104 protein-coding genes and 2 tRNA genes (1 of these 106 running past the window's edge) are annotated in these 112,295 nt (G+C 65.1%); 59 read left to right on the top strand and 47 right to left on the bottom strand.

Going from position 1 to position 112,295, the window contains the following annotated elements; translation table 11 throughout:
- On the bottom strand, positions 1-426 hold the 5' portion of the coding sequence (locus ABZ720_RS13800) for a 2-hydroxychromene-2-carboxylate isomerase (protein WP_366556109.1). It extends 171 nt beyond the left edge of the window; the window shows 426 of its 597 coding nt (coding positions 1-426); the start codon lies at positions 424-426; its stop codon lies off the left edge, out of view.
- Between the two features lie 32 nt (positions 427-458).
- Positions 459-1,415 (bottom strand): aminotransferase class IV, encoded by a 957-nt coding sequence (locus tag ABZ720_RS13795; RefSeq protein WP_366556108.1) that lies wholly within the window; start codon positions 1,413-1,415, stop codon positions 459-461.
- A 340-nt stretch (positions 1,416-1,755) separates the two neighbouring features.
- On the opposite strand from ABZ720_RS13795, the gene ABZ720_RS13790 reads away from it, so the two are divergent.
- From ABZ720_RS13790 to ABZ720_RS13780, 3 genes are all read left to right on the top strand, one after another.
- Positions 1,756-1,977: a YMGG-like glycine zipper-containing protein gene (locus ABZ720_RS13790; protein ID WP_275819721.1), complete on the top strand. Its 222-nt coding sequence runs from the start codon at positions 1,756-1,758 to the stop codon at positions 1,975-1,977.
- A 389-nt stretch (positions 1,978-2,366) separates the two neighbouring features.
- Entirely contained in the window at positions 2,367-2,591 is a 225-nt protein-coding gene (locus ABZ720_RS13785) for a YMGG-like glycine zipper-containing protein (RefSeq protein WP_366556107.1), read from the top strand.
- A 223-nt stretch (positions 2,592-2,814) separates the two neighbouring features.
- The gene (locus ABZ720_RS13780) at positions 2,815-3,741 is read left to right on the top strand and encodes a TauD/TfdA dioxygenase family protein (protein WP_366556106.1); all 927 of its coding nucleotides are present in this window, start codon (positions 2,815-2,817) and stop codon (positions 3,739-3,741) included.
- Between the two features lie 182 nt (positions 3,742-3,923).
- Here ABZ720_RS13780 and ABZ720_RS13775 read toward each other — a convergent pair whose 3' ends face one another.
- From ABZ720_RS13775 to ABZ720_RS13755, 5 genes are all read right to left on the bottom strand, one after another.
- Positions 3,924-5,363, bottom strand: a complete 1,440-nt coding sequence (locus ABZ720_RS13775; protein ID WP_366556105.1) for a TrkH family potassium uptake protein — start codon at positions 5,361-5,363, stop codon at positions 3,924-3,926.
- Between the two features lie 244 nt (positions 5,364-5,607).
- Positions 5,608-5,694: transfer RNA gene (locus ABZ720_RS13770), tRNA-Leu, on the bottom strand.
- 56 nt (positions 5,695-5,750) lie between these two features.
- On the bottom strand, positions 5,751-6,857 hold the full coding sequence (locus ABZ720_RS13765) for an AbrB family transcriptional regulator (RefSeq protein ID WP_366556104.1): 1,107 nt from the start codon (positions 6,855-6,857) through the stop codon (positions 5,751-5,753).
- 12 nt (positions 6,858-6,869) lie between these two features.
- A complete protein-coding gene (gene argE, locus ABZ720_RS13760) occupies positions 6,870-8,036 on the bottom strand; it encodes an acetylornithine deacetylase (RefSeq protein ID WP_366556103.1) in 1,167 nt (388 codons plus the stop codon).
- 103 nt (positions 8,037-8,139) lie between these two features.
- Positions 8,140-9,096, bottom strand: a complete 957-nt coding sequence (locus tag ABZ720_RS13755; protein ID WP_366556102.1) for a transcriptional regulator GcvA — start codon at positions 9,094-9,096, stop codon at positions 8,140-8,142.
- Positions 9,097-9,245: 149 nt separating this feature from the next.
- On the opposite strand from ABZ720_RS13755, the gene ABZ720_RS13750 reads away from it, so the two are divergent.
- Both ABZ720_RS13750 and ABZ720_RS13745 read left to right on the top strand, forming a co-directional pair.
- Entirely contained in the window at positions 9,246-9,485 is a 240-nt protein-coding gene (locus tag ABZ720_RS13750; RefSeq protein ID WP_366556101.1) for a DUF1127 domain-containing protein, read from the top strand.
- A gap of 177 nt (positions 9,486-9,662) precedes the next feature.
- A complete protein-coding gene (locus tag ABZ720_RS13745) occupies positions 9,663-10,421 on the top strand; it encodes a M48 family metallopeptidase (protein ID WP_366556100.1) in 759 nt (252 codons plus the stop codon).
- A 27-nt stretch (positions 10,422-10,448) separates the two neighbouring features.
- Here ABZ720_RS13745 and ABZ720_RS13740 read toward each other — a convergent pair whose 3' ends face one another.
- The 5 genes from ABZ720_RS13740 to ABZ720_RS13720 form a co-directional block, all read right to left on the bottom strand.
- Positions 10,449-11,249: an NAD kinase gene (locus tag ABZ720_RS13740; RefSeq protein WP_366556099.1), complete on the bottom strand. Its 801-nt coding sequence runs from the start codon at positions 11,247-11,249 to the stop codon at positions 10,449-10,451.
- A gap of 33 nt (positions 11,250-11,282) precedes the next feature.
- On the bottom strand, positions 11,283-11,897 hold the full coding sequence (locus ABZ720_RS13735; protein ID WP_366556098.1) for an MlaC/ttg2D family ABC transporter substrate-binding protein: 615 nt from the start codon (positions 11,895-11,897) through the stop codon (positions 11,283-11,285).
- A gap of 37 nt (positions 11,898-11,934) precedes the next feature.
- Positions 11,935-12,912, bottom strand: coding sequence for an MlaA family lipoprotein (locus ABZ720_RS13730; protein WP_366556097.1), 978 nt, complete (start codon positions 12,910-12,912; stop codon positions 11,935-11,937).
- 148 nt (positions 12,913-13,060) lie between these two features.
- Positions 13,061-14,797 (bottom strand): IlvD/Edd family dehydratase, encoded by a 1,737-nt coding sequence (locus ABZ720_RS13725; RefSeq protein ID WP_366556096.1) that lies wholly within the window; start codon positions 14,795-14,797, stop codon positions 13,061-13,063.
- A 51-nt stretch (positions 14,798-14,848) separates the two neighbouring features.
- A complete protein-coding gene (locus tag ABZ720_RS13720) occupies positions 14,849-15,790 on the bottom strand; it encodes a hypothetical protein (RefSeq protein WP_366556095.1) in 942 nt (313 codons plus the stop codon).
- Between the two features lie 254 nt (positions 15,791-16,044).
- On the opposite strand from ABZ720_RS13720, the gene ABZ720_RS13715 reads away from it, so the two are divergent.
- Entirely contained in the window at positions 16,045-16,533 is a 489-nt protein-coding gene (locus tag ABZ720_RS13715) for a thioesterase family protein (RefSeq protein ID WP_366556094.1), read from the top strand.
- A gap of 56 nt (positions 16,534-16,589) precedes the next feature.
- Entirely contained in the window at positions 16,590-17,093 is a 504-nt protein-coding gene (locus tag ABZ720_RS13710; protein WP_366556093.1) for a pentapeptide repeat-containing protein, read from the top strand.
- Positions 17,094-17,110: 17 nt separating this feature from the next.
- Here the strand turns inward: ABZ720_RS13710 and ABZ720_RS13705 are convergent, their stop codons facing one another.
- The 8 genes from ABZ720_RS13705 to ABZ720_RS13670 all read right to left on the bottom strand — a co-directional run bounded on the left by ABZ720_RS13705 (position 17,111) and on the right by ABZ720_RS13670 (position 26,391).
- Complete coding sequence (locus ABZ720_RS13705; protein WP_366556092.1) at positions 17,111-18,034, bottom strand: NAD(P)H-dependent flavin oxidoreductase; 924 nt, start codon at positions 18,032-18,034, stop codon at positions 17,111-17,113.
- Between the two features lie 66 nt (positions 18,035-18,100).
- Positions 18,101-19,717 (bottom strand): acyl-CoA synthetase, encoded by a 1,617-nt coding sequence (locus tag ABZ720_RS13700; RefSeq protein WP_366556091.1) that lies wholly within the window; start codon positions 19,715-19,717, stop codon positions 18,101-18,103.
- Between the two features lie 82 nt (positions 19,718-19,799).
- A complete protein-coding gene (locus ABZ720_RS13695; protein ID WP_366556191.1) occupies positions 19,800-20,249 on the bottom strand; it encodes a TAXI family TRAP transporter solute-binding subunit in 450 nt (149 codons plus the stop codon).
- 295 nt (positions 20,250-20,544) lie between these two features.
- The gene (locus ABZ720_RS13690) at positions 20,545-21,327 is read right to left on the bottom strand and encodes an ADP-ribosylglycohydrolase family protein (protein WP_366556090.1); all 783 of its coding nucleotides are present in this window, start codon (positions 21,325-21,327) and stop codon (positions 20,545-20,547) included.
- A 67-nt stretch (positions 21,328-21,394) separates the two neighbouring features.
- Positions 21,395-22,033: a methyltransferase domain-containing protein gene (locus tag ABZ720_RS13685; protein WP_366556089.1), complete on the bottom strand. Its 639-nt coding sequence runs from the start codon at positions 22,031-22,033 to the stop codon at positions 21,395-21,397.
- 105 nt (positions 22,034-22,138) lie between these two features.
- Positions 22,139-22,936, bottom strand: a complete 798-nt coding sequence (locus ABZ720_RS13680; RefSeq protein WP_366556088.1) for a ferritin-like domain-containing protein — start codon at positions 22,934-22,936, stop codon at positions 22,139-22,141.
- Positions 22,936-23,400: a thioredoxin-dependent thiol peroxidase gene (gene bcp / locus ABZ720_RS13675; RefSeq protein WP_366556190.1), complete on the bottom strand. Its 465-nt coding sequence runs from the start codon at positions 23,398-23,400 to the stop codon at positions 22,936-22,938. Before bcp ends, ABZ720_RS13680 begins: the two co-directional genes overlap by 1 nt.
- A 15-nt stretch (positions 23,401-23,415) precedes the next feature.
- Complete coding sequence (locus ABZ720_RS13670; RefSeq protein WP_366556087.1) at positions 23,416-26,391, bottom strand: bifunctional [glutamine synthetase] adenylyltransferase/[glutamine synthetase]-adenylyl-L-tyrosine phosphorylase; 2,976 nt, start codon at positions 26,389-26,391, stop codon at positions 23,416-23,418.
- 108 nt (positions 26,392-26,499) lie between these two features.
- Between ABZ720_RS13670 and ABZ720_RS13665 the strand changes: the two genes are divergently transcribed.
- Positions 26,500-29,745 carry a YhdP family protein gene (locus ABZ720_RS13665; RefSeq protein ID WP_366556086.1) on the top strand — a complete coding sequence of 1,082 codons (3,246 nt, stop codon included), beginning with the start codon at positions 26,500-26,502 and terminating at the stop codon, positions 29,743-29,745.
- A gap of 44 nt (positions 29,746-29,789) precedes the next feature.
- Here the strand turns inward: ABZ720_RS13665 and ABZ720_RS13660 are convergent, their stop codons facing one another.
- Positions 29,790-30,998, bottom strand: coding sequence for a penicillin-binding protein activator (locus ABZ720_RS13660; RefSeq protein WP_366556085.1), 1,209 nt, complete (start codon positions 30,996-30,998; stop codon positions 29,790-29,792).
- A 53-nt stretch (positions 30,999-31,051) separates the two neighbouring features.
- On the opposite strand from ABZ720_RS13660, the gene rsmI reads away from it, so the two are divergent.
- The 6 genes from rsmI to meaB all read left to right on the top strand — a co-directional run bounded on the left by rsmI (position 31,052) and on the right by meaB (position 37,000).
- On the top strand, positions 31,052-31,927 hold the full coding sequence (gene rsmI / locus ABZ720_RS13655) for a 16S rRNA (cytidine(1402)-2'-O)-methyltransferase (protein WP_366556189.1): 876 nt from the start codon (positions 31,052-31,054) through the stop codon (positions 31,925-31,927).
- Positions 31,917-32,291 carry a YraN family protein gene (locus ABZ720_RS13650; RefSeq protein ID WP_366556084.1) on the top strand — a complete coding sequence of 125 codons (375 nt, stop codon included), beginning with the start codon at positions 31,917-31,919 and terminating at the stop codon, positions 32,289-32,291. Before rsmI ends, ABZ720_RS13650 begins: the two co-directional genes overlap by 11 nt.
- A 100-nt stretch (positions 32,292-32,391) precedes the next feature.
- Complete coding sequence (locus tag ABZ720_RS13645; protein WP_366556083.1) at positions 32,392-33,249, top strand: SirB1 family protein; 858 nt, start codon at positions 32,392-32,394, stop codon at positions 33,247-33,249.
- Between the two features lie 94 nt (positions 33,250-33,343).
- A complete protein-coding gene (gshB, locus tag ABZ720_RS13640; protein ID WP_366556082.1) occupies positions 33,344-34,312 on the top strand; it encodes a glutathione synthase in 969 nt (322 codons plus the stop codon).
- Between the two features lie 103 nt (positions 34,313-34,415).
- Entirely contained in the window at positions 34,416-35,939 is a 1,524-nt protein-coding gene (locus ABZ720_RS13635; RefSeq protein WP_366556081.1) for a YifB family Mg chelatase-like AAA ATPase, read from the top strand.
- A gap of 56 nt (positions 35,940-35,995) precedes the next feature.
- Positions 35,996-37,000: a methylmalonyl Co-A mutase-associated GTPase MeaB gene (gene meaB / locus ABZ720_RS13630; RefSeq protein WP_366556080.1), complete on the top strand. Its 1,005-nt coding sequence runs from the start codon at positions 35,996-35,998 to the stop codon at positions 36,998-37,000.
- A gap of 9 nt (positions 37,001-37,009) precedes the next feature.
- Here the strand turns inward: meaB and ABZ720_RS13625 are convergent, their stop codons facing one another.
- The gene (locus ABZ720_RS13625; protein ID WP_366556079.1) at positions 37,010-37,630 is read right to left on the bottom strand and encodes a gamma-glutamylcyclotransferase; all 621 of its coding nucleotides are present in this window, start codon (positions 37,628-37,630) and stop codon (positions 37,010-37,012) included.
- A 137-nt stretch (positions 37,631-37,767) separates the two neighbouring features.
- On the opposite strand from ABZ720_RS13625, the gene ABZ720_RS13620 reads away from it, so the two are divergent.
- The gene (locus tag ABZ720_RS13620; protein ID WP_366556078.1) at positions 37,768-38,787 is read left to right on the top strand and encodes a DUF2125 domain-containing protein; all 1,020 of its coding nucleotides are present in this window, start codon (positions 37,768-37,770) and stop codon (positions 38,785-38,787) included.
- Between the two features lie 76 nt (positions 38,788-38,863).
- Here ABZ720_RS13620 and ABZ720_RS13615 read toward each other — a convergent pair whose 3' ends face one another.
- The 6 genes from ABZ720_RS13615 to pdxH form a co-directional block, all read right to left on the bottom strand.
- A complete protein-coding gene (locus ABZ720_RS13615) occupies positions 38,864-39,826 on the bottom strand; it encodes a 2-hydroxyacid dehydrogenase (RefSeq protein WP_366556077.1) in 963 nt (320 codons plus the stop codon).
- 255 nt (positions 39,827-40,081) lie between these two features.
- A complete protein-coding gene (locus ABZ720_RS13610) occupies positions 40,082-40,513 on the bottom strand; it encodes a hypothetical protein (protein WP_366556076.1) in 432 nt (143 codons plus the stop codon).
- A 10-nt stretch (positions 40,514-40,523) separates the two neighbouring features.
- Positions 40,524-40,778: a type II toxin-antitoxin system prevent-host-death family antitoxin gene (locus ABZ720_RS13605; protein ID WP_366556075.1), complete on the bottom strand. Its 255-nt coding sequence runs from the start codon at positions 40,776-40,778 to the stop codon at positions 40,524-40,526.
- Positions 40,779-40,874: 96 nt separating this feature from the next.
- Positions 40,875-42,041: an acyl-CoA dehydrogenase family protein gene (locus tag ABZ720_RS13600; protein WP_366556074.1), complete on the bottom strand. Its 1,167-nt coding sequence runs from the start codon at positions 42,039-42,041 to the stop codon at positions 40,875-40,877.
- A gap of 85 nt (positions 42,042-42,126) precedes the next feature.
- A complete protein-coding gene (locus ABZ720_RS13595; RefSeq protein ID WP_366556073.1) occupies positions 42,127-43,044 on the bottom strand; it encodes a cation diffusion facilitator family transporter in 918 nt (305 codons plus the stop codon).
- 25 nt (positions 43,045-43,069) lie between these two features.
- Complete coding sequence (gene pdxH, locus ABZ720_RS13590) at positions 43,070-43,681, bottom strand: pyridoxamine 5'-phosphate oxidase (RefSeq protein WP_366556072.1); 612 nt, start codon at positions 43,679-43,681, stop codon at positions 43,070-43,072.
- A gap of 180 nt (positions 43,682-43,861) precedes the next feature.
- On the opposite strand from pdxH, the gene ABZ720_RS13585 reads away from it, so the two are divergent.
- The 4 genes from ABZ720_RS13585 to ABZ720_RS13570 all read left to right on the top strand — a co-directional run bounded on the left by ABZ720_RS13585 (position 43,862) and on the right by ABZ720_RS13570 (position 46,299).
- On the top strand, positions 43,862-44,350 hold the full coding sequence (locus ABZ720_RS13585; protein WP_366556071.1) for an RT0821/Lpp0805 family surface protein: 489 nt from the start codon (positions 43,862-43,864) through the stop codon (positions 44,348-44,350).
- A gap of 148 nt (positions 44,351-44,498) precedes the next feature.
- On the top strand, positions 44,499-45,413 hold the full coding sequence (locus tag ABZ720_RS13580; RefSeq protein WP_366556070.1) for a DnaJ C-terminal domain-containing protein: 915 nt from the start codon (positions 44,499-44,501) through the stop codon (positions 45,411-45,413).
- A 26-nt stretch (positions 45,414-45,439) separates the two neighbouring features.
- Positions 45,440-45,784: a chaperone modulator CbpM gene (locus ABZ720_RS13575; RefSeq protein WP_366556069.1), complete on the top strand. Its 345-nt coding sequence runs from the start codon at positions 45,440-45,442 to the stop codon at positions 45,782-45,784.
- Positions 45,785-45,807: 23 nt separating this feature from the next.
- Positions 45,808-46,299: a PaaI family thioesterase gene (locus ABZ720_RS13570; protein ID WP_366556068.1), complete on the top strand. Its 492-nt coding sequence runs from the start codon at positions 45,808-45,810 to the stop codon at positions 46,297-46,299.
- Here the strand turns inward: ABZ720_RS13570 and ABZ720_RS13565 are convergent.
- The 3 genes from ABZ720_RS13565 to ABZ720_RS13555 all read right to left on the bottom strand — a co-directional run bounded on the left by ABZ720_RS13565 (position 46,280) and on the right by ABZ720_RS13555 (position 48,681).
- Positions 46,280-46,885, bottom strand: a complete 606-nt coding sequence (locus ABZ720_RS13565) for a 2-hydroxychromene-2-carboxylate isomerase (RefSeq protein WP_366556067.1) — start codon at positions 46,883-46,885, stop codon at positions 46,280-46,282. The genes ABZ720_RS13570 and ABZ720_RS13565 overlap by 20 nt on opposite strands.
- Positions 46,886-46,906: 21 nt before the next feature.
- The gene (locus ABZ720_RS13560) at positions 46,907-48,091 is read right to left on the bottom strand and encodes a fumarylacetoacetate hydrolase family protein (RefSeq protein ID WP_366556066.1); all 1,185 of its coding nucleotides are present in this window, start codon (positions 48,089-48,091) and stop codon (positions 46,907-46,909) included.
- 95 nt (positions 48,092-48,186) lie between these two features.
- The gene (locus ABZ720_RS13555) at positions 48,187-48,681 is read right to left on the bottom strand and encodes a hypothetical protein (protein WP_366556065.1); all 495 of its coding nucleotides are present in this window, start codon (positions 48,679-48,681) and stop codon (positions 48,187-48,189) included.
- Between the two features lie 107 nt (positions 48,682-48,788).
- On the opposite strand from ABZ720_RS13555, the gene mutS reads away from it, so the two are divergent.
- The 6 genes from mutS (at position 48,789) to ABZ720_RS13525 (ending at position 61,281) form a co-directional block, all read left to right on the top strand.
- Positions 48,789-51,485: a DNA mismatch repair protein MutS gene (gene mutS, locus ABZ720_RS13550; protein WP_438264104.1), complete on the top strand. Its 2,697-nt coding sequence runs from the start codon at positions 48,789-48,791 to the stop codon at positions 51,483-51,485.
- Between the two features lie 105 nt (positions 51,486-51,590).
- Entirely contained in the window at positions 51,591-54,503 is a 2,913-nt protein-coding gene (locus tag ABZ720_RS13545) for a S8 family serine peptidase (protein ID WP_366556064.1), read from the top strand.
- A gap of 9 nt (positions 54,504-54,512) precedes the next feature.
- Positions 54,513-57,419, top strand: a complete 2,907-nt coding sequence (locus ABZ720_RS13540) for a S8 family serine peptidase (protein WP_366556063.1) — start codon at positions 54,513-54,515, stop codon at positions 57,417-57,419.
- A gap of 9 nt (positions 57,420-57,428) precedes the next feature.
- Positions 57,429-57,839 (top strand): YbaY family lipoprotein, encoded by a 411-nt coding sequence (locus tag ABZ720_RS13535; protein WP_366556062.1) that lies wholly within the window; start codon positions 57,429-57,431, stop codon positions 57,837-57,839.
- Positions 57,840-57,897: 58 nt separating this feature from the next.
- A complete protein-coding gene (locus ABZ720_RS13530; RefSeq protein WP_366556061.1) occupies positions 57,898-60,762 on the top strand; it encodes a [protein-PII] uridylyltransferase in 2,865 nt (954 codons plus the stop codon).
- Between the two features lie 75 nt (positions 60,763-60,837).
- Positions 60,838-61,281 (top strand): VOC family protein, encoded by a 444-nt coding sequence (locus tag ABZ720_RS13525; protein WP_366556060.1) that lies wholly within the window; start codon positions 60,838-60,840, stop codon positions 61,279-61,281.
- Between the two features lie 37 nt (positions 61,282-61,318).
- On the opposite strand, the gene ABZ720_RS13520 is transcribed toward ABZ720_RS13525, so the two are convergent.
- On the bottom strand, positions 61,319-61,945 hold the full coding sequence (locus ABZ720_RS13520; protein ID WP_366556059.1) for an SCO family protein: 627 nt from the start codon (positions 61,943-61,945) through the stop codon (positions 61,319-61,321).
- A 132-nt stretch (positions 61,946-62,077) separates the two neighbouring features.
- Between ABZ720_RS13520 and ABZ720_RS13515 the strand changes: the two genes are divergently transcribed.
- The gene (locus ABZ720_RS13515) at positions 62,078-63,016 is read left to right on the top strand and encodes a cobalamin biosynthesis protein (protein WP_366556058.1); all 939 of its coding nucleotides are present in this window, start codon (positions 62,078-62,080) and stop codon (positions 63,014-63,016) included.
- A 142-nt stretch (positions 63,017-63,158) separates the two neighbouring features.
- On the opposite strand, the gene ABZ720_RS13510 is transcribed toward ABZ720_RS13515, so the two are convergent.
- Complete coding sequence (locus tag ABZ720_RS13510; RefSeq protein ID WP_366556057.1) at positions 63,159-63,860, bottom strand: lipid-binding SYLF domain-containing protein; 702 nt, start codon at positions 63,858-63,860, stop codon at positions 63,159-63,161.
- Positions 63,861-64,133: 273 nt separating this feature from the next.
- On the opposite strand from ABZ720_RS13510, the gene ABZ720_RS13505 reads away from it, so the two are divergent.
- From ABZ720_RS13505 to ABZ720_RS13495, 3 genes are all read left to right on the top strand, one after another.
- Positions 64,134-65,105: a nicotinate-nucleotide--dimethylbenzimidazole phosphoribosyltransferase gene (locus tag ABZ720_RS13505; RefSeq protein WP_366556056.1), complete on the top strand. Its 972-nt coding sequence runs from the start codon at positions 64,134-64,136 to the stop codon at positions 65,103-65,105.
- 199 nt (positions 65,106-65,304) lie between these two features.
- On the top strand, positions 65,305-65,511 hold the full coding sequence (locus tag ABZ720_RS13500; RefSeq protein WP_366556055.1) for a hypothetical protein: 207 nt from the start codon (positions 65,305-65,307) through the stop codon (positions 65,509-65,511).
- A 188-nt stretch (positions 65,512-65,699) separates the two neighbouring features.
- Positions 65,700-66,914 carry a porin gene (locus ABZ720_RS13495; RefSeq protein WP_366556054.1) on the top strand — a complete coding sequence of 405 codons (1,215 nt, stop codon included), beginning with the start codon at positions 65,700-65,702 and terminating at the stop codon, positions 66,912-66,914.
- A 426-nt stretch (positions 66,915-67,340) separates the two neighbouring features.
- On the opposite strand, the gene ABZ720_RS13490 is transcribed toward ABZ720_RS13495, so the two are convergent.
- Positions 67,341-67,416: transfer RNA gene (locus tag ABZ720_RS13490), tRNA-Thr, on the bottom strand.
- Between the two features lie 217 nt (positions 67,417-67,633).
- Here ABZ720_RS13490 and ABZ720_RS13485 point away from each other — a divergent pair.
- Positions 67,634-68,533 carry a TauD/TfdA dioxygenase family protein gene (locus tag ABZ720_RS13485; protein ID WP_366556053.1) on the top strand — a complete coding sequence of 300 codons (900 nt, stop codon included), beginning with the start codon at positions 67,634-67,636 and terminating at the stop codon, positions 68,531-68,533.
- Positions 68,534-68,548: 15 nt separating this feature from the next.
- Here ABZ720_RS13485 and ABZ720_RS13480 read toward each other — a convergent pair whose 3' ends face one another.
- Positions 68,549-69,202, bottom strand: a complete 654-nt coding sequence (locus ABZ720_RS13480; protein WP_366556052.1) for a glutathione S-transferase N-terminal domain-containing protein — start codon at positions 69,200-69,202, stop codon at positions 68,549-68,551.
- 95 nt (positions 69,203-69,297) lie between these two features.
- Between ABZ720_RS13480 and ABZ720_RS13475 the strand changes: the two genes are divergently transcribed.
- Entirely contained in the window at positions 69,298-70,710 is a 1,413-nt protein-coding gene (locus ABZ720_RS13475; protein ID WP_366556051.1) for a leucyl aminopeptidase family protein, read from the top strand.
- Positions 70,711-70,712: 2 nt separating this feature from the next.
- Here the strand turns inward: ABZ720_RS13475 and ABZ720_RS13470 are convergent, their stop codons facing one another.
- Together ABZ720_RS13470 and ABZ720_RS13465 are read right to left on the bottom strand one after the other, a co-directional pair.
- A complete protein-coding gene (locus tag ABZ720_RS13470) occupies positions 70,713-72,761 on the bottom strand; it encodes an ASKHA domain-containing protein (RefSeq protein ID WP_366556050.1) in 2,049 nt (682 codons plus the stop codon).
- A gap of 19 nt (positions 72,762-72,780) precedes the next feature.
- Positions 72,781-73,695: a dihydropteroate synthase gene (locus ABZ720_RS13465; protein ID WP_366556049.1), complete on the bottom strand. Its 915-nt coding sequence runs from the start codon at positions 73,693-73,695 to the stop codon at positions 72,781-72,783.
- Positions 73,696-73,920: 225 nt separating this feature from the next.
- Here ABZ720_RS13465 and ABZ720_RS13460 point away from each other — a divergent pair, with 225 nt between their 5' ends.
- From ABZ720_RS13460 to ABZ720_RS13435, 6 genes are all read left to right on the top strand, one after another.
- Positions 73,921-75,834, top strand: coding sequence for an ATP-binding protein (locus tag ABZ720_RS13460; protein WP_366556048.1), 1,914 nt, complete (start codon positions 73,921-73,923; stop codon positions 75,832-75,834).
- A gap of 110 nt (positions 75,835-75,944) precedes the next feature.
- Positions 75,945-77,009, top strand: coding sequence for a recombinase RecA (gene recA / locus ABZ720_RS13455; RefSeq protein ID WP_366556047.1), 1,065 nt, complete (start codon positions 75,945-75,947; stop codon positions 77,007-77,009).
- A gap of 204 nt (positions 77,010-77,213) precedes the next feature.
- A complete protein-coding gene (alaS, locus tag ABZ720_RS13450) occupies positions 77,214-79,883 on the top strand; it encodes an alanine--tRNA ligase (protein ID WP_366556046.1) in 2,670 nt (889 codons plus the stop codon).
- Between the two features lie 156 nt (positions 79,884-80,039).
- Positions 80,040-81,155 (top strand): acetoin utilization protein AcuC, encoded by a 1,116-nt coding sequence (locus tag ABZ720_RS13445; RefSeq protein WP_366556045.1) that lies wholly within the window; start codon positions 80,040-80,042, stop codon positions 81,153-81,155.
- A 67-nt stretch (positions 81,156-81,222) separates the two neighbouring features.
- A complete protein-coding gene (locus ABZ720_RS13440) occupies positions 81,223-81,453 on the top strand; it encodes a hypothetical protein (RefSeq protein ID WP_366556044.1) in 231 nt (76 codons plus the stop codon).
- Between the two features lie 46 nt (positions 81,454-81,499).
- Complete coding sequence (locus ABZ720_RS13435) at positions 81,500-82,240, top strand: carbonic anhydrase (protein ID WP_366556043.1); 741 nt, start codon at positions 81,500-81,502, stop codon at positions 82,238-82,240.
- Positions 82,241-82,311: 71 nt separating this feature from the next.
- Here the strand turns inward: ABZ720_RS13435 and serS are convergent, their stop codons facing one another.
- Both serS and ABZ720_RS13425 read right to left on the bottom strand, forming a co-directional pair.
- A complete protein-coding gene (serS, locus tag ABZ720_RS13430; RefSeq protein WP_366556042.1) occupies positions 82,312-83,592 on the bottom strand; it encodes a serine--tRNA ligase in 1,281 nt (426 codons plus the stop codon).
- 325 nt (positions 83,593-83,917) lie between these two features.
- Positions 83,918-84,169, bottom strand: coding sequence for a hypothetical protein (locus ABZ720_RS13425; protein WP_366556041.1), 252 nt, complete (start codon positions 84,167-84,169; stop codon positions 83,918-83,920).
- 241 nt (positions 84,170-84,410) lie between these two features.
- Here ABZ720_RS13425 and ABZ720_RS13420 point away from each other — a divergent pair, with 241 nt between their 5' ends.
- Positions 84,411-85,715, top strand: a complete 1,305-nt coding sequence (locus ABZ720_RS13420) for an O-acetylhomoserine aminocarboxypropyltransferase (protein WP_366556040.1) — start codon at positions 84,411-84,413, stop codon at positions 85,713-85,715.
- A complete protein-coding gene (locus ABZ720_RS13415) occupies positions 85,712-86,518 on the top strand; it encodes an alpha/beta fold hydrolase (protein ID WP_366556039.1) in 807 nt (268 codons plus the stop codon). Before ABZ720_RS13420 ends, ABZ720_RS13415 begins: the two co-directional genes overlap by 4 nt.
- Positions 86,519-86,535: 17 nt before the next feature.
- Here ABZ720_RS13415 and ABZ720_RS13410 read toward each other — a convergent pair whose 3' ends face one another.
- From ABZ720_RS13410 to ABZ720_RS13400, 3 genes are all read right to left on the bottom strand, one after another.
- The gene (locus ABZ720_RS13410; protein ID WP_366556038.1) at positions 86,536-87,003 is read right to left on the bottom strand and encodes a GFA family protein; all 468 of its coding nucleotides are present in this window, start codon (positions 87,001-87,003) and stop codon (positions 86,536-86,538) included.
- Positions 87,004-87,125: 122 nt separating this feature from the next.
- Positions 87,126-87,755 (bottom strand): DUF1013 domain-containing protein, encoded by a 630-nt coding sequence (locus tag ABZ720_RS13405; RefSeq protein WP_366556037.1) that lies wholly within the window; start codon positions 87,753-87,755, stop codon positions 87,126-87,128.
- Between the two features lie 172 nt (positions 87,756-87,927).
- Positions 87,928-88,938: an NAD(P)H-quinone oxidoreductase gene (locus tag ABZ720_RS13400; protein WP_366556036.1), complete on the bottom strand. Its 1,011-nt coding sequence runs from the start codon at positions 88,936-88,938 to the stop codon at positions 87,928-87,930.
- A 227-nt stretch (positions 88,939-89,165) separates the two neighbouring features.
- On the opposite strand from ABZ720_RS13400, the gene ABZ720_RS13395 reads away from it, so the two are divergent.
- A complete protein-coding gene (locus tag ABZ720_RS13395; protein ID WP_366556035.1) occupies positions 89,166-89,348 on the top strand; it encodes a DUF1192 domain-containing protein in 183 nt (60 codons plus the stop codon).
- On the opposite strand, the gene ABZ720_RS13390 is transcribed toward ABZ720_RS13395, so the two are convergent.
- Positions 89,338-89,583 carry a hypothetical protein gene (locus ABZ720_RS13390; protein ID WP_366556034.1) on the bottom strand — a complete coding sequence of 82 codons (246 nt, stop codon included), beginning with the start codon at positions 89,581-89,583 and terminating at the stop codon, positions 89,338-89,340. The two genes, ABZ720_RS13395 and ABZ720_RS13390, sit on opposite strands and share 11 nt — an antisense overlap.
- A 109-nt stretch (positions 89,584-89,692) precedes the next feature.
- On the opposite strand from ABZ720_RS13390, the gene guaA reads away from it, so the two are divergent.
- Both guaA and dsr1 read left to right on the top strand, forming a co-directional pair.
- The gene (gene guaA / locus ABZ720_RS13385) at positions 89,693-91,243 is read left to right on the top strand and encodes a glutamine-hydrolyzing GMP synthase (RefSeq protein WP_366556033.1); all 1,551 of its coding nucleotides are present in this window, start codon (positions 89,693-89,695) and stop codon (positions 91,241-91,243) included.
- Between the two features lie 532 nt (positions 91,244-91,775).
- Positions 91,776-95,597, top strand: a complete 3,822-nt coding sequence (gene dsr1 / locus ABZ720_RS13380; protein WP_366556032.1) for an anti-phage defense-associated sirtuin Dsr1 — start codon at positions 91,776-91,778, stop codon at positions 95,595-95,597.
- Between the two features lie 279 nt (positions 95,598-95,876).
- Here dsr1 and yczE read toward each other — a convergent pair whose 3' ends face one another.
- Entirely contained in the window at positions 95,877-96,494 is a 618-nt protein-coding gene (gene yczE, locus ABZ720_RS13375) for a membrane protein YczE (RefSeq protein ID WP_366556031.1), read from the bottom strand.
- Positions 96,495-96,640: 146 nt separating this feature from the next.
- On the opposite strand from yczE, the gene ABZ720_RS13370 reads away from it, so the two are divergent.
- Both ABZ720_RS13370 and ABZ720_RS13365 read left to right on the top strand, forming a co-directional pair.
- Positions 96,641-96,898, top strand: a complete 258-nt coding sequence (locus ABZ720_RS13370; RefSeq protein ID WP_366556030.1) for a type II toxin-antitoxin system Phd/YefM family antitoxin — start codon at positions 96,641-96,643, stop codon at positions 96,896-96,898.
- 2 nt (positions 96,899-96,900) lie between these two features.
- Positions 96,901-97,305 carry a type II toxin-antitoxin system VapC family toxin gene (locus ABZ720_RS13365; RefSeq protein WP_366556029.1) on the top strand — a complete coding sequence of 135 codons (405 nt, stop codon included), beginning with the start codon at positions 96,901-96,903 and terminating at the stop codon, positions 97,303-97,305.
- Between the two features lie 48 nt (positions 97,306-97,353).
- On the opposite strand, the gene ABZ720_RS13360 is transcribed toward ABZ720_RS13365, so the two are convergent.
- Positions 97,354-97,506, bottom strand: a complete 153-nt coding sequence (locus ABZ720_RS13360) for a hypothetical protein (RefSeq protein ID WP_366556028.1) — start codon at positions 97,504-97,506, stop codon at positions 97,354-97,356.
- Between the two features lie 206 nt (positions 97,507-97,712).
- Here ABZ720_RS13360 and ABZ720_RS13355 point away from each other — a divergent pair, with 206 nt between their 5' ends.
- Both ABZ720_RS13355 and ABZ720_RS13350 read left to right on the top strand, forming a co-directional pair.
- Positions 97,713-98,186, top strand: coding sequence for a VOC family protein (locus ABZ720_RS13355; RefSeq protein ID WP_366556027.1), 474 nt, complete (start codon positions 97,713-97,715; stop codon positions 98,184-98,186).
- Positions 98,187-98,233: 47 nt separating this feature from the next.
- Positions 98,234-98,620, top strand: coding sequence for a VOC family protein (locus tag ABZ720_RS13350; protein WP_366556026.1), 387 nt, complete (start codon positions 98,234-98,236; stop codon positions 98,618-98,620).
- A 31-nt stretch (positions 98,621-98,651) separates the two neighbouring features.
- Here ABZ720_RS13350 and ABZ720_RS13345 read toward each other — a convergent pair whose 3' ends face one another.
- Complete coding sequence (locus ABZ720_RS13345) at positions 98,652-99,116, bottom strand: TspO/MBR family protein (protein WP_366556025.1); 465 nt, start codon at positions 99,114-99,116, stop codon at positions 98,652-98,654.
- An 81-nt stretch (positions 99,117-99,197) separates the two neighbouring features.
- Here ABZ720_RS13345 and ABZ720_RS13340 point away from each other — a divergent pair, with 81 nt between their 5' ends.
- The 7 genes from ABZ720_RS13340 to ABZ720_RS13310 all read left to right on the top strand — a co-directional run bounded on the left by ABZ720_RS13340 (position 99,198) and on the right by ABZ720_RS13310 (position 104,885).
- On the top strand, positions 99,198-99,590 hold the full coding sequence (locus ABZ720_RS13340; protein WP_366556024.1) for a GFA family protein: 393 nt from the start codon (positions 99,198-99,200) through the stop codon (positions 99,588-99,590).
- An 82-nt stretch (positions 99,591-99,672) separates the two neighbouring features.
- Positions 99,673-100,521: a 4,5-DOPA-extradiol-dioxygenase gene (ygiD, locus tag ABZ720_RS13335; RefSeq protein ID WP_366556023.1), complete on the top strand. Its 849-nt coding sequence runs from the start codon at positions 99,673-99,675 to the stop codon at positions 100,519-100,521.
- Between the two features lie 235 nt (positions 100,522-100,756).
- Positions 100,757-100,903 (top strand): hypothetical protein, encoded by a 147-nt coding sequence (locus ABZ720_RS13330; RefSeq protein ID WP_366556022.1) that lies wholly within the window; start codon positions 100,757-100,759, stop codon positions 100,901-100,903.
- 142 nt (positions 100,904-101,045) lie between these two features.
- Positions 101,046-102,179: an aminomethyl transferase family protein gene (locus ABZ720_RS13325; RefSeq protein ID WP_366556021.1), complete on the top strand. Its 1,134-nt coding sequence runs from the start codon at positions 101,046-101,048 to the stop codon at positions 102,177-102,179.
- Positions 102,180-102,262: 83 nt separating this feature from the next.
- On the top strand, positions 102,263-102,874 hold the full coding sequence (locus tag ABZ720_RS13320) for a dimethylamine monooxygenase subunit DmmA family protein (protein WP_366556020.1): 612 nt from the start codon (positions 102,263-102,265) through the stop codon (positions 102,872-102,874).
- Positions 102,871-103,833, top strand: coding sequence for a PDR/VanB family oxidoreductase (locus ABZ720_RS13315; RefSeq protein WP_366556019.1), 963 nt, complete (start codon positions 102,871-102,873; stop codon positions 103,831-103,833). The genes ABZ720_RS13320 and ABZ720_RS13315 overlap by 4 nt, the downstream gene beginning before the upstream one ends.
- Before the next feature lie 11 nt (positions 103,834-103,844).
- Entirely contained in the window at positions 103,845-104,885 is a 1,041-nt protein-coding gene (locus tag ABZ720_RS13310; protein WP_366556018.1) for a heme-dependent oxidative N-demethylase family protein, read from the top strand.
- A gap of 184 nt (positions 104,886-105,069) precedes the next feature.
- Here ABZ720_RS13310 and ABZ720_RS13305 read toward each other — a convergent pair whose 3' ends face one another.
- Entirely contained in the window at positions 105,070-105,237 is a 168-nt protein-coding gene (locus ABZ720_RS13305; RefSeq protein WP_366556017.1) for a hypothetical protein, read from the bottom strand.
- Positions 105,238-105,645: 408 nt separating this feature from the next.
- Between ABZ720_RS13305 and ABZ720_RS13300 the strand changes: the two genes are divergently transcribed.
- The 6 genes from ABZ720_RS13300 (at position 105,646) to ABZ720_RS13275 (ending at position 112,183) form a co-directional block, all read left to right on the top strand.
- Positions 105,646-106,443, top strand: coding sequence for a MurR/RpiR family transcriptional regulator (locus tag ABZ720_RS13300; protein ID WP_366556016.1), 798 nt, complete (start codon positions 105,646-105,648; stop codon positions 106,441-106,443).
- A 259-nt stretch (positions 106,444-106,702) separates the two neighbouring features.
- Positions 106,703-107,752 (top strand): ABC transporter substrate-binding protein, encoded by a 1,050-nt coding sequence (locus ABZ720_RS13295; RefSeq protein ID WP_366556015.1) that lies wholly within the window; start codon positions 106,703-106,705, stop codon positions 107,750-107,752.
- Between the two features lie 140 nt (positions 107,753-107,892).
- Positions 107,893-108,996: an ABC transporter ATP-binding protein gene (locus ABZ720_RS13290; protein WP_366556014.1), complete on the top strand. Its 1,104-nt coding sequence runs from the start codon at positions 107,893-107,895 to the stop codon at positions 108,994-108,996.
- A 14-nt stretch (positions 108,997-109,010) separates the two neighbouring features.
- Entirely contained in the window at positions 109,011-109,895 is an 885-nt protein-coding gene (locus ABZ720_RS13285; RefSeq protein WP_366556013.1) for an ABC transporter permease, read from the top strand.
- A gap of 5 nt (positions 109,896-109,900) precedes the next feature.
- Positions 109,901-110,716, top strand: coding sequence for an ABC transporter permease (locus ABZ720_RS13280; protein ID WP_366556012.1), 816 nt, complete (start codon positions 109,901-109,903; stop codon positions 110,714-110,716).
- A gap of 129 nt (positions 110,717-110,845) precedes the next feature.
- Complete coding sequence (locus ABZ720_RS13275) at positions 110,846-112,183, top strand: NAD(P)/FAD-dependent oxidoreductase (protein WP_366556011.1); 1,338 nt, start codon at positions 110,846-110,848, stop codon at positions 112,181-112,183.
- The last annotated feature ends 112 nt before the right edge of the window (positions 112,184-112,295 follow it).

Raw genomic sequence — 112,295 nt, 5'->3', positions numbered from 1 at the left:
GCCGTCCAAGCCCTGCTCATCGGCGACGGCCCGCAAGGTCTCCTCGTCGTCGATGTTGCGTTCCTCGGCCCAGACGGCGCGCAGCATGGCATGGGCCAGGGCCAGGGCGTTGGCTCCGGCCAGGTCAGCGGCAATCACCATGTGTGCCGCCGTCTGCTCCGGCGAGGGGAAGTGGCGTGGGTGCAGGGTGAGCGGCAGGCCGCGCTCCTCCCGCCAGCGCTCAAGTTCCTGCAGCCGATAGGCCTGACGCGCCGGCGCCCGTTTGGCCAGAGGGAGTCCGCCAGTCTTCGGGAAGACCTCGCTCAGGTCGATGGGGCGGATCTGGACCTGGGCGTCATAGCGTGTCACCAGATCGGTGAAACGCTGCGAACCGAGGTATGCCCAGGGCGAGACCAGGGCGAGATAGTAGGTAACCGTCTTGCGCATTGCGCTTCACTTTCCGCTGTTGGCTGACGCCGTCATAGATCACCGTCATAGTTCACCGGCGTGGTCCAGGCCGGATCCTGGTGCTTGGCCCAATAGAGCTCGCTCAGCGCGCTGGTTACAGCGCCGGGGCAGGGCTGCGGATAGGCTTTGCCGTCCAGTTGGCCCACCGGCATGATCCCGCCGGCGGTGGAGGTGATGAAGGCCTCATCGGCGCCGCGCAGCGTCTCCAGCGGCAGCGGTGCCACCTCTGTCTCCAGGCCCAACTCTGCACAGAGTTCCAGAGCGGTGCGCCGGGTGATGCCTTCCAGCACGCCTCGGTCCGTGGTGTAGACCCGGCCATCCTTCACCGCGAAGAGGTTGAACCCCGGTCCTTCCGTGATGTGGCCGGCGCCGTCGCTGAGTACGACGCTTTCGGCATTGTTGTCGTAGGCCTCGAACATGCCCTGCACCAGGTCGAGCCAGTGATAGTTCTTCACCGTCGGATCCACCGAGGCCGGCGGGATGCGCGGGATAGACGCCACCCACAGTGAGAGGCCACGCCGACGCTGCTCCTCGGTGGCGATCCAGCCGAAGGGGATGGCGAAGGCGATGAAGCGATTGATGGCCTTGCGCGGATCGCGACTGAAGTCCGGGGAGTGCCCGCGGGTGCAGATCATCTCCACATAGGCGTCGCGCAAGCCGGCGCGCCGGACGCAGGCGTGCAGGATCGCTTCCAGTTCCGCACGCTCGAACGGAAGCTGCATGCGCAGCTTCTCCACCGAGCGCTGGAAGCGCTCGACGTGGGCGTCCAGGCGGAAGAATTTGCCCTGCCAGACATGCACCACGTCGTAGGTGGCATCCGAGCGCAGGAAGCCCCAGTCCAGGACCGGGATTCGCGCCTCCTCCATCGAAACGAAACGCCCGTCGATCCAGGCGACGCCCGGCGGGAAGGCGGAAGCGCGGGCCTGCCCTGCGGCAGAAGCGGAAGTATCGGCGATCTGATCGAGCACGTTGGTCTCCTGGCTGCGGGGTCCTCCAGACTCGGACCGACGCAGTCTATCGCCACCCCGCTGGGGCCGAAAGACCGCTGTTGGGAGCGTATCGGGGTCATGCCAGCAGTGACATTTGCGGGGCAGGCATGAGGCAGGGAGACGCTAACTGCCTCGAACTGCAGAAATTCTTCGCGAGGTCTGTGCAAGACCTGCGGGTTCTCGCGGCGGTCTTGTCTTGCTTTCGCCTCAATCGGGAACAACCTGGGAAGCGTTACACCGCTGCAGCCAAGGTCAAAGCCCTGCCGGGCGCCTTGGATGACTTGCGAAAATGATACCATAACTGGAGGAGCAGAGCACAATGAAGCGCATTGCCTTGGTCGTCGTCGCCGTTGCAGGCCTGGGTCTGGCCGGATGCAGCAATATGAACAGGACCGAGCAGAGCATGCTGAGCGGTGGTGCCATGGGTGCGGCCGGCGGCGCCGCAATTGGTGCCCTGACCGGCGGCAGCACTGTCGCGGGTGCCCTGATCGGCGGTGCCGCTGGCACGGCCGGCGGCTATGTCTTTGACCGCTCGCGGTGATGCCGATGGAGCCTGGCGGGGTGGCGTGGCAACCCTTTCAGGTCTCCACCTCCGCCTGGCCGCCCCAGTAGCTGTTGAATCGGATCTTTATTTACAAATAGTCTCTTCATAATTCCCTCCACTTCTGTCCCTTGCCCACTTTGGCCGGCGCCGACTTATCGGGCCGGCCAATTTTTCTCAACAGGCTTGTGGCATCGCTGTGACAGTGCTTCGGAAGAGTGGTGGTTAACGCCCTGTAATAAATCGCAAAAAGGGAATGTCACAGTCCGGTTTCCCGGGAACGGGGTTGTACCGCGCGAAGGAATGCCAAGATGTGTGGGGAACGCGGCGCAGCTAAACGCAATAAAGCTTCGCCACAAGATAAGTAGGAGATGAAAGGAAGGCTCGCTATGAATAAGACCGCTTTCGCCCTTGTCGCCGTTGCCGGTTTGACCCTTGGTGCCTGCTCGGGCATGAGCAACACCGAGCAGCGCATGATGAGCGGTGGTGCCGGCGGCGCTGCAGCCGGTGCCGGCGTCGGAGCCGTCACGGGTGGCGACCCGGTCACCGGTGCCATCATCGGTGGCGCGGCTGGTACGGCCGGCGGCTACCTTTGGGATCAACACAAGCGCTGACGCGTCGCAGAACAATCCAACAAAGTCGGCAAAGGCCGTCTCGCTCCGGTGAGGCGGCCTTTTGCTGTGCGCCAAAAGCAACAGGCCTGCGCTTTGAAGTGCAGAAAGCCGGTCCGATGCAGGTTCTGGGCTGTCTTTCGCGGCTGTGCAGAGCGGTCTATCATGGGCACCAGCCGCCGCGGGCGCGTCCCGCGTCAATGAAAACAGGCACCGGAGGAACCCCATGGCCGCTCGCTACACTCTCAAGCCCCTGGACGATGCGCTGGGCGCCGAGATCACCGACCTCGATCTCCGCCAACCCCTGGACAACGCGCTGGTTGCCGAACTGCGCGATGCCTTGCAGCAGCATCACGTGCTCTGCTTCCGTCGCCAGGAGCTGACGGAGGAGCAGCAGGTCGAGATGTCGACGCGCTTCGGTCCGCTGGAGGCCTTTCCCGAGGCCGACAAGACCAAGAAGGCGCCGACCATCTACAACGTGGCCAATGTGACGGCCACGGGCGAGAGCCTGCCGGAGACCGACCACCGGGTGGTGTTCCAGAAGGTCAATGCCCGCTGGCACACCGACAGCTCCTATCGCTACATCCCCTCCTATGCCTCGCTGCTCTACGGCATCGAGGTCCTGCCTGATGAGGCCGAAGGCGGGCGCACCGGCTTTGCCAACATGCTGGCGGCCTACGATGCGCTGCCGGAGGAGACCAAGGAGCTCATCGAGCCGCTGCACATGGTGCACTACTACGAGTTTGGCCGCCGGCTCTTCCCCTCGTTGCCGCCGATCACCCAGCACGAGAAGGAGCAGATTCCGCCGGTCAGCCATCCGCTGGTGCGCGTCCATCCTGACCGCGGCAATCGCCGCTCGCTTTTCATGACGGCCAACTCCGGCAACGAGATCAGCGGCATGACCCTGGAAGAGGGCCAGGCGCTGCACCGCCAGCTCGTGGAGCATCTCTCACAGCCGCAGTTCTGCTATTTCCACAAGTGGCAGCAGGGCGACCTCGTGATGTGGGACAACCGCGTCACCTTGCACCGCGCCGAGGCCTATGACATGGGCCGCTACCGCCGCGTCTTCCGCCGCACCACCCTGGCCGGCGACGGCCCGATCCTGGGCCCCTTCTCCAACGCCGTGCGAAAGAAGCTGCGCAGCGCGGCGTAAGGGGAACGAACGGCCCCTCATGCGCGCGACCAAGAGAGATCATTGCGCGCCGTGGCCGGGGCCTTCGCCCATGGTCCGTTCGCGTCTTGGAGCAAAGACAACTGGCCCGACCTCATGTGCGCGGGGATAAGGGGCGTTCGTTGAGTCTCGTTCCGTAGAAAGCTGGGTGAAAGGGCAAGAGCTCAGCCCCGCCAGAAGCGGGGCATGAAGAGCACCAGTATGGTGAAAAGCTCGAGGCGCCCAAGCAGCATCGCAGCCGAGAGCAGCCATTTTGCCGGCTCGGGCAGTGCGCGGAAGGTGCTTGCCGGCCCCACCACATCGCCCAGGCCTGGTCCGACGTTGGTGAGGGCGGTGGTTGCGGCGCTGATGGCAGTTAGGAAATCCAGCCGCATGGCCGTCAGCGAAAGTGTCACCACTGCCACCGTCACAAAGAAGAGCAGCACGAAGCCGGCGACCGATGCACGTACCGACTCGTCGATCTGCCGATTCCGGTAAACGATCAGAAACACGCCGTGCGGATGGATCAGCCGTTTGAGCTGGGCCAGAGCCGACTGAGCCAGGACATAGAACCGATAGATCTTGATCGCGCCGGCGGTGGAGCCGGAGCAGCCGCCAAGGAACATAATGAAGAAGAAGAGCAGCACCGCCCAGTTGCCCCAAAGGGTGTAATCGGTCGAGGCATAGCCGGTGGTGGTGATGATCGACACTACGTTGAAGGCGGCCAAAGTGAGTGCCTGCAGCGGCGTTTCATCATGTTCCAGCCACAGGCGCGTGGCGGTGTAGAGAACGAAGGCGGTGACCAGCGTAAGGAACCAGCGCACCTGAGGGTCGCGCCAGAGTTCCAACGGCCGGCCGCGCAGCACCTGAATGTAGAGGAGAAAGGGCAGGGCACCGGCCAGCATGAAGGTGACTGCAGCCCATTGCACCATGGGCTGCGGCCATTTCCCCATCGACTGATCCGACGTGGAGTAACCGCCGGTGGCCAGTGTTGTCAGGGCATGGGCGAAAGCATCGAACAGCGTCATGCCGCCAACCCAGTAGGCGAACATGCACAGCAAGGTGAGTGTCAGATAGCATTCGATAATCAGCCGGCTGAAGTCCCGGATGCGCAGATTGAACTGATTGCGCTCGGAGGATTCGGCGCGAAAGAGCTGCATGCCGCCCACGCGGAGGAAGGGCAGGATCGCGATCGCCATCACGATGATGCCGATCCCGCCAAGCCATTGCAGCAGCGCGCGCCAGACCAGGATGCCGCGCGGCATTTCGTCGAGGCCCACGAGCACCGTGGACCCCGTGGTGGTCAACCCCGAGACTGCTTCGAAGAAGCCGTCGGCATAGGAAACGCCGTCCAGGTTGGCGAGCGCAAAGGGCAGCGCAGCGAAAGCGGAAATACCTGTCCAGGCAAAGCTGGTCAAAAGGAAGGCCTGGCGGATGTCGAGCTTTGTCGAGCCGCCGCGGCTGCTGAGGTACAGCGCGCCTGCGCAGGTGATGGTGACGGCCGAGGAGCCAACGAAGACCTGCCAGCCCGCCCTCAGGTCGAACAGCGCCGGCAGAAGCATTGCGGCGCCAAGGACGAGCAGAATCAGGCTCAACAAGTGCAGCACAGGGCGGAAGGACGGCATGAAGACCTGCCATAACGAAGCGGCGCAGCTTCTGCCGGATGCCCTGGATTGGCAAGGGAGGTCAGTGTGCCAGCCGTGGTGCACGTCCGGCGCGGGAAGGATCAATGGCTATGGATGGTTGCCGGCGCCGATGGGGTGCGGAGGACAGAGACGGAACGAAAGTGAGTCACTTTTTCTGGGGATTGGAGCCGGTGACTCAATTAGCCTCGAAAAATCGTTTATAATTAATGGCTTTCTCCGCTGCTGGTGGCCCCTCCCGGACTCGAACCGGGACGGCCTGTCGGCCTCAAGATTTTAAGTCTTGTGCGTCTACCTGTTCCGCCAAGGGGCCAGCGCGGGAGAGAGATAGCAGGCGCAGCCGTGGGCCGCCAAGCCTGCTTGTTGTGCCTAAATCTCCTCCTCGGCCTTCCGGCCGGTCAGCCACTGGAAGGCCGGGGTGGCCACGACCACGATGAGGATGATGCGCACGATGTGGTGGGTGGCGACCAGGGCGGCGTCGGAGCCCAGGGCAATGGCGATCAGGCTCATTTCGGCGAGCCCGCCCGGCGCGTAGGCCAGGACCAGGGGGCCGAAGCCGATGCCGAGCCAGGCCTCAAGGAGGGCGGCGAACACCAGGGTGATGACCACCAGGACGATGGTGACGCCCAGGGAATCGCGCAGTGCCCGCAGCACGAAGGCGAGGCTGGTGTTGGCGAAGCGTGCACCGATTGCCGCGCCCACGGCCACCTGGGCGGCGGCAACGATTTCGGCCGGCGGCGGCTCCGAGGTCCAGCCGGCCAGATGCACGCCGGCGCTGGCCAGCATGGGGCCGATGATGGAGGCAGCCGGGAGCTTCACCGCGCGGGCGGCGAGCCAGCCGACAAGGCCGGTCGCGGCCAGGATGGCGAGGTCGACGCTTGCCACTTCGAACAGGCTGGGCCCCGGCACGCCGAGTCCGCCCACCGGCGCCACGTCGAGAAGCCAGCGGAAACCGAAGGGAATGGTCAGCACCACCACGAGGATGCGCGCCGAGTGCACCAGGGAGATGCGCCGGCCGTCGCCGCCGTAGGCCGTGCCCATGATCACCATTTCGTTGAGCCCGCCCGGTGTGGCGGAAAAGTAGGCGGTCACGGGATCGTAGCCGCAGAGCCGGCGGAAGAAGACATAGCCAACCGCGGTGCTGACCACGATGTAGACCGCCATGGCGGCCAGGCTCAGGGTCCACTCCCCCAGCACCGCCATGATCTCAGGCGTGAAGCCGCTGCCCAGCATCACACCCAGGACGATGATCATCGCCGTGCGCAGCCCTGCTGCCATGGCGATGGGGGCCCCGGCCATGGAGGCCAGGGTGGTGACCACCATGGCGCCGATCATCCAGGGCAGCGGCAGGCCAACCGACGCCGCGGCCCAGCCCCCGGCGCTGCCGAGAGTGAGTGCCAGGCCGATAGCCGGCCAGCGCCGCAGCGGCGCCATTACACTGCGGCGGTCGCTGCGTTTGCTCTCCGCTTTAGCCACGCCGGCAGCCCGTCACTCCTTGGCGAGCCGTTCGCAGAGGCGGTCCATGAAGGCTTCGCAGAGCGCGACCTGGTCCAGCGCGATGAACTCGTCGGGCTTGTGCGCCTGGTCGATGCCGCCGGGGCCGCAGACCACGGCCGGGATGCCGGCATCGGAGATCAAGCCCGCTTCGGTGCCGAAGGCCACCTTGGTGGTGCTGTTGGCACCGGTCAGTGCCTTGGCCAGTTGCACCACCTCGTGGTCGTCGGGAATGTCGAGCCCGGAGAAGGAGGAAATCTCCTCGAAGTCGACAGCGGCCTGGGGGTAGACCGCCTGCATGGCGGGCAGCAGCTCCTTGCGGGCGTAGTCGACCACTTCCTGCAGCAGCACATGCGGGTCCTCGCTCGGCAGGTAGCGGAACTCGAACTCGAAGCTGCAGTCCTTCGGCACGATGTTAAGCGCGGTGCCGCCCTCGATGGTGCCGCTGTGCGCAGTGGTATAGGGCACGTCGTAGGCGTGGTCGTAGGGCCCTTCCGCGGCCTTGCGCCGGGCCATGTCGCTCAGCATGACGACGATGCGCGCGGCATACTCGATGGCGTTTACGCCATGGGGCGCCAGCGAGGAGTGGCATTCGAAGCCGTGGACGTGGCAGCGGTGGCTGAGCTTGCCTTTGTGGGCGTTGACCACGCGCATGCCGGTGGGCTCGCCGATGATGGCCATGCGCGGACGCACCGGCTTCTGGGCCAGATGCGCGAGCAGCGGCCGCACGCCCAGACACCCCACCTCCTCGTCGTAGGAGAAACAGAAATGCACCGGCGTTGCCTTGGCGCGCTCCAGGAAGCGCGGCGCGTAGGCCAGACAGACCGCAATGAAGGATTTCATGTCGCAGGTGCCGCGGCCGAAGAGCTTGCCGTCTTCCTCGGAAACCAGCCAGGGGTCGCGGGTCCAGGTCTGGCCGTCGATCGGCACCACGTCGGTGTGGCCCGAAAGCGCGATGCCGGGGCGGTCCGCCGGGCCCAGGGTTGCATAGAGGTTCGCCTTGGCGCCGCTGTCGTCATGGACCAACTCGGACTCGATGCCGAGCCCGGTCAGGTAGTCACGAATGAAGTGGATCAGATCGAGGTTGGAATTGCGGCTGGTGGTGTCGAAGGCAATGAGCCGTTCGATCATTTCCCGACTGGCGGCGGAAGGCTGTGCCATGGTGCTGTTGTTCCCCAGGTGACGACATGATGCCCCTTTCCTATAGCACCGCACCCACAAGGGGGCACGCCTGCAGTGGCGGGGCGGTGCTCTTGGCCGGGGATCAGTCGTCCACCTGCGCGTCGCCCTGCTCGGCGGCGAGCGCCTCGATCCGCGCCTCGGTGTCGGCAGCCTCTGCCATCATCCACGCGCGGAAGACCTTGACCTTCGCCTGGGCCGCCGCCCGTGGCGTGGTGACGAACCAGTAGTCATAGCGTGTACGAACCGAAGGACCGAAGGGCAGCGTCAGGAGCCCGGCTGCGAGGTCGTCCACCGCCAGACTGGCCCGGGCCAAAGCAACCCCCTGGCCGGCGATGGCGGCGGAGAGCACCATGGCCGAGTCGCTGAATCCGGGACCGCGTTGCGGGTCGATGCCCTTCAGTCCCACCAGCCGCACCCAGGTCTGCCAGTCGGCCTCGATCCCGCCGCCGAAAACCTCATCGTGCAGCAGGACGTGGTGGCGCAGGTCTTCGGGCTTTCCGAGTGGTTTCGGTCCCTGCAGCAGGGCGGGGCTGCAGACCGGCAGGCGCCGGTCGCCCATCAGCCGCTCGACCGTCAGCCCGGGATAGCGCCCGCTGCCGAAGCGCAGGCCGACATCGATGCCTTCCGCCTCCAGATCCGAGAGTTCCTGGTTGGCGGAGACCAGCACGTCGATATCCGGGTGCTGCTCGCGGAAGCGGGCGAGGCGGGGCAGCAGCCAGCGTGCGGCGAAGGAGGGCAGGGCGCTGACCTTCAAGGAGCCTTCCTCCTCGCGCAGGGACAGGCGGCGAGTGGCCTTGTCCATGAGGTCGAAGGCCTCGGTCAGGGCGGGGAGATAGCTGCGCCCGGCTTCCGTCAAGGTGAGCCCCCGGTTGCGCCGGTGGAACAGGCTCTGCCCCAGGCGCGCCTCAAGCCCGCGGATCTGATGACTGACCGCCGCCTGGGTCACGTTCAGCTCCCGGGCAGCCTCGGTGAAGGAGAGGTGGCGTGCGGCAGCCTCGAAGGCGCGCAGGGCGTTGAGGGGTGGCAGGCGGCGGCTCATGACTATTCATTAGAAAATCTCAGATCAATGATGAGTTTATCCCGTTTGTGCCGTGGCGCAAGATCGCGCATCTTCACCCCAGTAATGAACAAGGTGCGCAGAGTTTTCATCGGCGCACGCCAGTTCTCAGTCCATGAGGAGAATTCGTCATGTCGCGCCATACTTCGCGGCCGATGCCGACGCTCGCCCATAAGGCATCCGGCAACTCGCTTCACCTTCCCTCGCCGTTGGAAGCCCTGCTGCGCCTCTATCGCCTAACCGGCATCTGGACCCGGCGCTCGCAGGACCGCCTGCATCTCAAGGAGCTGGACGATCACCTGCTGCAGGATCTCGGGCTGAGCCGCGAACAGGTGGAGCGGGAAATTTCCAAACCTTTCTGGCGAGGGTGAGAGCTGCTTGACGCCGGCTGTGTCCGTGCCGATTGCGGGCCATCCAGCAGGAGTTGTTTGTACCCAATCTGTCACACGGCAGCGACCTTGCGCCCGCGCGAGGATGGCCCCATCTTGAGCGCCACACTCGGATCCAGGGCGGGAGAAACAGTCATGTGCGGCAATTCCGGAGGCCTCATGTCGCGGCGGGCCGTCTTGAGTGGGCTCGCGGCGGGAAGCCTCGTGGTGGTGACGGGCTGTGCGGACAACCCGCAACTGGGGCGCCAGCAGTTGATCCTGGTCGACGATGGCCAACTTTCGGAAATGGGGGTGGCGACCTGGCGCAGCATCCGTCAGCAGGAAAGGGTGTCGCGTGATGGCGGACTCAACCGGCGCATCGAAACGATCGGTTCGCGCATCGTCTCAGCCGCCGGACTGCAGGATGCCTACGACTGGGAATACGCGGTTTTCGAGAATGAGCAGGCCAATGCCTTCGCCCTGCCGGGTGGAAAGATCGGCATCAATACCGGTTTGATCGACATCGCGAGCAGCGACGACGAGATCGCCGCTGTGGTCGGTCACGAGGTGGCGCATGTCACCAGCCGCCATTCGGCCGAGCGCGTGAGCCAGTCGATGCTGTCCGAAATGGGCGTTTCCCTGGCCCAGATCGGCCTGGGCAGCGCCGGCGTGTCCCCCGACCTTGCCGGGGTTCTGGGTGCCGGCGTTCAGATGGGTGTGCTGCTGCCCTATTCGCGCCGTCACGAGTACGAAGCCGACCGCCTCGGCCTGCGCTATGCGGCACGGGCCGGTTATGATCCCCGCGCTGCGCTCAGCTTCTGGGAGGCCATGGCGCGGCAGAGCGAGGGCGGCAAACCGCCCGAATTCCTCTCGACCCACCCGGCGGACGCCAATCGCATCGCGGCTCTGCGCGAGGAACTGCAGGCTCTCGGTTACTGAAGCGGCTGAGACAGCAAACCCCATCCGTCATGGAATGAACTGCTCCTTGAGGATGCGTTCTTCGAGGTTGTGCTCTGGATCGAAGAGCAGGCGGAGGCTGGTTTCCCGATCCTCCCGGATCGTGACCTCGACCACGTCCCGCACCTCGGTGAAATCCGCCGTTGCGGACACCGGCCGCTTCAAGTGCTCCAGCACCTCGAAAGTCACCTTTGCGCCTCGCGGCAGCAGCGCGCCCCGCCAGCGCCGGGGGCGGAAGGCGCTGATTGGCGTGAGCGCCAGGAGCGGCGTGCCCAGGGGCAGGATCGGGCCGTGGGCTGAGAGATTGTAGGCCGTGCTGCCTGCCGGCGTTGCCACCAGCACGCCGTCGCAGACCAGTTCCTCCAGCCGGACCACGCTGTCGATACGGATGCGGATCTTCGCTGCCTGCCGGCTTTCCCGGAAAAGCGAGACCTCATTCAGTGCCAGCGCCTCGGAATGACCGCCCTCGCGCGTGCGCGCCACCATGCGCAGGGGATGCAGCCGCACCTCCTGGGCCTGCGCGAGCCGATCGATCAGCCCATCGCTTTCAAACTCGTTCATCAGGAAGCCGACGGTGCCGCAGTTCATGCCATAGATCGGCACAGAGCGCCCCACAGTTCGATGCAGGGTCTCCAGCATGAAGCCGTCACCGCCCAGCGCGACGATGACCTCCGCCTCGTCCACGTCGCAGGAGGCGTAGCGCGCGATCAGGTCATCGCGCGCCTGATTTGCCTCCGGGGTCGAGGCAGCAACGAAGGCGATTTTCGGGCGGGGGCCGTCGGGCCCGGCGGCGCCCGTTTCGTCGCTCAAGTGGAACGATTCCTTTATTGGTCAAACGCAGTGTCAGTCGGGACGGAAGGCGCCGCGGGCGACCTGCTCCTCGAGCCGCGTCACCAGGCCGGCCAATCCCCCTTCCTGACGCATGACCGACGCATACTCCTCGCGCAGCGTGAGCGCGAGGCTCGCGCCTTCGGCACGCACGTCGAGAATCTTGTAGCCGCCGTTGACCCGGCGCAGTCGCCAGTCGGTGTTCACCGGTTGCCCGTTCGGCGCCTGGAAGGAGATGCGAACCCAGGAAAGGTCCTCATTCTCGCTGTCCGGTCGCACGCCATTCGTGGCGAAGGACTCACCGCTGTACGCCTCGAACAGTGGGAGGAAGCGCTGCGAGAGGTAGTCCTTGAAGACCGAGATGAAAGCCTGCCGATCTTCCTCGGCTGCGCCCCGCCACTGCCGGGCGATGATGAAGCGGGAGATGGCTTCCAGATCGAAGCCTTCGTCCAGCATGGCCTTGAACTCGGCTTCACGCTCTTCGAACGGCACCGATTCGTCGGAGAGCTGCTCCACCGCCTGTTGACCGAAGTCGCGCAGGAAGGCATCCGGACTCTCGTTGGCATGGGCGGCAGGAGGCGCGGTCACAACGAGGAGCAGTGCGAGGGAAAGGAACAGGCGGCGGATCATGGGACCTCCTTGGAAACCTATGTGCCCATTCGACCTCTTATAGGTCGGGGAAGGGACTTGTTCCGAACTCGAGCTCCGCGTCACGCGGCGCCCGCTTCTGTATCTGGTCCTCACGGGCCTGCCGCCACAAGGACCTTATACGCGTATAGTCATCGAGCGAGTCGGCAAGTGCCTGGTCCAGCATGTCCAGGGACCGTGCGCGGGCGTCCACGCCACTGACGATGGAGCGCGGGAGGGTGAGGTTCTGCGCGTCATCGCCATGGGTGATGGAAAGGTAGGTCAGGGGGTCGAACGCACGATCAACAATGCGCCCGGTGGCGTCGCGCAGGCTGGAGGGGCCGAAGACCGGCAGCACAATATAGAAGCCTTCCCCAGCGCCGTAGGTCCCCAGAGTCTGCCCGAAATCTGCGTCCTGATAGGGCAGGCCGAGTTCACCGGCGTAATCGTAGAAGCCGAGTGAGAAAGCCGTGTTGACGAAGAAGCGCTTGCTGGTGTTGAGCGCCCGGTCTCCATCGCCCTGCAGCAGGTCGTTGGCCAGGATCACCGGCGTGGAGAGGTTGCGCAGGAAGTTACGCAGGGCATCGCGGATGCCCGAGGGCACCAGTTCACGATAGGTGAAGGCCACGGGACGTAGGAACAGCGTATCCAGCATGTCGTTGAAGGCGAAGGTGAAGCGATTGAGGGTCTCCAGTGGATCGCCGTCGCCCTCGTTTTCCGACCCGCTTACACCGAAAAGGGCGTCCTCATCGTAGTCACCCTCATCGTAGTCGTAGACATCGTCGAGCTCTTCGTCGGACAGATCGGCTTGCGCCAGGGCCGCGCGCTGCAACAGGGGAGACTGCAGGGCGCTCTCGCCTCGTGCGATGCCGGCTCGCGATGCGCTGTCGGACCCGCCGGAGTCCGGAGGCGTGGCGCAGGCGCTGACGAGCAGACAGGCGCCGATACCCAGTGCCCCCAGCATCCTGCGACCGGAAACCATGTTGGCCCCGCTGTATGAAGTGGTTTCCTGCGGCATGAACTACCCCTGAAGTCAAAATCCTGGAACTGCCCAAGTGTCCGCGGCGCTTTCCCCCGGCGGCCTTCTTGTACCTCCCATTCATGCGTTACCACAGGGTGGGAAGCCGCGCTAGCAAGCAACACGGCTCCAGAAGCAACTCGTCAGATCAGGGGACGGTGGGGCCCTGCTGCTGCGGCCGCAGAAAGGTGAAGTCGCAGCCCTCCGGGGCTTGTGTGACTTCCTTCAAATAGAGGTACTTGAAGCCGCGTTCTGAACCGGCATGGGATATGCCGGCCTGCAAGGCACCACGGCGGGCGACGAGTTCTTTTTCCTCGACCACAAGCTCAAGGCGACCGGCCGCAGCGTCGAGACGAATCCGGTCGCCATCCTGCACCAAGGCAAGCGGACCGCCCTCGGCGGCCTCCGGCGCGATGTGCAACACGATGGTGCCGAAGGCCGTCCCGCTCATCCGCGCGTCGGAAAGGCGCACCATATCCTTGACGCCCTGGCGGGCCAGCTTCCTCGGGATGGGCAGGTAGCCGGCCTCCGGCATGCCCGGCGCCCCCTTGGGTCCGGCGTTCTTCAGCACGAGGACACTGTCGGCCGTGACCTGCAGATCGGGATCGTCGATCCGCTCCGCCAGGTCCTGCAGGTTCTCGAAAACCACAGCCGGCCCCTCGTGCTGCAAGAGATCCGGGCTGGCCGCGGACTGTTTGATCACCGCACCGTCCGGCGCCAGGTTTCCCCGCAGCAGGCGCAGCGCGCCGCCGCTGTGGATCGGGGTGTCGAAGGGGCGGACCACCTCCTGCGGCCAGGCAGCAGGCGCGGCATCGAGGTCTTCGCCCAGGCTGCGCCCGCTGACGGTCAGGCAGTCGAGGTCGAGCTGGTGGCGCAGTTCGCGCAGGATGGGCGCCAGGCCGCCAGCCTTTTGCAGATCCTCCATGTAGTGCTGGCCGGAGGGCTTGAGGTCGACGAGGACCGGTGTTTCCTGACCCAGCGTGTCAAAGGCTTCCAGGTCCAGGGGATACCCCAGGCGCCCAGCGACCGCGGCCAGATGGACCAGGGCATTCGTCGACCCGCCCACGGCGTGAAGAATGCGGAAGGCATTGCGGAAGGCCGGCGGCGTCATGATGCGATCGGGCGTGAGGCCCTCGGCCGCCATGGCGACGGCGCGGGACCCGCTGGCTTCGCAGTGGCGCAGACGATCGGCATGGACGGCGGGGATGGCAGCTCCGCCGGGCAGCATCATGCCCAGCGCCTCGGCGGTCAGCGCCATGGTGCTCGCGGTGCCCATCACCATGCAGGTGCCGGCGGTGGGGGCCAGTTTGCCGGAGATCTCGTCGATTTCTGCCGCGTCGATCTCGCCGGCGCGAAAACGCGCCCAGAAGCGCCGGCAGTCGGTACAGGCGCCCAGGCGCTCTCCCCGATGGTCGCCGGTCATCATGGGACCGGTGACCGTGAGGATTGCCGGTACACCGGCGCTGGCCGCGCCCATGAGCAGGGCGGGCACGGTCTTGTCGCATCCACCGATCAGCACGACCGCGTCCATGGGCTGGGCGCGGATCATCTCCTCCGTGTCCATTGCCATGAGGTTGCGCAGGTACATGGAGGTGGGGTTGGAGAAGGATTCGTGCATCGATATCACCGGAAAGCGCACCGGCAGTCCTCCGGCGAGCAGAACCCCGCGCTCGATGGCGTCGATCATCTCCGGCACGGTGCGGTGACAGGCGTTGTAGCCGCTGAAGGTATCGGTGATGCCGATGATGGGCCGGGATAGAGCATCGTCGCTGTAGCCCATGGCCTTGATGAAGGCCCGGCGCAGGAAGAGCGAAAAGCCCGAATCGCCATAGTGGGTAAGGCCCGCGGCCATGCCGCGTGGGCTGTCGTCCTGATCTGCCGTCATGTGTCCTCCGCCAGCGGTGCTCTGTGAGCCTTGTGCGCGCGCGGCGCTGCGTCAAGTCGTCGCCTGTTGCGGGGCCAGCAGGCGACGATAGAGCGGCCGCATCATGGCCGGGAGCATGAACATTGGCAGCTGGGCTATGGCAAAGAAGAGCACCACGTCGAAGTTCTCGTCCGGTGACAGTGTCGCCAGGAGCAGGCCCATGTTGCAGTTGCCGGCCAGCAGTCCCGCACTCATGGCCAAACGCCGCCCGAAACCCCAGAAAGCCAGCATGGTGATGGCCTGCAACGCCGGATTGGCGAGAAAGGCGGCCAGGAGCCAGAGCAGGACCTGCCCCGGCTGGGCCAGCAAGGTTTCGGTCACGCCGTCCATGATGGCCACGGCAAACAGCAGCATGATGACCACGATCATGCCATCGAGCGCGACGCCATTGCGCCGCAGCCAGGCCGAGCCGAGCCACGCGCGGATTGCGAGCGCGCCCAGCAGCGCCAAAAGAACGACGCCGCCAAGCCGCAACATCAACTCCCCGGTTCCGATCGCAAGGTCGAGGCCCAGAAGCCAGAGGCTGAGCGGCGGAATGGTTACGGGTGCCAGCAGGGTGCTGATCAGACCCACCACCAACGTCAGCGCGCCGTCGAGGCCCAGCAGCAGCGCGATGGCCGTGGCTCCCAGAATCGGCGGGGCGGCCGCCATCAGGATGACGGCGGTCTCCAGACCCGAGGGCAGCGGAATGGCAGCCAGAGCGCCCCAGGTGAGCACGGGCGAGGCCAGCAGCATCCAGGCCACCAAACCGCCGGTCAGCAAGGGTCGCCGCAGGTAGGCGCCGACCTGCTGCCAATCGACGCGCAGGAGAGAAAAGAGGAGAAGCAACACCACGCTTGGCGCCAGCAGCGGCCGGAGCAGGTTCGCAAGTCCCGGCAGCAGCAGGCCGATGAACACACCCACGAACAGCAGAGGCACGCCCTTGCCGCCCAACAGGCTCAGCAGTCTCAACACAGTATCGGTCCCCCGAATGATCGCCCAGCTACGCTGGACCGGATCGCATTTAATCTGAACCACCCCGGGTTCGGATTAAATGCGTGAATCCGGTCTAAATTAAAGTGTTAGAGCCGATTCACGTCTCTGCTCGGATTCGCGGAGCGATCCGAGCAGAGACGACCGGCTCTAAACCCTTTCGCCGTTTCCGGCCAATCGACTAAGCTCCGGCCCGGCCCCGCGTCGGGGGGTTTGGATGAAAGGGCTGAAGCAGCATGAGCGGAGCGCCGCTGGAACTTTATCGCACCGAGGTTCCGCAGGAGTGGATCGATATCAACGGCCACATGAACGTGGCCTACTACCTCTACGCCTTTGACCGTGGAATGGACGGCCTCATGAAACGGGTCGGTCTGACCGCTGAGCATCGCGAGACGACAGGTGGCAGCATCTTTGCCGTCGAAGGGCATTTGACCTATCAGCGCGAACTCAAGCTGGGAGAACCCTTGGTGATCTCCCTGCAGTTGCTGGGTTGGGACAGGAAGAAGTTCCACACCTTCTGGCGCATGCATCACGCCGAGGCAGGCTTCCTGGCCGCGACCGGAGAATTCCTCAGCCTTTACGTCAATCTGGAGAGCCGACGCAGCACCGAGATGCCGGAGTCCATTCAGACCGCACTCGCTGAGATCGCCGAATCCCAGCATGGTCTGCCCTGGCCGGAAGAGGCGGGCAGGGCGGTGCAGCTGCGGAAATCTGCCGCGGCATGAGGTGGACAATCCCCCCGGCTATTGCCCTTCAGGGTCTCAGCCCCGATCTTGCTGGTATGCGCAAACCTTTACTCACTTCCCTGTTGTTGCTCGTCTTCCTGGTCGTCACATCCGGTCCGGCGGCCGCGGCCTGTACCGATCCGCCCGGTGCGGAGGCGGACTGGCAACGCTGCAACTTTGACGGTGTCGATTTGAACGGCGTGAACCTGGCGGGGGCTCGCTTGCGGGAAGCGAGTTTCCTGCGTGCCGATCTCTCCGGGGCCGACCTTTCGAGAATCGAGGGGCATCGTGCGAAGTTCATCAACACCAAGATGCATGGCGTGGACCTGAGCGAAGCCCAGCTCTTCCAGGCGGATATGACAAAGGCCGACCTGACCGACGCAAATCTGTCGAACGCCAACCTGCGCGATACCAGGCTGTTTCAGGCAAATCTGCGCGGGGCGGACCTGACCGGCGCGCAGATCAACAATGCCGATCTGACCTTTGCCGATCTGTCGGGGGCCACCTGGATCAATGGCGAACATGTCTGCCGGGAAGGCTCGCGCGGGCGCTGCAACTGACAGGGAACGCCCGGCGTTCAGGCGCAGAAACGCTGTATCGCGTCGGCATGTTCCTGTTTCAAACGCGCGCAGAGTGCGGCCACATCGGGAATGTCCTCGATTGTGGCGGCTCCCTGGCCGGCTGACCAGACATCGCGCCAGGCCTTGGAGTGATCGAGTGATAGCTTCTTGTCCGCCTTGAGGTCTCCCGGATCCAGTCCGGCCGACTCCAGCGAGGCGCGCAGAAAGTTGGCGGGGATGCCGCTGACCGCCGGGGTGTAGACGATGTCCTTGGTCCCGGCCTCGAGGATCATCCGCTTGTAGGCCTCGTCGGCGCGGCTTTCGCGGGTGGCGATGAAGCGGGTGCCGAGATAGGCCAGATCAGCCCCCAACATCCGGGCGGCCGCGATCTGGCTCCCATCGTTGATGGCCCCGGAGAGCACAATGGTCCCGCCAAAGAAGCGGCGGATTTCCGGCAGGAAGGCGAAGGGGCTCAAGGTTCCGGCGTGACCACCGGCGCCGGCGCAGACGGCGATCAGGCCGTCCACGCCCGCCTCGGCCGCCTTTTCCGCATGGCGGCGGCTGATGACGTCGTGGAACACCAGACCGCCGTAGCTCTGCACTGCCTCCACCACCTCCGGAACCGCGCCGAGCGAGGTGATCACCAGCGGCACCTTGCGTTCGACGGTGACCTTCAGGTCGGCGTCGAGGCGCTTGTTGCTGCGCTGGACGATGAGATTCACCCCATAGGGTGCTGCCTGCGGCGCCTCGGCCAGCCGCCCCTCGATTTCGTCCAGCCAGTCGATGTAGCCCTCGGTGCTGCGCTGATTGAGGCTGGGAAAGGTGCCGATCAGCCCGGCGCGGCAGGTCTCCACCACAAGGTCTGGACCGGAAACCAGGAACATCGGCGCGGCGATGGCGGGCAGGGCGAGGCGGCCGTCAAAAGCGGGGGGCAGAGGCACGGGGGACTCCGATTGGTGGAAGATGTGGCAAAGGGATAGCCCGCGCTCCCACGCGCGAGCAAGGCTTCACCCACGCCCCCGCAACTCCCGGCGCATGATTTTGCCGGTGGCGGTCATGGGCAGGCTGTCCACGAAGGCGACCTCGCGCGGATACTCATGGGCGGCCAGTCTTTGTTTGACGAAGTCCTGGATCTCCCGGGCCAGGGCAGCGTCCGCCTGATAGCCCGCAGCCGGTACGATGAAGGCCTTGACCCGCTCGGTACGCAGTGGGTCCGGCACGCCGACCACGGCGGCGAGTGACACCGCCGGGTGCTTGAGCAGGCAATCCTCCACCTCGCCCGGGCCAATGCGATAGCCGGCCGAGGTGATCACGTCATCATCGCGGCCGACGAAGTGGAAGTAGCCTTCTTCATCCGCATAGCCCTGGTCGCCGGTCAGCATCCAGTCGTCGATGAATTTCTCCGCCGTGGCTTGGGGCCTGTTCCAGTAGCCAAGAAACATCACCGGGTCGGGCCCGCGCACGGCGATGGTGCCGACTTCGCCAGCTGAGACCTCCTCTCCCTGTTCGTTCACCACGGCCACGCGATGACCGAAGACCGCTCGGCCCATGGAGCCGGGTTTCACGGGAAGGATGGAGGAGCAGTTGGAAACGATCAGGTTGCACTCGGTCTGGCCGTAGAACTCATTGGCGTTGATTCCGAAGGTCGCCTGGGTCCAGTCCAGCAGTTCCGTGCCCAGAGTTTCGCCGCCACTGCCCATGGAACGGAGCCGGTAATCCCAGCGTTCCCGCGGCCGGGAAACGCTGCGCATCATCTTGAGCGCCGTTGGCGGCATGAAGACGTTGCGGACCTCCTGCTCGGCCAGGAGCGCGAAGGCCTCCTCCGGGTCGAAACGGGTCATGCGATGGGCCAGCACCGGAACGCCGTGATGCAGGCTGGGCAACAGCACGTCGAAGAGCCCCCCGATCCAGGCCCAGTCGGCGGGTGTCCAGAAGCGGTCGCCGGCCTGTGGAAAGAGTTCCTGCGGCATCTCCACGCCCGGCAGATGACCGAGCAGGACACGATGGGCGTGCAGTGCCCCCTTGGGCGGGCCGGTTGTGCCGCTGGTGTAGATGATGATGGCGGGGTCGTCGGCCTCGGTCACAAGAGGCGTAAAGCTGTCGGAGGCCGAGGCCAGGGCGGTGTGCAGGTCGCGGGCACCGCCGGCGCCCGGGCCATCCGTGCAAAGTAGCAGCCGCAAGTCCGGCAGCTCCTCGCGCAGGGCGTCGACATTCTCCAGCCCCGTCGCGTTCGTCACCAGGACCCTGGCGCCGCTGTCGGCCAGGCGATAGCGCAGCGCCTCCTCCCCGAAGAGCGTGAAGAGCGGGACCGAGACGGCGCCCAGCTTGAAGGCGGCTATGTGGGCGATCGCGGTTTCCGGCGTCTGCGGGAGCAGAACCGCCACCCGGTCGCCGCGCGTCACCCCCTGCGTCTGCAGCAGGTTGGCCAGGCGGTTCGACAGGCGCTTGAACAGGTCGAAGCTGTAGCGGTCGGTCCTGCCGTCGGCGTGGCGGTGCAGCAACGCCAGGCGTCCGCTGCCGTCAGCCCAGCGATCGCAGACGTCGACACCGATGTTGAAGTGCCGCGGCACCTTCCAGGAGAAGCGGGCAGCGATCTCTGCGTAGCTATCGCCTTTGGGCAGCATAATGGTTCATTCCAACACAGCCGGTTTTGCAGCGCCGGCCAGAGTAGCGCTTATGCGCCTGTGTGGCAGCCGCCCCCCGGTTTCAGTCGCTGTACTCCTCGGGGATGCGCTCGGACGGCAGATCAATGCCCTGTTCCAGGAGGTGGCGCACCGCGCCGGCGTGGAAGGGCAGCACGCTGTTGCCGCTCCAGTTCTCGATGCGCGACTGCGCGGCCGAAGGATGAATGGCGCGCATGCGCGCGTTGTCTTCCAGGACCAGCCTGGTGATCTCGTAGGCCAGGCTGTCGGGCAGGTCCTTGTCGGCAACGACAAAGCTCCACATCGAGACCGTGGGCAGGTCCTGTTCGAGGCTCTGGTATGTGCCGGCGGCCAGGGTGTAGGGAGCGAGCGACGGGTTGTCGCGCAAAAGCTGCTCTCGCTGCTGCGCATCGAACGCGAAGAAAGTCACGGGCTGCTCGGCCTCGAGCTGCGCAAATGCCGCGATGGGCGCGCTGATGGCCAACGCAAAGGCATCGATGCTGCCGGCCTCCAGCTCCTGGGCCAGGCAAGAGCCACTGCGAAGGTTGCCATCCGTTGCTTGATCGCTTCAGCCTTCATGTGTTCCTCCCCTCCCGAGTGTTTATGGCAAGAATTACCATGATTCGCGTAAGCTATCACCTATACACGTTTCGCCTGTTGCTGGCATGAGGCTTGGCCGGAAAATGTAGCCCGTGATAAAGGCGATAGACCCCCCTCATGCGCTCGGTTAGGTGGGCCGGGAGAGCGTAGATGACGAGCATAGGCAGGATGGATTGTCCTGGGCTGTTGGGCCAGTTTCGGATGGAGCCTCAGCCGGACAATTGCTTGCGTGCGGCTTCACGGCGTTGATCGAAGCGGTTGAGTACCTCGAGAAGATCGGAGGTCAGGTGGGCGCGTGCGCTTTCGCTGATCGGACGCGGGACACCGTGGATGGCTTCGGCCACAGCGCCGGCGATGCAGGCCAGTGTGTCGGTATCGCCACCCAGGTACACGGCGTTGCGCACCGCGTCCTCCCAGTTGCGCGACTCGAAGGCCGTGACCAGGGCAGGCGGCACCGTGCCGGCAGCGCTGACATCGAAGCCGCCCTGCTTGAGGGCCGTTTCCTCTCGCAGGTCATAGCCGAAGTCCCGGGTGATCCCCGCCCTGACCTCGGTCGGGCCTATGCCTTGCCGCAGCGCAAGAATGCTGCGGGCAATGGCTTGGGCCGCCTTGATGGCGTCGGGATGATCGTGGCTTGCGACGGACTGGGCGGCCGCCCAGTCATCGGCTTCGGCCTCGCTCGCGGCGAGCCAGCCCGCGGCCGCGACCCGCATTGGCGCCCCATTGCCCCAACTGCCATAGGCTGGGGCGTCGTCCTTCATGGCCCAACGGATGAACATTCCGCCGTAGCCTGCGTCAGGGTGTCGGCGAACGAAGGCGCGCAGGGTGGGCGCAAATTCGCTCCCGGTCATGAGCGCTTCCGCCACGGCCAAGCTGCACACCGTGTCATCCGTGAAGCGGCAATGCCGATGAAACAGCTCGAAATCGCTGGGTGGCGCGGGATGGCCTTCGAAGCGGGAACCGATGATATCGCCGGCGATGGCACCAATCATGCTGCCTCCCCTCTGCTCTGCTCCTGCACCGATGGCCCCGTACTGGCGGGAGCGCATCGACGTCCGGCTATCGCGCGAAGACGGCCATCTGGGTCGAGGCACCCAGGCTCGGATGCTCCGCGCCGATGCCGCGAAAGCTGACGCGATAGCCATTGCGCTGGGCCATGCCGCCAGCCCATTCCTGAAACCTGTGTCGAGGCCACTCGAAGCGGTGGTCGGGGTCCCGGAAACGCCGCCGGCCCATGGGGTAGAGGCGATTGTACTCCTGGTTCGGCGTTGTGACGACCACCATGCCCGGGCGGAAGCAACGAAAAACGCTCCGCTCCACTGCCGGCAACTGTCCGGGGTCCAGGTGTTCGATGACCTCGACCAGGGCAGCGGCATCGAAACCGGCCAGTCGCTCGTCCGGTAACAGCAGGGAGGCCTCGTGCAGGCTGACCCCTTGCGTTTGCTGAACGGCCGAACGGACGTCCATTCCGATATTCAAGCGTGTTCGGGCGTGGGCCAGGGCCTCAACGCAGACCTCGAGCCCGACAAGGCGCTCGATCTGGGGTTCCTTGCGCAAGCGAGCCAGAAGCTTGCCCACGCCGCAGCCAAGATCGAGCACGCTGCGCGCGCCGCTGTTCACGATGGTGCTTGCGACAAGGGCCAGACGTTCCGCATCGAGATCACCCGGCCTGCGGTTGGCATCATGATGGGCTTTCATGGCCCGAGGTTACCAGATGGGACTCGGGCGTTCAGCACCGGCCGGAGACTTGCGAATAGCGGCTCCGCGAAGCCGGTCTTTGCGGCCATCGGCTCAATATTCCCCTCAGCCCACAAGGTCGCTGTAGTAGTCCGCAGTGAGGCCGGCCTTGCTGCGGCCGGGTTCGTTGAAGGGAGGCTTCAGCGGGCCGCGAAAGCGCTCCCGGACCAGTCGCTGCCAGGTGCTCACCGGCTCGAGCTGGCGCTTGGCGCACAGCCACTGGAACCAGCGCCGGCCGATGGCGACGTGGCCGATTTCCTCATCGTAGATGACCTGCAGCACGGCAGCGGATTCCTCGTCGCCCGCATCGTTCAGCTTGGTAATCATCGCCGGAGTGACATCGAGCCCCCGGGCCTCGAGGACCATCGGCACCACCGCCAGACGGGCCAGGAGGTCGTCCGCCGTCGCCTCGGCGGCCTGCCAGAGGCCGTCGTGGGCGGGCAGGTCACCGTAGCGGCCCCCCAGTGCTGCCAATCGATCCGACAGGAGGGAGAAGTGCTTGGCTTCCTCGTCCGCCACGCGCACCCAGTCATCGTAGAAGTCGCGCGGCAGCTCCTCGTGCGTGAAGCGCGCAATGATGTCCCAGGCGAGGTCGATGGCGTTGAGCTCGATGTGCGCCAGGGCGTGCAGGAGGGCGAATCGCCCGGCAGTGCCCGGCCCGATCTTGCGCTTCTTCACGCGGTTGGGCGGCAGAAGTTCCGGGTGTTCGGGACGTGCCGGTCGGTCGGGCGGCTGTCCCTCACCGATGGCGGTGATGCGCAATCCGCGCCAGTCGGAGGCTGCCGCCCGGCTGCGGCGGGCCTTGCGCTCGGGGTCCGGGACGTCCAGCACCGCCAGGGCTGCGCCGGCCAAGGAGAACTGCATCAGAGCTCCTGGACGGCCTTCAGCACGGCGTCAACATGCCCCGGCACCTTCACCTTGCGCCAGACCTGACGGACCACGCCCTCCTCATCGATCAGGAAGGTGGCGCGCTCAATGCCCATGTACTTGCGGCCATACATGGATTTCTCGACCCAGGTGTCATAGGCGGCACAGACCGTGCCTTCCTCGTCGGACAGCAGGGTGAAGGGCAGTTCGTGCTTGGCCTTGAACTTGTCGTGCTTCTTCACGCTGTCCTTGGAGAGACCGAGAATGACGGCATCGGCTTGGCTGAAATCGGGCAGTGCGTCGCGAAACCCGCAGGCCTCAGCGGTACAGCCGGATGTATCGTCCTTTGGATAAAAATAGAGGATGACCTTCTTCCCCCGCAGCTCGCTCAGCGACAGTGTCTTGCCGCCGTCGGTGGGAAGGGTGAAATCGGGAGCGGTTTGTCCGGGCTCGACCGTCATGGTGCGCATCTCTCCTCATTCATCTTGCTTGGCGGCCGCGCGCAAGGTGGCAGCCGGCTCGCCAATGAGCCTGTCGTAGGCATTCGCTACGGCTTCAGTCTGCGTCTGCAGAGTGCGTTCCAGGGTCTCGAAGTCAAGCACGCCCGCCGCCCGGGCCAGTGCCGCGCGCAGTCCCGTCGGTGTGCGCTCCGGCTCGAAAGTTTCGCCCACGGTCAGGCGCAGGTAGTTCTGCACCCGGCGCAGGAGGTTGATTGCCTGTTGCAACTGAGCAGACGTCTCCTGATCCAGAGCGCGGACGCGGGCCAAGGAATCGAAGGCGGCCTCGCTCGTTCCGCACAGCACTTCGGGGTGAGCGGCGGCATGGCGCAGTTGCAGGTACTGGGCAATGAAATCGAGATCGTAAAGGCCGCCCCGCATGTACTTGATGTCCCACGGCGAGCGGCCGGGATGCTGCTTGGCAATCCGCTGGCGCATGTTGTCCACGTCGAGCAGCAGTCGGTCGGGATCTCGCGTGCGGGTCAGGATGACCCCGAGGGTCTTACGAATGCGCTCGGCGAAGTCCGGCACGGCGGCTGCGACCCGAAAACGGGTCAGCGCCATCAGCTCCCAGGTCCAGGCATCCTGTTCCAGGTAGCGCTGGTAGCCCGGAAGGGAGAGCGCGATGGGACCTGATGCGCCCGAGGGCCGCAGGCGGGGATCGACCTCGTAGAGCAGTCCCTCTCCGGTCGGCGCCGAGAGCGCTGCGATCAGTCGCTGGGCAAGACGCCCATAATAGACGCTGGCGGACAGCGGTTTGCGTCCGTCGGATTCCTGGGCGGGATCGTCACAATCGTAGACGAAAACCAGGTCGAGGTCCGAGGAGAGGGTCATCTCCCGTGCACCCAGCCGTCCCAGAGCGATCACGGCCAGTCCCGCGCCTGGCACCTTGCCGTGGGAAGCTGCCATCTCTTCCTCGACCGCGGCCAGAAGGGCGGCGATGGCGACATCGGCCAGAGCGGAGAGCCCGCGCGCGGCAATGGCCGGATCGATCTTGCCCAGCAGAATCTGCACGCCGACCTGGAAGCGATGGTCGGTGGACCAGCGCCGCGCCTCGTCCAGCTGATCCTGGAAGTCGCGGCAATGGCGGAAGGCTTCGTCCAGTTCGGCCCGCAGCGTTTGGGCGTCCGGCAGCGGCGCGTAGAAGTCCGTGTCGATCACCGCTTCCAGCAGCGCCGGCCGGCGTCCGAGACGTTCGGCAAGCGCCGGGGCATGGCCGAGGATTTCCGCCAGGATCTCCAGCAACGGAGGGTTCTGGTACAGCAGCGAGAAGAGCTGCACACCGGCAGGCAGGCGCGAGAGGAAGGTGTCGAAGCGGACCAGGGCGGCATCCGGGTCGCTGCCCTGGCCGAGCGCCTGCAGCAGGGCGGGCATCAATTCCGTGAGGATCTGGCGCGCGCGCACCGAGCGGGTGGCGCGGTAGCGTCCGTGATGCCAGGCGCGCACGAGGTTGAACACGCGCTCGCCGTCCTTGAAGCCCATTTCCTGGAGGGTGGTCAGTGTCCCGGGTTCGGGCTCTCCACCGGTGAACACGAGATTCCCGGGGCCGGCCAGCGAGGGGGCTTCCTCGAAGAGTTCGGCGTAGTGCGCTTCCACAGCGCGCAGGTGGCGCAAAAGCACTTCCCGGAATGCCGCTTCATCGGGGCAACCCATGAAGGCCGCAATGCCTGCCACACCTTCTGCGGTGGCCGGCAGACTGTGGGTCTGCTTGTCGTCCACCATCTGGAGGCGATGCTCCAGGGTACGTAGGAACAGGTAAGCCGCGTGCATGTCGGCGGCTGCTTCCGGCGTCACCCGGCCGGCCTGGGTCAGGGCGTGCAGGGCGTCCAGCGTGCGCGGGGTACGAAGCTCCGGGTGGCGTCCGCCGTAGATGAGCTGTTGAGTCTGCACGAAGAACTCGATTTCGCGAATCCCCCCGCGGCCCAGCTTGATGTTATGACCCTCCACCGCAACATCGGCGCCGCCCTTGTGCGCGTGGATCTGGCGCTTAATGGAATGGATGTCCTGGATTGCCCAGAAATCGAGATGCTTGCGCCAGATGAAGGGGGTGAGTTCGCGCAGGAAGGACGTCCCCAGTTCCTGGTCGCCTGCAGCCGCACGGGCCTTGATCATGGCCGCCCGCTCCCAGTTCTGGCCCTGGGATTCGTAGTAGGTGAGGGCGCCGTTCACCGACAGGCATAGCGGTGTGGCACCGGGATCGGGTCGCAGGCGCAGGTCCGTGCGGAAGACATATCCGTCGGCCGTCAACTCGTCCATCAGGCGGGCCAGTTCCCGCGCCATTCGGACCATGCCTTCCTGCACGCCGCGCGCGCGGCGGTAGTCGATGCGGTCCGGATCGAACAGCAGGATCAGGTCGATGTCCGAGGAGTAGTTGAGTTCCCTGGCGCCGTGCTTCCCCATTGCCAGGACGCTGAAGCCACAGCGGTCCAATGGGCGTTCCGGGTCGGCAAGCACGAGCTCTTCGCGCTCGTGTGCGCTGAGCAGCAGATGGGCGAGCGCGGTATCCAATGCTGCATCCGCAAAGTCCGACAGGGCCTGGGTCACCTGCAGCAGTGGCCAGGCGTCGGTCATGTCGGCGATGGCCGTGACCAGGGCAACGCGGCGCTTGGCCCGCCTCAGGCCGGCCTCCACCTCGGCCCGGCTTTTCCGCGCCAGCTTCGGGTCGCGGCAGTCCGCCAGCGTCTGCTCCAGGCAAGCCTCTGGACCCAGCCGGCCCAGGTCGACAAGGAAAGCGGGATCAGACAAAAGACATTGGCCAAGGAAAGGCGAGTGACCGAAGATGCACCGCAACAGCGCCTTGCCGGCGTCGCTTTCGGCCAGCTCCGCCGGTGCGGCACGCACCGCAGGGTCGAGGCGTTCAAGCCTTTCATGCCAGTGTGTCAGGCCGATGTCCGCACGTTCGCTGTTCACCGGCAGGGGGAGCCTGTCGGGCGATGGCAGTTGGTCGGAATCCATAGGGCGGTGCCTGCACGTGAGAAAATCTAAGCCTGCGCGAGCCGGCCTTGAATGGTCAAGCCGGTGCAGAAGCTGTGCCTGGACAGCGATCCGGATTAGGATCGCCCCATGAAGGTCAATCGGTTCGGACGCGTGCTGTTGGAGGTCATGGGCGGAGCGGTCGCCCTACTGGTGGTCGTGCTGCTGATTGTCTTCTGGCGGTTGACCGCCGGCCCCGTGCCCATGGACTTCCTCACCCCGCGGATCGAACAGGCCTTCGCCGGGGAAGGGGTGGTGGCCGAGGTGGGCTCCAGCGCACTGATCTGGGACGGCAGCAGCCGGGAGATCCAGGTGGAGGCGCGCAACTGGCGTCTGCGCGACAGCGAGGGACGGCCGCTGGCGTACCTGCCGCGGGTGGAGCTGACCCTTAGTCTGGAAGCACTGCTGCACGGCACATTCGGCGCCACCCGCATCGAGCTGGATCGGGCCCGGCTGCGCGTGCTGCGCGACGAAGATGGCGCCTTTGCCTTCGGTGCGCCGCCGGCGGAGAGCGACGAGGTGCCCGATCTCTCCGGGGTGGCGGACGACGTTCTGGCCCAGCTCCTGGAGCCGCGCGATCCGGACAAGGCCATCACCTATCTGCAGCATATCGATATTCGCAACGCCCGGCTGCTGTTCGACGACCGTCGCGTCGGCCGACGGGTCGAGGTGCGTCAGGCTGGATTGCAGATTTGGCGCGAGGTGGGCGGCATTGGCGCCGAGCTCCACGGGGAAGCCGCCTTCGGCCAGGCGCGCGCTTCCTTGCGTTCCTCACTCTGGTTTCGCAGCGATCAGCAGGTGGTCGAAAGCCAGACCCAGTTTGAGGACCTGCGCGTCGACGAATTTGCCCCCTGGTCCGGCCTCGCGGAACTTGGCGGGATCGAGCTGGGTCTCAGCGGCCAGCTGCAGGCGAACGTACCGATCGATGGCCGCCTGCCGAGCGGCACCTTCGAGATCGCCAGCGACGGCGGCCGGATCGATCTGACGGAGGTTTTCGCGCGGCCCTTCGACCTTCTCTCGCTGACCGCCCGGGGGGCGTTCGACGGCCCCGAGGGCACCTTCGGCCTCGATCAACTCGATCTGCGTCTGGGCAACGAACTGGAGCCCGGCCCACGTCTCAGTGCCTCCGCGGATATGCGCGTATGGACGAATGGCCTTCGCGTGACCACCGAGGCCTCGGTCGAAGATGTGATGGTCCCGGACCTGCATCTCTACTGGCCCACGGTGCTGCGTGATGGCGGCCGCCCCTGGGTGGTGGAGAACATCCCGCTTGGCGAGGCGCCGGAGGGGCGGGTCATGGCCGATGTGACCATCCCCAAGGATCCGACGGCCGAGCCCCAGGTGCACCGGCTCGATGGGTCCTTCAGCTTTCGCGACCTCGAGGTTCACTATCTGCGGCCCCTGCCACCCGCCGTGGGCCTCCACGGCACGGCCACTTTCGATGCCGATTCCTTCAACTTCGTCGTCGAGAGCGGCGGCATGCAGGATCTGGCGGTTTCCGGCGGCGATGTGGTCATTTCCGGCCTGCAAGAGCCGGACCAGTGGCTGGACGTGAGTTTCGACGCCGTCGGCCCCTTGCGGGCGGTCCTGGAAACGCTGGAGCACCCGCGGCTCGACCTGCTTGCGGAACTGGGATTTACCTCCGAAGGCTCGGCCGGGCAGGCCGATGCGCGGCTTCGCTTCGTCCTGCCGCTCGAAGACGAGGTGACCTTTGATGACATAGACCTTGGGGTGGACGGGACCTTGAGTGAGATCCTGTTACGCCGAGCCGTGCTGGGGGAAGACCTCTCCGGCGGGCCGCTGTCCCTCTCACTGACTCAGCATGGCATGCAGGTCAGTGGCGATCTGGCCTTGGGCGATACGCAGGCCTATGGGGTGAACTGGTCCGAAGCATTCGAAGGCGGCGGGGAGCGCACGCAGGTCAACGCCTCAATTCCCCACCTCGGTCAGCCGGCGCGGGAGCGGCTGGGCGTGGATCTGGCACCCTATCTGACCGGCCCGGTGGCGGCGGAGATCGACCTTGGCATCCCGGTGCAGGGAGACAGCCGCTTGGACTTGAATGTCGACCTTGCCGAAGCCGCCGTTCAAATCGAGGAACTGGACTGGTCCAAACCCTCCGGAGTTCCGGGGAGCTTTGCGGGCCGGGTGCTTTTGCGGGAAGAGCAACCCACGGCGATCGAGGACATGAGCCTCGATGCCGAGGGTTTGACCATGAGCGCTGGCCTGATGACCTTTGATGAACAAGGAGAGCCCACCGCACTCAACCTGGGGAGCGCCAACTTCGGCAACAGCAGTCTGCAGGCCCTTACGCTGCGTTTCCTGCCGGACGGGGGCCTGGAGGCCGAGATCGGAGGCGGACAGCTTGATGTCGAGGACTTCCTGGGGGAGGAGGACGCCGAGGCACCAGGCGGGACGGACCCGCAGGAGCCGGAGTCTCCGGACTCGGCGCTGCGCATCGTCGCGCCAAACCTCTCACAGCTGCGCTTTGCAGAGAATCGCTTCCTGGAAGCTGCGGAACTGCGGCTGCATCGTGATGCGGCCGGTTGGCAGGAGGCCGTGCTGCGCGGCCGGATCCCGCGCCATCTCTGGCGCTATGGAGGCGCCGATGCCGAGGGCGACAGCGGCCCCAAAAGTGTCTCCCTGATTTACGGGGACTCGGCAGATCGAGCCGGCAAGGCCTTGCAGCTCGAAGCCGACGATTTCGGCGCGATGCTTCGGGCGCTCGATCTCTTCGACACCCTGGAAGGCGGCAGTCTGTCCGTGGTGGGGAGCGGGGAGGGCCCTCTGCCGGATCATCCCATGACCTTCGAACTCTGGGCCGACGACTACACGCTGGTGGAAGCGCCGGCCATGGCCCGCCTGCTGACCATCGCCTCCCTGACCGGCATCGGTGAACTGCTCGGCGGGCAGGGGATCACCTTCCAGCGCCTGACCGGAGACGTGGTTTTGGCCGATGGCCGCTTGAGCAGCGATCTGGTCCGGGCCTACGGACCGGCGCTCGGCATCACCGCGCGCGGGCATTTGGATCTGGAAGGGGCGAACTCCGACGTGCAAGGCACCCTGGTGCCGGCCTATTCGCTCAACCAGGTGCTGGGTGCCATTCCGCTCCTGGGGTTCCTGCTTACGGGTGGTGAGGGGGAAGGCATTCTCGGTGTGAACTATCGGCTCAGCGGATCGCTGGAGGATCCCCAGTTCTCGGTCAATCCGCTGTCTGCCCTGGCGCCCGGTTTCCTGCGCAATCTCTTCAATCTGCCAGCGGGCGACAGTGGCAGTGAGGAGGGGGAGCAGGACACGAACCTCGATCCCTTCCCACCGGAAAGCATGCGCGGCCCCTAGACCGGATCGCTCTGCTCTAATCGGGGCCGCGCCTTGCTGCGGGTTCAGTTAATCAGCGGCTCGAAGCTTCTCGGTGCTTCTTCCAACTCGTTGAAGGCGTCGCGCTGCAGTTCATAGACGGCGAGCCCGCGCTCCACGTGGCCATTCGATTGCAGGCGGAACAGCCCGTCCACACCGGCGAAACCGTTGGGATTCTCCAGTGAATTGCGGTCATAGGGCCGGTCGTTGCCGTTCTGTGCCGCGTCCTGGGCCAGTGCGGCGGCCATCGCCGTGGAATCGTAGGCTACGGAGGCGATGCGCGGCGGCCGTGCATCGTAGATCTCGCGGTAGCGTTCGGCAAAACGCTCCCAGGAGCTGCGCGCCGGTGAGGCGAACCAGCCGCCGGCCAGGGCCGGTTCGGCGCCCAGAGCACGATTCTCCCACAGACGGGTGCCGAGATACTGGATCTGGCTGGGGTCCACATTGTAGTTGGCAAGCTGCGCGGCAAGCGACAGAAGCTCCCGGCCGCCGGCCGGCACGAGAATGGCATCGTAGCGACTGGTGGCGCCCTGCGCGAACTGGCGAACCGGTTGCGAGAAGTCCGGCGAGCGTGGGTCGTAGGTCACCACCTCGACCAGTTCCCCTCCAAATCGCTGGGTGGCGTCCCGGAGCGCGGAGCGGATCGCATCGCCGAAGGCTGAATCGGGCATCAACAGCCCGACGCGCCGCAGGCCGTTGCGCTGTGCATAGTCGGCCACCCGTTCGACTTCGGACTGGGGCGTGAGTCCCATGACGTAGACGCCGTCCCCGGCAAGGGTGCGATCGTTGGAGAAGACCAGAAGCGGCAGGCCGGCGCCCATCGCGGGGCCCCGCACGGCCCGGACGTCGGAGGCGAAGAGCGGGCCGAGTACCAGTTGTGCGCCTTCCTCGATGGCTTCCTCCATCGCCAGGTCGAGGCCGCCACCGCCGGCAGCAGTGTCTTTCACAGACAGCGCGAAATCGTCTTCCCCGATGTCGAAGAGTGCCATTTGCGCGGCATTCACCAGGGCTTGGCCCACGGGTGCGTGCTCGCCGCTCAGCGGGGCCAGCAGCGCCACCCTGGTGCGGCCGTCGTCATAGAAGGGCCGGGCCATCTCATCTTCGGGCAACACCACCTGCTCGGGTGGTTGTTGCGGCTGTTCCGCCTGGCGCGTAGCCTGCGGGCTGGCGCAAGCGCCTACCAGCAAGAGGAAGATGGCGGCTGCAGCGCTTCCGGCAATCCGCGAGGCAGTCATCTGCGGCTCCTTGAACTGGGGACAGAAACACGGTTCGAAGTGGAGTAACGACTCTGACGATCAAGGCGCTTACGCAGCCTCTGGAGCCGGCGCTGTACCTGGTTGCCACTCCAATTGGCAATCTGGCTGACATCGGGCTGCGTGCGCTCGATGTCCTGCGCCGAGCCGACCTCGTAGCCTGCGAGGATACGCGGGTCACGAGTCGATTGTTGCACGCGCATGGTATCGAAAGATCCCTGCTTGCCTACCATGACCATAACGCCGAACGCGTCAGGCCGAGACTGATGGAAGCCCTGCGGGATGGCAAGACTGTGGCGCTGGTCAGCGATGCCGGCACACCGCTGGTTTCTGATCCCGGCTACAAACTCGTGCAGGCCCTGCTGGGCGAAGGCCTGGCCGTCACCGCTGTTCCCGGGGCTTCGGCGGTGCTGACGGCGCTCAGCCTGTCCGGCCTGCCCAGCGATCGTTTCTTCTTCGGCGGTTTCCTCCCGGCCAAGACTGCGGCGCGCCGCAAGGCACTGGGGGAAGTCAGCGCTGTACCGAGCACGTTGATCTTTTTCGAATCGCCGCGCCGCCTGGCCGAAGCTCTCGGCGATGCTGTAGCTGTTCTGGACGGTGCGCGTCCGGCCGCGGTTGCACGCGAACTGACCAAGCTGCACGAGGAGGTGCGGCGCGGCCCCCTGAGCGATCTTGTGGTCTATTACCGCGATGTGCCGCCGCCGCGGGGCGAAATAGTGCTGCTGATCGGTCCGCTGCCGGCGGATGTGCAGGAACAGAGCGCGGAAGAACAGCTCGACGGGCGCCTGATTGCCGCCCTGAAAGCAGAGACTCTGCGCGATGCCGTGGATCGCGTGGCAGCGGAAAGCGGCTTGCCGCGGCGCAGGGTCTATCGCCGCGCACTGGAGTTGGAGCGGGGCGATGAGCGATGACGCCCGACTGCGGCGCGAAGCCTACGGCCGGGGTCGCCGGGCCGAACGTCTCGCGGCCTGGTGGCTGCGGCTGAAGGGCTATCGCATCGTTGCCCGCGGCTGGCGCTCGCGCTTGGGCGAGATCGATCTGATCGCAAAGCGTGGGTCGGTGTTGGTTTTCGTCGAGGTGAAGCGGCGCAACGAGGAGGCGGCCGCTATGCGGGCCATCTCGCTGCGGCAGCGCCAGCGTATTGCCCGCGCCGCACGGCTCTTCTTGCAACAGAACCCGCAGTTTTCCCTTTGCGCCTGTCGCTTCGATGCGCTGCTGCTCTATCCTGGTCGCCTCCCGCTCCACTTGCCGGATGTCTGGCGAGAGGGGGGATAGGAATGCCGAGGTCGCTGCCTCGTGGCCGGAAGGACGTTGACCGCGGCGTATCCGCGCTTGAGGTTGGGCCGGACGCACCAGACAGGAGGATGAGGCAGCGGTGATAGGCCAGCAACCGACGGACCGGGGTCACATTGCCACGATACTGCGCGATCAGGCGAGCAAAGCGGATGCGCAGCTGGACCTCGCGCGGCTGGCCATCCTGCTTGCGGCTTTCGAGAGCCTGAGCGACGAGCCGCTCGACCGCTATTTTCATCACCTGACACTGCTGGAACGCGATGCGGCGGACCTGGCCCGGCGGTGCAGCAACCCGCCAAGGCTGGAGGAGCGGGTCGCGATCATCAACAGCCTGCTCTTCGAGCGCTACGGCTACGCCGGCGACGAGGAGACCTACGACGACCTGCAGAATGCCGACATGATGCGGGTGATCGACCGCCGACGGGGACTACCGGTGGCGCTTGGCATACTCTATCTGCGGATCGCTCAGAGCTGCGGCTGGTCCGCCGAGGGCTTGGCCTTTCCGGGGCACTTCCTCATCCGGATGGAGGCCGAAGGGCGCCGGGCGATCATCGATCCCTTCAATGCTGGAGCGGTGCGTACTGCGGATGAGCTGCGTGAGTTGCTCAAGGTTCTCTCCGGCGTTGATGCCGAGCTGCAGCCCGAGCATCATGCCGGGGTGAGTAATCGCGAGGTGCTGCTGCGCCTGCAGAACAATCGCAAGCTCCGGCTGCTGCGCGATCAAAAGCGGGTCGAGGCGCTGCGTGTGATCGAGGGCATGCTGCTGTTCGCACCGGCCACGCCGGCCCTGTGGCGGGAAGCGGGGCTGCTCTATATGCACGAGGAGAATCTCGGGGCAGCCATCCAGGCCTTGCAGCACTATCTTTCCCTTGAGGGAGATGACGGACATCGGGCCGAGGTGCGCGAGACCCTCGCGCGCCTTCGCACGCGGTTGAACTGAACTGGCTTAACTGAGCCGGCTTATCTGAGACTGTGGCTTTGCAGGTCCGGCGGGTGGTGCTAACCCTGCCACTTTCCGAATTAGGGGATTGTCCATGAGCCTCGCGGTTGCCATCCAGATGGACCCCATCGAGGGGGTCGACATCAACGCGGACAGCACCTTTGCTCTGGCGCTGGAAGCTCAGGCGCGTGGCCATGCGCTCTTCCACTATCAGCCACAGGACCTGGCATTTCGCGATGGCCGGCTCTTCGCCCGCGCCCGGCCGCTGCGCGTAGAGCGCAAGCTGGGAGAGCATGCGGAACTGGGGGCGCCGGAGTCGCTGGATCTCGGCGGTCTCGATGTGGTGCTGATGCGCCAGGACCCGCCCTTCGACATGGCCTACATCACCGCCACGCACCTGCTGGAGCACGTGCACCCCAGCACGCTGGTGGTCAACGACCCCATGCACGTGCGCAATGCCCCGGAAAAGCTTTTCGTCACGCAGTTTCCGGATCTGATGCCGCCCACGCTGATCACCAGCGATCACGGCGAGGTCGTCGACTTCCGCGTCCAGCACGAGGACATCATCGTCAAGCCGCTGTTCGGCAACGGCGGCGCCGGTGTGTTCCACATCGCGCCGGGTGACGAGAACCTCAATGCCCTGCTTGAACTCTTCACGCAGCTCTATCGCGAACCGATCATTGTCCAGAAGTACCTGCCGGAGGTGCGTCAGGGCGACAAGCGGATCATCCTGGTCGATGGCGAGGCTGTGGGCGCGATCAACCGCATCCCGGCCGAGGGCGAGGCGCGCTCCAACATGCATGTGGGCGGACGAGCCGTACCCTGCGAGCTGTCCGCGCGCGATCGTGAAATCTGCGAGGCGATCGGACCGGCATTGAAGGATCGGGGGCTGATCTTCGTCGGCATCGATGTGATCGGCCGCTATCTCACGGAGATCAACGTCACCTCGCCCACGGGGCTGCAGGAGATCGAGCGTTTCACCGGAAAGAATCTCTCGGGCATGATCTGGAATGCGATCGAGCTGCGCCTGGACGAGCGCCCCGACCGGCTCCTGCCCGAGTAGGGTGCTGAAAGAGCGCGATCCGGAAATAGTATAACGGAATATATTTCCATTTAATCGCGTTCCCTGCATAGTCGTGTTCGATTGAACAGAGCGGGGAACGGGGATGGTCGCGCGCGTTGCGACGGTCGCCTTTCAGGGGATCGAGGTCGTCGAAGTCGATGTCCAGGTCCGGCTCCATCCGGGACTGGCAAACTTCCTGATCGTCGGCTTGGCAGACAAGGCGGTGGGCGAGAGCCGCGAGCGCGTGAGCGGGGCATTGGCTTCGCTGGGCCTGTCGCTGCCGCAAAAGCGCATCGTCGTGAACCTTGCGCCCGCCGACCTCGCCAAGGAGGGCAGCCACTTCGATCTGCCGATCGCCGTGGGACTGCTCGCAGCCATGGGCGTGCTGCCACCCGATGAGATGGCGGGCTATCTGGCGCTGGGAGAGCTTTCCCTGGATGGACGGATAAATCCGGTTGCGGGAGTGCTTCCGGCTGCGCTGCACGCCTCGGCGCTGGGGCGTGGCCTGATCTGCCCTCAGGCGCAAGGGGGCGAGGCGGCCTGGGCCCAGGGCATCGAGATTCTGGCACCGAACGATCTGCTGGCGCTGGTGAACCACGTGAAGGGCAGCCAGGTGCTCAGCCCACCTGAGCCAGCCGTGGCCCCGCCCCGGGATGAGGGCGCCGACCTCGCCGACCTCAAGGGCCAGGAAAGTGCCAAGCGCGCCGCCGAGATCGCCGCTGCCGGCAGTCACAACCTGCTCATGACCGGCCCTCCCGGCAGTGGAAAGTCCATGTTGGCCGCACGCCTGCCGGGCCTCCTGCCGCCCCTGTCTCCGGCGGAAGCGCTGGAGGTGTCGATGATTCATTCGGTGGCCGGAACCCTTGAGGAAGGCAAGCTGCTGCGCCAGCGGCCCTTTCGCGACCCGCACCACTCGGCCTCGCTCCCGTCGCTGGTGGGTGGCGGCCATCGGGCCAAGCCGGGCGAGGTGTCCCTGGCCCACAATGGCGTGCTCTTTCTCGACGAGCTGCCGGAGTTTGCGCGCGCCACCCTGGAGGCCTTGCGTCAGCCACTGGAGACCGGGCGTGTCTCCATTGCCCGGGCCAACGCGCATGTGACCTATCCGGCGCGGGTTCAGCTGGTGGCCGCCATGAACCCCTGCCGCTGCGGCCATCTGGACGATCCCGCCCAGGCCTGTGCCCGCGCGCCACGCTGCGCTTTGGACTATCAGGCAAAGATCTCCGGCCCGCTGTTCGACCGCATTGATCTGCACGTGGATGTGCCGGCGGTCTCGCTCGCGGACTTGGCGCTTCCGGTGCCGGGCGAAGGCACGGCGCAGGTGGCGGAGCGCGTGGCCGGCGCGCGGGCCAGCCAGGCCCGGCGTTTTGCCTCGATTCCCGAAGACCGACGGCCGCGCAGCAATGCGGAGTTGGAGGGCAGGCTGTTGGAAGAGGCGGCCGAACTCGACGGCGACGCACGAGGTCTGCTCACCGGTGCTGCCGAGAAGCTGCGCCTGACCGCGCGCAGCTATCACCGCGTGCTCCGCGTTGCACGAACGCTGGCCGATCTGTCCGGTGAGGAGAGGGTGCGCCGCCCGCAACTTGCCGAAGCGCTCACCTATCGCCGCTTGGCGCCCAGCCGCAACTGAGGCAGGAAGCGCCGCGCGATTCCAAAAGTGGCGCATCTGCATTAGGTTCGCCTCCCATGAGGCAGACCCAATCATCGAACATCGAGCAACTGGCTGAGCAGGTGATGGCGGGCGATCGGCGGGCGCTTGCGCGCGCGATCACGCTGGTGGAGTCCACCCGGCCCGACCATCGCGCTTCGGCCGATGCCCTCCTGGCGCGGCTGCTGCCAGAAACCGGCAAGGCCGTGCGCCTGGGCATCTCCGGTGTGCCGGGCGTCGGCAAGTCCACCTTCATCGAGGCCTTCGGGCTCTACCTGATCGAGGAAGGCCGCCGGGTGGCGGTGCTCGCTGTGGACCCTTCCTCACGCCGCGCCGGAGGCTCGATCCTCGGCGATAAGACGCGCATGGAGCTGCTCTCGCGATCGCCGGATGCCTTCATCCGTCCTTCCCCGGCGGGACGCTCCCTGGGCGGCGTGGCCCGGCGGACCCGGGAGGTTCTGCTGCTCTGTGAAGCTGCCGGCTACGATGTTGGCATCGTGGAAACGGTGGGCGTCGGCCAGTCGGAAACAGCCGTGGCCGAGATGGTCGACCTCTTCGCGCTCTTGCTGCTGCCCGGTGGCGGCGATGAGCTACAAGGCATCAAGAAGGGCATTGTCGAGCTGGCGGAACTGGTGGTGGTCAACAAGGCCGACGGGGACATGCAGGCCGCCGCCCGCCGCGCCGCTGCGGAGTACCGCAGCGCGCTGCGTATGCTGCGCCCGCTTTCGGCGGACTGGCAGGTGCCGGTCCTGCAGGTCTCCTCCACCGAGTATCGCGGTTTTGCCGAAGTCTGGGCCGCGGTGCAGCGTCATCGCGACGTGCTGGGCGAGGCGGGGCTGGCTACCCGGCGCGCCGCACAGGCCAAGGCCTGGATGTGGTCGGAGATCGAGGAGGAACTGCGCAGCCGCTTTGCAGCGGCGCCCGCCGTGGCTTCACGCCTGGCCGAAGCGGAAGCGGCGGTTGCCGAGGGCCGCACCACGCCCGCGGCGGCCGCTCAGGAGCTGCTGGGCCGCTTTCTCGGCGAGGCGCCTTCGCGCGACTGAGCTGTGGCGCTACCCCTCGTCGGGGTTCGGCTCTTCCAGCAGGGCGATCAAGCGGGTCAGCATGCGATCGCGTATGCCCATCTCACGCAGGTGGCGTTCGGTGTTTATCAGGTAGTCGCGGCAGGGACCGCGCTGGCCCACACCTTGGCGGATGAGGGCAGCGGTGCTTTCCGCATTGAGGCGGCAGTACTGTCCGTGTCCGGGGTCGGCGACAAAGGAGAGGGCATGGGCCGGGCCTTGCGGCGTGTCGACGCGCAGCCAGCGCGGGCGATAGACCCCCGTCACCATTTCCCGTTCCCAGAGGTAATCGAGAACCTCCTCGCCGTCGGATGCCGGCACCCTAAAGGCCATGCCGCGACAGGCTCCGCCCGGCGCCAGTCCGAGCACCAGACCCGGGCGCTCCGGGGTGCCGCGATAGCGCAGGGAAAAGACGCAAAAGCGCCGGTGATAACCGCGCAGCAGGGCACTGCGGCCCTCGTGGTGGGGAAAGCCGGGGTTCCACATCAGTGAGCCGTAGCCGAACACCCACCAGTCACGGTCCTTGGGCGGCACAGGCCGTTCGCGCGCCACGGGTTCCTCAACGGCGCGCAGGAGCGTATCGGGATCGGGAAGGGCAAGGTCTGCTGTCATAACGGCCGATCACTCTAACGATTCTACCGCGTTGCGGCAAAGCTTCATCCTGGCTGATTGGACCAGGCCTGTTCCGAATCGGGCGCGATCGGAGTATGGGCGTGAACCCGACCCGTTCTGCTGTAGGATTCCGCATCATGCGTCGATTGATTGTCTCCCTGCTGTTCCTGCTCGTGCTGCTCGCCGTGGTGTGGAGCGCCTTTTGGTGGTGGTCTGCCGGGCAGTTGAAGCAGCAGGTCACCCGCTGGCAGACCGTGCAGCGCGAGCAGGGCCGCGACTTCCGTTTCAAATCCGCCACGGTTTCCGGCTACCCGACGCATTTGCGGCTGAGACTGGAAGAGCCACGCCTGACAGGGCGGGGCGGTTGGCAGTGGCAGGCGCCCGCTGTCAACGCCGAGGCCGCGTTCCTCGATCTCCGCAACATCACCGCGACGTTCAGCGGCACCCATGAACTGCATCCTCCGGAGACCAGCGGTGCGGCTGAGCTCCAGCTGGCCGTCGGCGCGGGAATGGGGCGCTTCCTGTTGGATGATCGGGGCGCCGTGGCGAGTGGGCGCCTGCAGCTCGAGCGGTTGGCATTGGCCGGACACGCCGACGGTCCCAGTTCGGTCCGAAGGCTGGACCTTGCCTGGGGACAGCTGGCGGGGGAGTCGGAGCCTCCGGCGCGGGACGCGCTGTTGCCTTTCTTTCTGGCGTTAGAGGACTGGGATCTGCCCGGCGCGCTGGCGCCGCCCTTGGGCCGGCGGATCGATCTGTTGGAAGCGCACGGCCGGGTTGAGGGGGGCGTCCCGCTGGCACCGCCGGAGGAGGCCCTGCCTGCCTGGGCGGCGGAGGGCGGAACGGCGGAGCTGGAGCACATGGCGCTGCAGTGGGGGCCGTTGTCCCTGGCGGGCGATGCCAGCGTCACGCTGGACGAGCGCAATCGTGCCTTGGGGGCCGGTACGGCACGCATTCGTGGCTTCGAACGCACACTTGATGCGCTTCACGACGGTGATGTTATTGCCGAGGACATTGCCCGACTCGGTGCCATGGGCCTGCGCGCGCTTTCGCAGGAAGATGCCGACGGGCGCCGCGTCATCGAGGTGCCGCTCTCGGCGCAGGACGGCCTGCTCTACGTGGGGCCGCTGCCACTCATGCCATTGGCGCCCCTGTTCTGAGACAGGGCCGAATATGACGGCCGGACAGCCCGCGAAGGGACTGTCCGGCCGGCGACTGTTTGAGCAGCCTGTTGGGTCAGGAAACCGGGGTTTCCGCCACCGGGGTCAGGGGCTTGCCCTTCTCGAAGAAGCTGGTGATGTTGTCGACCACCAGCTGACCCATGAGGTTGCGGGTGTGGATGGAGGCGGAGCCCACGTGGGGCAGCAGCACCACACGCTCCATGGCCATCAGTTCCGCGGGGACCTTGGGCTCGTGCTCGAAGACATCGAGGCCGGCGGAAAAGAGCCGCTCTTCCTTGAGGGCTGCGATCAGTGCCTGCTCGTCGACCACGGAGCCGCGCCCGACGTTGATCAGGATACCCTGGGGGCCGAGTGCGTTGAGCACTTCGGTGGAGATCAAGTGATGCGTCGAGGCGCCGCCGGGTGCCACGGAGATGAGGATGTCCACGTCGCCCGCCATCTCCACGAGATTGTCGTAGTAGCGATAAGGCACATCGGACTGCTTGTTGCGGCCGTGATAGGCGATGGGGTTACCAAAGGCTTCCAGGCGATGGGCGATCGCCTTGCCGATGCGGCCGAGACCCAGAATGCCGACCTTGCGTTCGCGCAGCGTGTTCTGCGTCAGCGGGAAGGCGCCTTCCTTCTCCCACCGGCCGGCGCGCAGGTAGCGTTCGGTTTCCGAAAGCTGGCGCACGGTCATCAGCAGCAGGCCGAGCGTGGTATCGGCCACCTCGTCGGTGAGGACGCCTGGCGTGTTGGTGACATAGATGCCGTGCTTGCCGGCCCAGGCCGCATCCACAGTGTCGTAGCCGACGCCGAAATTGGAGACGATCTTCAGATTGGGAAAGCGGCTCATGAAATCGCCGTCGACGCGGCGATGGCCGCCGGTGGCGATGCCTTCGATCTTGTCGGCGACGGCGGCGATGGCTGCGTCCTGGTCCTCGGCCTCCCACAGCTTGTGCAGGGTGAAGGCGACATCCAGTCGCTGCACGACCAGATCCATCATGCGCCCGGGCATCAGGATGTGGGGTTTGCTCATGCTCTCGTTCCTCTGTTCTTGCGATTTGAAGGGCGTTGCGGAGACCCGCGTCACTGACTGGCTAGCACAGATGCCCCAAGGAAGGCAGCCGCATCCCGCCATCGCAGATCGCATCTATCGGAACCATTCAGCGATCCGCATGAACGCAATGCGGCCCAGGGTCTCTTGAGGTTCATCTGGAGCTTATGACAGCGGTGGCGAGGTGAATAAAGGTAGCGAGGGCCGCGCGTCATGATCGGGGCTCCTTCGAGAACTCTAATCTTCACGGCGCACAGCGGCGCTCTTCTTCGCTCGGGCCAGTTCAAGGAAGCTGGCTTTAATCTTTGCAAACAACCCCGGCGGGACGAAACCGTAGCTGAACGTGTTGCGCTTGCCGGGCAGCGGTGACAGCCCACCATTGGGCCATTCGTCGATATTGTGCTCCGAGACGATCACCCAGCATGGCTCATCGTCGAGCCCGATCGCCTTCCTCACCTTTGCCGGAATTTCGATCCCGACGACATCCCCGGATGGCGGCCTGTGGGTGATCGGTAGCAGCACCACATGACGCGGCCGCACCAGGGCATCGGTTGCAGCGACAAGACAAGTCGGGCGGTCCTTGCCCTGATCCCGACCGGTGGCCGCCTCATGTGTCCAGAGGTAGTCGTAGTGGATGACGAGTCCGGGCTTGGGTTCCGGAAGCACCACGACGTCTACCTTACTTTAGCAGATCATCGAGATGGCTGTGTTCTGGATCCATCTCCGCGCGCTCCACCGCGTCGATGACCACATCAGCGGCGTCCGCCGTGCGGTGGCTTCGCTGCGCAGCGGCCCTGAGCCAGTCATAGTGGTCGGCCGACATCAGCACGAATTCACGCCGTCCGTGCCGAGTGATCTCGACCGGCTCGCGTTGCGCTTTGTGCTGGAACTCTCCGAACTTGCGCTGGAACTCGAGGGACCCGACGGTTGGCATGACAGGCATCCTTTCAAACCGAATACCTGAATTATACGTATAACTCGTCTTTGTGCAAAGGCCGCGGCCGTGACGTGAATAGGATACGATGACGAGCTAGTAGGACCGGGGCAGGCCGAGCACGTGCTCGGCCAGATAGGAGAGGATCAGGTTGGTGGAGATGGGGGCGACCTGGTAGAGCCGCGTTTCGCGGAACTTGCGCTCCACGTCGAATTCTTCCGCGAAACCAAAGCCACCGTGGGTCTGGATACAGACGTTCGCTGCCTCATTGGAGGCGTCGGCGGCCAGCATCTTGGCCATGTTGGCCTCGGCGCCGCAGTCCGCTCCGGCCTCGTAGAGCCGCAGGGCGTCGCGCACCATCAGGTCGGCCGCGCGCATATTGGCGTAGGCCTTGGCGATGGGGAACTGGATGCCCTGGTTCTGACCGATGGGCTTGCCAAAGACCTCTCGTTCCCGCGCGTAAGTGCTGGCCTTCTCGAGAAACCAGCGGGCATCGCCGATGCATTCGGCGGCGATGAGAATGCGTTCGGCATTCATGCCCGAAAGGATATAGCGGAAACCCTTGCCCTCCTCTCCGATGCGGTTCTCCGCGGAAATCTCCACGTTATCGAAAAAGACCTCCGTGGTTGCGTGGTTCATCATGGTGCGGATCGGGCGAATGGTCAGGCCGGCATTGCGCGCTTCGCGCATGTCGAGCAAAAAGACTGACAGGCCGTCGGTGCGCTTGGCGGTCTCCTCCTTCGGTGTCGTGCGGGCGAGCAGCAGCATGAGGTCGGAATGCTCGGCGCGCGAAGTCCAGATCTTCTGACCATTGACGATATAGCGCGCGCCGTCGCGCTTTGCTGTGGTGCGGATCGAAGTGGTGTCCGTGCCGCTGCCCGGCTCGGTGACGCCGAAAGCCTGGAGCCGCAAGCGGCCGCTGGCGATCTCCGGCAGCCAGCGCTGCTTCTGGGCTTCAGAGCCATGGCGCAGCAGGGTGCCCATGACGTACATCTGGGCGTGACAGGCCGAGCCGTTGCAGCCGGCGAACTGCACTTCTTCCAGGATGGCGGCGGCTGCCGAGAGCGGCAGACCGGAGCCGCCATACTCCTCGGGGATCAGCGCGGCCAGATATCCCGATTGGGTCAGTGCCTCGACAAAGGCCGTGGGGTAGGCGCGCTCCCGGTCGAGGGCCTGCCAGTAATCGCCCGGAAAGTCGGCACACAGCCGCCGCACCGCCTCGCGAATCTCCTGGTGGTCATCGTTCCAGGTGGTGCCGTTCATCGCGCGCATCCTTTGCCATTCCGCTCCCGGCGCTTGGTTAGCAAGCTGCGGCGGCCGAGGAAATGTCCCAAGCGCCGCGGCGCGCCTACTGATAGACCGGCGTGTCTTCCGAGAGGACGTGAGGGTCCTGGTGAATGATGACGTTGGCGCCTGGAAAGTGGGTCTGCAGATCGGCCTCGACAGTGTCAGCGATCACGTGGGCACGATAGAGGCTCATGCCGCCTTCCAGTTCCAGATGAAGCTGGATGAAGGTGACCTGCCCGGATTCCCGGGTTTTCAGATCATGCACGCCGAGCACATCCGGGTGCGCCCGCACCACCTCCAGAATGCGCTTTCTCTGGCTGTCCGGCAGCTCACGGTCCATCAGCATATCCAAAGCCTTGCGGCCGATCTGCAACGCACTCCAGAAGATATAGCCGGCAATAATCAACGCGATGATCGGATCGGCCAGGAGCAGGTTGAACTGCGTGGCCAGGATCAGCGCCACGATGACGCCGGCGTTGGTCAGAAGGTCGGCGAAGTAGTGCAGGGCGTCTGCGCTGATCGCCGTCGAGCCGGTGCGCCGCACCACATAGTACTGGAAGCGGGTGAGGGCGAAGGTGGCAAGGATCGAGAAGACCATGACAGCCAGGCCGACACCGCCGGATTCGATGGGTTGCGGGTTCAGCAGGCGCGGCAGGGCCTCGAACACCAGGAATAGCGCTGAGCCGGTGATCAACCCGGCCTGCACCAGCGCCGCGAGGGGCTCCGCCTTGCCATGGCCAAAGCGATGCTCGGCATCGGCCGGTGCCAGCGCATGGCTGACGGCGAAGAGGGTCACGAGCGAGGCGGCGGCATCGAGCAGCGAATCGATCAGGCTGGACAGCAGGGCGACCGACCCGGTCATCCACCAGGCGCCGACCTTGGCCGCGATCAGCACCAGGGCCGTGGTTACCGAGGCGTAGGTGGCCAATCGCATCAGGCGGCCATTCTGCTGCGCCCTGCTCAGCTGCGCCTTGCTCATGGGAGGGGTCTCGTGCTTCTGACGATCAAGGATAGAGTCGCTGCTTTTGCCAGGCTTGCCCCTCTTCTTCCCGGCTGTAGAGAGCGCGGTCGTGCAGCCGGAAGGCCCCGTCCTGCCAGAACTCGATCCGCAAGGGTGCCACCCGAAAACCGGTCCAGTAGGGCGGGCGTGGCACGGCACCGGTGGCATACTTGGCAGCAAAGCGCGCCACGCTCTTCTCCAAGGCAAAGCGGCTTTCCAGCGGGCGCGACTGCTGCGAGGCCCAGGCGCCGATGCGGCTTTGCCTGGGGCGGCTTTCAAAATAGGCGTCGGCCTGTTCCGGGGTCGCCACCGACACGGGACCTTCCACGCGAACCTGGCGGCGCAGGGACTTCCAGTGGAACAGCAGCGCTGCGTTTGGATTGGCCGTCAACTGCTCGCCTTTGCGGCTTTCCACGTTGGTGTAGAAGGTGAAGCCGCCATCGTCGGCACCCTTCAGCAGAACCATGCGCAGGGAGGGGCGACCCTGAGCATCGGCAGTGGCCAGGGCCATGCCGGTGGGGTCGTTGATCTCCTTCTCCTCGGCCTCGGCAAGCCAGTTGTGGAAGAGGCTGAGGGGATCGTCGCTAGGGCTGTCGGGATTGAAGATCGGGGGCATCGGCTGCATCATTCCGCTGTCGAGAGCAAACGGCCGCTGTTCGGGCTCGGGTTTCACCGGGCGGCGGCCATATGTCCGGCACAATGCCACGTTGATGCCAAAATGCCAGCGTTGCTATCAGCCGGGGCGCGCTTCAATCGGGAGAGCGCCAGGAGCGCCAAGAACAAGGGGCGAGTTACAATGACCAAGAAATTCCTTACGATCGCGGTTCTGGCCGGGGGGCTGGCATTGGCCGGCTGCGCAGAGCAGGGTGGTCCGGGCACGAAGCAGACCATTGGAGCCGGCACGGGCGCCGTGCTTGGCGGCCTGGCTGGCGCAGCCGTCGGCAAGAGCGGTTCCTCCGCGACTCGCGCCGCCGCCACCGGCATTGGCGCAGTCGCCGGCCTGTTGCTCGGCAGCGAGATCGGCAAGCACATGGATCAGGCCGACAAGGACCGCGCCAACCAGGCCGTGTCGCGGGCGCACAGCGCGCCGCTGGGTGAAGAGATCTCCTGGAACAATCCGGACAGCGGCAACTATGGCACCGTGGTGCCGACGCGCGATGGGACAAATCAGAGCGGTCAGTACTGCCGGGAGTATCGCACGACGGTGAATGTGGGCGGCGATGTCGAGGAGGCCTATGGCACTGCCTGTCAGCAGTCCGACGGCAGCTGGAAGATCGTCTCCTGATTTACGAGACAGTAGTGTAAAAAACACTGCGGGCAATCTGGTCATGGCGTCCTGCCGTGACCAGATTGTTCCGTGACACCGGCGCGATGCTGCGATGCTATGGCCGTAGTGGGCATCGGTGCTGTCTGCTTGATGGAGTCACGCCTGCATGAAGGATCTCTACAGCGTCCTGGGGGTCGCCAAGTCGGCGAAGGCCGATGAGATCAAGGCGGCCTACCGCCGCCTGGCCAAGAAGCTGCACCCCGACCTCAATCCGGGCGACACGAAGGTGGAGCAGCAGTTCAAGGACGTCAGCCACGCCTATGCCATACTGTCGGATCCCGAGAAGCGCCGGCGCTATGATGCCGGCGAGATCGACGCCAGTGGCCAGGAAACAGCCCGGGGCGGCTTTTACCGCAGTGCGCACGGCCGAGGCGGGGAGAAGTACGCTCACTACGAGACGGCGGGCGGAGGTTTCGAGGATATCTTCTCCGATCTGTTCGGCGGCGGTTTCGGGGCACGGGGCAGCGGCGGTCCCAAGCAGAAGGGGGCGGATGTCTCCTACAGCTTGAAAGTCAGCTTCACCGATGCGGCTTCAGGCGCGCGCAAGCGCGTGCAGATTGGCGATGGCCGAACCCTGGACCTGACCATTCCACCCGGCACTGAGGACGGACAGACGCTGCGGCTCAAAGGGCAGGGGCTGCCGGGCTTCGGCGGCGCGCCCGCGGGCGATGCCTACGTCGAGGTGAAGGTTGAGCCCCATGCATTCTTCGGCCGGGAAGGCAAAAACCTGCACCTGGAACTGCCCATCTCCCTGGCCGAGGCGGTGCTGGGCGGAACGGTCCAGGTCCCGACCCTGGCCGGTAAGGTGGCCATGAAAGTCCCGCCGGGCTCCAACAGCGGCAACACCCTGCGCTTGAAGGGCAAGGGCGTGCCGGACCGCCGCGGCGGAGAGCCGGGGGATCTCTATGTGACTCTGCGGGTGGTGCTGCCGGAGAAGCCGGATGCGGAGCTCCAGGCCTTCGCCAAGGACTGGGCCACTCGCCACAACTACAATCCTCGCGCGAAGGCGGGGATGGATTGATTGCCGTTGATGAAGGGGAGGTCAGGATGCCGTTCAGCCTCGCCGACGTGATCGACCGGACCCGGTCCGCAGGACTGGAGGTGGACGAGCAGGAGGTTGTCTCCTTCGTCCGCCAGTCCTGGGTTCTTGCGCGCCAGTCGGGTGAAGACTGGCACTTCGATGACGCCGATGCGGCGCGGGTCAAGCTGATCGTGGAACTGAAGCGCGATCTGGACGTCAACGACGAGGCCATTCCGCTCATCCTCAATCTGCTGGACCAACTCTACGGGGTGCGGCAGGTTTTGGAGGATGTTCGCGTCGCCGTCGACGCGCTGCCACCGTCGCTCCGCCGGGAACTGGAGCAGCATCTGGCACGCGTTCCCCGCCAGTAGTTTCACCGCCGCTTGGATTCTTCGTGACACATAAGACCGATGAAGGCCCGCGGGACCCGGATCAGGTTCCTGGGCGCTTTGGCGACATCGTGGGCTATCGCCTGCTGGAATGGCAGGAAGGCACGGCCCTGCTCGAACTCTGGCTGGACGAGCGGCATAGGAACCGCAGCGGTGTGATGCACGGCGGTGTGCTGGCGACGCTGATCGACGCGGCTTGCGGCTATGCCGGCACCTACTGCAGCGTTCCTGGCAATGTCCGCCGGGCCATGACCCTGCAACTCTCCTCCCAGTTCATCGCTGCCGGCCGCGCCGGGCAGCGCCTCTTGGCGCGCAGCCGCTGCACCGGCGGCGGCCGGTCGGTCTTTTTTGCGAGCGCGGAGGTGAGTGCCGATGCCGGCCCGGGGAGCGGGGCGAAGCTGATCGGCCGCGGGGAGGGCGTCTTCCGCTATCGCCGTGGCGCTCACGCCCTTGAAGGCGTGCCGGCGGAAACCTACGCTACCAGCCGCCGCGGCTGAGCCAGCGGTCCACCATCTCCAGGCGGTCGGAACCCCAGAAGGGCTCATCATCCACGAAAATGAAGGGTGAGCCAAAGACGCCGCGCTCGAGGGCGGCCTCGACCTCCTGTTTGAAGCGTTGCTTGATCGCCGGCTCCTGCAGAGCCTGGCTGAGGGCAGCGCGGTCAATGCCCTGGCCTTCGGCCACGGCCAGAACCCCCTCCGCCGAGCTGATGTCGCCACCTTCAGCGAAGGCCTTGCGATAGAGCGCGGTTACCAGATCGCCGGCTGCCGTCGGGTCATCGCCCTGCTGCCAGTAGACCGCGCGACAGGCCGCCACCGAGGCGAATGGGAAGGCCTGCGGGAAGGTCAGCGGCACGCCGATCTCGCGCGCGCAGCGCTCCATGTCGCGGCGCGAGTACTCGCCCTTCATCGGCACATTCACCAGCGGCTCACCGCCGATCTTCTGATAGACCGCGCCGAGGAGGAAGGGCTTCCAGGCCACCTTGCGGTCATGCTTTGCCGCCAGCTTCTCGATCTGCATGGCGGCGAGATAGCCGTAGGGGCTGGAGAAGTCGAAGTAGAAGTCGAGTGTTTCGGACGCCATGATCTCTCCTCTTGCCTTGGCTCAGGCTTGGCGCTTTTGCGCGCGGCTTTGCAGGCTGCGGAAAAGTGCGGTCATGCCGAAGGTCCAGGGCTCCGCCTCGTCGCAGGGCACCACCCGGTTCACCAGCCGCCCGAGTTCGGGGGCGCCGATGGTGACGATGTCGCCGCTCTTGTGGGTGAAGCCCTGGCCCGGGGCGTCACGATCCTCAACCGGCGCGAACATGGTGCCGAGGTAGAGCACGAAGCCGTCGGGGTACTGGTGATGCGGGCCGATGGTCTGGGCCACAATATCGGCCGGGTCGCGCGCGATCTTGCGCATCTCGCTCTCGCCCTCCAGGCGGAAGTCGTCCTCGCCCTCCACGGTGAGCGAGACCTTGGTGCTGCGCACGCTGTCGAGATCGAAACCGCCGTCGAAGAGCCGCAGGAAGGGGCCGAGCGAGGCACTGGCGTTGTTGTCTTTCGCCTTGCCCAGCAGCAGGGCCGAGCGGCCCTCCACGTCGCGCAGGTTGACGTCATTGCCCAGGGTCGCACCCACGATACGCCCGTCGGGCGCCACCGCCAGCACGACTTCCGGTTCGGGGTTGTTCCAGGCCGACCCGGGGTGCACGCCCACCTCGGCCAGATGCCCGACCGAGGAGAGCGGCTGTGCCTTGGTGAAGACCTCGACGTCGGGCCCAATGCCCACCTCCAGGTACTGCGACCAGACACCCTTCTGGATCAGCAGTTCCTTCAGCGCCATGGCCTCCTCGGAGCCGGGCTTCAAGCTGGCCAGGTCCTGGCCGATTGCCGCCTGGATCTCCTTGCGCGCCGTTTCGGCCTGCGCCGGATTGCCGCGAGCCTGTTCCTCGATCACCCGTTCCAGCAGGCTGATCACGAAGGTGACGCCCGAGGCCTTCACGGCCTGCAGGTCAATGGGGCTGAGCAGCCAGGGGCGGCTGCTGTCGCGGCCCTGTCGCGGCGTGTTCGCCAGAATGGCCTGAAGGTCCCCCAGCGATTCACCCGAGAGGTTCTTGGCGACGCTTGCGGGATCGGCTTCGGCGCAAAGCGCACTGACCGTGGCGATGCTGTCGGTCACATCCAGCAGTTCGTTCCCGCGCACCACCACTACAGCCGGACCTTGCACATCGGGGCGCCAGACGCGGCCCACCAGCACGGCGTCCGCGGCGTCGTCAGGCAGGCACCAGGCAGCTTCGCTTTTCAGTTCCATCAGCGTTCCTCCTTGTTCTTCGGGCGCGAACTTAGACCACCTGGGTCCAACACGAAATGCAATCGGGCATGGCGCGTCATGTCGCGTGCTGCGGGTTAGGCTTTGCGTTGGTGCAGGTGCACGTCACGCGCGCCGTGACGCAGCAGGATATCCCTGGCTCGCGCTTCGGCGGCAGCATCAGCGCAGGCGACCCAGAGCAGCACCGCACCTTGCTCCAGCGCGCGGGCGAAGGTTTCGCTGTGCGGGGTTGCTTCCACCTGGTCGAGGGCTTCGCGCAGCGCCATGGCCGCGACGCCGGCACCCACGGCCACAGAGATGGCCGCACCCACCGGGCCCGTCGCCACCGCAAGAAAGCCGGCGGTGGTGAGTGGGCCGATGTACTTCACTTCGCCCACCATTCCGGCCAGGCGTTCGTGCCAGGGCTCGTCTTGCGTCGCTCCCAGGGCTTCGTGGCTGTCCAGGACGGAGAGGTCGGCGTGCTCAAAGCCGTTGGCGAGCAGCGCCGCGATAGCGGCCTCGAACTCCTCGCGAGAGGCGAACTGGCCGACGATCTCCGGCAGCGGTGTGTAGGACGATTGGGTTTCTGTCACTCAGGCTTCTCCTTCGATGCCAGTACGCAGGCGCGGCGCTGCCAGGACCGGGTGCTTATGCTAGGGTCCCGCGCCTTCATTCACCAGAGCGAACGAGTCTCGAGTCCGTGCCCGACGCGCAGCCCAGCGAAAGCCCCGCCGGCAAGGCGGTGACCCCCATGATGGAGCAGTACTTGGCGATCAAGGAGGCGCACGCCGATTGCCTGCTGTTCTATCGCATGGGTGATTTCTATGAGCTCTTCTTCCAGGACGCGGTGGAGGCGGCGGCGGCGCTCGATATCACCCTGACGAAACGCGGCCAGCATGATGGGGAGGAGATTCCCATGTGCGGCGTGCCGGTGCACGCGCATGAGGCCTACCTCTCCCGCCTTATCCGCAAGGGCTTTCGCGTTGCCGTTTGCGAGCAGATGGAGGATCCCGCCGAGGCCAAGCGCCGCGGCTCCAAGTCGGTGGTCAAGCGCGAGGTCATCCGCATCGTCACGCCGGGAACCCTGACCGAGGACCAGCTGCTCGATTCGCGCACCAACAACTATCTGGCTGCCCTGGCCGATGCCGCCGGGGGCCTGGGACTGGCATGGCTGGATGTCTCGACCGGCGACTTCCAGGTGGAATCGCTGCAGGCGGATCGCCTGTCGGCGGCGCTCGGCCGGGTGGAGCCCAGTGAACTGCTCCTGCCCGATCGTCTGCTGGCGCGCCCTGAGATTGCTGAGGCGCTCACCGACTGGAAGGCGCGTCTGGCGCCCATGCCCGGCACCCGCTTTGACAGCGAGAACGCCCGCACCCGCCTGGAGGGGCTCTATGAGGTCGGCACGCTGTCAGGCTTCGGCGACTTCGACCGGGCCGAGCTGTCGGCGGCGGGCGCCTTGGTTGACTATCTTGAACTGACCCAGAAGGGACGCCTGCCGAGGCTCGCGCCGCCGCGGCACCCGGGGGAGGGTGGTCGCGCAGTGATGGAGATCGACGCGGCGACCCGGCGGAATCTCGAACTCACGCGCGCCATGGATGGCGGCCGGCGCGGCAGTCTGATCGCCACCATCGACCGGACGGTCACCGGCGCCGGCGCACGCCTGCTGGCGAGCCGGCTTTCGGCGCCCCTGACCGATCCTCTGGCGCTCAATGCGCGCTTGGATGCCGTGGCCTTCCTGCTGGCGGAGGAGGGATTGCGCCAGGACCTGCGTGCCACGCTGAAGGCCTGCCCGGACATGGAGCGCGCGCTTTCACGCCTTTCTCTGGGCCGCGGCAGCGCGCGCGACCTGGCTGCAGTTCGCGCCGGCTTGTCGGTGGCGGCAGAGCTGCAGCGCCTTCTCACCGATCCGGCCGTGCAGGCCTGCCCGCCTGAGCTGCGTGGCTGCGCCGAGCGCTTGGGGGGGCTGGAGTCCTTGCGCGGCGAATTGGAGAGAGCCTTGGTGGCCGATCCGCCGGCGCTGCTGCGCGATGGCGGCTTCGTCGCGGCCGGCTACTCCCCCGAGCTCGACGAATTGAAGGGACTGCGCGATGAAAGCCGCCGCCTCATAGCCGGCCTGCAGGCGAAGTACGTGGAGGCGACTGGCGTCGCCTCGCTCAAGGTGAAGCACAACAATGTGCTGGGTTATTTCATCGAGGTCTCGGCCAGCAACGCGGGCAAGGTGCCGACCGGGCCCGACTCGCTCTTCGTCCACCGCCAAACGCTGGCCAGCGCCGCGCGCTTCAGCACGGTGGAGCTGTCCGAGCTCGAACAGAAGATCCTCTCGGCCGCCGACAAGGCTTTGGCCCTGGAGATGGAGATCTTCGACGCGCTTTGCGCCCGGGTGCTGCAGGAGGGGGACCAGGTGGCGGGTGCGGCGCGGGCGCTGGCGGAGATCGATGTCACCGCCAGCCTTGCCACTCTTGCCCGGAGCGAGGACTGGTGCCGGCCGCAGGTGGAGGATTCCGACCGTTTCATGATCGAGGGCGGGCGGCACCCGGTGGTCGAAGCCGCGCTGCGCGCCGAGCAGAGTGGACCTTTCGTCGCCAACGACTGCGACCTCTCGGACGAACAGCGCCTCTGGCTGGTGACCGGCCCCAACATGGCGGGCAAGTCGACCTTTCTGCGGCAGAATGCCCTGATCGCGCTCTTGGCGCAGATCGGCTCCTTTGTCCCGGCGCGCCAGGCCGTCATCGGCACGGTGGACCGGCTGTTCAGCCGAGTGGGCGCGGCGGACGATCTGGCGCGCGGTCGCTCGACCTTCATGGTGGAGATGGTGGAAACTGCGGCGATCCTGAATCAGGCAGGGCCGCGTGCGCTGGTGATACTCGATGAGATCGGCCGGGGAACCGCCACCTTCGATGGCCTTTCGATTGCCTGGGCCTGCGTCGAGCATCTGCACGAGGTCAATCGCAGCCGTGCGCTTTTCGCCACGCACTACCACGAACTCACGCGCCTCTCGGCGACCCTGCCGGCTCTGACCTGCCACGCCATGCGCGTGAAGGAGTGGCAGGGTGAGGTGGTCTTTCTGCACGAAGTCGGCCCGGGTGCCGCCGATCGTTCCTACGGCATCCATGTGGCCAAGCTGGCCGGACTGCCCGCAGCCGCCGTGGCCCGTGCCGAGGCCGTGCTGGAGAAGCTGGAGCAGGGGGAGCAGGCCGGGGCCCTGTCACGCCTGGCCGATGACCTGCCGCTGTTCAGCGCCGCGGCACGCCACGTTGCCCAGACATCCAAAGAGACGGGACCGGGCCCTGTGGAAGAAGCCTTGGCAGCGGTCAATCCGGACGAGCTGAGTCCCAGGGAGGCGCTGGACCTGCTCTACCGCCTGCGCGCGCTCCTGGCGGAAGCATCCCGGAACTAACCAAGCAGATATCTCGGCGCCGCCGACTGCTGATTATTGATCTCCACTTTCCGGCAATCTCGACTAATCTGGTGACGCGAATCCATATTTTGGGGGAACGGGGCGGTGGAGAAGAAGGGGTGGACCGGCTTGCGGTCCGGTCTGGCGCGGAGCGTCTGCATTACCGGCGCGCTGACATTCGTCTGGCTGCAGGCGGCTGCGGCCTGGGCACAGGATGGCGCGGCGGAGCTGGAGCCGGAAAGCGAGACACCTGCAAGCGAGGCCTCGGCACCGGAAGAAGCCGGCGCCTTCAATGCCGAGGTGCTGGTGCCGGTCGGACTGGGTTTGGCCCTCGGCGGCTCGGCGGTGCTGCTCGCGACCGGCGGAGATGATGGCGGGGAGCGGGCACCGCGCTGGGCGCGCTCGGCCACGAGACTGCCCTATGACGCGGGCAAGACGGCAGAGTTCCGTCCCGGCGGTTTTTATCGCGATGAGATGATGGCACTGAGCGAGACGCGCAGAGACGATCTCGTCGGCTTCAACCCCTATGAACTGGTCAATGCACCGGAAGCCTACGGTTATGGCGCGACCGGCAAGGGCCAAACCATCGCCGTCCTCGACGACGGTTTCCAGCTCGACCATCCGGAAATCGCCTCGAAGATCGAGAGCGTCTACCAGCGTGATGCCCTGCCGGTGGAAGAGCATGGCACGCATGTTGCAGGTCTGGCCGCCGGCGCACGCAACGGCCGCGGCAGCTTCGGCATGGCCTTCGATGCCCGCCTTCATCTCGGCAGCAACGAGGACTTCGTCGGTGATCTGGGTTTCTCTCCGGCGCATTGGGCCAAGGCGACGGATGCGGCCCGACACGCGGGAGCGGCGGTGCAGAGCAACTCCTGGGGCTTCGAAGGCCAGGGTATGGAGCGCGTGCGCACCCAGGACGTCAATCGTGTGGTGGCGGACCCGGATGCAATCGACGAACTGGCGCCTGATGTTCGGCGGGATATCAATGCGTTCCTGAGGAATATTGAAGTCGATCGAGAGGAGTTGCGCGGCGATCCGGCCGCCGCCTTCACGGTTTTCGTGCAGTCGCTCGTTCTGGCCGATGATGCCGAAACCTTCGAAGGCGTTGCCGATTGGCTCCCGGAGGATTGGTCCGCCTATGTCTCGGCCCTGGATGCCTTCCAGAAGAAGGGAGTGGTGGTCTTCGCCCTTTCCAACAACGCCGCTCTTCCCTTTGCCGACTCCAGTGCAGCCTTGCCCGAGGTCTTTCCCGAGCTGAAGGAGGCCTGGATCACCGTCGCCAATGTGGATTTCACCTACGACGATCCGGACGACCGCAGCGGCAGCGCCCTGCGTGCCGCGCGCTGGTCGGCGCCTTGCGCTGAGACGGCTGCCTACTGCATTTCGCACGATGGCACGGAGGTCCTGAGCTCCGTTCCCGTGGATGACTACGCCTCCTTCACCGGCACCTCCATGGCAACGCCCCAGGTCTCCGGCGCCGTCGCCATTCTGGCCCAGGCCTTCCCGGACCATACACCGGCCCAACTGGCCGCACGGCTGTTTGCGTCGGCCGAGAACTTCGGCGACTGGGAAGAGCTGAAGCGACGTGGCGGCACGCTGGTGGGGCGCATCGGCGACAGGGAGATCATTCTGGCAGAAGGCCCCGGCGAGATCGGGGAGAGTGAGTTTGCCGAGGGCGTGACCCACGCCCACTCCAGCGTTTACGGCCATGGCTTCATGGACCTTGCGGCGGCCATGCAGCCGATCGGCGGCCCGCCCTTGGTCTATGTCGGCGGTGATCTGCAGACGGCGAAGCGCTTCGATATCGCGGCCAGCCGCGTGCGCCTGGGACCTGCCTTCGGTGACGGCCTGGCCCGTTCGCTGGCGAACCTCGACATCATGACCTTCGACCGGCTGGGCGGCGGCTTCAACCTGCCGGTCGAGTCCATGGTCCAGGTAAACACCCAGGTGACCGAGGCGCGCGATCTTCTGAGTGCCTTTGCGCGCAAGCCCGAGCGGCACTCTATCGCGCTTGGCGGTGGTGCCGCGCTCGAGGTTGCCTTCCGGCCCCAGCCCCAGGCGAGCCTCACCCCCATTTCACGTTCAGTGCCAGCCCTGGAGGCCGAGGCGCTGATCACCCTGCCGCTGAGCGAAAGTGTCAGCATTAGCGGCTGGAGCAATCGCAGTCCCATGCGCAGCTTCGGCCTGCAGGCGGAGGAGCGCGTACAGGAGGAGATGGTTTTGGGGCGCGAGGCCTTCACCAATCCCTTCCTCGGCTTCGTCAGCCGCGGGCACGGTGGCGCCGTCGAACTGGGTAGCGGAGACACCGGCGCCCTGCGCCTGGGCATCTTCGAGGGCTTGCACCGCGACACCTGGAACTGGCGCCAGGAAGACCGCAACGAGGATCGGGTCTGGGGTGCCGCCGCCGAGGTGAGCCTGCCCTTCGGCAAGGCCGGCGAGTTTGGCAGCCTTGCGCTGACCGGCGGGCTGCTCAACGAAAGCGGCACCATTCTGGGGGCCAAGACCAGCGGCGCGTTCGAAACCAAGGGTGACACGCCGACCTGGTTCACCGGCCTGTCCGGCTCGCTGGCGCTGGATCGCCTCGGCTTCAAGAACGTCAGCCTGGTGGGCAGCGCCTACTGGGGCTGGACCCAGGCCCGCACCTCCTCGACCTCACTGTTCGGCGATGTCTCCACCATCGCCAGCGAGTCCTACAGCATCGGCCTGCAGGGACAGGAGCTGTTCGACGCGCGCGATCGCTTTGCGCTCACCCTGAACCAGCCCTTGCGGGTGCGCAGCGGCTCGGCACGAATGGATCTGCCGGTGGGGCGCACCACCGACCTGCGCTTGCGCCATCGCAGCATGAACCTCAACCTCACGCCCAGTGGCCGCGAGGTCTCGCTGGAGGCCTCCTATGGTTTCGCGCTGAACGAGGCCATCGACCTGTCCGGTGCGGTGATGCTGCGCCGGCAACCGGGGCATCAGCGCGACGCCGGCCGCGAAGGCATCGGTCTTGCGAAGCTGCGGATCAATTTCTAGGAGGTAGCCATGGCATTCCGGGAGCGGCGCAAGGCATTGGCATTGCTGGCCGGCATGCCCATCCTGCTCGGCCTGGGAGGCGCGCCGGGAGCGGCAGGCCAGGAGCCGGCGCCAGAAGAGCCTGTCCTTGACCGGGAGCAGCTTGATTCCGAACTGCGGTCCGCATCGGCTGGTGCCCCACCGCTGCTCGAGGCGCTGCTGCCGTTTGGTGCGGTGCTGGGCGCGGGCGGGGCGGCGCTGGCGCTGACCCATGACGGAGGCGGGAGCTCAGGCGAGAGCTGGAACCGCGGCGCCACCCACCTCGCCTTCAACCGCAGCCAAATGTCGGCCTATCTTCCGGGCGGGTTGCACCATAGCGAGATGATGCGCCTGAGCGAGGAACGGGCGCATCTGTCCGACCAGGTCGGCTTCAATCCCTATCTCCTCGTGAACGCACCGGTCGCCTACGGATACGGTGCCACGGGCAAGGGCCAGACCATCGCGATCCTGGACGGCGGCTACCAGCTCGATCACCCCGAGATCGCGACGAAGATCGACGGCGTTTACCAGCGCGAGCGCATGCCATTCTGCAAGCCGGATGACGGCGACTGTGCGCATGGCACCCACGTCGCCAGCCTCGCTGCCGGTGCCCGTAATGGACAGGGCAGCTTCGGGCTCGCCTTCGATGCGCGTTTGCATCTGGCGTCATGGAGCACGGAGGAGGATCCGACCAACCTTCGCCATACCGTTCAAAGCGTCGATGACGCTCGACGCGCAGGGGCGATCGTCCAGAACAACTCGTGGGGTCTCGAGGGTGCCGGCCGGGAGCGTGTGCGCAGCGAAGACATCAACCGGGTTATCGCGAACCCCGATGCTATCGATGATCTGGCCCCGGACCTGCGCGCCGACCTCCAGGCCCGTCTCGACAAGCTGGGGATCGACCGGGAGGCCCTGCGCGGGGATCCCTACGAAACGACCAATGTCTTCTACGGCGCCCTGGCGGAAGTTGACGAAATGGGATCCGAGTGGACCGGCACCGCCCAGGAATGGAAAGACTATGTCCAGGCCCTGAGGGCTTTCCAGAAAACAGGCGTGGTGGTTTTCGCCAACTCGAACCATATTCCGCTGACCTTCGCCGGACTCCCCTCCGCCTTGCCGGACGTCTTTCCAGAGCTGCAAGGCGCGTGGATCTCCGTCACCAATGTCGACTTCACCTATGCCGATCCCGGTAACCGCCGGGGGAGTGCGCTGAACGCAAAGCGCGAGTCCGGGCCTTGTGCGCAAACTGCGGCCTACTGCATCTCGCACGATGGCACGGAGGTGCTGGGGGCGGTTCCGACCGATGACTACGAGCCCTATATCGGCACCTCGATGGCGGCGCCGCAGGTTTCGGGCGCGGTGGCGGTGCTGGCCCAGGCTTTTCCCGATCACACGCCCGAGCAACTGACGACGCGGCTTCTGGCGACGGCGGAGAACTTTGGGGATTGGGGGGACTTACGGCGGCGTGACGGCAAGCTGGTGGGCCGTCTCGGCGAGCGCGAGGTGATCCTGGACGAGGGACCCGGTGAGGTCGGAGAGTCGGACTTCGGCAATGGCGTGACCCACGCCCATTCCAGTATCTACGGCCATGGCTTCATGAACCTTGCCGCAGCCATGCAGCCGATCGGCGGCCCGCCCTTGGTCTATGTCGGCGGCGATTTGCAGACGGCGAAGCGCTTCGATATCGCGGCCAGCCGCGTGCGCCTGGGACCTGCCTTCGGTGACGGCCTAGCCCGTTCGCTGGCGAACCTCGACATCATGACCTTCGACCGGCTGGGTGGCGGCTTCAACCTGCCGGTCGAGTCCATGGTCCAGGTAAACACCCAGGTGACCGAGGCGCGCGATCTTCTGAGTGCCTTTGCGCGCAAGCCCGAGCGGCACTCTATCGCGCTCGGCGGTGGTGCCGCGCTCGAGGTTGCCTTCCGGCCCCAGCCCCAGGCGAGCCTCACGCCCATTTCACGTTCGGTGCCGGCCCTGGAGGCCGAGGCGCTGATCACCCTGCCATTGAGCGAAAGTGTCAGCATCAGTGGCTGGAGCAACCGCAGCCCCATGCGCAGCTTCGGCCTGCAGGCGGAGGAGCGCGTACAGGAGGAGATGGTGCTGGGGCGCGAGGCCTTCACCAATCCCTATCTCGGCTTTGTCAGCCGCGGGCACGGCGGCGCCATCGAACTGGGCAGCGGCAGCATGGGCGCCCTGCGTCTCGGCGTCTTCGAAGGCCTCCATCGCGACACCTGGAACTGGCGCCAGGAAGACCGCAACGAGGATCGGGTCTGGGGTGCCGCCGCCGAGGTGAGCCTGCCCTTCGGCAAGGCCGGCGAGTTTGGCAGCCTTGCGCTGACCGGCGGGCTGCTCAACGAAAGCGGCACCATCCTGGGGGCCAAGACCAGCGGCGCGTTCGAAACCAAGGGTGACACGCCGACCTGGTTCACCGGCCTGTCTGGCTCGCTGGCGCTGGATCGCCTCGGCTTCAAGAACGTCAGCCTGGTGGGCAGCGCCTACTGGGGCTGGACCCAGGCCCGCACCTCCTCGACCTCGCTGTTCAGCGATGTCTCCACCATCGCCAGCGAGTCCTACAGCATTGGCCTGCAGGGACAGGAGCTGTTCGACGCGCGTGATCGCTTTGCGCTCACCCTGAACCAGCCCTTGCGGGTGCGCAGCGGCTCGGCGCGCATGGACCTGCCGGTGGGGCGCACCACCGACCTGCGCTTGCGCCATCGCAGCATGAACCTCAACCTCACGCCCAGTGGCCGCGAGGTCTCGCTGGAGGCCTCCTATGGTTTCGCGCTGAACGAGGCCATCGACCTATCCGGTGCGGTGATGCTGCGGCGGCAACCGGGCCACCAACGCGACGCCGGCCGCGAAGGCATCGGTCTTGCGAAGCTGCGGATCAATTTCTAGGAGGTAGCCATGGCATTCCGGCAGCGGCGCAAGGCTCTGGCACTGCTCGCCGGTATGCCATTCCTGGTCGGCTGCGCGACCGCGCGCTCGGGTGCGGCCGGGAGGGAGGAAAGGGTGCAGCTTGAGGGCCTTGCCAGCTATCGCCAGCGCATGATGCTGCCGCGCGACGCCAGCTTCTCGGCTCGGCTTTTCGCGGCCGAGGGGGAACGACTGCTGGCCGAGACGCTCCTGCCGGAAGCGGGGCAGCCACCGATTGCCTTCGAGTTGAGCCTGCCGGCGGAGGAGGTGGGGCCGGCGCGCCTGAAACTTTCCATTACCCATCCTGCCGAGGCCGGGGAGCGGCGCCTGTTCCATCTTGACCGGGAGGTGGACTCGGCCGCTTGGGCGGAGCAGGGGCAGCGACGCTTCATCCTGCGTTGAAGCGGTCTGCGCGAACGCCGCCCTTGCGGCATCGACTGACAGCGCCGATCTTTCCCGCATGAGCAGTGTGCAGCAGGCAAAGCCGAAAGACGCCGTTCTCCGGCGAAGAGCGATCATTGACCGTGGCCAGGTGCAGGAGAAGCTTGCCCGCGCCTTCCTGCGCTCCTCGAGCCCGCAGCGGGCCCGCGCAGAGATTCTGGAAGTCCTGAAGGAAAGCCAGGCACAGGGCCGCGCCGAGATCCAGCGCCGCTTCGAAGGCGGGGCCAGCGGCCGGGCTACGGCGCAGTCGCTTTGTTTTCTTGCCGACCAGCTGCTGCGCCTGGTCTACGACCATGTGACCAAGGATCTCTTCCCCCTGCACAATCCTTCCATGGCCGAGCGACTGGCCCTGGTGGCGGTGGGGGGCTATGGCCGCGGTGAGCTGGCGCCCTATTCGGACATCGATATCCTCTTCCTGCACAGCTACAAGCCGGCGCCGCGCAGCGAGCAGGTGGTCGAGGCCACGCTCTATTTTCTCTGGGATCTGGGCTTCAAGGTCGGCCACGCCACGCGCTCGATCGACGAGTGCCTGCGCCAGGCCCGGGCCGACACCACCATCGCCACCAGCCTCCTGGAAAGCCGCTATCTCTGGGGTGAGCAGAAGCTCTTTCTCGAACTGCGCCAGCGTTATGGCAGCGAGGTGCGCGAGGGCCGCTCCGCCACCTTCATCGAGGACAAGCTGGCCGAGCGCGACCGGCGGCATCAGCGCCACGGCGAAGGCTCGCGCTACGTGCTGGAGCCCAACATCAAGGAGAGCAAGGGGGGCTTGCGCGACCTGCACACGCTCTTCTGGCTGGCGAAGTTCGTCTATGGCGTCGACGAAGTCTCTCGCCTGGTGGCCCTGGGCGTGTTCTCCAAGGCGGAGGTGCGGCGCTTCGCCAAGGCGCTCGACTTCTTCTGGACCCTGCGCTGTCAGCTGCACTACCTGACCGGGCGGGCGGAGGAGCGGCTGACCTTCGATCTGCAGCAGCAAATCGCCCCGCTCATGGGCTACACCGACCACGGCGGCGCCTCGGCGGTCGAGCGCTTCATGAAGCACTACTTCCTGATGGCCAAGGAGGTGGGCGCGCTCACCCGCATCTTCTGCGCCCAGCTCGAGGCCGAGCACGCGCGCCGCTCGCGTTTCCGGCTGTTTTCCGGCAACGGGTACCGACGACAGGTCTCAGGATTCCGTCTCGACGGCGATCGTCTCTCGGTCAAGGGGCCGGAGGCTTTTCAGGCCAAGCCGCTGGAACTGCTGCGCATCTTCCGCGTGGCGCAGCAGCGCGAGTTGGACATCCATCCCCAGACCCTGCGCTGGATCACGCGTTCACTGCGACTGGTGGACAAGGCGCTGCGCGCTGACCCCAAGGCCAACGCCGTCTTTCTCGACATCCTGGCCGGGCGCGACGATCCGGAGCCGGCCCTGCGGCGAATGAACGAGGCGGGCGTCTTTGGGCGCTTCGTGCCCGAGTTCGGACGCGTGGTCAGCCAGATGCAGTTCAACATGTACCACCATTACACGGTAGACGAGCATACGATCTTCGCGCTCGGCATCCTCTATGACATCGAGCAGGGTCGTCTGGCCGACGAGCTGCCCATCGCCTCCGAGGTGGTGGGCAAGGTGCTCTCGCGCCGGGTGCTCTACATGGCGGTGCTGCTGCACGACATCGCCAAGGGCCGGCGCGGCGACCACAGCGTCGAGGGGGCCAAGATCGCGCACAAGCTCTGCCCGCGCTTCGGCTTCAGCGAGGAGGAGACCGAGACGGTTGCCTGGCTGGTGCTGCAGCACCTGCGCATGAGCGACACTGCCTTCAAGCGTGACATCGAGGATCCGCAGACCATCCAGGACTTTGCCGAACTGGTGCAGTCTGTGGAGCGGCTGCGCCTGCTGCTGGTGTTGACCGTGGTCGATATCCGCGCCGTGGGTCCGCGCACCTGGTCGGCCTGGAAGGCGGCGTTGCTGCGCGAACTCTACTGGCGCACCGAGGAGGTGCTGACCGGCGGGCTGGTGACCGAGGGCCGCGACCGCCGGGTCGAACAGGCCAAGCAGGCGCTGACCGAGCGGCTGAGCCACTGGCCGGTCGAGGCGGTGACGCAGCATCTGGCCCGCGGCTATCCCAACTACTGGCTCTCGCTCGACCTGGAGACACACGTGCGCCATGCGGAGCTGGTGCGTGAGTCGGAAGCGGCCGGGCGCAGCCTGACCGTCGACACCCGTGTCGACAGCTACCGCGGCGTCACCGAGGTCACGATCTACACCCCGGACCATGCTGGCCTGTTCAGCCGCATGGCCGGCGCGCTGGCGGTGGCCGGCACCAGTGTCGAGGGCGCGCGCATCATCACCCTGTCCAACGGCATGGCGCTCGACATCTTCTATGTCCACGACGCTGCCGGCGGCCCCTTGCGCGACCCGCAGCGGCTCAAGCGCCTGCGCGAGACCGTGGCCCGCACCTTGACCGGCAGCCTCAAGCCGGCGCAGGAACTGCGCAAGATGGCCTCGCCCATCCCCTCGCGCCTGGATGTCTTCAAGGTCTCGCCGCGGGTCCTGATCGACAACAAGGCCAGCCGGCGCCACACCGTGGTGGAAGTCAACGGCCGGGACCGGCCGGGCCTGCTCTACAGCGTCACCCAGGTGCTCACGCGCCAGAACCTCATCATCGACAGCGCCAAGATCACCACCTTCGGCGAGCGGGCGGTGGACAGCTTCTATGTGCACGACGTGCTCGGTTCAAAGATCGAGGACGAAGCCAAGCTGAAGCGCCTGCGTCAGCGGCTGCTGGAGGCCCTGGAAACGCCGCCCGACGCTGCGGACGCGCTTGCGCGTCGGCGGATCACGCCGCGCGGGCGTGCGGTCCGCCGGGCCGAGTCGCGCCGGCGTGTGGCCGACGCCCGGCAGGCATGACCGGCGCGGACTTGACCCTTCGCCCCGGCCAACCGACTTTCAGCGGCATAACTTCTTCCGACGAGGACTTCTCCCATGTCTGACAGCACCGCATCCGCCACCACGATGCCTCCCTTCCACATGGCCTTCCCGGTCGCCGATCTCGAGGCGACCCGGCGTTTCTATCTCGATGTCCTGGGCTGCGGGCTGGGGCGCGAGGCGGAACGCTGGATCGACTTCGATTTCTTCGGTCACCAGATCTCGGCCCATCTGCGCCCCGACGAAGTGGCCCGCGCCCAGACCAACGAGGTCGACGGCGACCAGGTGCCGGTGCGCCACTTCGGTGCGATCCTGGAGTGGGACGCCTGGCACGCCCTGGCCGAGCGCCTGAAGGCGGCGGACACGGCCTTCATCATCGAGCCGCACGTCCGCTTCAAGGGCCAGGTGGGCGAACAGGCGACGATGTTCTTCACCGACCCCAGCGGCAACGCGCTCGAGTTCAAGGCCTTCAAGGACCCAGCGCGCGTCTTCGCCCGCTGATCCAGGCTTTCGGGCCAGTCTTTCGGGGGAGCCGAACCTATCCGGCGACCCGCTCGTCCAGTGCGGTGGCGATTTCTTCCGGGGCCGTGCCGTGGGTGTAGTGGGTGATGTACTTGCCGTCGGGGCCCATCAGGAACACGAAGGTCGAGTGGTCCATCAGGTAGTCGCTGTAGGACTCCTCCTCGACCTTCCGGTAGAAGACGCGATAGGCGCGCGCGGTTTCCGCGATCTGCTCTTCTGAGCCCGTGAGCGCGACCAGGCTTTCGTGGAAGTGCTGGGAATAGGCGTTCATGGCCTCCACCGTGTCGCGCTCCGGGTCCACGGTGATGAAGATCGGCACGACCGCATCGGCCTTTTCCGGTGCGTCTTCGGCCAGCTGGTCCAGCGCCTCGGTCACCGTCAGCAGCGTCTGCGGGCAGAAGTCGGGGCAGTAGGTGTAGCCGAAGAAGACCAGGGAATAGTGCCCTTCCAGGTCCTGCTCGGTGAAGGGCGCGCCGTTCTGATCCACCAGTTCGAAGGAGCCGCCGATGGCGGCCTCGCCCATCATGCCGTCGCGGTGTTCCGGGGACTGGCGCAACCAAAGTGCGCCCGCCAAGGCGGCGCCCAGCAGGACGAGCCCGGCCAGCAGGATGATGATCGCGCGTCGGAACAGGGGATTTTGCATCGATGATTCCTTCTCCTCGGGCTCTGATCTAACCCAAGCGGACCGTCAGTGCCACCGGGCGCGGCTGCGGCCTTGCGGCGCAGGGGGGCAGGTCGCCATTCTGTCGGCCCTTTTCCGCTTCGGGGGCCTCTCATGCCCGGCGCCTATGGCTACGCCGATCCGCTCTTTCTTCTGCTCGCCGCCCTGGCCCTGGAGGTGTACCTGGGGCGTCTCGGCTGGTTCGGCGGGCTGCTCTCGCGCCCGCGCGCTGCGGTCGTACGGCTGGCCCGCGCCCTGGAACGGCGGCTGAATCGGCCGGAGCGTTCGCTGGCCGCGCGTCGGCTGCGCGGCTGGCTCGTCACGATCTTTCTACTGGTAGCGGCCGGTACGGCCGGGTGGCTCCTGGCGCTGTTCACGCGCTTCTACCCCTTCGCCTGGTCCCTGGAACTGCTGCTTCTGATCCTGCTGCTGCGCCAGCGTCGCACCTGGCAGGAGGCGGCTGCGGTGACCGCGGCACTGGGGCGTGGCGATCTGCAGACGGCGCGTGCGTCGCTGCTGCGGCTTGCAGCCGGAGACATCACACCCCTGCAAGCCGAGCGTCTCGATGCGCCTGCCGTGCTGCCGGCTGCCCTGACGGCCCTGGGTCGGCGCCTGGCGGACAGCCTCATCTCTCCGGTCCTCTGGTACGTCCTGCTCGGCCCCGGCGGGCTGGCGGTGCAGCAGGTCAGCCTGCTGCTCGCCCGCCTCTATGGCGGTGTCGCGCTCTACGAGCCGGGGCGGGCGCCGGAGGCGGGCGCGTTCGGCGAAGCGGCGCTGCGCCTGGCGCGGGCGGTGGAATGGCTGCCGAGTCGGTTGGCGGGGCTGCTGCTGGCCCTGGCTCTGCGTCTCTTGCCGGCCTGGCGCAGTGGAGACGAGAGCGCGCTGCGCCGGCCCTGGGGCCGGCGGCCGGAGACCATCCTGGCCGCCCTGGCGCAGGCCCTGCCGGCGACCGCTGCCCTGCCGGCAGGCCTGTCGCTTTTCACCCAGGCCTGCCTGCTGCACGGCGGCGCGCTGCTTTGTCTGCTGCTCCTGCGCCTGTTGCTGGCCGGTTGAACTCGCTTAGTGCAGATCGCGTTTGATTGGGATCGCTTTGCGATCCAAGTTGAACGCGTGAATCTGCACTATCTCTTTGGCAATAGACCGGATTCACGCGTTCAATCTGAAACCTTGTGGTTCAGATTGAATGCGATCCGGTCTATGGCAGCACTTCGATCAGCGGTTCGGCCTGCGGGTTGCGATAACGCCGCTCCACCGTGATCTCGAAGGAGGTGGCGTCGGGCGCATCGTAGTAGGCGGCATTGAGCGCATTGCGCGGGGTCAGTGCCGCGCCTTCCAGCGAGCCGCCGCCGAAGAGCCCCTGGTTGCGGGAAAAGGCGACGATGTCACCGCCGAAATTGGCGGTCGAGCTGGCGCGCACGCCCTGGCCCACCGGGCCGACGGCGATGGAGAGGTCGCCGCCGAAACTGAATTTGCGCGCCAGCACGGCGTCCAGGGCCCCGTCATTCATGATCACCAGCACGGTCTCCGAGACCTGCCCGCCGATCTGCAGTCCGATGGAGCCGGCGGTCAGGCGTACGAAGGCGGGCGGGCCCCAGACATTGTCGGCGCCACGGGCCAGCAGCACGCCACTGCCCCCCTCGGCCCCGATGATGAAGCCGCCGCGCACGAGCTGCGGAAAGATGATGACGCCGCTGGCCGCTTCCAGATAGGGCTGGAGCTGCTCATACTGCGGGTCGCGCAGCAGGGAGGTCAGGGTCAGCCGCGAGCGCTCCACCAGGTCGGCGGCGTCGTCGCGGTCGTCGGCCGCGGCCGGTTGCTGCAGCCCCAGGAGCATCAACGCCGCTAGCAGCAGCATGAGCAGGCGGGGCAGGGCCGGGCGGAGGATGGAACTGTGCATGGCTGTTTCCTCGTTGCGAATCGATTCGCCGGGATGTGGCAGGGCATTCAAGCCGCGTTTCGTGGCGGAAAGGTGGCTGCGACACTATGCCAAGCGAAGATTTGCGCCGACGCTGCCTTCCTTTCCCACTCTGTTGTCCCTCATAGACAGGCAGCGCGCCTGCAGCAAGGCGCCCTGGAAATGGCGGCCGGTCTGTAGGAGCATCGGCGCCAGACCCCGCTAGAGCCTAACCCGCCAGACCCTTACTGATATGACGACGAGGAGCCGCCTTTCATGGCCCAGGACGAACCCCGCCTCGATGAGATTCGCGCGTTGCTGCGCGAGCTACCGGGTCCCGACGAGGCGGCCACGGCCGCAGCCCAGGCACGCCAGTCTGCGCTGGCTCTGCCGCCGGGCGGTCTCGGGCGCCTGGGCGAGCTCGCGCTCTGGCTTGCGGCCTGGCAGAACGCCGGCCCGCGCCTGGAGCGCCCGCGCGTTGCCCTCTTTGCGGCCAATCACGGCATCGCCGAACGCACGGGCGCCGATCTTGCCGAGACCGCCCGGCGGGTGCAGGCGACCGTCAGCGGCGGCGCGGCGATCAACCAGGTGGCCGCCACCTGGGACAGCGATCTGCGCGTCTATGAGATGGCCGTGGACCAGCCCAGCGCCGATTTCACCCGCGGTCCGGCGCTGAGCGAAGCCGACTGTGCGCGCGCGCTTTCCTACGGCATGATGGCGGTGGAGCAGGGCTTCGACGTCATGGGGCTGGGGGCGATCGCGCAGGGCAGCGACCTCTCGGCCGCGGCGCTCTGCCTCGCGTTGTTCGGCGGCGAGGCCGGCGATTGGCTGCCCGCAGGCGCGCCGGCAGAGGCCGGCGCCTGGCTTGCCGAAGGCCTGGCAGCCAACCGCGCGGCGCTGGACGATCCGCTGGAGGTGCTGCGCTGCTTCGGCGGGCTGGAGACCGCCGCCATCGTCGGCGCGATCCTGGCCTGCCGGCTGGCGCGCACCCCGGTACTCCTCGACGGCTTTCCTGCACTCGCCGCTGCGGCCGTGCTGCACGCCCGGGACCCGGCGTTGCTGGACCACTGCCACCTGGCCCAGCTTGCCAGTGACCCAGCGGCCGAACGCCTGGCCCGTAACCTCGATCGCCGCCCGCTGCTCGACCTCGATCTCGCCAGCGGCGATGGCCTCGGCGCCGCGCTGGCCGTTCCCCTCCTCCAGGCCGCCGTCGCCTGCCACACCGGCATGGCCACACGTGAGGAGTGAGGGGGGATGCACCACGCCCCACACCCGCATCATCGCGAGGAGCCCGACGGGCCGACGCAGCAATCCAGGGCGGCCGCTCCTGGCCCTGGATTGCCGCGCTCGCTTCGCTCGCTCGCAATGACGAGGGAAAGAGCGCCAGTGAGACCCGGGCAAACCACTTCGCCACACCATGAGTAGCTTCCTGCGCAGAGTGGCGCGTGTGCGACTCTTGCTGATGGTCGTGGCGGCGCTGCTGGTGCTGGGCCTCATTGCAGGGATGTCGCTCGGGGTGATCGACTGGTCCGAGGACCGGCGCTTCGCCCGTGGCATCGCACTCACACTGTTGGTTTTCATCCCAGCCATTGCCATGGCCCTGGGCCGGGCGAAGGCGCGCCGGAGTGGCGCCGGTCGCGGGCGCCGACGGTAGCCAAGGCTGCCCAAAAAGCCCCCTGTGGCCGGTTTCTGTGACTGGAATGCAACAGTCCGGCATTTTGGCAACGATCCGGGTCGTGATCCAATTGACCGCGGCTCCCGCGGAGGGGTAAGGGAACTCTCGACGGAGCGCAGGCCAGTTCGCGTCCGTTCTACAGAACTCTTTCAAGGGGACCACAAGACATGAAGAAGATGCTTCTCGCGGCAACCGCCGCGGCCGTGGTCGGGGGCGTTGCCGTCGCCGGCAGCCCGGTCCAGGCCCAGGAAGCCGAGGGCTTCCAGCTCCAGATCGGCGGCTTCTACAACGCGCTCGCCGTTGTTCGTGATAACGATGGGCCGCCGCGGCTCAATCCCGCTGGCCAGGTCAAGGAACAGCAGATCCGCGCATACGATTTCCAGCAGCGTGCTCGTTACACCATTCAGGGTTCCCAGACCCTGGATAACGGCATGACCATTGGTTTCCACACCCAGTACGAAGCGATGGGTGGCGGCACCGGCGGCATGTCCAACAACCGCGCCTATGTCTATGCTGACGGCGGTTTCGGTCGCGTGAACTTCGGCACCATGTACTCTGCGCCGTACCTGATGCATGTGTCTCCGCCGACTGCCGGCTGGGGCATTGATGATACCGGCCACTCCCAGGGTATGGCTGCGACCAACAATATGCGTGGGATCGCAACGCCGACCTACTACATCAACCGTTCCATGAACTTCACCTACATGTCGCCGCGGTTTGCAGGCTTCCAGGCCGGTTTCACCTTTGCGCCGGATCAGCGTAACCGTGAAAACATGAACAACCGCTTCATCGGTAATCTCTCTGCGCAGAATGCCACCGCCACGGCGAGCCTGGGCAGCGATCTGCAGAATCTCTTCGGTCTGAGTGCGAACTATCAGCAGAGCTTTGACCAGTTCAGCGTTGGTTTGTCTGCCGGTTTTGAGACTGGTACTTGGAATCAGGGTGCGAAGAACCTCATCCAGGGTGTCGGCCTGAATGACAAGCGGGCTTGGACCTATGGTCTTGGTGCTAACGTGGGCTTTGGTGGACTGGACGCCGGTGTTGCCTATAACTGGAACAACATGGGTATGTCCGGCATTAAGACCCACCAGGTTACTGCTGGTTTGACCTACACCGTTGACCGCTTCACCTTTGGTCCGTCGTTCGGTGCAGCGTGGATGAAGGGTTCTAATCAGAATAACCCTGTCCTTAATCCCGTCATCGGTGGCATTGGTCAGAACAACAACCCACGCACCTATGTTTACGACTTTGGGGCGCGGTATGCCTTTGCCCCGGGTGTGAACCTGGTCGGTTCTGTCCAGTATGGCGACTTCAAGAGCGGCAACAGCAACTATGACGGCAATGCCGTTGCTGGTCTCTTCGGTGTGCAGATGAACTTCTGATCGCATCGCCGATCGCACTGCTTCGGCAGCGCAAAAAAAAGGGGCGCCCTCGGGCGCCCCTTTCGCGTTGTGGGTTGGCAAAGACGTTCCTTGCGTCTTGGCTCAGTCCGTCCTTGCAAGGAGGCGAAGCCGGCACGCTCTCACTCCCGTCATTGCCAGGGGCGCGCAGCCGGCACGCTCTCACCGCCGCCATCACGAGGACGCGGAGCCGACACACTCCCAACCCCGTCATTGCGAGGAGGCCGTTAGGCCGACGCGGCAATCCAGGGCGGTTTGCCTGTGGCCCTGGATTGCCGCGCTCCCGCTGGTCGCTCGCAATGACGGTGGAGAAGAGGTCGTTCGCATCACGGGGGAGGAGGGGTCGCTCGCAATGACGGGGGAAAGAGGCGGTCACTTGCGAGGACGGGGGAATGAACATGGGAATGATGGTGCCGGCTGCAGGAGTCGAACCCGCGACCTACCGCTTACAAGGCGGTTGCTCTACCAGCTGAGCTAAGCCGGCGCCCCAGGACCGGATGGCATCAAATTCGATGCGTCAATCCGGTCTGGATCCAATGGTGTTGCGCAGCTATAGGCGATTTCGTTCGCTTTTGCCAGAGGCGGAACGCGCTTTGCTGTGAGTGCGGCGGGCCATCATGCCTTGACGCTATACTCGGTGGCACTCTAGCCTACTGATCGGTATTCCAGGCAAGACCAAACCACCAGGGAAGGGCGTCCACTTGAGCATCAGCATTTATCCTGTAACCCCCGATTTCGCTGCCGAGATTGGGGACGTGGATCTTTCGCAGCCATTGGCGCCGGAGGTGGTCGAGGAGATCAAGCAGGCCTTCTGGCAGTATGCGGTCCTGATATTCCCGGCCCAGGAATTGACTCACGAGCAGCACCTGGAGTTCGCGCGCCACATCGGCCCGCTCGAGACGGCGATTCCCGTCTACAGCAGCGAGAAGAAGCTGCGCCTGGGCATGGAGTTTTCCGACGTCTCCAATCTCAACGGAGAGGATGAAGTCTGGGACAAGAATAGCCGGATGCGCATGTTCCAGCTGGGAAATCGCCTTTGGCACACGGACAGCTCCTTTCGCCACCTTCCGGCGCGCGCGTCCCTGCTTTATGGGCGGGAGGTGGCGCCGATCGGTGGGCATACGCAGTTCGCCGATGAGCGCGCAGCCTATGACGCGCTTCCCGAGGCCACCAAACAGCGCATCGACGACCTAATCGCCGAACACTCCATCATGAACTCACGGGCGAAGCTGGGCTTCACCAACTTCTCCGAGGAGGAGAAGGCGGGCATGCCGACCGTCCATCAAGTCCTGGTGCGGACCATCCCGGAAAGCGGCCGCAGGTCACTCTATCTCGCGTCTCATATCGGGGGCATCGTCGGGCTGCCCGAGGCCGAGGGCAAAGCGCTGCTCGACGAGCTGATGGCGCACGCGACCCAGCGGCAGTTCGTCTACACCCATCGTTGGCGTCAGAACGATCTGGTAATGTGGGACAACCGCTGCACCATGCACCGGGGAACCGAGTTCGACGATCTGCGCTGGCGCCGCGACATGCAGCGTGCGACCGTCTCGGATATCGCCAATTCCTGCGAACTCAACAGTGCCCGGATGGCCGAGGCCTGAGCACCCCGTCTCACCTCAATGGTCGTCGCCGAGGTCCCAGGGCTCCTCGGCGGCGGCTTCGGCCCAGGCACGGTAGGGTGGCCAGTCCTGGATGCGGCGGACGTAGTCGGCCGCAGCGCTGCTGAGCGGCAGGTCGTAGGTGATAAAGCGGCTGACCACCGGGGCGTAGAAGCAGTCGGCGATGCCGGGCCGCCCGAAGAGGAAACCCTCACCGCCGCCGAAGCGCGCCAGGCAGTCTTCCCAGAGTGCGACGATGCGCTCCGCATCGGGGCGCCAGGCCGTGCCCCGCGGTGTGCGGCCGCGCCGGCGCAGGTCCATGGAGCATTCTGCGCGCAAGGCTTCGAAGCCGCTGTGCATCTCCGCGGACACGGCGCGGGCCGCCGCCCGGGCCTGGGCGTCTTCGGGCCAGAGGCCGGCTTCCGGAAAGCGCTCGGAGAGATACTCGCAGATCGCCAGGCTGTCCCAGACGGTCACGCTGCCGTCCACCAGGGCGGGCACCCGGCCACTCGGGGAGTAGGCCAGGATGGCGGCGCGGGTTTCCGGCTCGTCCAGCGGCACCACCACCTCGCGCACCTCCGCCGGCGTCAGCGCAACCGCCAGGCCCGCGCGCATGGACCAGGAGGAATAGTTCTTGTTGGCGATCACCAGTGTCATGCCGTTTGCGGTCATGTTCTTTCCCTTGTGCGAAGCCTTGTCGCTCGTATCGGAAGACTTCATACAGCAGGAGTTTCTATCAACGCCACAAGTCGCTTCGGAGAGAAACCATGACCGAGACCCGCGCGCTCACCGCGCTGCTTGATTCCGCACCCGGCGAGAGCCTTATCTTGCGTCGGCTGCAGATCGTCACGGCGGAGGGCCGGGAGCGCTTCCTGGAGGCCGGCACGCCGGCACAGCGGGCCTGGCTGGAGGCTTCGGGCTTCCAGGCGAAACGCGGCCGCTGGACGTTGCTGCCCGAAAATGACGGCACACCCGGCACCCTGCTTGCGGCGGTCGAGTCGCTGGAGGACCTGGACTCCTGGTCGGCGCTGGCGGCCAGCCTGCCGGCGGGGGACTACACACTGGCCGCGCCCCTGCCTGCTGCGACAGCCACCGGGGCCGCCCTGGGCTGGGCGCTGGGGGGCTATGCCTTCACCCGCTATCGCAGGGTCGACAACGAGCGGCCGCGCCTGCTCTGGCCGGAGGGCGCCGATCGGGAGGCAGTGGCGCGGGCGGCGGAAGCGACCTACCTGGTGCGCGACCTCATCAACACCCCGGCCGGGGACCTGGGCCCGGCGGAATTGGCCGAGGCGGCGCAGGGCTTGGCAAGGCGCTACGAGGCCACCTGCCGGGTCATCGTCGGCGATGCACTGCTGGAGGAGAACTGGCCGGCGGTGCATGCGGTGGGCCGTGCGGCGAGCGCGGCGCGTGCGCCGCGGCTCATCGACCTGCGCTGGGGCACCGAGGGACCGAAAGTCACCCTGGTGGGCAAGGGGGTCTGCTTCGACACCGGCGGCCTGGATCTCAAGCCCTCCAGCGGCATGCTGCTGATGAAGAAGGACATGGGCGGCGCGGCCCACGCCCTGGGGCTGGCGCAGATGATCATGGCGGCCGAGCTGCCCCTTCAGCTGCGCGTGCTGGTCCCGGCGGTGGAGAATGCCGTGTCGAGCGATTCCTTTCGGCCGATGGATGTGCTGGAGACCCGCAAGGGGCTGAGCGTCGAGGTGGGCAACACCGACGCCGAGGGCCGGCTCATTCTGTGCGACGCCCTGGCCGAGGCCAGCGAGGAGGCGCCTGATCTGCTGGTCGACATGGCGACGCTCACCGGTGCGGCGCGGGTGGCGCTTGGTCCCGACTTGCCCGCGCTCTTCTGCAACGATGAGGCCCTGTCCGCCGAACTGCTGCAGGCCGGCGAGGCGGAGGCCGATCCGCTATGGCGCCTGCCGCTCCACAAGCCCTATGCCGCCTGGCTGGACTCGAAGGTGGCCGATCTCAACAACGTCTCAAGCGGGCCCTTTGCCGGCGCCATTACGGCCGCGCTCTTCCTGGAGCGCTTCGTTTCGCCGGGCATCCCCTGGGTTCATCTGGACCTCTTCGGCTGGAACCCTAGTGACAAGCCAGGGAGGCCCAAGGGCGGCGCCGATTTCGCGCTCAGGGCGCTCTATCGCGTGATTGCCGCGCGTTGCGAGGCGCAAGGTTAGCGTCAGACGGCCACGCGCCGGCGCCGCCTGCGGCCCTCGCCTTCGCCGGCCGGCTCTGGATAGCGCGGGGCCGGCAGGGGCAGCACCTTGCCCAGTTCGGGGTAGGGCGCGTTGCGGTGGGGGATCGCCATGGCGGCTACGAAGTGCTCCTGGAAGCGGGGCTCCACCGCGGTTTCGACCTTCTCCACGCGCTTGACCACCTGCTCGATCTCGTCGCGAGCTCGCTGGTTCAGCAGTGCGATGCGCGCCCCGGTGCCGGCGGCGTTGCCGGCGGAACTCACCTGCTCCAGATTGCAGTCCGGCAGCATGCCCAGGGCCATGGCGTACTTCACGTCGATGTGGCTGCCGAAGGCGCCGGCGAGCTGAATGCGGTCCACTTTCTCTACGCCGAAGCGATCCATCAAGAGCTGGATGCCGGCATAGAGCGCGGCCTTGGCGAGCTGGATGGCGCGGACGTCGGTCTGGGTGATGACGATACGCGGCTCTTCCGGATGTCCGGGCTCATGCAGCAGGTAGGCATAGGTGCGCCCTTCGAGCTGGATCCGCGGGTTGCGCGCCGCGGCGGCGCCGTCGATCGTGCCGTCGGAGAGGATGACGCCGGCCAGGAAGAGCTCGGCCAGCACCTCGATGATGCCCGAACCGCAGATGCCGGTGATGCCGATGCGCTTGATCGACTTTGCGAAGCCCGCATCGTCCGACCAGAGATCGCTGCCGATCACCTTGAAGCGGGGCTCCAGGGTCACCGGATCGATGCGCACCCGCTCGATGGCGCCCGGCGCGGCGCGCTGTCCGCTGGAGATCTGCGCGCCCTCGAATGCCGGTCCGGTGGGCGAGGAGCAGGCCAGCAGGCGGTGGCGATTGCCCAGTATGATCTCGGCGTTGGTGCCCACATCGACCACCAGGCTCACCTCGTCACGCAGGTGCGGCTGCTCGGAGAGGATGACGCCGGCGGCATCGGCGCCCACATGCCCGGCGATGCAGGGCAGCACATAGACCCGCGCGTCCGGCGCGAGCTGCAGGTCGAGCTGCTCGGCCCAGAGCGTGATGCCGGAGTTGAAGGTGAGCGCGAAGGGCGCACCGCCCAGTTCGGTCGGATCAATACCCAGCAGCAGGTGGTGCATGATGGGATTGCCGACGAAGGTGGCGTTGAGGATGTCGGTGGGCGCGATTCCCGCTTCGCCGCAGACCTCGGCGATCAGGCGGTTCAGACCCTCGCGCAGTGCCTGGGTCATCTCCTTGTCGCCGCCGGGGTTCATCATGACGTAGGAAACCCGGCTCATCAGGTCCTCGCCGAAGCGGATCTGCGGATTCATGATGCCGCTGGAAGCCAGGACCTCGCCACTCGCCAGGTCGCAGAGATGGGCGGCGACGGTGGTGGAGCCGATGTCGATGGCCACGCCATAGGCCTTGTCGCGGAAACCGGGCCAGATCGTGGTGAGCACCTGGCCGCGGTGCACCGCCACCGTGACCTTCCAGTCGGCCTCGCGCAGCGCCTGCTGCAGACCCTGCAGCACCCGCAGGTCGACGTTGAGGCCCTGGATGTTGATGCCCGTCACGCCCCACTGCCGTTCCAGGGCCTGCAGCAGGCGCTCCAGGTCGCCTGTGGGATTGTGCATGTCCGGCTGCTCCACCTCGACGTAGTGGAGGCGGATGGCCGGGTCGAGCTCGATGTTGCGCACCTCGGCGCGCTTGCGAACGACCTGCTTGTGCACCTGGCTGTCGGCCGGCACGTCGACGAGCAGGTCGCCCAGGAGCTGTACCTGGCAGGACAGGCGGCGGCCCGGCTTGATCCCCTTGCGGGCATGGTAGCGGGCTTCGGACTCGTTCCAGGCACTGGCGTTGCCCGCGCGACTGGAGATAGCGTGCTTGGCGAAATCGCCTTCGCCGATCTGCACCTGGCAGCGGCCGCAGAGGCCCCGGCCGCCACAGACGGAGTCGATGTCGACACCCAGTTGCCGGGCGCATTTCAGCAGCGGGGTGCCCAGGGGAAAGCGGCCGCGCTTGCCCGAAGGTGTGAAGACGACCAGGGCGTCCTTGTCAGCTTCGCTCACGATCACCTCCGCGGGCCGCTCAGCCCGCTGCCCGTCGCCGCCGGCGCTCCCCCCGACCTTCACGTGCGCCAGACTCCGTATCTCCCGACGCGGGCTCTCGGAACTTCCGGATCCAGCGGCTACAGTTCGTGTCGACACCGTTCAGCACGTCGGCGGCCATCACGCCCACCATCTCTTGCGGGTGGAGCGGATTCATGATCGCCGAGGTCATGCCGGCCCCGGCCGCCATGGCCAGGAAGGCGGCATTGAGGTCGTGGCGATTCGGCACGCCGAAGGAGATGTTGGAGGCGCCGCAGGTCGTGTTCACGCCCAGCTCATCGCGCAGGCGCCGCACCAGGGAAAAGACCTGCCGCCCGGCCGTGCCCATGGCGCCGATGGGCATGACCAGCGGGTCGACCACGACATCCTCCTTGGCGATGCCGAAATCCTGCGCCCGCTCGACGATCTTCTTTGCTACGGCGAAGCGCACATCCGGGTCCTCGGAAATGCCGGTCTCGTCGTTGGAGATCGCCACCACGGCGGCCCCATGCTTGGCCACCAGCGGCAGGACAACCTCCAGGCGCTCCTCCTCGCCGGTCACCGAGTTGACCAAGGCCTTGCCCTGATAGACCGACAGGCCGGCTTCCAGGGCGGCGACGATGGAGGAATCGATGGAAAGCGGCACGTCGGTGAGCGACTGCACCAGCTTGACCGTCTCGGCCAGGATCGCCGGTTCGTCTGCCAGGGGGATGCCCGCATTCACGTCCAGCATGCGCGCGCCGGCTTCGACCTGGGCGAGGGCATCGCGCTCCACCGTGGAAAAGTCCCCAGCCGCCATTTCCGCAGCCAGCTTCTTGCGCCCGGTGGGATTGATGCGCTCGCCGATGATGCAGAAGGGCTGATCGAAGCCGATGATGACGGTCTTGCGGGCAGAGGAAACGACGGTACGGGACATGGGCGCGGCGACTCCGGCAAACGAGACTGTGTTGGCGCCACTTATCGCGAGCCTCCTGCGGGTCGGCTGTAATGGCCGCGACACTTCTTTGCGCGTTTGCGCGCGCCGTATAGCTGTCCTTCGCGCGGTCCCACGCGCGGTCTATGTGGTGGGGCCCGCCCATGCTAGGTTGTCACGCGCAAGCAGGGACGAATGAAATCCATTGTCCGAGGGAAGGGGTGAGGCGTGCCCGAAGCCGGGGGCCTGTTCGGGGGACGATTGAGTGCGCTGCTGGGCGGCACGGGTGCCGCTCATCGCGCAGCCGAAAGCGAACTGCTCCACGCGGTACTGGGCGTCGATGGCTGGAGCCACCAGGTGATCGGCGGGCAGGGGCAGGTGCTCTGGGTCAGCCCCGATTCGCCCTGCAAGGAATCGCTTCCCGGTTGGCTGGCCGCCCAGGCCGGCGATGCCGGCGCGCAGGAGGCGCTTGTCGTCTTGCGCGAGGCGGCGGAGGCCGGCGAGTCGCAGGACGCGGTGCTGACCTTGCGAGATGGCGCGCCGTGGCAGGTCCGTGTGAGGCCTCTCGATGACCCACGCGGGGCACGCGTCTGGAGCCTCCGGCCAACGCCGTCGCAAGAGGTTGAAAGCGAGTCCGGTGCAGCGGCGCCGTTGAAGCATCTGCTGGACGAGTTGCCGGTGGGCGTGGCGCAGCTCGATGGGCAAGGGGTGATCGCCCAGTGCAACGCCACCTTCCTGCGCCTGGCCGGTGTGTCGGCGGACCAGGCCATCGGCAGCACCCTGGCAGTGCTGATCGAGCAAGCCCGCGCCGGCCAGCTTGCCGACATGCTGGATGCGGTGGCGAAGGATCCGCAGGCCCAGCCGGGCCTGGAAATGGCGATGCGCCACGCGCCGGACACGATCTGTTCCGTCAGCCTGCGTGCCTTGCCCCAGTCATCAGGGCTGGTGGCGCACCTGCAGGATCGCAGTGAACAGAAGGCGCTGGAGGCGCAGTTCGTACAATCCCAAAAGATGCAGGCGGTGGGACAGCTCGCCGGTGGCATCGCCCACGATTTCAACAATCTGCTGACCGCGATGATCGGTTTTGCCGATCTGCTGCTGCTGCGCCACCGGCCGGGCGACCAGTCCTTCGCCGATATCATGCAGATCAAGCAGAATGCCAACCGCGCTGCCAATCTGGTGCGCCAGCTCCTGGCCTTCTCGCGCCAGCAAAGCCTGCAGCCGAAGGTGCTGAACCTCACCGATATTCTCGCCGAGATCACCCACCTGCTGCGCCGCCTGATCGGCAAGGGCATCGAGCTCAAGATGCAGCATGGCCGCAACCTGGGGCTGGTGAAGGCTGACCAGGGGCAGCTGGAGCAGGTCATCATCAACCTGGCCATCAACTCGCGCGATGCCATGCGCACGGGCGGCCGCCTGGAGATCCGCACCGGCAACCAGCAACTGGAAGAGCCGCTGCAGCGTGGCGGCGACACGGTGCCGCCCGGGCGCTATGTGCTGGTGGAGATCGAGGACAGCGGGCAGGGCATCGCGCCGGAGAACCTGGAGCGGGTCTTCGAGCCCTTCTTCTCCACCAAGGACGTGGGCGAGGGCACCGGGCTCGGCCTCTCCACGGTCTACGGCATCATCAAGCAGACCGACGGCTTCGTGTTCATCGACAGCGAAGTGGGGCGTGGCACCACAGTCTCGCTCTACCTGCCGCTGCACGAGGCCGAGGCGCAGCCGGAGGAAAAGACGACCGTGCGCGCGCGCGATCTCTCGGGGCAGGGACGCATTCTGCTGGTGGAGGACGAAGAGGCGGTGCGCAGCTTCTCGGCGCGGGCCCTGCGCAACAAGGGCTATGAAGTCCTGGAGGCGGCAAGCGGCGATCAGGCGCTGGAGGTGATCGAGGGGCTCGATGCTGCAACGCCGCTCGATCTGCTGATCACCGACGTGGTCATGCCCCGAGTGGATGGGCCGACCCTGGTCGGGCATGCCCGCGAGCGCCTGCCCGACCTGAAGGTGATCTACATCTCCGGCTATGCCGAGGATTCTTTCCGCTCCAAGTTGGGCCAGGATGCGCTCATCTCCTTCCTTCCCAAGCCCTTCAGCCTGAAGCAGCTGGCGGAACGAGTGAAGGAGGTCATGGCTTCAGATGGCTGACCAGCATTCGTTCTACTATTGTTCTTTTTCGTTTGCCGTCTCAGAACAAAAACGGTACTGTCCTCCCATTGCAGCGGCTTCGGTCGCGTGGGATAAGGGGGTCCGCACCCATGGCAGAGATGGCATTACAGCTCGTGACTAAGGAAAGCAGCGAAAAGACCAAGGCCCTGGACGCCGCACTGAGCCAGATCGAGCGCGCGTTCGGCAAAGGCTCGATCATGCGGCTGGGGCAGCGCGAAGTGGTGGAGGTCCCCACCGTTTCCACCGGATCCCTGGGGCTGGACATTGCCCTGGGCATCGGCGGCCTGCCGCGTGGGCGTGTCGTCGAGATCTACGGTCCGGAGTCTTCGGGCAAGACGACACTGGCGCTGCATGTGGTCGCCGAGGCGCAGAAGGCCGGCGGCACCTGTGCTTTCGTCGATGCGGAGCATGCGCTGGATCCGATCTATGCCACCAAGCTCGGCGTCAACATCGACAACCTGCTGATCTCCCAGCCCGACACGGGCGAGCAGGGGCTGGAGATTGCGGACACGCTGGTGCGCTCCGGGGCCATCGACGTGCTCGTCGTGGATTCGGTCGCAGCCCTGGTGCCGCGGGCCGAACTCGAGGGCGATATGGGTGACCAGTTGCCCGGCCTGCAGGCGCGGCTGATGAGTCAGGCGCTGCGCAAGCTCACCTCCTCCATTTCCCGCTCCAACTGCCTGGTCGTCTTCATCAACCAGATCCGCATGAAGATCGGCGTGATGTTCGGCAGCCCGGAAACCACCACCGGCGGCAACGCGCTCAAGTTCTATTCCTCGGTGCGCCTTGACATCCGGCGCATTGGTTCGCTCAAGGATCGCGACAATATCGTCGGCAACCAGACCCGCGTGAAGGTGGTGAAGAACAAGATGGCGCCGCCTTTCCGGCAGGTCGAGTTCGACATCATGTACGGCGAAGGTATCTCCAAGACCGGCGAACTGTTGGACCTGGGCGTGCAGGCCGGCGTGGTCGAGAAGTCGGGCTCCTGGTACTCCCACTCCGGCCAGCGCATCGGCCAGGGGCGGGAGAATGCCCGGCGCTTCCTGAAGGAGAACACCGACACTGCCGCCACCATCGAGCAGGCCGTGCGGGCCAATGCCGGCCTGGTGGCCGATGCCATGCTGGCGGAGCCCGTGGGCAGCGAGGAAGACTGAATGCAGTGGTGCGGTTGCGTCACGCGCGTAACCGCATTTCTCTGTGTCTGCCAGCGTTGGTGAAGGCGCCATGGACAGCGCTGGCCCTGCGCGCTACAACCGCCGACCGCGCGACCTCTTGCGCCGACAGCGTCCTGCGGCCATGTCCTTGAGCGAGGCCGGCGCCAGGAAGCGCGCCGCCATGCCATTCGGACGTGAGAGCCCATGACCAGCGCCAACGAGATTCGTCGTCATTTCCTCGACTACTTCGTCAAGCACGGCCACGAAGAGGTGGAGTCCTCCTCGCTGGTGCCGCGCAACGACCCGACGCTGCTCTTCACCAACGCCGGCATGGTGCAGTTCAAGAACGTCTTCACCGGCGCGGAACAGCGGCCCTATCAGCGGGCGGTGACCTCCCAGAAGTGCGTGCGGGCCGGCGGCAAGCACAACGATCTGGAAAACGTCGGCTACACGGCGCGCCACCACACCTTCTTCGAGATGCTGGGGAACTTCTCCTTCGGCGACTATTTCAAGGACCAGGCGATCGAACTGGCCTGGAACCTGATCACCAAGGAATTCGGACTGCCGGCCGATCGTCTGCTGGCGACGGTTTATGCCGAGGACGACCAGGCATTCGATCTCTGGAAGAAGATTGCCGGGCTTCCGGACTCGCGCATCATCCGCATCGCCACCTCAGACAACTTCTGGGCCATGGGCGACACGGGCCCCTGCGGTCCCTGCTCCGAGATCTTCTTCGATCACGGCGAAGGCATCCCCGGCGGGCCGCCGGGTAGCCCCGACGAGGACGGCGACCGCTTCATCGAGATCTGGAACCTGGTTTTCATGCAGTACGAGCAGGTTGCGGCTGATGACCGTCGCGACCTGCCGCGACCCTCCATCGACACCGGCATGGGGCTGGAGCGGGTGGCCGCGGTGCTGCAGGGCAAGCACGACAACTACGACATCGATCTGATGCGCGCGCTGATCGAGGCCTCGGCGGAGGCGAGCGGTGTGGCGCCGGACGGCGAGCGTGCCGTCAGCCACCGTGTCATCGCCGACCACCTGCGCGCCGCCTCCTTCCTGATCGCCGACGGGGTGCTGCCGGCGCGCGAAGGCCGCGGCTACGTGCTGCGTCGCATCATGCGCCGGGCCATGCGCCACGCGCACCTGCTGGGCTGCCGCGAGCCCATGATCTGGCGCCTGGTGCCGGCGCTGGTGCACCAGATGGGCGGGCATTTCCCTGAGCTGAAGCGCGCGCAGCCGCTGATCGAGGAGACCCTCAAGCTCGAGGAAAGCGGTTTCAAGGACATGCTGGGCCGCGGGCTCAAGCTGCTGGACGAGGAGAGCGGCAAGCTGCCGGGCGAAGCACCGCTGCCGGGCGAGGTGGCCTTCAAGCTCTACGACACCTTCGGCTTCCCGCTGGATCTCACCCAGGACATCCTGCGCGGCCAGGGGCGCTCGGTCGATCTGCCCGGCTACGACGAGGCCATGGAGCGCCAGCGCGCCGCGGCCCGCGCCGCCTGGGCCGGCTCCGGCGATTCGGCGACCGAGGCGCTCTGGTTCACTCTGTATGACCGGATCGGCGCCACCGAGTTCCTCGGCTATGAGGCCGAGAGCGCGGAAGGCGTGGTCACAGCCCTGGTGATCGACGGTGACGAGGTGCAAAGCGCCGAGGCCGGCAGCGAAGTGGCCCTCCTGACCAACCAGACCCCCTTCTACGCCGAAAGCGGCGGACAGCAGGGTGACAGCGGCATCGCCTTTGCCGCCGACGGCCTGGAAGTCGCCATCCGTGACACCCAGAAGAAGCCGGGCGACCTGCACGTCCACTATGGCACCGTCGTTCGCGGCACGCTGAAGGTCGGGCAGGCAGTCGAGTTGCGTGTTGATGGCCAGCGGCGTGCGGCCCTGCGGGCGCACCACTCGGCCACCCATCTGCTGCACGAGGCCCTGCGCCGGCGTCTGGGCGAGCATGTGACCCAGAAGGGCTCGCTGGTCGCACCGGACCGCCTGCGCTTCGATTTCTCGCATCCGCGCCCGCTGACGCGCGAGGACCTGCACGCCATTGAGGGCATGGTGAATGAGCGCATCCGCAACAATGCCGCGGTGCAGACCCGCTTCATGACACCGGATGAGGCCATCGAGGCCGGCGCCCTGGCCCTTTTCGGCGAGAAGTACGGCGAGGAGGTCCGCGTCGTGTCCATGGGCGGGCTCGACGACCAGAAGGGCGAGGGCCGGACCTTCTCCACCGAACTCTGCGGCGGAACCCATGTGCGCCGCGTGGGCGACATCGGCTTCTTCAAGATCGTGTCCGAGCAGGCTCTGGCATCCGGCGTGCGGCGCATCGAGGCCGTGACCGGGAAGGCCGCGCTGGACTGGGTCGAGCAGCAGGAGACTCTGCTCGAGGAGGCGGCGGGCGCGCTGCGCGCCACGCCGGACTCCCTGCCGGGACGGATCGTCTCGCTGCTCGAAGAGCGCCGCAGGCTGGAGCGTGAGCTCTCAGAAACCCGCCGCAAGCTGGCCGCCGGTGGCGGCTTGAGCGGCGGCCCCAGCAGCCGGGAGGTGGCCGGCGTGCGCGTGGCCGCCCGGGTGCTCGAAGACATGCCGGCAAAGGACCTCAAGCCCATGGCCGACGATCTGAAGAAGCAGCTCGGCTCCGGTATCGCAGCGCTGATCGCCGTCAATGACGGCAAGGCTTCCATCGTCGTGGGCGTGACCGACGACCTGACACCGCGCTTTTCCGCCGTGGACCTTGTGCGCGTCGGTGCGGCGGCCCTGGGCGGGAAAGGCGGCGGCGGCCGTCCGGACATGGCCCAGGCCGGCGGGCCCGACGGCAGTCAGGCGGAAGCGGCGCTGCAGGCGATCGAGGCGGCGCTGGGCGAGCCGGCGGTTGCCTAGAGCGCGATCCGCTCGGTCGATCGCCCTCTAGGACAATGCAATAGAGATCGCTTCACCGATCACAGCGATTTGAGGGTGATCGGACGGGCTCTCGAAACGGAAGGGTCTTCGCGCCGGGCCTCTCCCGGATGCATGGGCCGAAGGGGCGAGCCGCCGATGTTCCCCACCCCCCGCTTCATCGGCCACGAGATCTATCGGCGCTCCAGCTACGGCGGGAAGCACCCGCTCGCGATCCCGCGGGTTTCGACCTGTATCGACCTCTGTCGCGCGCTCGGCTGGCTGCCTGCGGAGCGCTATCTCGAGAGTCCTCGGGCGACCCCGGCCCAACTCGCTCGCTTCCATGATCCGGACTACGTGGCCGCGGTGCTCACGGCGGAGGCCGATCAGGCGGTATCCGACGAGGTGCGCGCACGCTTCGGCCTGGGGGCCAACGGCAATCCCGTCTTTCCCGAGATCTTCCGCCGGCCGGCGACGGCCTGCGGCGGCTCCCTCCTTGGGGCCTCGCTGGTCGCCGGCGGGGTGCCGGTCTACAGCCCCGCCGGCGGTACCCATCACGGACGTCGCGCCCGGGCCAGCGGCTTCTGCTACTTCAACGATCCTGCGCTGGCGATCCTCGCGCTACTGGATTCAGGCATAGAGCGGGTCTTCTATCTCGACGTAGACGCTCACCACGGCGACGGCGTCCAAGCCGCCTTCGAGGAGGAACCGCGGGTCTTCACCTGCTCGATCCACGAGGCCGACCGCTGGCCGATGTGCTCCGGCGGGCAGGGCGATCTGATGGACAGGGGCGGTGGCAACGCGCGCAACCTGCCGGTTCCGCCGGGGTTCAACGATGCGGAGATGGCTTTCCTGATGGAGGCTGCGGTGCTGCCGCTGATCGAGCGCTTCGAGCCGGCGGCGATCGTTCTGCAATGCGGTGCCGACGCACTGGAGGAGGATCCCCAGTCGAAGCTCGCACTGTCGAACACGGCGCTCTGGCGGGTGGTCGCTGCGGTCGCCGGTCTGGGGCCGCGACTCCTGGTGCTCGGCGGTGGCGGCTACAATCCCTGGTCCGTCGCTCGCGCCTGGACCGGTGTCTGGGCGACCCTGGCGGGAGAAGCCGTACCGGAGCGCCTGCCGCCGGCGGCGGAGGCGGTGCTGCGGGACCTGAAGTGGCACCACAGCCGCGGTCGCAAACCGCCGGAGCATTGGTTCACCACCCTGGCCGACCCGCCGCGCAACGGACTGATCCGGGAAGCGGTTCGTGCGGCCGCCGGTACCGTGCTGCGTTGATGCTGCTCCTTTGGCTCCCGGACACGGTTCGGGCGTTGGATGATTTGCTATCGGAGGCGGCTGTGGGTTGCTGCTGCTGGCCGTCGCGGCGCACCGGCTCAGCGACTGTTTCGGTGCCGTCGAGCAGCGCTACGAGCGACGCCGGCATGACCCGGAGGTCTTCCCTTGCCGCATCAACGAAAATCTCTGTCGAAAAATTATTTCTCTCTACTGCTATGAAGTTGCAGTATTAAAAAGTACTGTTGTATGGTTATTGCAGTTATTGATTAGATTCCTAAAAACAGCTTTCCGCTGGTGATTTTTGCTACTTTCACAACTTTTTACAATTGGGGGGAGAATCTGATATGTGCAACCAAGATGGTTCCTTTGATCCGGCGCGTCGTCGTTTCCTTGATCAGGGAGCGGCCGGGCTCGGGCTTGCGGTCGGTGGACTGCTGGCCGCCACAGCGATGCCGTCTTCGCCGGCAATGGCCCAGGATAGCGCTTCAACCGCCGAACCCTTGAGTCCCGACGCCGCACAACGGCGTCTGATCGAGGGCAACGAGCGCTATATTGCCAATGCCGGGCAAAATACCGACTTCTCGGCCGGGCGAGCGGCGCGGGCCGCGGCCCAGCATCCCTTTGCCGCGGTCCTGAGCTGCGCCGACTCGCGCCTCGCCCCGGAAATCGCTTTCGATCAGGGGCTGGGGGATCTGTTCGTCGTGCGTGTGGCCGGCAACTTCGTCAACGAAGACGGACTGGCCAGCCTCGAGTTCGGTGCGGAGGTGCTGGGAATCCCGCTCATCCTGGTGCTGGGCCACTCTGGCTGCGGTGCGGTGGCCGCGACGATCGGCGTGATCCAGGATGGGATCGAACTGCCGGGGAGCCTGCCGGGACTGGTCAACAACCTGAAGCCCGGGGTCGAGATCGCCATCGCCAATGAGCCGGAAGACCTCTTGGCCGAGGCGACCATCGAGAACGTGCGCTACAACGTCCGCAAGGTCGAGCAAAGCGATCCGATCATGGCGCGCCTGGTCGGCGAAGGCCGGCTCAAGGTCATCGGTGGAGTCTACGATATCGCCACCGGCGCGGTGACTCTGGTTTAGCGCGCGCAGCGCTCCTCCGGGCGTCTCCCGCCCGTTCTGGCAGCTGCCCCGGAGGAGCGCTTTCCGGCCGATCATTCCTTCGGGCCGATCACGTCCTTGCCCACATAGGGACGCAGCATCTCGGGCACCTGGATGGAGCCGTCGGCCTGCTGGTAGTTTTCCAGCACGGCGATGAGGGCGCGGCTGGTGGCGACCGCCGTCCCGTTGAGCATGTGCAGGTGCTGCGGCCGGCCCCCGCCCTGTGGGCGGTAGCGGATGTTGAGGCGGCGGGCCTGATAGTCGGTGCAGTTGGAGGTGCTGGTCACCTCGCCGAACTCGCCAGCCTCGCCGCGGCCGGGCATCCATGCCTCCAGGTCGTACTTGCGATAGGCCGGGGCGCCCAGGTCACCGGTGGCGATGTCGAGAATGCGGTAGGGGATGCCCAGGTCGTCGAACAGTTGGCACTCGATGTCCTTGAGCCTCTCGTGCATGGCCGCGCTGGCGTCGGGCGTGGTGAAGGCGAACATCTCCACCTTCGTGAACTGATGTACTCGGTAGAGCCCGCGCGAGGCGCGGCCGTGCGCGCCCGCCTCGGTGCGGAAGCAGTGGCTGAGGCCGCAGAGCAGGATCGGCAGGTTCGCCTCTTCCAAGATCTCACCGGCGAGCATGCCTGCCAGCGTGATCTCGGCCGTGGCGATGAGAGACAGCTCGCTGTCGGCAATGGAGTAGATCTGTGTCTCCGGCCCACGCGGCACGAATCCCGTGCCGGCCAAGACCTCGTTGCGCGCCATGTCGGGCGTGGAGACCAGGGTGAAGCCTTCCTGGACCAGGCGGTGCAGCGCAAAGCTCTGCAGCGCCATGTCGAGCAGCACCGCCTCGTTGCGCAGGAAGTAGAATCCGTGGCCAGCAACCTTGGCGCCGGCCTCCAGGTCGATGAGGTCGAGCGCTTCGCCGAGTTCCACATGATCCTTGGGCTGGAAGGCGTAGGCCGGCAGCGGAGTCTTGCCCCGGCCGATCTCGCGGCTGTCTTCCTCGCCGCCCGGAGGTGAATCGGGGTGGCTCATGTTCGGAATGGCGCCCAGCAGGGCATCAGCTTCCTGCGCCACTTCCTGCAGTGCTTGCTCCGCCTCGGCGCGCTGGGTGCGCAGGGCCTTGCCCTGCTCGATCAGCGCGGGCTTCTCCTCTTTGGCCGCCTTGGGAATGGATTTCGCCACGTCGTTGGCGGAGCGGTTCAAGTCATCGACCTGCTGCTGCAAGCGCTTGCGCTGCTCCTCCAGGGAGACGAAGCGCGAAAGTTCCAGGTGGATTCCCCGACGTTCACAGTTGTCGCGGACGGCGTCGATGTTCTCCAGAACGAAGCGGCGGTCGAGCACGAGAGGCTCCCTCACGGTACAATCAGGCTGATGCGCCCTTTCCAGCCATGCCGGCAGCGCCGGGTCAACCGCAAAAGGGGCGCAAAGGGGAGAAGCGACGGCGAATGAGGATCAACCCTGTGTCACCTGGGAGCCGGGCAGCCACAGGATAGATAAAGATTTATCATATTGCCTCTTGATTCTCGGTGAAGCCTGCCTTTAGCATCCCTCCCACGGCAAGTTGTACAGGGCAAGGCTATCCAAAAGAGAGGGCCGCCGCCTCGATTGAGGCGAGCGGCCCTCCGTCTGTTCCGGATCCTGGAGAACTGGGGCAATAGGCCGATTTTCAGGCCGGCGCCCCGCACTCGGTCTCGGATTGAGCAAGGCTGCGGTCGCCCGGCTGGCGCGCGCCATGGTCGTAGCTGGGCATCTTATCGCAGGACTGTGGCCTCAATTCCCCCACGAGAGGGTGACAGCGTACCAGGGCCACCAGCTCCTCGCGCGTCACCCCGTCGCTCTCCATCAGCGAGCGCATCACCGGGTCGTCCAGCATTTCCTGTAAACGGGGCTCCTCGCCCTGGCGTAACCATGTTTTCACTGTCCTGTCTCCCTTTGCCCCGCTGCTGCAGCCATGGTCCAACGCCAATCGGCAACGGCCCCGAACCTGCACACCTTTATCGCTACTTGGTGACGCGGTTATGACGGCGCTAGGGACAAAAAATGGACGGGAAATGGGAAGGCGACGGCACAGGGCGCAAGTCACCCGCGTGATCAAGACGGGGTGGACGGGCCGCCGGGAGCGATTATGCTCCACCTCCACGCCGTCTGGAGGAGAAGGCATGGCAGGCGCCAAGTTTCCCAGTTTCGACACCCTGGCATTGCATGCCGGGCAAGTTCCCGATCCCGTGACGGGCTCCCGCGCGGTTCCGATCTATCAGACCACGTCCTATGTCTTCCAGGATGCCGACCACGCCGCGGCGCTCTTCAACCTGGAGCGGCCGGGCTACATCTACTCGCGAATCGGCAACCCGACTGTTTCCGTCCTGGAGGAGCGGGTGGCGGCGCTGGATGGGGGTGTCGCCGCGGTGGGAACGGCGTCCGGCCATGCGGCCCTGTTCCTGGCGATTGCCACCTTGATGGGGCAGGGCGGTCACATCGTCGCCTCCTCGGCGCTCTACGGCGGGTCGCTCAATCTCTTTGCCCACACCCTGCCGCGCTTCGGCATCGAAACCACGCTGGTCGACCCGCGGGACAGCGAAGCCTTCCGCGCCGCCATCCGGCCGGAAACCCGGCTGCTCTTCACGGAGTTCGTGGGCAACCCCGGGCTTGAAGTCGCGGACATTCCGGCCCTGGCCGAGATTGCACACAGCCACGGCATCCCGCTTGCCGTGGACAACACCTTCCTTACGCCCTGGCTGTCGCGACCCCTCGACCTGGGCGCGGATCTGATCGTGCATTCCGCCACCAAATGGCTGGGCGGCCATGGCCTGGCGATCGGCGGGATCCTCGTCGACGGCGGCCGCTTCGACTGGGAGGCCAGCGGCAAGTTCCCAACCCTGACCGAGCCCTATGAGGGCTATCACGGCATCAACTACGCCGAGGAGTTCGGCCCCTCGGCCTTTGCCATGCGTGCACGCACCGAGGGTCTGCGCGATTTCGGCGCGGTAATGGCGCCGCAGACCGCCTTCTACCTGCTGCAGGGCGTGGAGACGCTGCCGCTGCGCATGGAACGGCACATGGTCAACACCCACAAGGTCCTGGCGTTCCTGGAGAGCAGCGACGACGTCGCCTGGGTCTCGCACCCCAGCTTGCCATCGCACCCGGATCACGCCCGCGCGCAGAGCCTGCTGCCCAAGGGCGCCGGCTCCATCGTCTCCTTCGGCGTGAAGGGCGGTCGCGAGGGCGGTCGGGTCTTCATCGAGAGCTGCAAGCTGGCAAGTCACCTGGCCAACGTGGGCGACGCCAAGACGCTCATCATCCATCCGGCCAGCACGACGCACTCCCAGCTTGATGCCGAAAGCCTCAAGCGCGCCGGCGTCGGCGAGGACATGATCCGGCTTTCGGTCGGCCTGGAGGATGCGGGTGACATCATCGACGATCTGAAGCAGGCGCTGCGGGCCGCGCGCAAGGCGGTGTCGGCATGAGCCGCGCGGGGGTGCAGGTGGAGGTCGCCGGCAAGCGTGTGTTCGCCGGCACCGGGGGCGTCGCCTTCGATGCCGCGCAGCCGGTGGTCGTCTTCCTGCACGGGGCCGGGATGGACCACAGCGTCTGGGCCCTGCAGAGCCGCTATCTGGCCCATCACGGCCGGGCGGTGCTGGCCCTGGACCTGCCTGGGCACGGCCGTTCCGAGGGTCCGCCGTTGGACTCCATCGCCGAGATTGCCGACTGGCTGGCCGAACTGCTGCACGCCGCCGGGGTCGAGCGGGCGAGCCTGGTCGGGCATTCCATGGGGGCGGTGGCGGCGGTCAGCTTCGCCGCGCGGCATCCGAAAATGGCGCAATCGCTGGCGCTGCTGGGCTGTGCGGCCAGCATGCCGGTGCACCCCGACCTCCTGGCGGCCGCGGAAGCCAACGACCATGCGGCCATCGATATGGTCAACGGCTGGGCCCACGGGGCGGGCGCGCACATCGGCGGCCATCCGCTGCCCGGCACCTGGCTGACGGGGCAGGGCAATCGGCTGCTCGAGCGGGCGGCGCCGGGCGTGCTCTATACCGACCTGGCGGCCTGCAATGCCTGGAGCGACGGCGCGGCGGAGGCGGCGGCCGTGGATTGCCCGGTTCTGCTGCTGATGGGGTCAGAGGACAAGATGACGCCGCCCAAGGCCGGCCGCAAACTGGCTACGGCGCTCTCGGACTGCCGGGCGGAGGAGTTTGCCGGCTGCGGCCACATGATCATGACCGAGCGTCCCGAGCAGACCCTGGCGGTACTGAAGGGTTTCCTGCAGTAGACCCTACTCGTCAGACTCTATTCGTCGGGGTGCTGGCGGGAGGCGTAGGTGGCAAGGACGTCGGGCGGCGTCGTGGCTTCCGTTGTGGATGCGGGCAACTTGTCCAGACCGTTGAGCCAGGCGAGACGGCTTTCGCAGCCGAACTGCTGTTCGGGGACCACGAGGTTGGGCCGGTCCAGGGAAGCCAGGGCGATGTCGATCTGGTCGCCGCCGACGTAGCGGAAATGCAGCGAGGTGCCGCAAGCGGGGCAAAAGCCGCGTTCCACCGCTTCCGAAGAGCGGAACCAGGCCGGCTGCTGCCGGGTCCAGACGAGGTCGGACCGGGGTAGCTCCGCGAAGGCCATGAAGGGCGCGCCCGAGGCCTTCTGGCACATGCGGCAGTGGCAGACGTGCGGCTTGCGCGGCCAGCTGTGCAGCAGATAGCGCACGGCGCCGCACTGGCAGCCGCCCTGCAGGGGCAATGAAGGCGTGGCGTTCGTCGTCATTTCCCCTGTAGCATTCGATCCGACCGCGGGCGGTGTCAAAGGCCTTTCAAAGGGGCAGGGCGCCGCCCGGTTCGCACCGGCCCCCGCGGCGCCTGCCGCAGCGGTTCGATGATCGCGCTCGCCTACTCCGGCAGCTTGAAGATCGAGAGGTCCGGGCGGTTGCCGGCATCGCTCGGGGCTTCCGGTTCCGGCTCGACCGGCGGGTTCGGGATCTGGCCCGTGCGCTCGGCCTCTTCCTTGGCCTTGCCGATGGCCTGATTCAGCTCCGACTGGCTGCACAGCCCCAGCAGGACCGGATCGCGCGGCCGGATGTTCGGCGAGTTCCAGTGGCTGCGGTCACGCACCGACTGGATCGTCGTCTTGGTGGTGCCGATCAGCTTGGCGATCTGCACATCCTTCAGCTCCGGATGATTGCGCACCAGCCAGGCGATGCCGTCGGGCTTGTCCTGGCGCTTGGCCACCGGGGTGTAGCGCGGGCCCTTGGTCCGCTTGGTCGGTTGCGGCAGATCCTGACGCTTCAGGCGCAGGCGGTGGTTGGCGTTCTGTTGCGCCAGATCCAGCTCTTCCTTGTCGATCTGGTTGGTGGCAACGGGATCCTGGCCCTGAATGCCGGTCGCCACCTCGCCGTCGGCGATGCCCTGGACCTCCAGCTCGTGCAGGCCGCAGAAATCGGCGATCTGCTTGAAGCTGAGCGCGGTGTTTTCGATCAGCCAGACCGCGGTGGCCTTGGGCATCAGCGGGTATTGTTGCATGGCTTTCTCCTCAGGCGCCGGGCCGACCTTCGGCTCGTCGCCGCGCCTCCCCCGAGGGTGACGCTTGCTGGGTTATCGGGAATTGAACCTTGGGCGGCTATATAAAGCCTTGCCGCTGGCGGTTAAAGGGCAAGCTTTATCTTCCCGCCCCATCTGCCGGCCCTTTTCCCGATCAGGTGGTCAGCATGATCTTGCCGATGTGGCTGCTGCTTTCCATCAGCGCATGGGCTTCGGCCGCCTGTGCCAGGGGAAAGGTGCGGTGGATCAGGGGGCGCACCTGACCCGATTCCAGCATCGGCCAGATCTTGGCCTGCAGGTTGGCGGCAATCGCTGCCTTGAAGGAGATGGGCCGTGGCCGCAGGGTCGAGCCGGTGATGGTCAGGCGATTGACCATGAGTTTCTGGAAGTCGACCTCCGCCTTGGAGCCGCCCAGAAACGCGATCAGGACCAGCCGGCCGTCGGGGCGCAGCAGGCGCAGGTCGCGCGGGATGTAGTCGCCGCCCACCATGTCCAGGATCAGGTCGGCGCCCTTGCCCTCGCTCGCATCGGCGGTCGCCTCGCGTACCGCTTCGACGAAGTCCTCGTTGCGGTAGTTGATGCCCTTTTCGGCCCCCAGCTCCTCACAGGTCCGGCACTTCTCGTCGCTGCCGGCGGTGGCGAAGACCCGCGCGCCGTAGGCCTTGGCAAGCTGGATGGCGGTGGTGCCGATACCCGAGCTGCCGCCGTGGATCAGGATGACCTCGCCCTCGCGCAAGCCCCCGCGGTCGAAGACGTTCGACCAGACCGTGAAGTAGTTTTCCGGCAGGGCAGCTGCCTCCAGGAGGCCCAAGCCGCGCGGCAGGGGCAGGCACTGGGCCGCCGGGGCCACGCAGTATTCGGCATAGCCGCCGCCGGACACCAGGGCGCAGACCTGATCACCCGCGGACCAGGACTGCACACCCTCGCCGCAGGCGACGATCTCGCCGGCCAGTTCCAGTCCGGGAATGTCGGTGGCGCCGGGCGGCGGGGCATAGTTGCCCTGGCGCTGGAAGACGTCCGGCCGATTGACCCCGGCAGCGGCCACGCGGATCAGCACCTCGCCCGGACCCGGTGTCGGCACCGGCCGCTGCGCCGCCTGCAGCACCTCCGGTCCGCCGGGCTGCTTGATCTCGATTGCCTGCATCGTCTCGGGCAAAGCGCTCATGGCCTCTCTCCTGCACCTTGGGTTCTGTCAGCGTCCCGGCGCCGGATCCGTCGCGTGCCCGGCCGGGCGCTTGCTTCGTCCCAGGGACTTAGACCCTGCACGCCGGGTGGACAAGCATCGCCCCGCCAGAACTTTGTGGTTCAGCTTGTGGTTCAGATTGAACGCGATCCGGTCTAAGCTCGCGCCAGCAAAGGAGCAAAGGAGCGAAGGAGCGAAAGGAGGGCCCCATGGACCGCGATGACCTGGAACCGCGTGCGGCCAAGCCGAAGCCGCGCGACCTGGACCTGATGGGTGTCGAGGAGCTGAACGACTATCTGGCCGACTTGGAGCAGGAGGCCGAAAGGGTCCGCGCCAAGATCGCCGACAAGACCGACTACCGTGGCACGGTGGAGAACCTGTTCAAGACTTGAGGTCCCGACCCGCCATGCGCCGACCCGCCATGCGTCGCCGGGCGCGCCGGAAGGCCAGCCAGCCCAGCGGCCCGGTGAGCAGCACCAGCACCAGCCAGCCGACGCGCGGGCCCAGCGGGCAGCCGCTGCCCGGCGGCGGCAGCCAGGAGCCACCGCTCGGTGCTAAGGCGATGTGGAGCATCGGCAGCACCCAGCCGAGGATCAGGATCGTCCAGGCCATCCAGGGTTCGAGCATGACCCAGCATGGCGCGCCCGGCGCCGCCTGCCAAGACACCCGTATCACCGCTGCGAGAGACGCTGACTCGCATAGCTGACTCCCGGGGCGGAATCGGCTATCTAGCCCCATGACCGACCGCATCCTCATCCTCGACTTCGGCTCGCAGGTCACGCAGCTCATCGCCCGCCGGGTGCGCGAAAGCGGCGTCTACTGCGAAATCATCCCCTTCAATGCCGAGCCGCAGCGCATCCGCGACTTCGGCGCCAAAGGCATCATCCTCTCCGGCAGCCCAGCCTCGACCACGGCGGAGGGCTCGCCGCGCGCCCCGGAGCTGGTCTTCGAGCTCGGCCTTCCGATCCTCGGCATCTGCTACGGGCAGCAGACCATGACCCGTCAGCTCGGCGGCGAGGTCGAGGGCTCGGACCATCAGGAGTTCGGCCGCGCCTTCCTGGACATTCGCGAGTCTTGCGGGCTCTTCGAGGGGCTGTGGCAGCCGGGCGAGCGCCACCAGGTCTGGATGAGCCACGGCGACCGCGTTGTGCGCCTGCCGCAAGGCTTCCGGGTCGTGGGCACCTCGGAGGGGGCGCCCTGCGCCGCCGTGGCCGACGATGCCCGGCGCTATTACGGCGTTCAGTTCCATCCCGAGGTCATGCACACGCCCGACGGTGCGAAGCTGATCGCCAACTTCGCGCACCGCATCTGCGGCTGTGCCGGCGACTGGACCATGGCCGCCTTCCGCGAACAGGCCATCGCCGCCATCCGCGCCCAGGTGGGGCCGGAGGGGCGGGTGATCTGCGGCCTGTCCGGCGGCGTCGACTCCTCGGTCGCCGCCGTGCTGATCCACGAGGCGATCGGCGAGCGCCTGACCTGCATTTTCGTCGACCACGGCCTGCTGCGCGCCGGCGAGGCGGCGCAGGTGGTGGAGGTCTTCCGAGACCACTACAACATCCCCCTGGTCGCCCGCGACGCCTCGGAGCTCTTCCTCGGCAAGCTCGCCGGCGTCACCGACCCGGAGAAAAAGCGCAAGATCATCGGCAACACCTTCATCGAGGTCTTCGAGGAGGAGGCGGCCAAGGCGGGCGGTGCCGACTTCCTGGCGCAGGGCACCCTCTATCCCGACGTGATCGAGAGCGTTTCCTTCACCGGGGGGCCCTCGGTCACCATCAAGAGCCACCACAATGTCGGCGGCCTGCCCGAGCGCATGCGCATGGCCCTGGTCGAACCCCTGCGCGAGCTCTTCAAGGACGAGGTGCGCGAGCTCGGCCGCGAGCTCGGCCTGCCCGAGACTCTGGTCGGCCGCCACCCCTTCCCGGGCCCGGGCCTGGCCATCCGCATCCCCGGGGAGGTGACGCGCGAGGACTGCGACATCCTGCGCAAGGCCGATGCCATCTATCTCGAGGAGATCCGCAAGGCCGGCCTCTACGACGCCATCTGGCAGGCTTTCGCCGTGCTGCTGCCGGTGCGCACCGTCGGCGTGATGGGCGACGCCCGCTCCTACGACAAGGTCTGCGCGCTCCGCGCCGTCACCTCAACCGACGGCATGACGGCGGACTCCTACCCCTTCGACCACGCCTTCCTCTCGGCGGTGGCAACCCGGATCATCAACGAAGTACGGGGGATCAACCGGGTGGTCTATGACGTGACGAGCAAGCCGCCGGGGACGATTGAGTGGGAGTGAGGTGGCAGCTGGTATCCGCTAGCGCGATCAGGTGCGAGTTCATTCGCAAGCCTACAGCGCACACCCATCGTTAGCTTTGTTTGTACATGGTTGCAGCAGCTGAGACTGCTGACAATCTGCCTGAGAACCATAAAGTTAGTGGCGGACTTTTGTGATATGCTAGCGATCTCAGAAAAATAACTAGCACAGTAATAATATTTCTAGAAGATGTGTGAGAATATTATATATTACTTATTTAAATCACAACGTAATATTGTAGTATAATTTGATTTAATCATAGAAAGTGAGCCGAAACAGCAATGTTATTGTAGTTATTATTGATATCGATCTTGATCGTTTTCAGGAACTTTTGAGCGTAAATTCATTGCACTTTGGCCGCACACCGCTTCGGTTCGAGGTTGTCGCCGTTGTGGACACGGATAACTAGCGTGCGCCAAGCATTGGCGCCGTGATAGAGCTATAAGGTATTCGTAGGGTCGGATATTGTTGCTCATAGACGATGGGGGACTAAGCGAGTTCCAGGGGAGGGGGAGTGCAGTTCAAAACCAACGGCCCGGACATTCCAGACGGCTTGTTGCAGGCGCATGAAGAGGGGCGCCTAGTATTTTTCTGCGGTGCTGGGATTTCCTATCCTGCCGGTCTTCCAGGCTACAAGGGATTAGTGGAGGAGATCTATAGGCTAAACGGAACCACTTTCTTTGAGAGCGAGCTACAAGCATTTGAGAGTGAGCGATATGACGCGACCTTGGATCTGCTGGAACGGCGTCTTCCCGGGCAGCGTCTTGATGTGCGTCGAGCGCTGACCCAGGTTCTGAAGCCAAAGCTGCGCCGCAAGGGTGCCACCGATACACATGCTGCGTTGCTGAGACTTGGGCGTAACCGTGCTGGCGCACTTAGGCTGGTGACTACTAACTTTGACCGCCTCTTTCACGTCGCAGCCAAGCGTACACGGCAAAGGTTCCACGGGTATGCCGCGCCGATGCTGCCTATCCCAAAAGACAGCCGCTGGGATGGATTAGTATATCTACATGGGCTGATGCCTCGAAGTGGTGACCAGATAGCATTGCATCGGTTGGTAGTTACTAGTGGTGATTTCGGTCTGGCCTACCTTACCGAACGATGGGCAGCCCGTTTCGTAAGCGAGTTGTTTCGCAACTACGCAGTGTGCTTCGTCGGTTACAGCATCAATGACCCTGTTCTGCGCTACATGATGGATGCGTTGGCAGCAGATCGTATGTTAGGCGAAGTAACATCGCAGTTTTGGGCACTAGGCGGCTGCGAACCGGGTGAGGAAGCGCGCGAGATCAATGAATGGAAGGCGAAGGGCGTCACGCCAATTCTGTACTCTGTGGCTGCCGGTACGAATGACCATTCGGCGCTGCACAAGACATTGCAAGCCTGGGCAGATACCTACCGTGATGGTGTAACGGGCAAGGAGCGCATAGTCGTGGCACATGCCCTCGCTCGGCCGTCGGCCAGCACCCAGCAGGATGATTTCGTGGGACGGATGCTGTGGGCCTTGTCGGATTGGACCGGGCTGCCGGCCAAGCGTTTCGCAGAGTTCAATCCGGTGCCTTCACTGGAGTGGCTGCTCGATGCATTCACGTTCGAACGATACGGGCACGCTGATCTTGCCCGTTTCGGGGTGCCTTCGTGCGACCAGGTTGACGAAAAGCTCCGCTTCAGCCTCATCCACCGCCCGACCCCATACCCCCTTGCACCGCCGATGCAACTGATCATTGCTGGCAACTCCCACTCGCAGTGGGACAATGTCATGTTTCAACTCGGGCGCTGGCTTATGCGGCATCTGAATGACCCACGCCTCGTGAGCTGGATAGCGGACCACGGTGGCCAACTTCATGTGCGGTGGGCCTTTTTGATTGAGCAACGGCTCGCCGAACTGGCTCAGCTTGAGCGTAACGGAATGACGGCCGAGTTGGCCGACATCCGTGCCAGTGCGCCAAATGCAGTCCCCGAACCCCTAATGCGAACCCTGTGGCGTTTGCTCCTAAGTGGGCGAGTAAAGTCGCTTTTGCATGACGTTGACCTTTTCTCGTGGAAGAGCCGGCTGCAGCACGAAGGTTTGAGTGCGACAATGCGATTGGAGCTGCGCGAACTGCTGTCGCCCAAGGTGCGCTTGCGCAAGCCGTTCCGATGGGAATACGAGCCCGAGAACACTGCCGAACCCACCCGCGTAAGGCATCGAGTGGACTGGGAACTAGTGCTGGCGGCCGATCATGTGTACTCGGCCTTGCGTGATTTGTTCGATGCGCAGTGGCAACCAGAGTTGCCAGCGTTGCTGGAGGACATTCAGCAGTTGCTGCGAGATGCGTTGGATCTGTTGCAAGAACTGGGTGAGGCTGATGAGCGTAATGACCCATCGCACTGGGATCTGCCCTCGATCCGCCAACACTGGCAGAACCGGCGACTCCGCGATTGGGTGTTCTTGATCGAACTCCTACGGGATGCTTGGCTGGCAATGCGACGTGTTGATGGCATCGGAGCATCGCGAGTTGCGGCAGCCTGGTTTAAATTGCCCTATCCCACGTTCAAGCGCCTCGGTCTTTTCGCCGCCAGTGAAGGGGGGATTACTCCAAAGAATTGGGTAGACTGGCTACTGAAAGATGACTGCAGTTGGTTGTGGGCGACCAATTTGCATCGGGAGCTAATGCGCTTGTTGGCGCTGCAAGGTCGGCGCTTGCCTAGGAAGGCACAGTTTCGTCTTGAACAAGCTATCCTTCAGGGTCCGCCGCGTGAGCAATACCGGGATGATCTGGAACCGGAGGAGTGGCGGAGCATCAGAGATCGCAGCATCTGGTTGAGATTGGCCAAACTTCATGCTTCCGGCTTGGTCCTGGGTAAGGAAGCGGCCGAGCGCTTCGAGGCGCTATCGGTTGCCTATCCGGGTCTCGTCTTCGAACCGCATGAGCGAGAGGAATTTCTGGTTTGGATGACAGGTACGGGGGATCCGGATTTTATAGAGAACCAGGTGGTCGACATCGCCCCGCGAAGGCGGCACGACCTCGCGCAATGGCTTGTCGAGCGACAGCCCGACCGAAGTCCGCTCTACGAGGACACTTGGCCCGACGTCTGTCGAACCCGATTCTTTCATAGCCTATGCGCTCTCTGTGATCTGGCGCGTCGCGGCAAGTGGCCCACGGAACGCTGGGGGGTGGCACTGCAGGTCTGGAGCGAGGATGGCACGGTAGCTCGCTCTTGGCGGTTTGGCGCGCCACTGGTGGATGGTATGCCAGAAACGGTGGTGCAAGAGCTTGCGCATGCTGTAACGAGATGGTTGGAAGTTGCATCCAAGTCGATCGACCGGCACGAGACGATCCTACTGCACATATGCGAGCGTGTTCTGAATTTGCCGCTGGACGATGATGTCGGAATCAGAGATGGGGATGGTCGCCGAATTGAACAGCCCGTCATGGAGGCGATCAACCATCCGGTCGGTCGCGTTACCGAGGCACTAATTAACCTCTGGTTCAAGCGAGAGCCTAACGACGGCGAGGGGCTGCCTGCAGACATTGGCCAGTTTTTTACGCAACTGTGCGACGTAAGGGTTCGTCGGTTCCGTCACGGTCGGGTCTTGTTGGCGTCTCAACTGATTGCGCTATTCCGCGTCGACCGCGTGTGGACCGAGCGTAACCTGCTGCCACGGTTCAATTGGACAACCGACCGGGACGAAGCCAAGGCCGCTTGGGAAGGCTTCCTTCAGTCTCCGCGCTTGTATCAGCCTTTGTTGGAGGCGTTCAAACCCCACTTTTTGGAATGTGCAAATCGCTACATTGATCTAGGCGAGCATCGCCACCAGTTTGCAGCGTTCTTAACCTACGCAGCGCTGGGACCGATTGAGGGGTACAGTGTAGATGATCTCCGCCGCGCGATAGCGGCACTCCCACAAGAAGGTCTAGAGGAAGCTTCTCAAGCCCTCTACCAGGCCATCGAGGGTGCTGCCGATCAACGTGAGGAATTTTGGGTGAACCGAGTTCAGCCGTTTTGGCAGGAGGTTTGGCCTAAAGATCGTGAACGTGTAAGCCCGCGGCTTGCAGAGTCTTTAGCGCGTCTGGCGATCAGCGCCAGAGGTGAGTTCCCAGCGGCCCTTGCTGCAGTGCGAGAATGGTTGAAACCGATTGAGCACCCCCACTTCGTGTTACATATGCTGCTCGAATCTGGGCTATGTACGCGGTTCCCTCTTGATGTCGTTGCACTGCTGGATGCCGTGATCTCTGACCAAATTTGGCGACCTCATGAATTGGGTGCTTGTTTAGGCGAAGTTATACAAGCGGCGCCAAATCTTAAGAGGGATGTAGTTTACATAAAACTCCAGGAATATTCCTGCCAGCGCTAAAGTATGATGTCTGGGGGTGCGCGAATTGGAGAAATCTAGACCGGAAGCCCTGATCAAGGCCTTCCCGCGGCGATTGGATGCCCCGCTATAGCCATATTCGCAGGCTCCCCGGACAGCGCTGGACAAAATTGGCGCTGGCCATCATCACCTTTCTGCCGGTGACCGTTCGGAACGGTGCGCCATGTCTTCGAGCGTTTCCTGAGGCGCTGCAGGCAGACCTTTGCGAGGAGTTAGTGATTCTGTGCCGCGCCTATCTGGTGACATGGTGCGCCCCTCCAGCTACCTGACGGCCCCCGCCTGACTGCCCGCCTCCGGCTCGCGCACCATCGCCTGAAACACCGGCAGCGCCACATGGACGATCGGGCCGATGCCCAGGGCGAAGAGCAGGGTGCCGAAACCCACCGCGCCGCCCAGCAACCAGCCGAGCGCCAGCACTAAGACCTCGATGCCCGTGCGCGTCCGCCGGATCGACCAGCCGGTGCGCGCGGCCAGGCCCGTCATCAGGCCGTCACGCGGGCCGGGGCCCAGGCCGGCGCCGATGTACATGCCGCTGGCGATGCCGTTGAGCACCACCCCGGCGATCAGCATCGCGCCTTGCGAGACCAGCTCCTCCGGCTGCGGCAGGATTGCCAGCGAGGCGTCTGCCGCGAGGCCGACGAGCAGCACGTTGCTGATCGTGCCCAGGCCGGGCCGCTGGCGCAGCGGAATCCAGAGCAGCATCAGCAGCGCGCCCACGCCGATGATCACCGTGCCGAAGCTGAACGGCAGGTGCTGGGCCAGCCCCTGGTGCAGCACGTTCCAGGGATCGAGCCCCAGTTTGCCGCGCACCATCATGGCCGAGGAAAAGCCGAAGAGCAGCAGGCCGGCATAGAGCAGGACGAGGCGACGGAGCAGCATGAGAGGGCGATCAGCAGGAGGGGCGCAAAGGGTGAGGCGCCAGCTTAGGCACAGAGCGGCGGCGATTGCACGCGGGGCGGGCGCGGGATTGACAACGGTCGCTGGCATGACCACTTATCTGACTAGTCGGTTTCCACGGAGGCCCCATGAAGAGCTGGCCGGTTCAGGATGCGAAGGCACGCTTCAGCGAGTTGCTGGATAGCTGCCTGAAGGACGGGCCGCAGATCGTCACCCGGCGGGGTGCCGAGGCGGCCGTTCTGGTTCCGATGCAGGACTGGGAGCGGCTGCAGGGCGCGGCTAAGCCGACGCTGAAGGAGCTGCTGCTCTCGGGCGCGGCGCGCGCCGACCTCGAACTGCCCAGGCGTGGCCGCCTCCGCCGGCGTGAGCCGCGCGAAGGCCTCTAGCGATGTATCTCCTCGACACCAACATCGTCTCCGAGCTGCGGCGCCCGCGCCCGCATGGTGCGGTGGTCGCCTGGCTTGAAGGCACGCGCGACGAACAGCTTCACCTTTCGGCCGTCACGATCGGGGAGATTCAGGCTGGCATCGAGATCACGCGTGAGCAGGACAGCGCCAAGGCCGAGGAGCTTGAAGCCTGGCTGAAACTGGTCGCAGCCACCTACAACGTGCTCGACATGGACGCGCGCGCCTTCCGCGTCTGGGCAAGGCTGATGCACCGCAAGTCCGACGAACTCATCGAAGATGCGTTGATCGCTGCGACTGCGGCTGTTCACGGCCTGACCGTCGTTACAGGCAACACCCGCGATTTCGAGACGCTGAACGTCGCCACCTTCAACCCCTTCGTCACTTAGGGCACGCTACGACGATTGATCAGTATTTCACTGCCCACGCGCCGGAATTCAGGCCGTCATCTCTTCCCGCTTCAGGCGCAGCGCGCGCAGGCGGGCAGTCTTACTTTGCTCCGTGCGGCGCTCGATCTCAATGAATTCTCGTGCAATGCGATCGGTGCGCGCGAGGCGGCTTTCTTTTTTCTCCGGTTCTTGGGTGGACATGATGGGCATCTCCATTCTGGATTACACATATACAATGTAGATATGGGTGTTTTTTGTACTATTGCAAGTCGGTAACCTGTGCCGGTCGCAACCGGGGCTTTTCGGCCTCCGGCCTTTCTCGGTCGTTCGTGGCGGCCTGCACAGGATTCTGGCATCATGGTGGTACGAATTATCTGCCGCCAATAGAGAAGCGAAAGGAACAGCCGATGGCAAAGAACAGGATCTGCCTCTGGTACGACAAGGAGGCCGAGGCCGCCGCCCACTTCTATGCCAAGACCTTTCCCGACAGCGCGGTGACGGCCGTGCATCATGCGCCGACGGACTATCCGGGTGGCAAGGCGGGTGATGTCATCACGGTTGAGTTCACGGTGGCCGGGATTCCCTGCCTCGGCCTCAACGGCGGGACCGCGTTCCAGCACAGCGAAGCCTTCTCGTTTCAGATCGCCACCGAGGACCAGGCGGAGACCGACCGCTACTGGAACGCCATTGTCGGCAACGGCGGGCAGGAGAGCGCCTGCGGCTGGTGCAAGGACCGCTGGGGGATTTCCTGGCAGATCACGCCGCGCATCCTGATGGAGGCGCTGGCGGCGGGCGGCGCGGAAGCCCAACGCGCCTTTGAGGCCATGCTCCCCATGAAGAAGATCGACGTCGCTGCGATCGAGGCGGCCCGGCGCGGCTGACGAGGCCGGACCGCGCGAACCGGAATGGAGAACAGGGAGCAGCGTCAATGATTGGCTATACCATGGTTGGCACGAAGGACCTGGAGCGCGCCCTTGCTTTCTACGATCCAATCTTCGCGGAGCTGGGGTACGAGAGGTGCTGGCGCGACGAGCACTGCGCCTCCTGGGGGCGGGAGGACGACGAAAGCCAGCCGCGCTTCTTCACCGGCTATCCCTTCGATGGGCGGGAGGCCTCGGTGGGCAACGGGGCGATGACGGCCTTTCTGGTCACGAGCCCCGAGCGGATCGATCGCCTGTATGACCTGGCGCTGGAGAATGGCGGCTCCGATGAGGGCAAGCCGGGCCTGCGGCCGCAATACGGCGAAGGCTTCTACGCCGCCTACCTGCGCGATCCCGACGGCAACAAGCTGGCCTTCGTCTGCTATTCCGCTTGAGGCCGGGAGCGTGGAGAGTGCAGGCGCCGCCTCAGTTCAGGCGCCAGATCGCGCCGTTCAGCAGCGTGGCGAAGGCCACCCAGGCGGCGTAGGGCAGGAAGAGGAGGGCGGCGGGCCTGTCTTGGCGCCAGGCGGCGGCGATGAAGGCGATGATCGTGAGCAGGAGCAGCACGACGACCACAAGCGCGAGATCGACACGATGGGCGGCGAAGAAGAGGGGCGACCAGAGGAAGTTCAACGCGAGCTGCGCCCACCAGAGCGTCATCGGCAGTCCGCGGTGCCCCTGTCGCCAGAGGCGCCAGCCGGCAATCGCGATCAGGATGTAGAGCAGGGTCCAGGCCGGGCCGAAGACCCAGCCCGGCGGATTGAAGCTGGGCTTGTTCAGCGCCGCGTACCAGGCATCGGGGGCCGTCACCATGCCGATGAGAAGGCCGCCGCCAAGCACCAGGACCAGGAAGGGGAGCAGGCCGAGCAGGCTTCCGGAGCGTGTTTTCATCGACCCATTGTCGGTGCATGCTCTCGGCAAGGGAAGGGGCGAATGCGATAGCTCGTGGGCGCAAGCGGAAGGGAGGCCGGCATGGAGCGTTTCAGCGGCGGTTGCCTCTGCGGCAAGGTTCGGATCATGGCGACGGGCGCCCCCTATCGGGTCGGTCTCTGTCACTGTCTCGACTGCCGCAAGCACCATGGGGCGTTGTTTCACGCCTCGGCCGTCTTTCCGCACGACGCGGTGACCGTCGCGGGGGAGACCGGCGACTATGGCGGCCGCTTCTTCTGCCTGCGCTGCGGCTCGTCGCTTTTCTCGCGTAGCGGCGACGAGATCGAGGTGAACCTTGGTGCCCTCGACGCGCCGGACCAGTTGCAACCGTCCTACGAACTCTGGACCGAGCGCCGCGAGGCCTGGCTGCCGCCTTTTCCGCTCGCGCGGCGCTACGCCCGCGACCGCGAAAGCTCGGGTCGCACCGAGGGGTAGGGCCGATCGATGCCAGCGCGTCGCGCCCTCCTCTGCTAGGCTTGTCCCGGGACGATTGTCCGGTCCTTGCAGGAGATGACCCATGCCCGACCTGATGCCCGCACTTTTCATCGGACACGGCAATCCGATGAACACCCTGGAGGACAACGGCTACACCCGGGCCTGGCGCCGGCTGGGGCAACGCCTGCCGCGGCCGCGGGCGCTGCTGGTGGTCTCGGCGCACTGGTTCATCGGCGCGACGGCGGTCACCGCCATGGCGCGGCCACGCACGATCCATGACTTCTATGGCTTTCCCGAAGATCTCTTCGCCTTCGACTACCCTGCGCCCGGCTTGCCGGAGCTGGCGGGGGAGGTGGCCGAGGTGGCTAAGCCCATCTGGGTCGGCGCCGACCGCGACCAGTGGGGCCTGGATCACGGCACCTGGAGTGTGCTGGCCCACTTCTATCCCGCGGCCGACGTTCCGGTGGTGCAGCTCTCCATCAACGCCCTGAAACCGATGGAGTACCACCTGGAGCTCGGCGCGAAGCTGGCCGCCCTGCGCGCCCGCGGGGTGATGATCCTTTCCAGCGGTAACGTCGTGCATAACCTGCGCCGGATCCAGTGGGACAAGCCGGAGGCCGGCACCGACTGGGCACAGCGTTTCGACGAGGCCGCAGTGCAGCAGATGGTCGAGGCGCCCGGCGACATTCTCAAGCTGCTCGAGCACCCCGACTACGACCTGGCGGTGCCGACGCCCGACCACTTCATCCCGCTGCTCTATACGGCTGGTCTCGCCGCAGACAAGGATGCCAAGGCGCTGGTGCGCGGCTACGCCCTGGGGTCACTCTCCATGACCTGCTACGGCATCGGCATGGAAGAGGTGGCCTGCACGGAAGGCGAGGGTGCAGCCGCGCTGCCCGAGAACGTGCCGCCGGAACAGACCAACATGTGAGGCCGATGCGCCCGGTGAGGGGGCACTTCCAGGCCCCCGGCGCGGAAGCGCCCGTCACGAGGGTTCAGGTCACCGGGTCGGCGAAGGGCTCGTCGGGTTCGCAGACGTAGAAGAGCGCCATGCGGGTGGGCTCGCTGCCCCGGTTCCGGCCGGTCATGCTGACGCCCGCCGGCTCGACGAAGACCTCGCCGGCGGCGATATCTGCGGGACTTGGGTCGCTGCGGAAGAGAGCCTCGTGCAGGTCGTGGCGCCCGTGGCGACGCTGATCCGCAGCTGGTACCTGCTGACCCCGGCCGACCTGCGCCCTATCCCGAGGATCGCGGCCTTCGTCGACTGCGTACTTGAGGACGTCCCGGCCCTGAAGGCGGCGCTGGTCGGATAGCGCGATGCGCTGCCGGTCGTTTCAACCGCAGCAGATTCGAGCCGAAGCTGTGACTACCAGGAAAGTTTGTTAATTCCAGGGATTGATTCTCGGTGTAATCTGACCCAATCTCCTGCCCCAGAGCAATAGCAGGGAGCAGACCATGGCCATTACCTGGAGATTTTCGGCGCTTGCGGATCGGCATCGCGCTCTGGGGTCCAACCTCGAAGACTGGGGAGGTATGGGCACCGCCTGGACCTACGACAAGGATCAGACGGAGGAGTATATGGCGATCCGCACCAAGGCGGGCGTCATGGATGTCTCCGGGTTGAAGAAGGTGCACATCAACGGCCCCCACGCCAGCCAGGTGATCGATCGCGCCACCACGCGCAACGTGGAGAAGATCCAGCCCGGCCGTTCGGCCTACGCTGCCATGCTCGACGATCGCGGCAAGTTCATCGATGACTGCGTCATCTATCGTATGGGCCCGAACAGCTGGATGGTGGTGCACGGCACCGGCCAGGGCCACGAGCAGCTCACCATGGCCTCCAGCGGGCGCGACGTCTCGGTGCGCTTCGACGACAACCTGCACGATATCTCCCTGCAGGGACCGTTGGCCGTCGACTATCTGGAAAAGCACGTCGAGGGCATCCGCAAGCTGCGCTACTTCAGCCACATGCACACCACCCTCTTCGGCTTCCCGGTGACGATCTCGCGCACCGGCTACACCGGCGAGCGCGGCTACGAGATCTTCTGCCGTGGCCAGGATGCGGTGGCCATCTGGGACCGGATTGTCGAGGAAGGCGCGGAGATGGGCATCATCCCGACCCGCTTCACCACGCTCGATCTGTTGCGCGCGGAGAGCTACCTGCTGTTCTATCCCTACGACAACTCCGAGACCTACCCCTTCGACGATGAGCCGGGCGGCGACACCCTTTGGGAGCTGGGGCTCGACTTCACCGTGTCGCCGGGCAAGACCGGTTTCCGGGGCGCCGATGAGCACTACCGCCTCAAGGGCAAGGAGCGCTTCAAGATCTTCGGCGTGAAGCTGGAGGGTACGGAGCCGGCCGAGGAGGGCGCACCGCTCTTGAAGGACGGCAAGCAGGTGGGTGTCGTCACCATCGGCATGTACTCCCCGCTCAACAAGCACAACGTCGGGATCGCGCGCATGCCCGTGGATTGTGCGGTACAGGGCACGCCCCTCACCGTGAAGAACGCCACCGGTGAGATCTCCTGCATCGCGCATCCTCTGCCGTTCCACGACCCCGAGAAGAAGCGCCGCACGGTCAAGGACTGACCCGGCGAGGGGCGCAGACCACGGGTCTGCGCCCCTTTCTGTTTCTTCTCCAAGGCAGCATTGAAAAAGGAGGCGCCCGACGCATGTCGCACTCCCCCATCCAGCCCACCATTATCAGTCGGCCGGTCTATGGTGTGCTCGAGGCCCGGTCCGGGGCCCAGCATCTCTTCGTGGCCGACGCGGAAGGCGGCGAGGCCATCCTGGACATGGCGCGCACGGCCCCCGCGGGTTTCTTCGACAAGGCCCATATCATCTTCATCCCCAAAGCGACCGGCCAGTCCCTGGTCGCCAGGCTCGAGAGCTTGAAGCCGGCACAGTTGCACATCGCGCCCTCCTACTCGGCTGTCGTGCCGCGGTTGCAGCGGGTGCTGTCCAGCGCCCACATGGGCCTGCAGGTCTACCTCAGCGGCACCGAGGGCCTCATGGGCCAGGCCATGCTGGAGGCCACCAACCAGGGGATTCCCCACACCGCCATCCAGACCGAGCACCGCGGCTCGCTCTGCCGCCGCGTGCAGTGCGTGCACTGCAAGGGGATCACGGAAGACGTCACCATGGACCCCTTCCAGTGCGCGCACTGCGGGCTCCATCTCTTCGTGCGGGATCACTACTCGCGCCGTATGGCGGCCTTTCAGGGCGTGTGCGTCGATGCGGAGAATCCGGGCGATATCCCCGAGCCAGTGGAGCGTTTCCCATGAGTGGAGGTGCCAATTTCCAGGTGACCGTTTCCGAGGTCACGCCCGTCAACGACCTGATCACGCGCTTCAGTTTCGTGCGCAGTGACGGCGGCGAACTGCCGCGCTTTTCCGGTGGGGCGCACACCGTTGTCGAGATGCACGATGAGGGCAAGCGTCGGCTCAATCCCTACTCCCTGATGAGTGATCCAGCGGACACGCGCTCCTACAGCATTTCCGTGCGCCGCGACGACGCCGGCCGCGGCGGGTCGCTCTTCATGCACCGCCAGGTTAAACCGGGCATGGAAATGACCATCAGCGCGCCGGTGAACCTCTTCGCGCTGGATCTGCGGGCGCGCAAGCACCTGATGATCGCGGGCGGCATCGGCATCACGCCCTTCATGGCCCAGATCCGGCAGCTTTCGATGATGGGCGGCCGCTTCGAGCTGCACTACGCCGCGCGCTCACCGGACCTTGCCGCCTATGCGGACACGCTGCTTTCGGGCCATCCGGGGCGGGTGCGGACCTATTTCGACGAGCAGGGACAGAAGATCGATCTCGAAGCGCTGCTCGACGGGCAGCCCCTGGGCACGCACCTCTACGTCTGCGGTCCCAAGGGCCTCATGAACTGGGTCCTGGCGACGGCCACGCAGCTCGGCTGGCCGCGCGAGGCGGTGCATTCGGAAGAGTTCCTGGCGCCGCCGTCGGGCAAGCCCTTTGAGGTGAGGCTGGCGGCCTCGGACAAGAGTGTCACCGTGGACGAGCATCAGTCCCTGCTCGAAGCCATCGAGGAAGCGGGCGTCGATGCACCCTATCTCTGCCGCGGCGGGGCTTGCGGGCAGTGCGAAACCCGGGTGCTCGAGCACGAGGGGACGCTCATACATAACGATCACTGGCTGACCGAGGAGCAGCGGGCCAGCGGGGAGCGGATCATGCCCTGTGTCTCCCGCTTCGAGGGCAAGACCCTCGTTCTCGATCGCTGAGGGAGGATGCGATGACGATTGTTTTCAAGGAAGAGAGCTTCCGCGACGACTTCACCTATTCCAACTCGGACTGGGCGATTCAGCGCTTTCCCTTCCCCTTCGATAAAGACAGCTACATGTACTCGGTCAACATGGAGCGCCACGTCCCCGTGCAGTCGGGAAGCGTTTTCGAGGCAGCCTTCGACGTGGACGAGCACTACGTCTCGGAAATGCGCGATCGCGCGCTCGTGCTGGCGGAAGATCCGCTGCGCTGTCAGTCCCTGCCGCACATGACCCTGGCGGGCTGGGATGTCCTGGAGCTCATCATGACCTCCAAGGCAGCCGACTATCCCGAGCATTTCGAGCTGCACCGGGACGGCGACACCTGGCGCTGGATCAACCGGCCGCTGGGCATCGACCAGACCTTCACCTTCCTGGACGAGACCACGCTGCCCTACGGGCCGCTGGAGTACATCACCCGCCAGGCCCAGGGCGACTTTGTGGTGCTCGATCAGCGAGACGAGAACCTCTGGATGGACGCCGGGATGGTCACCACCCAGGCCGACTGGAGCCTGGATTTCGACATCGGGATGAACTTCTTCGAGTGGCATGCCCCGGTGCCGAAGGCCCACGAGATGGGCATCTTTCAGCGGGCGCTGCAGTACCTGCTGAGCATCCGCCAGGGCGAGCCGGCGCGTCGGCTGAACTGGACCATGACGGTCAACCCGCTGCTGGACACCAGTCCGGAGAACTATCACAAGTGGGGCGTCATGCGCGGCGAGCTGACCCCGGAAAACATCGGCCAGAAGTTGCACCTCCGGGTCGAGCTCCAGACCTTCTACCGTCTGCCGCGCTCGAACGGCCTGCTCTTCCCGATTCGCTGCTATCTGATCAGTCTGGACGACCTGGTGACCGTTCCCAAGTGGGGCCGCCGGCTGCACCGGGTGATCCGGGACCTGCCGGACGAACTGGCGAGCTACAAGGGCTTCATCGACAACCGTCCGCTCATTCTCGAATACCTCTCGAAGTACGACGACGGCGCGCCGACCTCACCCGGGATATTTCCCGACTGAGAAGCCGCCCAAGGGGTGCGCGGGAGCGGTGTTGCTCCCGTTACCCGCTGGCGATGACCTCGTCCCAGGAGCAGGGGGCCCAGGAGCAGGGGGCCCAGGAGCAGGGGGCCCAGGTGCAGGGCAGGCTCTGGCGGCCTTCGGCCATGGCTTCGGCCTCGGAGCGCTGGCTGCGCGAGAGGTTGGTTCAGAGTACGTCGGCCGTTTGGCCGGCCTCGGTCTCCCCAGCCTCGGCGCGGCGCAGCCAGGCGTAGGACACAGGCAGGTTCGTGCTGCTTCCGGCCAGGCGTTGCGCCACGCGGCGCAGCACCCGCACACCGGAGACCACGTCGCCCGCATAGATTTCGCCCAGCATGTGGGCCGCCGGGGCATTGTCCTGCGCCGCTGCCTTGCAAAGCCAGGCAACCGACTCGGGCGTATCCGTACAACACTGAATCTGGGACCACCGGCATCACGCTGTCGGAGGGTTGCGCAGGCAATGCCTTGATCCGGAGGGATGCCTCCAGAATGAAATTAAGCGGAAGCCTGCCTCTGGCCCTACCTACTCGGATACTCTTATGCGGCATGAAGGCGCCTCGACAAATGAGTTGCCCGGCGCAGCATGTGCCTTTACGGTTTGCACAGAGCCAACAAGATGCAAATGGGAAAGGCATAAGTGGCCGAGCAGGGAAGTCACCATAGGGTTCCACAAAGCGTGGAGGACCTGAACGCGCTAGGGCAGTCAGCGCAGCAGGAGAACATTCCTCGACTGGGGCGCCGGGCCATGGCCGCACTCATCTGGATGCTTGAGAACCCGCATCGTGCGGCAGTGTGCAGTATAACGGAGATCGCTGACGAAGCCGGTGTTGATCCCTCTACCTTGACCCGGCTGGGCAAGCGCCTCGGCCTCTCCGGTTTCACCGATCTGCAGGAAGTGTTCCGCAAGCAAATTTCCCAACTGGGACTGTTCTACAGCAATCATGCCAAGGGGATTATGGACCGTCGGTCGTCAGGCCGAGCCAATCGCTTCCAGCAGCTCGCCCATGAGGAAGTGGAGCGGCTTCTGGCGACTGCCAGTGGGACTGATGACGCGAGCATCGAGAAAGCTTCCGAACTGATCTGCAAGGCGAACAATGTTTATGTGATCGGTGTGCGGGCAACCTATTCTGTTGCCTATTTCTTTGGCGCCTTCGCAAGTTTTCTCAGGCCTCGGGTGGCCATGCTGGGTATTTCTGGCGGTGCGATTGCCGAAGAGCTGGCACAGGTTTCCCGCGATGATGTGTTCGTTGTCGTCTCTTTTCGCCCTTACACCAAGGTTGCAGTTCAAGCCTGCGCGGCCATGGCGAAACGCGAAGTCCCGATCGTTGCCATTACCGATGCTTCGTCGCCCTTGGCAGGCGAAGGGGAAAGCCGCGTGACCCTGCGGACGCAAGGCCCCTTCTACTTCAACTCAGCGGTGTCGAGCTTTCTGCTGGTCGAACTTCTGCTGTCTTCAGTTGCCGAAATGCTGGGTCCACGGGCGATCGCGCATATGCACGAGGTCGAAGCCCTCCTTGCGGAAACATCGATCGAAACGGATTAAACCACAATGATGGAAGCCATGGGGGTAGGGGCATGCCTCGCGATGCAAGAACGAGACGCGAGATGAGGGGCTCGCCCTTGCCCGTGACGAAAACTGGATCCAACGGGTTTTGCGACGCACTGGCGGAGTTCGCCTCGGTCCGTATGCCCCAATTATTGCTCCCGTTGGGACGCCTCCAGGGCGCACGCAACCGGGCAACACGGCAGGCTAAGCCTGCATCACTCTAAGCAACAAAGCTCAACAAGGAGGAACGAAACTGATGAATAGAAGAACAGCATTACTTTCCTGCGCAGTGGCGGCACTGGTCGCAACAACCGGCAGTGTGAGCGCAGAAGAGCCGGAGAAGCCTGATTTTATCGTCGTCAACGCCTCGGGCGGTGCCATGAACGAGATTATGCGGCCGGCATACTTTGAGCCTTTCGAGGAAGCAACCGGAATACGCGTTGTTGATACCAGTCCCGTGGACTTCGGCAAGCTGCGTGCGATGGTAGAGTCCAACAACGTTGAGTGGACTGTTACCGAACTGGGTGGCCAGGATGGGTTGCGCGCGGCGGAGATGGGGCTGCTGGAGCCGATCGACGAGAGCATAGTTGATTTGTCGGACTTCCCGGAAGAAGTGCGCAACACCTATACCTTCACTTCTTCCGTCTACTCTACAGTCGTGGGTTACAGCACTGAAACCTTCCCTGATGGTAGCCATCCGCAAAGCTGGAGTGAGTTCTGGGATGTAGAAAACTTCCCGGGTCCACGTTCAATGCGCAACCATCCGGTGGACAATCTTGAGTTCGCCCTGCTGGCGGATGGTGTCGAGTCCGATGAGCTCTATCCCCTCGATATGGATCGCGCATTCGCCAAGCTTGACGAAATCAAACCTCATGTGACCGTTTGGTGGACCACGGGCGCCCAGCCCGCACAGCTCCTTCTTGACGGAGAAGTGGTCCTCGCCACGGGGTGGAACGGCCGCTTCTACGATCTGGTTCGTCAGGATGCACCGATCGGCATCGAGTGGGCCGGCGGCTCGATCAAGCAAGGCACGTTCGGGATCCCGAAAGGGGCCAAGGATAGCTACTGGGGGCAAAAGTTCCTCCAGGTCATGGCAGAGCCCCAGAATCAGGCCGTTTATGCGAATGGCATGGGGTATCCCGGCTTGAACCTCAAGTCGATCGACTATGTTGATCCGGAAGTGGCGCCTTATCTCCCCACCCACGCAGACAACCTGGACAAGCAGTTCTGGCTGAGCGTTGAATGGTGGACAGAGCATGGCGCCGAAGCCAGTGAGCGCTGGAACCGTTGGATGCTGTCCAACTAAGAGGCGCAAGCAGTCAGCACTTCAGTGATGTACCGCCTTTCCCCGGCCTTCGCATGAAGGCCGGGGGCCCATTGAGTTTAGAACGAGTTCATCACGCATTCTTGTCTGACCAAATGCGATCCGCTCTAAGGGAGTAAAGTATGAAAGCTCGGGCCAACACGACTGCCGTGAGCTTGGATCTTGTCAATGTATCCAAGTATTACGATTCGTTCCGTGCCTTGAACGATGTGTCGCTCAATGTGCAGTCGGGCGAACTCTTGACGATCTTGGGTCCGAGCGGGTCGGGCAAGACAACGCTGCTGAAGGTGGTTGCGGGATTTGAGATTCCGGAGGAAGGGACAGTGCTGGTCGGTGACCAGGAGATGACCACCTTGGCGCCGGGAAAGCGCAATATCGGCATGGTTTTTCAGAACTATGCGCTCTTCCCACACATGAAGGTCAACCAGAATGTGGCCTTTCCCTTGGAAATGCGTCGCTATCCGAAGCAGGAAATACGCGAAAAAGTGGAATGGGCGCTGCGGACTGTCGAACTGGCGCAGTATGGCGAAAGGCTGCCTTCTCAGCTTTCCGGCGGGCAGCAGCAACGCGTAGCGCTGGCACGCGCCATTGTGTTCAATCCGAGCATTCTTCTGCTTGATGAACCCTTTGGTGCGTTGGATCGCAAACTCCGTGAATCCATGCAGCTCGAGGTTAAGCACCTTCAGCGCAAGCTGGGATTAACCACTCTGTTCATCACGCACGATCAGGAGGAGGCCTTGGTCCTTTCCGACAGGATTGCGGTGATGAACGAGGGCCAGATTGAACAGTTGGCAGCACCTCTGAACATTTACGAACATCCCTCCAATCCCTTTGTCGCTGAATTCATCGGGGAATCGAATCTGTTCTACGGCACCCTGAAGGAGAAGCGAGGTGCGCAAAGCGTCATTGAGGTTTCCGGGGGGCTCACTTTCGTTAGCAGCAATGCCACCAACCTGGAACCGGGCGCGAAAGTTGGCGTGATGATACGGCCTGAACGTCTGCGTTTTGACGATACCTCTGCGGCAAATCGTGAAAACAGTCTTCGCGGTGAGGTGAAAGAAGTTATCTATCTTGGTACTTCCTTCAAGTATCGTGTCCAGGTTTCCGATGACACCGAGATTCTGGTCAGGGTGAACTCGGGATCTCAATCAGTGCTTCCTGGGGTAGGGGATCGCTTTTCGGCGGCAGCGCAGCCCGTGGACGTGCATTTGATCGAAGTCGATTAAGGGGAGAGGTTACTATGACCACCGTGCCCGCTCCTCATACAATTGATCCGAAGCACAATAGGGCCGCCGCAGCACGGCGTCGACGCCAGTTCCACTTGGCCCTACTGGGATTACCCGCCGTCATACTGTTGCTTGGGTTATTTGTTTTTCCGGTATTCCGACTGGGTATTCTGAGTCTGGAAGGTGGCAACCTGATCCAGTATCAGAAAGTCGTTTTCGATAGCTTGTATATGCGAATACTGTGGGACACGTTGCGTATATCAGCTATTGTTACAATAATATCTCTAATAATGAGTTATCCTGTTGCCTATTTCATGGCAACAACCAGTCGTTTCTGGGTAATTGTCGGTTTCACCTTCGTCATGCTGCCCTTCTGGACCAGTATCCTTGTTCGAACCTATGCATGGATGGTGATCCTGGGGCGCAACGGGGTGTTCAACAAAACCCTCTTGGACCTTGGGCTGATTGAGCAGCCCATCGCATTTCTGCACAACGAGTTGGGTGTGCTGATTGGCATGGTTCATGTGCTGATGCCCTTCATGCTTTTGCCCATATACAGCGCGATGCGCCAAGTTGATCGAAGCCTGGTTCAGGCAGCGCAGGGGCTCGGTGCGCCGGCCTGGAAGATCATGGCTCGAGTGTATCTGCCTCTTACGGTGCATGGCGTGGTGGCCGGCAGCCTGTTGGTCTTCGTCCTATCCATCGGGTTCTTCATCACCCCGGCCCTGCTCGGTGGCGGGCGTGTCCTCATGATTTCCATGATCATCGAACAGCAAGTCCGCGAGTTCGTGAACTGGCCCTTCGCCAGCGCTCTTGCATTCGTCCTGCTGGCAGCAACGCTCATCATCTACGTTGGCGTGCAGCGGTTGACTGGCGGCCACTCAGCGGTGAGGAGGTAGATAATATGGCCAGACGGACACAGAAGCGCTCAGCTGCGCGGCTGACGTTGGTGGTGTTCTCCGCCTTGGTGTTCTGCTTCCTGATGCTGCCGCTGATCATCGTTTTCCCGATCTCCATGAGCGCAGACCCCTATCTGCGCTTTCCACCATCGGGATTTTCTTGGCAGTGGTTCGATCGCTTTTTCAGTGACCCCACCTGGACTGGGGCTGCCGTCCGCAGTCTCCAGGTCGCGGCGGCCACTACGATCTTGACGCTTCTGATTGGTGTTCCGCTCAGCTTCAGCCTGGTTCGCGGTAACTACATTGGGCGCGCTGTTATTGATCGGATGGTTGCTGCGCCCATTATCGTTCCCACGATCATCATCTCGATCGCAGTCTACGGATTGTTCGCGCAGATGCAGATGATCGGGACCTGGTATGGATTAACGCTCGCTCACGCGCTGCTGGCCTTGCCATTCGTTGTCATCATCGTCAGTGCCGGACTGAAATCCTTCGACGAAAGTCTTGAAGACGCTGCGGTGGGGCTTGGCGCGAGCAAGTTCATCGCAATCTGGCGAGTGACGCTACCGCAGATCAGGCCCAGTATACTTTCTGCAGCGTTTCTGGCGTTCATTACGTCTTTCGATGAACTGATCATATCGATGTTCCTATCCGGTTCAAATTTTACGCTTCCCAAGAAAATGTTCGACAACATACGGATGGAAATAGACCCAACGGTCGCTGCCGTATCGGTGATTCAGATTATTGTTGTTACGACAGTTCTTCTCATATGGGCAGTGACACAACGACAAATCATAAAACATGACCAGGGGAAAAGGTGAATCGCTATCGTAGAAGAACTATTCGCGATTCGTACTTTTGAAAAGTGGCGGGTTTGCCATAGACCCTGAACTGGTGCCGCCAAAACGTACATAGAACAACGATACCGAAAGCTCGAGGAGCGAAGAGTTATGACTGCTGGTCAAAGCGTGTTTCATTCCGATTTTCAGGAAAAGCCCTATTGGTGGGAACTTGCTGAACCCACAGCCGGCGAACTGGTTGATCTGCCCAAACGTACCACGGTTGCAATCGTCGGCAGCGGTTATGCCGGACTTTCCGCCGGTTTGGAGTTGGCGCGCAATGGCACGGATGTGACGGTCATTGAAGCAAATGAGTTTGGGTCCGGTGCCAGCACACGTAACGGCGGAGCAGTCAGTGGCGGTATCTCACTGGGCAAAGGTCTTACGGGATCCGGAAGGCGCAAAGTCAATGAAGAGCGTACTAATCTGATAACATCGATGCTGGGCGATGGCTTCGCTTCTTTCGAGATGATTGAAACCATCATTGAGCGCGAGAAAATTGATTGCAGTTATCAGCGCTCTGGCCGCTTCGTGGGAGCATTCGCGCCCAAGCACTATGAGAGCATGGCGAAGCGCGTGGAACAGCTGAACGAACATGCTGATGCCGGCGCCAGAATGCTGACAAGGGACGCCCAGCGAGAAGAGATTGCCAGCGATTACTACCACGGTGGTATGCTGCTCGAACGCTCTGGCAAACTGCATCCCGCCCTTTATCACAAAGGACTTTTGGAGGCTGCCCGCCGCGCGGGCGTTCGTCTCTGCTCGCGGGCGCAAGCGGGGATCATCGAGGGCCAGGCGGGCAATTTTACGCTTAAGACAAGTCGGGGCGATATCAAAGCCGAGCAGATTATTATTGCAACGAACGGTTACACGGGGAATCTCACGCCGCAGTTGAAGCGGCGCCTTATGCCAGTTGCGAGCCATATCATCGCGACCGAGGAACTCCCTGAAGATTTGGCAAAAAGCTTGATGCCAAATGGGCGAACGATTGCCGATACGCCGCGAATTCTTTGCTACTATCGTATGTCGCCGGATGGGAAACGCGTCATTTTTGGTGGACGGGCAAAATTCACGCAGGTAAGCCCGCGTGTTAGTGCGCCGATACTGCACTCATTTATGACCGATCGTTTTCCTCAGCTTAAAGGGATCAAGGTCACGCATGCCTGGACCGGCAACGTAGCTTTTGCGTTCGATTTTCTCCCGCATATGGGTCAGGAGGAAGGCAAACACTACTGCTTGGCTTGCAATGGCAGCGGTGTGGCGATGATGACCTATCTGGGATACCAGACTGCCCGTAAAATTCTTGGCGGCAGCAATCAAAAGCAATGCGCTTTCGACGGTAGAGATTTCCCGACCGTCCCGTTTTATTCTGGAAAACCGTGGTTTCTGCCGATTGTCGGGAATTACTATCGATTCCGCGACAAGGTAGATCGCATGTTGATGAATTGATCCCGAGCGCAATCTAGAGTATCCGTGTTGATCAAGAAGGAAAGTTGACCCATGGACGCTGATCTCTGAGGAGGGCGTTTGCGAGGATCACGAGCTTGCGCATGATGGCTGT

The sequence above is a fragment of the Aquibaculum sediminis genome (genome assembly GCF_040712085.1).
Lineage (GTDB): Bacteria > Pseudomonadota > Alphaproteobacteria > Kiloniellales > DSM-21159 > Aquibaculum > Aquibaculum sediminis.
Note: the sequence above shows the minus strand (reverse complement) of the source record. Positions and strands in the feature narration are given on the sequence as shown.

Excerpts from the sequence above, each read along its gene's own strand:
- ABZ720_RS13790 (WP_275819721.1), top strand. The coding sequence starts at position 1,756 with ATGAAGCGCATTGCCTTGGTCGTCGTCGCCGTTGCAGGCCTGGGTCTG.
- ABZ720_RS13785 (WP_366556107.1), top strand. The coding sequence starts at position 2,367 with ATGAATAAGACCGCTTTCGCCCTTGTCGCCGTTGCCGGTTTGACCCTT.
- ABZ720_RS13780 (WP_366556106.1), top strand. The coding sequence starts at position 2,815 with ATGGCCGCTCGCTACACTCTCAAGCCCCTGGACGATGCGCTGGGCGCC.
- ABZ720_RS13775 (WP_366556105.1), bottom strand. The coding sequence starts at position 5,363 with ATGCCGTCCTTCCGCCCTGTGCTGCACTTGTTGAGCCTGATTCTGCTC.
- argE (WP_366556103.1), bottom strand. The coding sequence starts at position 8,036 with ATGGCACAGCCTTCCGCCGCCAGTCGGGAAATGATCGAACGGCTCATT.
- ABZ720_RS13755 (WP_366556102.1), bottom strand. The coding sequence starts at position 9,096 with ATGAGCCGCCGCCTGCCACCCCTCAACGCCCTGCGCGCCTTCGAGGCT.
- ABZ720_RS13750 (WP_366556101.1), top strand. The coding sequence starts at position 9,246 with ATGTCGCGCCATACTTCGCGGCCGATGCCGACGCTCGCCCATAAGGCA.
- ABZ720_RS13745 (WP_366556100.1), top strand. The coding sequence starts at position 9,663 with ATGTCGCGGCGGGCCGTCTTGAGTGGGCTCGCGGCGGGAAGCCTCGTG.
- ABZ720_RS13735 (WP_366556098.1), bottom strand. The coding sequence starts at position 11,897 with ATGATCCGCCGCCTGTTCCTTTCCCTCGCACTGCTCCTCGTTGTGACC.
- ABZ720_RS13730 (WP_366556097.1), bottom strand. The coding sequence starts at position 12,912 with ATGCCGCAGGAAACCACTTCATACAGCGGGGCCAACATGGTTTCCGGT.
- ABZ720_RS13725 (WP_366556096.1), bottom strand. The coding sequence starts at position 14,797 with ATGACGGCAGATCAGGACGACAGCCCACGCGGCATGGCCGCGGGCCTT.
- ABZ720_RS13715 (WP_366556094.1), top strand. The coding sequence starts at position 16,045 with ATGAGCGGAGCGCCGCTGGAACTTTATCGCACCGAGGTTCCGCAGGAG.
- ABZ720_RS13710 (WP_366556093.1), top strand. The coding sequence starts at position 16,590 with ATGCGCAAACCTTTACTCACTTCCCTGTTGTTGCTCGTCTTCCTGGTC.
- ABZ720_RS13700 (WP_366556091.1), bottom strand. The coding sequence starts at position 19,717 with ATGCTGCCCAAAGGCGATAGCTACGCAGAGATCGCTGCCCGCTTCTCC.
- ABZ720_RS13690 (WP_366556090.1), bottom strand. The coding sequence starts at position 21,327 with ATGATTGGTGCCATCGCCGGCGATATCATCGGTTCCCGCTTCGAAGGC.
- ABZ720_RS13685 (WP_366556089.1), bottom strand. The coding sequence starts at position 22,033 with ATGAAAGCCCATCATGATGCCAACCGCAGGCCGGGTGATCTCGATGCG.
- ABZ720_RS13680 (WP_366556088.1), bottom strand. The coding sequence starts at position 22,936 with ATGCAGTTCTCCTTGGCCGGCGCAGCCCTGGCGGTGCTGGACGTCCCG.
- bcp (WP_366556190.1), bottom strand. The coding sequence starts at position 23,400 with ATGACGGTCGAGCCCGGACAAACCGCTCCCGATTTCACCCTTCCCACC.
- ABZ720_RS13670 (WP_366556087.1), bottom strand. The coding sequence starts at position 26,391 with ATGGATTCCGACCAACTGCCATCGCCCGACAGGCTCCCCCTGCCGGTG.
- ABZ720_RS13665 (WP_366556086.1), top strand. The coding sequence starts at position 26,500 with ATGAAGGTCAATCGGTTCGGACGCGTGCTGTTGGAGGTCATGGGCGGA.
- ABZ720_RS13660 (WP_366556085.1), bottom strand. The coding sequence starts at position 30,998 with ATGACTGCCTCGCGGATTGCCGGAAGCGCTGCAGCCGCCATCTTCCTC.
- ABZ720_RS13650 (WP_366556084.1), top strand. The coding sequence starts at position 31,917 with ATGAGCGATGACGCCCGACTGCGGCGCGAAGCCTACGGCCGGGGTCGC.
- gshB (WP_366556082.1), top strand. The coding sequence starts at position 33,344 with ATGAGCCTCGCGGTTGCCATCCAGATGGACCCCATCGAGGGGGTCGAC.
- ABZ720_RS13635 (WP_366556081.1), top strand. The coding sequence starts at position 34,416 with ATGGTCGCGCGCGTTGCGACGGTCGCCTTTCAGGGGATCGAGGTCGTC.
- meaB (WP_366556080.1), top strand. The coding sequence starts at position 35,996 with ATGAGGCAGACCCAATCATCGAACATCGAGCAACTGGCTGAGCAGGTG.
- ABZ720_RS13625 (WP_366556079.1), bottom strand. The coding sequence starts at position 37,630 with ATGACAGCAGACCTTGCCCTTCCCGATCCCGATACGCTCCTGCGCGCC.
- ABZ720_RS13620 (WP_366556078.1), top strand. The coding sequence starts at position 37,768 with ATGCGTCGATTGATTGTCTCCCTGCTGTTCCTGCTCGTGCTGCTCGCC.
- ABZ720_RS13615 (WP_366556077.1), bottom strand. The coding sequence starts at position 39,826 with ATGAGCAAACCCCACATCCTGATGCCCGGGCGCATGATGGATCTGGTC.
- ABZ720_RS13605 (WP_366556075.1), bottom strand. The coding sequence starts at position 40,778 with ATGCCAACCGTCGGGTCCCTCGAGTTCCAGCGCAAGTTCGGAGAGTTC.
- ABZ720_RS13600 (WP_366556074.1), bottom strand. The coding sequence starts at position 42,041 with ATGAACGGCACCACCTGGAACGATGACCACCAGGAGATTCGCGAGGCG.
- ABZ720_RS13595 (WP_366556073.1), bottom strand. The coding sequence starts at position 43,044 with ATGAGCAAGGCGCAGCTGAGCAGGGCGCAGCAGAATGGCCGCCTGATG.
- pdxH (WP_366556072.1), bottom strand. The coding sequence starts at position 43,681 with ATGCCCCCGATCTTCAATCCCGACAGCCCTAGCGACGATCCCCTCAGC.
- ABZ720_RS13585 (WP_366556071.1), top strand. The coding sequence starts at position 43,862 with ATGACCAAGAAATTCCTTACGATCGCGGTTCTGGCCGGGGGGCTGGCA.
- ABZ720_RS13580 (WP_366556070.1), top strand. The coding sequence starts at position 44,499 with ATGAAGGATCTCTACAGCGTCCTGGGGGTCGCCAAGTCGGCGAAGGCC.
- ABZ720_RS13575 (WP_366556069.1), top strand. The coding sequence starts at position 45,440 with ATGCCGTTCAGCCTCGCCGACGTGATCGACCGGACCCGGTCCGCAGGA.
- ABZ720_RS13565 (WP_366556067.1), bottom strand. The coding sequence starts at position 46,885 with ATGGCGTCCGAAACACTCGACTTCTACTTCGACTTCTCCAGCCCCTAC.
- ABZ720_RS13560 (WP_366556066.1), bottom strand. The coding sequence starts at position 48,091 with ATGGAACTGAAAAGCGAAGCTGCCTGGTGCCTGCCTGACGACGCCGCG.
- ABZ720_RS13540 (WP_366556063.1), top strand. The coding sequence starts at position 54,513 with ATGGCATTCCGGGAGCGGCGCAAGGCATTGGCATTGCTGGCCGGCATG.
- ABZ720_RS13535 (WP_366556062.1), top strand. The coding sequence starts at position 57,429 with ATGGCATTCCGGCAGCGGCGCAAGGCTCTGGCACTGCTCGCCGGTATG.
- ABZ720_RS13530 (WP_366556061.1), top strand. The coding sequence starts at position 57,898 with ATGAGCAGTGTGCAGCAGGCAAAGCCGAAAGACGCCGTTCTCCGGCGA.
- ABZ720_RS13525 (WP_366556060.1), top strand. The coding sequence starts at position 60,838 with ATGTCTGACAGCACCGCATCCGCCACCACGATGCCTCCCTTCCACATG.
- ABZ720_RS13520 (WP_366556059.1), bottom strand. The coding sequence starts at position 61,945 with ATGCAAAATCCCCTGTTCCGACGCGCGATCATCATCCTGCTGGCCGGG.
- ABZ720_RS13515 (WP_366556058.1), top strand. The coding sequence starts at position 62,078 with ATGCCCGGCGCCTATGGCTACGCCGATCCGCTCTTTCTTCTGCTCGCC.
- ABZ720_RS13510 (WP_366556057.1), bottom strand. The coding sequence starts at position 63,860 with ATGCACAGTTCCATCCTCCGCCCGGCCCTGCCCCGCCTGCTCATGCTG.
- ABZ720_RS13505 (WP_366556056.1), top strand. The coding sequence starts at position 64,134 with ATGGCCCAGGACGAACCCCGCCTCGATGAGATTCGCGCGTTGCTGCGC.
- ABZ720_RS13495 (WP_366556054.1), top strand. The coding sequence starts at position 65,700 with ATGAAGAAGATGCTTCTCGCGGCAACCGCCGCGGCCGTGGTCGGGGGC.
- ABZ720_RS13480 (WP_366556052.1), bottom strand. The coding sequence starts at position 69,202 with ATGACCGCAAACGGCATGACACTGGTGATCGCCAACAAGAACTATTCC.
- ABZ720_RS13475 (WP_366556051.1), top strand. The coding sequence starts at position 69,298 with ATGACCGAGACCCGCGCGCTCACCGCGCTGCTTGATTCCGCACCCGGC.
- ABZ720_RS13465 (WP_366556049.1), bottom strand. The coding sequence starts at position 73,695 with ATGTCCCGTACCGTCGTTTCCTCTGCCCGCAAGACCGTCATCATCGGC.
- recA (WP_366556047.1), top strand. The coding sequence starts at position 75,945 with ATGGCAGAGATGGCATTACAGCTCGTGACTAAGGAAAGCAGCGAAAAG.
- alaS (WP_366556046.1), top strand. The coding sequence starts at position 77,214 with ATGACCAGCGCCAACGAGATTCGTCGTCATTTCCTCGACTACTTCGTC.
- ABZ720_RS13445 (WP_366556045.1), top strand. The coding sequence starts at position 80,040 with ATGTTCCCCACCCCCCGCTTCATCGGCCACGAGATCTATCGGCGCTCC.
- ABZ720_RS13435 (WP_366556043.1), top strand. The coding sequence starts at position 81,500 with ATGTGCAACCAAGATGGTTCCTTTGATCCGGCGCGTCGTCGTTTCCTT.
- ABZ720_RS13420 (WP_366556040.1), top strand. The coding sequence starts at position 84,411 with ATGGCAGGCGCCAAGTTTCCCAGTTTCGACACCCTGGCATTGCATGCC.
- ABZ720_RS13415 (WP_366556039.1), top strand. The coding sequence starts at position 85,712 with ATGAGCCGCGCGGGGGTGCAGGTGGAGGTCGCCGGCAAGCGTGTGTTC.
- ABZ720_RS13410 (WP_366556038.1), bottom strand. The coding sequence starts at position 87,003 with ATGACGACGAACGCCACGCCTTCATTGCCCCTGCAGGGCGGCTGCCAG.
- ABZ720_RS13405 (WP_366556037.1), bottom strand. The coding sequence starts at position 87,755 with ATGCAACAATACCCGCTGATGCCCAAGGCCACCGCGGTCTGGCTGATC.
- ABZ720_RS13400 (WP_366556036.1), bottom strand. The coding sequence starts at position 88,938 with ATGAGCGCTTTGCCCGAGACGATGCAGGCAATCGAGATCAAGCAGCCC.
- ABZ720_RS13395 (WP_366556035.1), top strand. The coding sequence starts at position 89,166 with ATGGACCGCGATGACCTGGAACCGCGTGCGGCCAAGCCGAAGCCGCGC.
- ABZ720_RS13390 (WP_366556034.1), bottom strand. The coding sequence starts at position 89,583 with ATGCTCGAACCCTGGATGGCCTGGACGATCCTGATCCTCGGCTGGGTG.
- guaA (WP_366556033.1), top strand. The coding sequence starts at position 89,693 with ATGACCGACCGCATCCTCATCCTCGACTTCGGCTCGCAGGTCACGCAG.
- yczE (WP_366556031.1), bottom strand. The coding sequence starts at position 96,494 with ATGCTGCTCCGTCGCCTCGTCCTGCTCTATGCCGGCCTGCTGCTCTTC.
- ABZ720_RS13370 (WP_366556030.1), top strand. The coding sequence starts at position 96,641 with ATGAAGAGCTGGCCGGTTCAGGATGCGAAGGCACGCTTCAGCGAGTTG.
- ABZ720_RS13365 (WP_366556029.1), top strand. The coding sequence starts at position 96,901 with ATGTATCTCCTCGACACCAACATCGTCTCCGAGCTGCGGCGCCCGCGC.
- ABZ720_RS13360 (WP_366556028.1), bottom strand. The coding sequence starts at position 97,506 with ATGTCCACCCAAGAACCGGAGAAAAAAGAAAGCCGCCTCGCGCGCACC.
- ABZ720_RS13355 (WP_366556027.1), top strand. The coding sequence starts at position 97,713 with ATGGCAAAGAACAGGATCTGCCTCTGGTACGACAAGGAGGCCGAGGCC.
- ABZ720_RS13350 (WP_366556026.1), top strand. The coding sequence starts at position 98,234 with ATGATTGGCTATACCATGGTTGGCACGAAGGACCTGGAGCGCGCCCTT.
- ABZ720_RS13345 (WP_366556025.1), bottom strand. The coding sequence starts at position 99,116 with ATGAAAACACGCTCCGGAAGCCTGCTCGGCCTGCTCCCCTTCCTGGTC.
- ABZ720_RS13340 (WP_366556024.1), top strand. The coding sequence starts at position 99,198 with ATGGAGCGTTTCAGCGGCGGTTGCCTCTGCGGCAAGGTTCGGATCATG.
- ygiD (WP_366556023.1), top strand. The coding sequence starts at position 99,673 with ATGCCCGACCTGATGCCCGCACTTTTCATCGGACACGGCAATCCGATG.
- ABZ720_RS13325 (WP_366556021.1), top strand. The coding sequence starts at position 101,046 with ATGGCCATTACCTGGAGATTTTCGGCGCTTGCGGATCGGCATCGCGCT.
- ABZ720_RS13320 (WP_366556020.1), top strand. The coding sequence starts at position 102,263 with ATGTCGCACTCCCCCATCCAGCCCACCATTATCAGTCGGCCGGTCTAT.
- ABZ720_RS13315 (WP_366556019.1), top strand. The coding sequence starts at position 102,871 with ATGAGTGGAGGTGCCAATTTCCAGGTGACCGTTTCCGAGGTCACGCCC.
- ABZ720_RS13310 (WP_366556018.1), top strand. The coding sequence starts at position 103,845 with ATGACGATTGTTTTCAAGGAAGAGAGCTTCCGCGACGACTTCACCTAT.
- ABZ720_RS13305 (WP_366556017.1), bottom strand. The coding sequence starts at position 105,237 with ATGCTGGGCGAAATCTATGCGGGCGACGTGGTCTCCGGTGTGCGGGTG.
- ABZ720_RS13300 (WP_366556016.1), top strand. The coding sequence starts at position 105,646 with ATGGCCGCACTCATCTGGATGCTTGAGAACCCGCATCGTGCGGCAGTG.
- ABZ720_RS13295 (WP_366556015.1), top strand. The coding sequence starts at position 106,703 with ATGAATAGAAGAACAGCATTACTTTCCTGCGCAGTGGCGGCACTGGTC.
- ABZ720_RS13290 (WP_366556014.1), top strand. The coding sequence starts at position 107,893 with ATGAAAGCTCGGGCCAACACGACTGCCGTGAGCTTGGATCTTGTCAAT.
- ABZ720_RS13285 (WP_366556013.1), top strand. The coding sequence starts at position 109,011 with ATGACCACCGTGCCCGCTCCTCATACAATTGATCCGAAGCACAATAGG.
- ABZ720_RS13280 (WP_366556012.1), top strand. The coding sequence starts at position 109,901 with ATGGCCAGACGGACACAGAAGCGCTCAGCTGCGCGGCTGACGTTGGTG.
- ABZ720_RS13275 (WP_366556011.1), top strand. The coding sequence starts at position 110,846 with ATGACTGCTGGTCAAAGCGTGTTTCATTCCGATTTTCAGGAAAAGCCC.